Source organism: Acinetobacter sp. 243_ASPC (assembly GCF_001054715.1).
Taxonomy (GTDB): domain Bacteria; phylum Pseudomonadota; class Gammaproteobacteria; order Pseudomonadales; family Moraxellaceae; genus Acinetobacter; species Acinetobacter soli.
The window spans coordinates 1-89,999 of sequence record NZ_JVOR01000040.1 but is presented as its reverse complement, the minus strand read 5'-3'; the positions used below and the strand labels follow the sequence as shown (position 1 = coordinate 89,999).

The window sequence follows — 89,999 nt, the reverse complement described above, 5'->3', positions numbered from 1 at the left end:
GCGTAATGAACGTTTGATGGTGGCCGTACATGCCAGCCATCCGCTTAATCAAATGAAAGATAAAGGCGTGCATTTAAATGATTTAATTGATGAAAAAATTTTGCTTTATCCAAGCTCGCCTAAGCCTAATTTTTCTACCCATGTAATGAATATCTTTTCTGATCATGGCTTAGAACCCACCAAAATTAATGAAGTCCGTGAAGTTCAACTGGCGCTTGGATTAGTGGCAGCGGGTGAAGGAATTTCATTGGTACCGGCCAGTACGCAAAGTATCCAGCTTTTTAATCTGAGCTATGTGCCGCTTCTAGATCCCGATGCCATCACGCCCATCTATATTGCCGTGCGCAATATGGAGGAAAGTACTTATATTTATTCGTTGTACGAAACGATTCGCCAGATATATGCCTATGAAGGTTTTACTGAGCCGCCAAACTGGTAACAAAAAACCCATCAGACTGTGAGGTGCTGATGGGTTTTTATAATTTTTTAGATTAATGCGAGACTGCTTCGTTCACTTTCACCGTAGTGGTGTCGTTTTGATTGGCAATCGGGCTGATCGGTTCAGGTTGATACATACGTCGGTCATTGATTAAAAATACCGTGACAATACCAAGAACCGCAGGAATACTCAGTGCCAGAAAGTTATAGAAGTGCGGCAGTTGCAAAGACAATAACCATCCAGTCAAGATTGGCCCTAAAATTGCGCCGACACGCCCCATGCCAAGCCCCCAACCAATTCCAGTAGAGCGAACATTTGGGGCATAAAATTTTGCCATGTAGGCCAGCAGCATAATTTGAGCACCAATTGAGGCTGCGCCCGCACATGCAATTAAGATATACAAAATCACACTGCTAAACTGGAAAGACAACAGACTCAGTGAAATCGCACCCAGCAACAACAAGCCCATGGTCACAAACTTGACGTTATAGCGATCCGCCAGATATCCACCCAAAATAGAGCCGATCATTCCCCCCACGTTTAAAGAGAACAAGAAAATGAGACTCTTCGAGAGGTTATAACCTGCTTCAATCATCAGTTTTGGCAACCAGTTCCCCAGTGCATAAACCATAATCAGTGTCATAAAAATTGAGCACCAGAACATCATCGTACTAAACGCACGCTTTTCCTGAAAAATCATTTTGACTGGCGCTTGTGCCTGATTTTGATTCGATGAGTTCAGTACAAAAACATGATCGGGCTGATACTGATACGACGGCACCATTCTGGTCATAATAAAACGAACCGTTTCATCTTTCTTTTTACGAACCAAATAGTCAATCGATTCAGGCAAAACTTTCATAAGAGGCAATAACAACACCAATGGAATTCCGGCAATCATAAACATGATTTTCCAGCCATAAAGCGGCACTAAAATCGACCCCAGAAAAGCTGCCGTCATGCCGCCAATGGCATAACCACTAAACATTAAGGTCACAAAAAAACTTTTAAATTTTTTCGGTGCGTATTCACTGACCAGCGCAATTACGTTTGGCATTACACCACCAATGCCTACACCTGCCAAAAAGCGAAATATGGAAAATTGCGTGGTGGTTTCGGAAAAACCGCACAATACCGTGCACAAGCTAAATAAAATAATACAGACCGCAATGACTTTTTTACGGCTCACGCCCAAATGTTCAAGCTTGTCGGCGATGGTGCCAAAAATCAGGGCACCAAACATCATACCAAACAATGCAATACTGCCAATAAAGCCCGCGGTGACCGGATCAATGGCCCACTCTTTCATTAGAAGTGGTAATGCCACCCCGTAAATTACCAGATCGTAACCATCAAAAATAATAATGAGGGTACTGAGTATAATCACTCGCCAATGAAACGGCGTGAGCTTTGAGTCGTCAATCATCTGATTGACATTAATTTCTCTAGACATAACATTCCTCCATCCATAAGGATTTAGCACCAAGCACTCAGAATTTTTTGGTGTAAGTTAGAAATAAACGATTTTCGTTAAAATCCGTTCCGTAACGGACTTTATACGGGATATACAACCACTGGAATCCGACGCCTTTTAGCTTTGGATTTTGAAAGGCGTAATTCAAAATAAAGTTGCTTTCTTGCTCTTTGTTTTTCAGACCTGTTGCGGTCTTAAAGTCGTACCCATACACATGCTTAAAGGTAAAATTTAAACCCGGTACATAATCTTTAAAGTCGTAGCCATAGATAAAGTGAACTGATTTTTCATCAGCTTTAAAGAAGCCTGTGGTGTTCCAGTTGATGAAATAGGTTTCAGGTAAAAAGCCATCTGGCAGTGGGTAAGCATCTCCCACAATTTGCTGATAACCCAGTCCAACAGTATGATTTCGGTACTTTAAAGTTTCTAAAATTCCGAAGTTTTGGCTATCGATGTTGTAATTTTTATTGTCTTCACTGGCATTAAAATATTTAAGCTTGGTATGCAACGAGGCCTCAGGCGAAAGCTTGTAGCTATAATCTGCGCCAAGATAATGTTTGTTATAAAGATTTTCTAAATTACCAAAATAATATTCAAGCTTTAAATTCGGTAAAACCTGATATTTTAAATCGATGTAATTTAAACCGTCCGAAACGTATTTGATGCCATTTTTGGTGAAGGTCAGTTTACGAAAATCTTCTTCGTTACGTGGCGATACTTTAGAAATTATTCCAATTTCACCCGTAAGCTTACTGGTCAGTTTCGAATTGAGGCTAACCCCCTGATACGAAGTCAGTAACTGACGGCTACGGTCTACCGCAGTGACGGGTAAATCTGGCCAAAGCTCGCCCACACGAAGTTCGGTTTGATCATATTTAAGTTTAAGTGTTCCACCATATTTTAAATAATCACGCGCCTGCTCTTGGCTTACCGGATCAAAAGGTAAAATGGTATCTGCCACACCCTTGTCATGACTCAAACGAACCGCATATTGCACTGAACCATCCACACCAATTTCAAGTCCATCGATGGGTGTTTTGTAATAGTCAGATTTATAAAATAAAGAAGCGCCTTGCGACCAGCTACCGGTGTCCTTGACAGCATTGCCGTCATAATCACGATCGATATAAGCGTTTTTGAGGCTAAGTGTCCAGTTATCTTGAGCATTGACCACTGTCGGTATCACACCGATACAGCCTACCATGCCAAAAGTAACCCCCATTCGTAGCATAAACTGATAAAGACGCGTTGTTGAATATTGCATAGGTCCTTCCCAAAAGATCATCCTGATCATGTAATAAAAATAATTATTGATCGCTAATTTATTTTTTTTAATCACGTGTGTCGATATTCAAAAATACATATATTCATACCTTTAGGATATGTTAATACCTATAAAACGCCTGAAATCTATAAAATCAACTTTTATACACAACTCAAAAAGTATCTTTGCTATAGTCAAAAAAGATTCAATGGACGATGAAAAGATGATGTTGTTTCTGATGTAGTCGCGAGCAACGTTTCTTTGTTTTTGAAGGATTCAAAATATGCAAATTTCATCAAGTCGTGACTGGTGCCAAGTTAAAGATTATTTTTATAAAACGGGTCAAGTTCCAGAACAAACCGAGCTTGATCCAACCATTTTACAGATGTGGCATAAAGCCAAAGCAGCAGGCTTGAGCCCGTTCACGCCAGTTCCAGCCTCGACACAGCAGCCCCTAACCACTGAGGATATTCGTCTATCTGAAACGGTTTTTCCTATTTTGAAAGATATTTGGGCGCTGTTTAAACATCAGAATATTTGTACATTTTTCCTGAATACCCAATTTAAAATTATTGCCGAATATCAAAATCCTGACCCTCATTCGCCCTATCATTTTTTAAAGCAAGGTCAAGTTCTGGATATTGCACAGTTTGGCAGTATTGCGCCCTCGTGTAGTATTTTGAGTCAGATGCCGATCATTATGATGGGCCACCAGCATTATTTAAATGAATTCTCTGACTTTTACTGTGCATCTGTACCTGTGTTCAATGGTCAGGGCAAAATACTGGGCGCGCTGGACATCACCTCGTATCGTGAACAACTGGCCAGTAACTGGCTAAGACACCTGCTTTATCAGGGGTATGTGGTTGAAAATGAAATAATAAAAAAGAACATGCCAGCACAGCATCAACTACTTTATTTTCAGCATTCAGAAGATTTATTAAAAACAGCCTATACTGGCATGATTGAAATTGATGCCACGGGGCAGATTCAAAAAGCCAATCAAATGGCACTAACTTTACTCAATACGTCTATTGATCAATTATTGTATAAGCCCATCTCGAACTATTTCAGTTCGATCAGTACCCTCGCCTCACTTGAGCAGCAGACGCAATTTATACGTAGTCAAGACGAAGCGCTGTTTTATGCACGTTTATACACGCCTCAAAGGACTAAAAAAACAAGCCACCTATTCAGCACATCTACACCCGATTTTAAAGATATTGCCAAATTAAGCAAAATCTTGCATTCCGATGTACCCATTTTAATTACGGGTGCCACAGGTTCAGGTAAAGATCATTTGGCACGTCAAATTCACGAATTTGCGGCAAAAGATCAGGCATTTATTTCGATTAACTGTGCAGCTATTCCTGAACACTTACTTGAATCTGAACTTTTCGGCTATGAAGCAGGTGCTTTTACAGGAGCAAGTGCCAAAGGCAAACGTGGTTTGATCGAACTTGCTCATCAGGGCATTTTGTTTTTAGATGAAATTGGTGATTTACCCAAACATTTACAGGCAAAATTATTACGCGTTTTACAAGATCAGTTTTTTTATCGTGTAGGCGGTCATAAGCCGATTCAAAGTCAGTTCAAATTAATTTCTGCCACCCATCAAGATCTATTGGCAATGATTGACAACCATGACTTCAGAAGTGATTTGTATTACAGAATATGTGGCTATCAGATCGAGTTACCGCAACTCAAAGACCGTCCAGATAAAATTGATATTTTTAAGACACTGCTGGCCAAAGCCAAAATTTACAGTTGGTCGGTCAATGTTCAAGAACAGTTCGAGCGCTACGATTGGCCCGGAAACATTCGAGAATTGGCTCATGTGATTCAACTTTCTGCGGCGCTTATATCGCATGATTCTCTTGAACATGCGCATCTTGAACATTTACATCTACCACAGCAACGAAAAGTTATGCCCCAATCCTACCTAGCAAATAAGCCTCAAACTTCACTGAATCAGATGACCAAACAGCTCGTTTTAGACATTTTGCAACAAGAAAAAGGCAACATCTCTCAAGCCGCTAAGCGACTCAATATCTCAAGGACAACACTGTATAAGTATTTACAGTAATAAATCCTAAAAGTAGTACTGTACATTGTTCAGATTCTGGACAATGTACAATTCAATAGTGTTCAGCCCCTGAACAATTACCCGAAAATTTAAAAAATTAATTAAATAAAAACAATAATTTAAATATTGGCACATTCCCTGCAATAGGTGAGATATCGATACTACACATACGATTTTAGTCTGTGTGATTTTAAACAATCGTAAGAACGAAATTATCGAAAAAGCACGAACAGGACGTTACGAGGTCTATATGACATTACTTGATGCTTCAATTTGGAACAAAAAATTATTTAACGGTGGTTGGTTTGAAAGCGGACAACCCTATGGTGTGGTAGAAGTTGCCACAGGTGAGCAGCTCGGCCAGACAGGCTCTGCATCGCCTACAGATGTTGCTCAAGCAGCGAAAGAAGCGCAAACGGCGCAGCGGCAGTGGTGGGCGCTCGATTATTTAGAACGCCAAGCCGTATTTGAAAAAGCCGTACAGATTGCCACAGAGCACCAAGATGAACTGGTCAATTGGCTGATACGTGAAAGTGGCTCACTGGCACTTAAAGCTCAGTTTGAAGTGAAAGTAAGCATTCAAATGCTTAAAAACTGTATTGCATTTCCGCAGCTAGATCAGGGGAACATATTACCGAGTCGCAACGGTAAATTAAGCTTGGCCAAACGCTTACCGTTGGGTGTGGTCGGCGTGATTTCACCTTTTAATTTTCCGCTTTATTTGGCGCTTCGTGCGGTTGGGCCAGCTTTGGCATTTGGTAATGCGGTGGTACTTAAGCCAGATGAACGAACGGCGGTGTGTAGTGGTTACGCAATTGCCCGCATTTTTGAACTGGCTGGCTTACCAAAGGGATTACTGCATGTATTACCAGGTGGCGCCGATACAGGTGAGGCACTCACGCTCGACCCACATATTGCCAGCATTCAGTTTACGGGTTCAACACAGGTGGGCCGTATCATTGGTGCCAATGCAGGCAAAACTTTGAAAAAAGTCTCGTTAGAACTTGGCGGCAAAAACTCGCTGATTATTCTCGACGATGCCGATCTCGATTTAGCAGCCGAGAATATTGCATGGGGTGCATTTTTGCATTCTGGGCAGATTTGCATGACATCTGGCAAAATCTTGATACATGAAAAAATTTACGATGCCCTCAAAGCACGCGTAATCGAAAAGGTCAAACGCTTTGTGGTGGGTAATCCTTTAGAGCAAAACGTGACCATTGGCCCTTTGATCAATGAAAAGCAAAGCAAGCGCGTAGAAGCATTGGTTCAAGCCGCGGTTGAACACGGCGCGACCCTTGAAGTTGGAGGTAAAGCGAATGGCCCGTTCTTTGAGCCAAGCGTACTTTCACAGGTGCAAGCAGATAATCCAATTTTCATTGAAGAGATCTTTGGGCCAGTGGCCGTACTGATTCCTTTTGCAAGCGATGAACAAGCGATTGAACTGGCCAATATGGGAGATTATGGGCTTTCGGCTGGCATTATTTCATCCAATGTGGGGCGTGCCATGCAACTCGGTGCACAGCTAAATGTCGGTTTGTTACATATCAATGATCAGACCGTAAATGATGAAACGATTAATCCATTTGGCGGATTTGGCGCATCTGGCAATGCAACACGAATTGGTGGGCCAGCAAATCCAGATGAATTTACTCAGTGGCAATGGATGACCATTCAGGCTGAGGCGCCACACTATCCATTTTAATTTTTTTCTCATACAGGATGTACAGAAATGACAAAGTTTACCGAAATCACAGCAGCAGTGACCGAATGCAAAGGCGCAGACTTTGAGCTCAAACAGCTCAAGATTCGTGAACCTCAAAACGATGAAGTATTGGTTAAAATTGTAGCAACGGGAATGTGCCATACCGATCTGATTGTGCGCGATCAGTATTATCCTGTTCCATTACCAGCGGTACTTGGTCACGAGGGTTCAGGCATCATTGAAGCCATTGGCCCGAATGTCAAAGATTTGGCTGTAGGTGATCACGTGGTGCTCAGCTATGGCTTTTGTGGAAGCTGTGAGCAGTGTAGCAGCGGACAACCTGCCTACTGTCAGGATTTTTTTGGACGAAACTTCAGTGGTGGAGATCCAGATGGGCATTCTGCCGTATGCACGCACGATCATCATAAAATTCATGATCATTTCTTTGCCCAATCTTCATTTGCAACCTACGCCATCAGCCGTGAAAATAATGCCGTAAAAGTGAGTAAAGATGTACCGCTTGAACTTTTGGGGCCACTCGGCTGCGGCATACAAACTGGTGCAGGTGCTGCAATCAATGCGCTGAAAGTCGCGCCTGCCAGTAGCTTTGTCACTTGGGGTGCGGGCGCAGTCGGACTCAGTGCACTTCTTGCTGCAAAAGTATGTGGTGCGACCACTATTATTGCAGTGGATATTGTCGAGTCTCGTTTGGCGTTAGCCAAAGAACTTGGTGCGACCCATGTTATCAACAGTAAAACGCAAGATCCTGTCGAAGCCATCAAGGAAATCACAGGCGGTGGTGTAAAATTTGCTCTTGAATCGACTGGACGCCCAGAAATTTTGAAACAAGGGATCGATGCGCTCGGTATTCTTGGCAGCATTGCAGTGGTGGGTGCCCCTCCTTTAGGAACGACCGCAGCGTTTGACGTGAATGATTTATTGCTTGGCGGCAAATCGATTATCGGCGTTGTAGAAGGTAGCGGCGTACCGAAAAAGTTTATTCCGGCTTTGGTTTCGCTGTATCAGCAAGGTAAGTTTCCGTTCGACAAACTGGTTAAGTTCTATGATTTTAAAGATATTAATCAGGCAGCAATAGATAGCCATAAAGGCATCACACTCAAACCCATTTTAAAAATTGGTTAAGTATTGAGAAGTGATGTCTTGAACAAGACATCACTTCTCAAATCGTAAATAAATCAAAATGATTTAAAAAGGATTTTTAATACATGTTACAGAGTTTAGATCCACAACTGGCAAGTTTTTTTGCAATGCTTGAAGCTCAAGGTGCACCTGCATTTGATATTGGTACTCTAAATGATCCAAATATCAATGAAATGAGAAACTGGTATCTCAATTTCGGTCCTCACGTAGCGGGGCAATTCATTGAACTTCAAGACGTAGAAGATTTATGGATACAAGTAGACGATGGTAACTTACGCTTAAGATTGTATAAAACTCAACGCCAGCATAGTGAATCATGTGAAACACTGATTTACTTCCATGGCGGAGGTTGGTGTATAGGGAGTATCGAAACGCATGATTTACTTTGTCGACATTTGGTGAACGATCTAGATGTTAATGTCATTAGTGTCGATTATCGTCTTGCGCCTGAATACCCATACCCTCAAGCTGCTCATGATGCGATTCATGCCACACAGTGGATTTTTGAACATGCATCTGCTCTTGGCATTCATCCAGACCATTTATATGTTGCAGGAGACAGCGCAGGAGGCAATCTGGCAGCAATCACTGCTCTCACTTTTAAAGAACAAACGTATAGAACTTCTTTAGCAGGACAAATTTTAATCTACCCATGTATTGATCTGACCGTAATACATGACAACAAATATCCATCCTTTGAAGAACAGAAGCTCACTCCTCCTCTATCTGCCGAACAAATGTCAAAGATGATACAAATCTATTTGAAAAATGAAGATTTTGCTTATCAATGGCTTGCCTCACCACTACTCGCTCAAAGTCACCAACATCTTCCATCTACATTAATTATAACAGCCGAATTTGATCCTTTACGTGATCAGGGTCGTGTTTATTTTGAAAAATTAAAAAGCAGTTTAGTAAATACTGAATATCATGAAATAAAAGGTGTGGTACATGGTTTTTTTGAAATGTATGGCGTACTCAATAAAACGAAAGAGACAATCAATATAATAAGAGCATGGTTAAAAAACAATACACAAGCCAAATAATCATTTTTAATTAAAAAGGTTCTTATTAAGAACCTTTTTAATTTACCCATAAAATTATTATATCAATAATGTATAAATATATACTCTCATATGACTAAAAATATAAAACCAATCATTTAAAATTTAAAATACTCTAAATAATTTTAGATAAATAAAAGTCAAATGGTTTGACTTATCCAATACAAGGATTTTGAGTATGTTTCCTCATAAATTATCTCTGGTTCTGATCGGCTGTATGCCGTTATCAAGCTATGCATTTAATGGCGTTTATAATACTGGATCTGGACAGGTTTCAAGCGGTATGGGCGGTGTAAGTCTTGCTCAAGGTATGGATCGAACCTCGATTCATGATAATCCTGCCAATCTGTCTTTTCAAAACAGTGGTGCAGATGCCCAACTTTCGTTATTAAATATCCGTTCTAAAGCAACCTTACTGAATCAACCAGAAGGCTTTTATTCCACTAAAGTCATTCCGATTCCAAGTCTGGCTTTGGTGCAGCATTATAATGACCGCTTAAGTTGGGGTTTAAGTCTCACGGGTGCAGGTGCTTCAGTAGACTATGATGAGCCTGCAATCCATGGGTTTCCAGCCGATAAAGCCAAAGATAATCTGGCGATTATAAAGGCAAGCCCAACGGTATCGTACAAGGTTTTACCGAATCTCAGTTTGGGTGCGAGTTTAGATTTAGGCATTCAGCAATTTAGGGCAAAAGGTGTACTTGCAGGAGTCGATGGACAAGGCACGCCTATTTTTCTAGAAAGCCATGGTAATCAATGGGCCTATGGGATTGGTGCAAGTGTAGGTACGACTTGGGAATTTCAACCCAATTGGTGGCTTGGCGCGAGCTATAGCACTGAAATGAAATTTTCGAAGCTCGATGACTATAAAAATGATTTATTGGCACGCAGTGAAGGCAGAATTAATTTGCCAGAACGTTATGGAATCGGAATTAAACACAAACTAAATCAAAAGCTTACTCTAGCAGCCGATATCGTACGTTTTAATTGGCAAGATGCTGATGGATTAGGGAAAAAAGGTTCTTTTAACTGGCAAAATCAAACGATTTATCGAGCTGGCGTGGATTATCAACTCATACCTCATGATCATTTGCGTTTTGGCTATAGCCATGCAGACTCAGTCGTAGATACTCAAGACACATTAGTGAATTTTTATGCCAATGCCGTCGCCAATCAAGCATGGACTATTGGCTATGGCCGTGATCTTGGTTTTGCAACCCTCAATCTTAGCTATGAATATGCGGTGAACAAAACCTTAAACGGTACTGGAAACAGTACAGGCACCAATTTAAGTAATCAAAATCATGTGATTACCCTCGGAATTTCAAAAGACTTTTAAACGCGATCAACACATCAAAGGACGATCAAAATGACAACATATGTACTTGTTCATGGCTCATGGCACGATGGCTCTCTCTGGGAACCTGTAGCCACTCATTTACGTACTCAAGGCCATACCGTGCACTGTCCGACTGTGGCAGGCCATGGCCCAAATGCCGACCGGAATGTGACTCACGCGCAGTGCAGTCAATCGATTGCGGATTATATCGTAAAGCATGATCTTAGCAAAATTGTACTGCTTGGGCACAGCTATGGTGGCACCATTATCTCAAAAGTCGCCGAGGTCATTCCCGAGCGCATCCAAAGGCTGATTTACTGGAATGCTTTTGTTTTACAAGACGGCGAAAATATGTTTGATAACATGCCGGAAGCCTACTACGAGCTGTTTACGAGTTTGGCCGCAGCATCGGGTGATAATACCGTTTTACTGCCTTATGAAGTATGGCGTCATGCTTTCATCAATGATGCAGATGATCAAATGGCCGAGGAAACTTACAAGATGCTTACGCCTGAGCCTTGTCAGCCCTTTCATGATCGACTGGATCTAAAAAAATTCTATGCGCTGAATATCCCCAAAAGCTACCTGAACTGCACCGAAGATCAGGCTTTACCTGCTGGCTTTTGGCACCCTAAAATGTCGAGCCGACTCGGAGAATTCAAGTTAGTTGAAATGGGTGGAAGCCATGAAGCAATGTTTACCCGCCCTCAGGAATTGGCGACTAAAATTATTGAAGCCAGTCATGATTAATTGTTTAGACTGCCGGGCTTAGCCCGCGGTCTTACAAAACTGAAATAACCTTTTTACAGGTTTGAATCAACCATGTCCGAGCAAGGGGCTCATTGGTTTGGGCAAACCAATGTAAGCCCACATAAAATTCAGACATTTGAAACGGCAACTCCAAAACACGGACATGGGATTGATTTAAATATTGCTGTGCAGCACGACTGGGCAGCGTTACCATCAAATCTGTTTTATCCAGCACACCTTGTAAAACTCCAAAATGGGGTACTTTCAAAGCAATTTTACGCTGATGCCCCATTAATTTTAATACATGATCGACCTGAGTATGCCCGGTAGATGACTTTATCGCCACATGAGATTCATTTAAATACGCATCAAAACTGAGCGTACTTCCTATTCGCGGATGATTCATATTAACCAGTGCAACATATCGCTCTAAAAAAAGAGTCTCATATTCAAGATGCTTAAACTCCAAATGTGTACTATTAAAAATAGCCACATCAATAAATCCTTCGATTAACCATTTTTCGACTTGATCAATTTTAATCTCTTCTACTTCTATTTTTATTTTTGGGGCATGTGCTCTTAAGTATTCGATTAATGTCGGTAACAAGCAAATTTCACCAATATCTGATAAACCAATTCGAAAGATTTTATTTGAAGTGAGTGGATTAAAATTTAATGCCTCATCGACTGCTATTTCAATTTTTAAAATCGACTCTTTAAATACAGGATATAATTCATGCGATAATTTAGTTGCTTCCACACCATATTGCGTGCGTTCAAATAAAGGATTATTTAAATGCTTACGTAATCGATTTAAATTATAGGTAACAGAAGGTTGACTCAGATTTAAAATCTCAGCGGCTTTACTGATATTTTTATTTTCATAAACACAAATAAAAATACGGATCAGACTTAAGTCCACGTTTTAAGATCTTCCATGATTTTAATTTAATCCTATCATAAACACTTTTATTCAACTTTTTCAAAATAGAATTGTGCTAAAGGCACAAGTCGTTCAAAATACTCTTGTGCCAAATTGTTAGTGTTTAAATCGTTGCAACAGGCGACAGCGCTGCTCGGGCCGCTAACATGTCTTGTGTTAAATCATGCTGCCATAACCAGTCAAAACGTTTTTGCAAATGTGCACCCACTGCTTCAAAGCTTGGATACAGCGCTGAGTTAAGTTCATATATTTGCCCAGACTCACGCGAAGTACGCTGAACCTTACAGGCACGTTCTTTTCGGATCTGTTCATATATTGCAGAAAATCGCGGTAAATCTTCAACAGTCAGCTCAGTGTGCTCAAACAACACTTTTAGCGTGAGTGCATCTTCAAGCCCTTGTCCTGCTCCGGCACCCTGATGTGGAAGCATGGCGTGCGCAGCATCTCCCATTAATACGACACGGCCAGACTGACTTTGATAAGTCGGCAATTCGGCCAGTTCGTGCAGTGCCCACAAGGTCGGATGCTCAATCAAACCGAGTAAAATTCGGCAGCTTTCGCTCCAGTCCTGAAAATCGTCCAACATTTCCTGTTTGTCTACCGCACGTGTCCATGGGGTATGTTCTGCAAGCGTAAGCTGCTCAGCGTTTGTCTTAAACGCCACAATGTTAATGTCTTCACCTTGACGAATCGGAAAGGTCAAAATGTGCTTGTTTTTGCCTAAAAACATTTGTGGTACGTCGGCAATTTCTACATCTAGGCCGGCTGCCACAATGGCCTGTCTAAATTCTGTCGCTTTGATGATACCGCGGTAAGCCCACGTGCCAGTAAAATTAGGACGTACCGGAGCAAACTGATGGGTTTGCAGCACATAATCACGCGTGGCGGAGTGTATACCATCTGCACCGATGACATAATCGGCTTCGGCGCGTGTCCCATCTTCAAAACTCAATTCAATATGCGTATCGTACTCCTGAATCGATTTGAGTTTTTTATTAAACTTACATTGGTGCTGTGGAATATTTCCTAAAATAGCATCTAAGAAATCGGCACGATGCACCGAAGACTGACCAACCTGAGGAGAAATTGAACTCGACAAATAATCATCGTTATAGCCATTTCGCCATTGAAACCATACATCCTGAAATGGCGCAGATACTTGATCTGCAATCGCGGTATATTGCGAAGCCAAACCAAGTAGCTCAATGGCACGAACCGCATTCGCGCCAAATGAAATTCCGGCACCAATTTCAGAAAATTGAGGTGCTGCTTCATATAAGCAAACATCTAAATGCGGCTGTTTAAATAAGTTGGCTGCAAGCGCGACTCCCGCAATACCACCACCCACCAATGCAACACGAACTTTTTTCATCACACAATTCCTTTGAGTGTTGTTTTATCTAGTTTCATCTTGCGTTAGCGCACAAAACTTATCCAATTAAAAGATCTCAATGACAGACATCAATATTTTAAATAATCTTTAAAAAACAAAAATCTAAAAACAAATGATCATTAAAAAATTTTCAAATATCTTTTTTACAAGACAAAAGATCGATCAAAATGGCCATTTTCTTATATTAAGCACTTGAAAATATGTAACTTCTAACAATGAGAAGATCGTGAATTCATTCTAAATCTAATTTTTTCTTAATTTTTGAGTTTTCTAATATACCTAGAATCTCAATGAACATTTAAAGACCAAAATATGTTTGCCGCTTTAACACCAAACAAACAATGGCGTGTCTCGATACACACCTTTAATGCTATTCTGGCTTGCTGGTTGGCCAGTTTTACCAATGGCAGTTTTTATCATAAAGTTTTGCAGCTCAGTGCATTTGACGGTTTGATGCAAGTACTGTTTATGAGTGCCACATTTTTACTGATTGCTGGCGTAAATTTTATCTTTTTACAATTGATCAGTTGGCGAGCATCTGCCAAAACTGTCGCTGTGATCATGATTGTATTAACGGGGTTAACCTCTTACTTTGTCAATCAACTCGGTGTAAATGTCAATACCGCGCAGATTGAAAATGTCATGCAAACCGATACGCGTGAAGCTTTGGATTTGCTCTCTATACCCCTGTTGTTATGGGTACTTAAAATCATTGTGGTACCTTTAATTGGTCTTTTATTTATTCAAATCAAGCCAGCCAATAACCTTAAGCATTTGTTGATTGGAAAATTCGGCAGCTTGGCTGTAGCACTTTTTATCATAGGTGCTGGGCTTTTTTCTTTTTATAGCCAATATGCGCCGATCTTTCGCGAAAATAGAGAGCTTAAAGCACAGATTTCACCGCTAAATGTGATCTCGAGTAGCTGGAGTTATTCCCGCCGGCAATATAAAAAACGCGATCTGCCTTTGGTCAAATACGGTGAAGATGCACACATCGTAAATACTGTGGGTGCACATGCACCTAAAATTATGGTGCTGGTGGTGGGTGAAACAGCGCGTGCAGAAAACTTTAGCCTAAATGGTTATCACAAACCGACCAATCCAGAGCTAAGTAAACTTGATCTGGTAAATTTTACTCAAGCCTCCTCTTGTGGTACGCAAACCTCAGTTTCAGTGCCGTGTATGTTTTCAGGCATGAAGCGTAGCGCGTATGACGAAGCATTGGCAGGTCATCGTGAAGGCCTGTTAGATATTGTGCAGCGCGCAGGCTATGAAGTGACATGGATTGACAACAACTCGGGCTGCAAAGGCGCATGTGATCGTATACAACATTATATTTCGCCTAAAGATGATCCACGTTACAAAAATGAGTGTAAAGACGGCGAATGTTATGACGGAATTTTAATCGATGCCTTAAAGGATTATCTTAAAGCGCTTGACTTAAAACAGCTCAAAAAAGATCAATTGATTGTATTGCATCAACTAGGGAGCCATGGGCCAGCTTATTACAAACGCTACCCTGCTGCTTTTAAAAAATTTACGCCGACCTGTGACACCAACAATATTCAAAACTGCTCACGCGAAAGCTTGATCAATAGCTACGACAACACCATTTTGTATACCGATCACGTACTGAGTACATTGATTCATACCCTCGATGCTTTACCGGTCTCGACAGGTCTGATGTATTTATCGGATCACGGTGAATCGACTGGTGAAAATGGATTATATCTCCACGGTACGCCTTATTTTATGGCGCCGAAAGAACAAACGCACATTCCTATGTTATTCTGGTTTTCAACGACATGGCCACAGCAACAAACAATCAAGCAGTGCTTAAACGGACAAAAAAATAATCCGGTCAGTCAAGATAATTTGTTTCCAACCGTGTTGGGCTTGTTGCATATTCGAACACAGGTATTGGATTCAAGCTTGGATTTGACCGCTCAATGCAGAGGTAAACTGTAGCGTGATCAGAATTTTATATATTGAAGACGATGTCATGATCGGTAAAACGACCTTCAAGCTGCTTCAACATGAGAAGTTTGAAGTCGATTGGGCCAAAAATGGCATCGAGGCACTCGATTTTTTATTTCGCCAGACTTATCACTTGGTTTTACTCGATTTGGGCTTGCCGGAACTTGACGGCTTAGACGTACTCAAGCACATTCGTAAAAAAATGGAGCTAAACAAGCTGGCAGTGATTATTATCAGTGCCCGCGATCAGAGTAAAGAAAAGATTCAGGGTTTGAAGCTCGGCGCAGATGATTATATCGTCAAGCCTTACGATTTTGATGAGTTAGTGGCACGGATTGAATCCGTTTTGCGACGCGGTAATTATTCCTCTTTAAGTGAAATCAGTTTTAAAGTGGGTCAGATTCAGCTTTTTCCAAATACACATCGACTGCTCAAAGAAGGCCAGCCCATTAATGTTTCAAATAAAGAGTGGGCCATTTTAGAACCGATGATGATGTATCCCAATCAGATTTTTTCTAAAAATATGCTCGAAGAAAAACTCTACGATTGCGATGATGAAGTCAACAGCAATACCATTGAGGTCCATATTCATAATTTAAGACAAAAGCTAGGGAAAGATTTTATCCGAAATGTGCGAGGCTTAGGCTATTGTGTTGAAAGCACAGACAAATGACCACCGAGGCCTGAAATTCAGGTTCAGTCAGCTTCGATCCTTTTATCGCGAAAAACCACTCAGCCAACGTATGACGTGGAGCATTTCGCTTTTCAGTATTTTTTTGCTTTTTTTTATCGGAATTGCGGCGTATCGAATTGCATTAGAAGAATCTCAGGAGGTAATCGATCGCCAAATGCAGGAAATGGCGGAATTTCTCGATAAAAACGACTTGTCATTACGCTTATCTACTTATGATCCTAAAGCTGAGTATGATGAAACCGATGTCTTTATCGACATTATTAAAGATACCGAACTTGCAAAACTAAGCCAACAATACGACTATATTTTACCATACTCCTCTACCCCATATTTCACAAGAAAAAAAACCATCCGCGGCGAACTTAAAATTTATGTGTATCCTGCCAAAGACAAGCAAATTCAGATTAGTCAGTTAATCAAAGTTCGGCGACATCTGGCCAAAGAATTGGCATTTAACATGCTGATTCCGTATATCTTTTTTATGCCATTTGGTATTTATGGGGTATATCGTTTGATTCGTCATCACCTTAAAACGCTCACCAAACTTCGTAGTACCTTTTCAGAGCGCAATTACACCGATCTGTCAGAGGTCAAAATTGATCATTTGCCTATGGAAATCCGCCCAGCCATAGATGAACTCAACTATTTGTTTAAGCGCATTGATGAGGCAAAAAATCAGCAGCAAGTGTTTATTGCCAATGCTGCTCATGAACTTCGAACGCCACTGACTGCTTTAAAGCTACAAACCTCACTTTTACTTAAAACACCACAGGATCATCCGTTTTATCAAGAAAATCTGAATGATCTATCTCTGAGTCTGAAACGCATGTCACATCTGGTCGATCAGCTCATGAGTTTGGCACATCAGGAAATTCAGCAAGATGAGCCACTACAGTCACTCAATTTGGTCAATGCACTTCGCTTAAGTGTCGGTCAGTTATTGGCCAATGCGCGTAAAAAACAAATCGAAATTCAAGTCAGTATTGAGCCCGCTCTCGAGCAAGTGATGATTTTGGCGCGCCCCAATACCTTGCAAAGTATATTTATCAACCTCATCGATAATGCCATTAAATACAGCCCACCCAAAAATCAGGTCTGTATTTTAGTTTCATACGATCATGAAATGATCTGTGTCGATATCCACGACAATGGCCCAGGGATTTCAGAGCATCAATACAATCATGTGTTGCAACGTTTTGTTCGTTTAGAAAAAACTCAGCATAATGCAATAGGAAGTGGTTTAGGGCTTTCGATTGTCAATACCGCATTGCAGTCACTCGATGCATCTATGCAGTTTAAAACGTCTAATCTTTTAAATGGGTTATGCGTGCAATTACAATTCAAGCCCATTCCTGAATCAAAGGACGAATAAACAACATTTTAGGCCAAAATTTAAGGATTGAATGACTTGATTGAATTTATTGTTATGTTATAACATAACAATAATACAGATCACTGTAACTCCTATCCATTCACTGCTTAATAATATTGACTATGATTCGTAAAAACCCATCAGGCCATTTGCCGCAAATTCATCAATCTGCCTACATTGATCAGACTGCCATCATTTGTGGCAAAGTCATCATTCACGCCAATGTGTTTGTTGGGCCTTACGCTGTCATTCGTGCAGATGAAACCGATGAAAATGGTGATATGGAACCGATCGTGATTGGTGCAAATTCGAATATTCAAGATGGTGTGGTTATTCATTCAAAAGCCGGTGCAGCCGTTCAAATTGGTGAAAACTCATCAATTGCGCACCGATCGATTATTCATGGGCCATGCGTCATCGGTGCGCGTGTTTTTGTCGGCTTTAACAGTGTGCTATTTAATTGCAAAATCGGTAATAACAGTGCCATTCGTCACAATGCCGTTGTCGATGGACGTGATTTACCGTCTAACTTTTATGTTCCTGCCATGAGTTATATCAACGCCAAAACCGACTTGGCGGCGTATCCCCCAATTGATGTCTCGATTACCGAATTTTCAGAAAGCGTAGTGACCACCAACATTGAATTGGTTCAAGGATATAAGGCATTATCCAATGAGTTTTAATGCCTTACCCGACCTGATTATTCGTAACGCACATCTGGTCAATGAAGGTCATAGCCAATTTTGTGATGTTTTGATTCAGCAAGGCCGTATTTCCAAAATACAGTCCTCGATTACAGGCGTACATCGCGCAAAAGAGATCGAGGCCAATGGCGCTTGGCTACTGCCCGGCATGATTGACGATCAGGTTCACTTTCGTGATCCGGGTGCGCCACATAAAGGCACTATTGCCTCTGAGTCGGCAGCAGCAACTGTAGGTGGCATTACCAGCTTCATGGACATGCCCAATACCAAGCCCGCTACGCTAAACTTAGATGCCTTGAATGCCAAAAAAGCAATTGCAGCCCGCTCGAGTCATGGCAATTATGCATTTCATTTTGGTGTGAGTGCAGACAACCTGTCGATCATTGAGCAGCTCGATCCAAAGCTGGTCAGTGGCGTGAAAGTCTTTATGGGTTCTTCTACTGGCAATATGCTGGTAGATGATCCCAAAGCGCTTGAGTTTTTATTTGCTCATGTTCCCACTATTTTACTCACGCACTGTGAATCTAGCCCCATTGTTACTGCCAATGAGGCGCTGTATCGGGCGCAATATGGTGAGAATGTTCCTGCGCATCTCCACCCACTGATTCGCGATGAAGCTTGCTGCTATGCAAGCTCAAAAATGGCAGTCGAGCTGGCAAAAAAATATCAGACGCAATTGCATGTACTGCACCTGACCACAGCCAAAGAGTTATCACTTTTTGAAAATAAACCGCTTCATGAAAAGCACATAACAGCTGAAGTATGTATTCATCATTTACATTTTGATGCCCAAGATTACGACCAGCTCGGTCATCTGATCAAGTGTAACCCGTCAATCAAAACAAAAACTGATCGAGATGCCTTGATTAAAGCTGTTTCATCAAGTGATTTGTTAGATATTATTGGTACAGATCATGCTCCGCATACTTGGGATGAAAAACAAAACAGTTACTTTAATGCACCAGCAGGTTTACCCCTTGTTCAGCATGCTCTGCCTGCGTTGCTTGAGCTGGTTGCGGCAGACCAATTACGTATCGAAGATATGGTCAGCAAAACCTCACACCGCGTGGCCGATTTATTTAAAATTAAAGAGCGCGGCTATATTCGAGAAGGTTATTGGGCCGATCTGGTTTTAGTCGAAAAAAATCCATGGTCCGTTGCCGATCAGCCGATTTACATGCACTGTGGCTGGACCCCTTTTCAGCATAAAAGTTTTCAGTATCGCGTCGCCACCACCATCGTGTCGGGGCAAATCGCATGGCATAATCAGCAGTTGTATCTCAATTGCCGAGGTCATGCACTTGAAATTGATCGATAAATCTGGGGCATCTTTCATTAAGAGGATTGAACCAAATTAATCTTTCTTTATCTAAAATATTCATATAAATTGCTTATTTTTTTATAAGTACACCCCCAGTTGTCAATTTTTTACACAGGTGGCGGTGCTTATATCCTCTATAATCAACTTTTTTTGTATTCGAGATCTTATGAAAATTTTAGATGGCGGATTTGGGCGCGAGCTGGCTCGTCGTGGTGCACCTTTTAGACAACCTGAATGGTCAGCTTTGGCACTTACCGAAGCACCTGATATTGTGAAGCAGGTTCATCTAGATTTTATTCGTGCAGGCGCTGAAGTCATTACCACCAACAACTATGCAGTTGTACCTTTTCATATTGGTCAAGACCGTTTTGATCAAGAGGTCACTGATTTAGTCAAGGTTGCCACTACTCAGGCCAAACGTGCAGTTGAAGAAAGTGGCGCTGCGGTGCAGATTGCGGGCTGTCTTCCTCCACTTTTTGGTTCTTACCGCGCCGATTTATTTCAGGCAGATGAAGCAGCCACTTTGGCACGCCCTATTATTGAAGCATTGTCGCCTGACGTTGACTTATGGCTTGCAGAAACTCAGTCGTGTTTGGCAGAAGTTCGTACTGTTCGTGAGCTTTTACCCCAAGACGGTCGTGAATTCTGGGTTTCCTTTACCCTCCAAGATGATCAGGCGCTTCCTGCTGCACAGCTACGTTCTGGCGAAAGCATCGCAGAAACTGCCGAACTGATTAAATCACTAAATGTCAGTGCCGTACTGTTCAACTGCTGTCAGCCAGAAGTCATTCTTCAAGCGATTCAAGAAATTCGTGAACTCATTCCAAACACCATTAAAATTGGTGCCTATGCGAATGCATTTCCGCCACAAAACAGTGAAGCCACAGCCAATGATGGTCTAGATGAAATCAGAAAAGATTTAGATCCAGACGCGTATTTACAATTTGCCAAACAATGGCAAGATGCTGGCGCCAGTATGATTGGGGGATGCTGTGGTATTGGTCCTGAACATATTCAGAAACTCTCTCAATTTTTTCAAGACTAAGCCGCATGTCCACTTCTAAAATTGGTTTACTCTCCCTCACCGCCTTGGTGTTTAGTTCCATGGTCGGTTCAGGCGTATTTAGTCTGCCACAAAATATGGCTGCTGTTGCCAATGGTTCTGCTTTACTGTTTGCATGGCTGATCACTGGCGTCGGTATTATTTTTCTGGCGATATCCTTGCTACATTTAACCCGTCAACGTCCAGATCTGGACGGCGGGATTTACAACTATGCACGCGAAGGCTTTGGCGATTTGATCGGCTTTTGTTCTGCCTGGGGTTACTGGCTCTGTACCACTGTCGGGATTGTTGGCTATGTGGTCATTGCTTTTTCTGCGGTGGGTATGTTTACCGATACGCCTGAACATACCTACTTTGGTGAAGGCAATACCCTATATGCGCTTATTGGCTCATCCATTTTTGTCTGGCTTGTGCACTGGCTCGTGAGTCGAGGCATTAAAGAAGCGGCTTTGGTCAATTTGCTGGCAACAATTGCCAAGATTGTGCCACTTGTCGTATTCATTTTGTTTTCGTTTGTGGCGTTCAAGCTTGAACTATTCAAATTAAATTTTCTCGATACATCCTTACAAATGCCAGTATGGCAACAAGTGCGTGATGTCATGCTGATTACGCTCTGGGTATTTACAGGTATCGAGGGCGCCGTTGTCCTTTCGTCGCGCGCCAAACGTAGAAACGATATCGGTAAAGCAACTCTACTGGGTGTGTTATTGGCACTAGGCTTTTATGTCATGGTGACGGTATTGTCATATGGTATCAATACACGTGCAGAGATTGCAGGCATGCATAATCCCTCTATGGCCAGTATCCTTGCGCAATTGATTGGTTTGCCGGGTACCATTGTCATTACATTGGGACTGATTATTTCAGTTTCTTCGTCCTACTTAAGCTGGACCTTATTTGCAACCGAAATTCCATTTTTGGCTGCAAAAAATGGCGCCTTTCCAAAAAGTTTTTTAAAAACCAATACCAATAATGTACCGATTACATCATTGTGGCTGACCTCGATTGTGGTACAGCTTTCATTGATTGCAGTATGTTTTTTCAATAAAAACTACACCCAGCTTTTACTGATCTCATCGGTCATGATCCTGTTGCCTTACTTTTTGGTTTCTGCTTTTTATCTGAAAGAATCTGCACGCCACAAACGTGGCAAACATATTTTTATTGCCGGTATCGCAACCTTATATGCGGTGTGGCTGTTATATGCTGCAGGTCTGTCTTTGTTATTGTTGTCTGGTATTTTGTACCTGCTCGGGCTCGTGATTTATTTTTATAGCCGCTATTCGGTCAAACGCGGTAATACAGAAAAACTACTCAACGATTAAAATAATTCACGATTTCAGCCATACAGTGATGTAGCTTAAACCTGACCATGTTCATGGTTTAATCTTCATCACTGTATTTTTTTATAATTTACTCATTATAGTCTGTTCATTTACTTGTAGACTTCCATCAACAGCGGACCAACACGCTTCGCAAAGATTTCACATTGAGTTGATTAAACTCATCTGAGCGAATAATGTGATAAGTTTTGATTGATCCATCTAGAGGTACATCCGATATGAGTTATAAGCATAATAATCTTATGGCAATGCGTGAAAAGTACTGGAGTGACAACGCTTCACATCATGTGCAAAATGAAAAAACGTTCTTTTGTGAAACCTTGCAAGAACACAAAATTTTTGATCAGCCTTCACTCGACGATGCGCGATACTTCTTTTTTACACTCCCTAGTATTGTGATTGTAAAAGGATACGCCTTGGGTTTTACTCACGATTTGGTCAAGAGCATGATTGCCAAGCATATTGAAGCCAACAAGGTTCAACTCAAACAGCGTCACCAGATCAAGATTCAGTATGCGATGTAGTCAAGCTGGATACTGAATAACAATACTTGGTGAAAAAGTTGAATGAATTCAGATAAATCGACTGCTGTTCATCACAATTCAGTTTTATTCACTTACAAAATTGCCTTAAAATACGATACCCTCAATTTCAGCGTCTGATTGCAGTAATACTTTTCATCTTTTAAACAGCCTATGACTGTTTTAATACGATTAGAGCCTGTAGTATTCGTTACAATTGTCTTCATTACTTTTCTGCGTGTTTCAGCAAAGGATTTTATATGTCAAATCAGAACGATAAGCTTAAGAATTTAAAAACTTCTTCGATGGATCGACGCTTATCGATCGCAAAAGCCTCGTTCCTCGCAGGCACGCGCTGGGCCACTGCAAGTGCAAGCTCAATGTTTTCAAGTGAAGCAGAAAAGGAAAAGAAAAGAAAAAAAGCCATGACTGAACAAGCCAATTATTTGGTTTCTGAAATTGGCAAGCTGAAAGGCTCTATCGTCAAAATCGGCCAGATGATGGCACTGTACGGCGAGCATTTTCTACCTGAGGAAATTACTCAGGCACTCAATACCCTCAATAACCAGACCGTCGCATTGGCTTGGCCTGCAATCAAATCGCATTTACAAACACAACTGGGCAGTAAGCTAGATGATCTTATCATTGATCATGAACCTATCGGTACCGCTTCATTGGCACAGGTTCACCGCGCAACACGTAAATCTGACGGTCTAGAACTGGTATTAAAAATTCAGTATCCAGGTGTGGCCGAAGCCATTGATTCGGATATGAGCCTGTTTAAAAACATGCTGAAACTCACCCGCATGGTGCCGCAAACACGTGAGTTTGATCAGTGGTTTGAAGAAGTCAGAGAAATGATGCACCGTGAGGTGAGTTACGATATTGAAGCTGCAACTACGCGTCGCTTTGCAGAGCGCTTAAAAAGCGATCCCCGTTATGTTGTTCCTCAAATTGTCGATCGCTACTGTACCAGCAAAATCTTATGCATGACCTATGAACGTGGCGTCCCAATTAATAGCCCCGTGATGTTGTCTTTGCCACAAGAACGCCGTAATCAACTGGGTGAAGCTTCTCTTGAAATTGCTGTCCGCGAGATTTTTGAATGGGGAGAAATGCAGACCGATCCAAACTTCGGCAACTATTTGGTACGTTTGGGCAACGGCGATGACATCAACGATAAAATTGTTTTACTCGATTTTGGTGCGATCCGCCAATTCGATGATCATCTGCTCAACGTTGCACGTAATTTGATTCAGGCTGGCTATCATCACAGCAGTGAAGAAATGGTTGCAGCCATGACAGGTTACGGTTTCTTTGACTCAATCCCGCAAAGCATCAAGCCAGATATGGCCAAGGTTTTCTTGCTGGCAACTGAAGCTTTTAGTTCACCACAAAATAACCCAGACATGCCAGAAGGTCTGATGGATCAGGATAACCGCTATGACTGGAAAAAAAGCCAGCTACATAGCCGTGTGATGCAACAAGCCAGCAAATCGATGGCCTCGCGTTATTTTTCTGTACCGCCAAAAGAATTTATGTTTATCAGCCGCAAATTCATTGGTGCATATACCTTTATGACCGTGATTGAAGCCAAAACCAATGTTCGCCGTATGATTCAAAAATTTGTTCAATGATTCAATTGACTAGGATGACATTTGTCATCCTAGTCAATTCCGTTAAAAGCTCATTTTTAAAAATCGATTAAATTCCATAATATTCATATACTTATAAATATAAAAAATTGTCTTTTACCGTTAATCTAAATTCTTTCACCTGTCATCCATGACATAGTCTTTACCTGGGCAGCATGTCAGCATAGTTCGTATTCCCTTCAGGGCAACGGAGTTTGCAATGTCAAATATGGTGAGTAAGGCGCAAGGTTTAGGACTATCATTGATTACCAAACTTGCAGGAAGTGACGTACTTGATCAACTCAAACTTAGAAAGTTTGTAGAGCGATCACTTTATCAAGGTTCAAAAACAGGCTTTAAGGCGCTTTCAAAAGCGCAGAAAACGTTTAAATCCAACTCAATTGATCGACAGCGCCTGCCTCGGCAAAACAAAGATTTATTTGATTTGAGTTTGACCGAAGAACAAACCATGACGCGCGAAGCCATGCGCAAATTTGCACAGGAAGTGCTCTATATACATGCACATCAAGCTGATCATGACGGACAATTCCCCGAAACTATTTGGCAATATCTAGATGAACTTGGCCTGAATTATTACGCCCTTCCCGAAGCTGCAGGAGGTGTAGCCAGTGAGCAAAATATTGTGAGTAATATTTTAATTGCAGAAGATCTGGCGCAAGGTGATTTTAGTCTAGCCGCAGGGATTTTAAGCAGCTTTAGTGCCATCAATGCGATCACTCGCTGGGGATCACAAAGCATTCAATCACGTTATTTATCCGCTTTTGCTGAAGATAGTCAGTTAAAAGCCACTTTTGCAACTCAAGAGAATACTGCCGCATTTAATCCGTTCCAGCTTAAAACGACAGCCAAGCGTGAAGGTGACCATTTTTACTTGGATGGACAAAAAACACTGGTGCTTTTAGGTGAGCATGCCGATCTTTACCTCGTCAGTGCCATGCTTGAGGGCCAGCCCGATGTATTTGTAGTTGAGCGAAGTGACACCATTGCCATAAAGTCATCGCCGGCGATGGGTTTAAAAGCGACTGAAACGGTAACACTTGAGTTTCAGCAGACCCCTGCCCAGCGCTTAGGTGACGATGATTTTGACTACAGTGCATTTGTCGATTTGGGTAACTTGATGTGGTGTGCCATGGCAGTTGGCACTTGCGAGGCGGTCAAACGCTATTGTATTGACTATGCCAATGATCGGATCGCCTTTGGCGAACCTATCTCGCATCGTCAAAGTGTGGCATTTATGGTGGCCGATATGGCGATAGAGATTGATGCAATGCGGATGCTGGTTTGGAATGCGGCCAGTCTTGCAGAAGCTGGTCAATCCTTTCATCGTGAAGCGTACTTGGCTCGTTTATTGTGTGCCGAAAAATCCATGCGGATCGGCACAGATGGCGTGCAAATTCTGGGCGGTCATGGCTTTACCAAAGAACATCCTGTCGAACGCTGGTATCGAGATTTGCGCGCAACTGCGATTGTTCACTCGGGCTTACATGCATAAACACACGACAAGCAGAAGAAAGGATATGCCATGAACTTACAAACTCCCAAAAAATTTAAAATGATGGTCAGTCAGGCGCATGATGTCGCAGTCAATGTTTTACGCCCCATTTCACGTAAATATGACAAAGCTGAGCACGCCTATCCTAAAGAACTCGATATGATTGCCTCACTGATTGACGGCATGAATGAAGGTGGTGACGGAATCAATGCAGGCGCAGCGGGTGCGAGCAAACGCGGCGATGAAAATCGAGAAGGCATTCGAAACGGCACCAATATGTCAACCGCACTCGGTATTATAGAAATGTGCTATGGCGATACCGGATTACTGCTCAGTATGCCGCGTCAAGGACTTGGTAACTCTGCAATTGCAGCAGTAGCGAATGACGAACAACTGAAACGCTTTAAAGGCATCTGGGCTGCAATGGCCATTACCGAACCCAATTGTGGCTCTGACTCCGCTGCCATTCGAACCACCGCAGTAAAAGACGGTGATCACTACATTTTAAATGGTGAGAAAATATATGTAACATCGGGTGCTCGTGCTGATGCCGTGGTGGTTTGGGCAACACTGGATCGAAAGCTGGGTCGAGCTGCAATTAAGTCGTTTGTGGTGCCTAAAGGTACGCCGGGCATGACCATTGAACGTCTGGAGCATAAACTTGGAATTAAGGCCTCAGATACCGCTGCAATTAGTTTTGTCGATTGTCGAATTGGTGCCGAAAACTTGCTTGGCAATGCCGAGATCGATGTTGCCAAAGGCTTTGCAGGAGTTATGGAAACTTTTGATAACACCCGCCCACTGGTTGCTGCTATGGCCATAGGATGTGCCAAGGCATCACTTGAGCGCATTAAAATACTGTTAAAAGATCATCTCGATTCGCATTACAGCACCCCCTATTTACAGACTTCTCATTTGGCGGCGCAGGTCTATCGAATGGAAGCTGAATGGGAAGCGGCCCGTTTATTGACCCTTAAAGCGACATGGATGGCTGACAATAAACAACCCAACTCGAAAGAGGCCTCAATCGCAAAAGCCAAAGCTGCACGGATTTGTAATGAAATCACCCTAAAATGCGTCGAACTCGCGGCAGGTTTGGGTTATAACGAAGATGAACTACTCGAAAAATGGGCGCGTGACTCAAAAATTCTGGATATTTTTGAAGGAACTCAACAAATTCAGTTACTCATTATTGCACGGCGAGAACTCGGTAAATCGTCCAGCGAGCTCAAGTAATCCAATTTTTTTAAGTTTAAAAAAAGCCTCATAAGAGGCTTTTTTATTTATTTAGATGATTGCGTTGGATCGGTTAGACCAAATTTTGCAAACAATTTGGCACGGCGTTTAGGATATATATTGGCTTTAGATAAATCGCCTTTATAATGCGCCAGCACACGCTGATCCATCATCTTAAACCAAAGTGGTGGAATCATGGCTGGCAATAACATGCTGGCATATCCGCTTGGTAACTCAGGTGCTTCATCGAAATGGCGTAACGCCTGAAATGGTCGTGTTGGATAAGCATGATGATCAGAATGACGCTGTAACTGGTACAAAAATAAATTGGTCACAATATTATTATTGTTCCAGCTATGTTCAGGCATGGTTCGTTCGTATTGACCATTCTCTTTTTTCTGCCGTAATAGACCGTAATGCTCAATATAGTTAATAATTTCAAATAAACTAATGCCATAAAATGCCTGAGTCACCAAATAAGGCAGTGTCCCCTTACCAAATATACCCAGCATACTGCTGTGAAAAGCAGCACTCATACCCCAGCCTTGCAACAGTTCATTCTCCTTCGACCAGAACTTTTTGCCTTTACGTTTTAGACGCGTTGTTTCAATTTCGATCGCAGATTTAAGTGAACCAAATACGGTGCGTGGCCAAAATTCATAAAAGGTTTCTCCCATTTGCGATGACGCGGGATCTTCTGGGGTTGCCGCACGTTTATGGTGCCCGTAAGGATGTTCGATCCGAAAATGGTTATAGCCAGTCGGAACCAAAGCCAGATGTGATAAAAGATGATCAATGCGATCCTGTTTATGACTTAATTCGTGTGCTGTATTCACGGCAATGCCATTAATCGCCCCCATTGAAATGCCGAGTAAGATTTTATCTAAAAACGATGTTTGTTTACGGCTCGTTAGATAGCAAGCATATACGTTGGCGATATATTGCAAAGGAATGAATGTTTTGACTAACCGAGCATAATAGGGATCATTTTCGAGTTGTTTGATCTCTTCCACACTCGGATTACTGGCATCTTTGCCAATCAGCGTATCAATCGTCGGAATAATTACGTGCAGAAGTAATGGACCGCCCAATGCAAAGATCTTTTTGATCGGACGAGGAGAAAATTGATAGCCTGCCAAAATTCCGATACCCAAAACTGGAAGCGCAGGACTGATCATCCATAAATAGCGTTTGCGATCAATCTCACGCATCGACTTAGTTGCCTGAATGGCGTCTTCTAAAGACGGGTCCACTTTCACTGGTGCGTTCATTGTGCATCCTTTCTTTTTCTTGCCTTGTGTTAAAGCTATGATTATGTATTCTGCGCCGTTAAAACAGTCGTAGGCGTCCAAAAAACCTATTTAAACGTCTTTGGCATTTTCATCCATTTCAATGACCTAAAATCACATGTAGATGAGAAAATCACGTAATATAATCAAGACATAAAAAGAATCTGAAACGCGGTATGGATGCACTGAGTAAAATCTTTGATGATATTCATTTAAATAAGTCTGAATATTTATACCTTAAAACTCAAGGTGAATGGGCTTTTCATTGCGGTGCACAAGATGCATTGGTGACTCATATCATCTTGATGGGAAGTGCAATATTTTACATCACCGATGGCACGCAGGTCGAAGCACAGGCAGGCGATATTGTGCTGATTCCCTCTGGAAAAGCACATCACGTCTCGAATGACAGGCAGAGTAAGCTGATTGACAGCATGAGTATTGATCATCTATTCAATGGTCATCTCAATGACGCGATTGAATTCGGCTCTGGATCAAATGAACACGCCCTGATCTTTACTGTGCGTAGTCATATTGATATGCATATGGCTGGGCCACTACTCGATGCTTTACCTGCATTTCTTCATATTCATCATGCCATGAGTTCGACTGGGCCTGAATGGCTACGCGTCGGGTTGTATTTTGTGGCACTCGAGACGCAGCGGATTCAACCGGGTCGAGATAAAATTTTTGATCATTTGATGAGTATTCTTTTTATTGAATGTGTTCGCGATTATATTGCACAGCTTGACGATCAAGAAAGCTGGCTTACTGCACTGAAACATCCAGAATTGTCTAGCGCTCTAGCGGCAATTCATGCATATCCCGAACAGCCTTGGACGGTCGAAACACTAGCAGATCAATGCTGTATGTCGCGTTCAAAATTTGCCAGTTTGTTTCAGAGTGTGCTACGCGAAACGCCACTGGCTTATTTACAGCAACATCGTTTACGGCTCGCGGTCCAACTACTCAGAACCAGCAACTTCAATATTCAGCAAATTGCCCATAAGGTGGGTTATGCTTCTGAAACTGCATTTAGTCAAGCCTTTAAGCGACAGTTTGAACAAACACCCAAACAGTATCGACAAAGTATTAATGTAAATGTCGAATAAAAAAAGCGCCATTTCGGCGCTTTTTTTGATTGAAACTTATTTTATTTTTGCATGAGACTTCAGATATTGGGTGTAATCATCCAATTCCTGTTGTCCGCGGAAACGTTGATAAAGCTTATTCAACTCTTGAAGCTGCTCTGGATTCAATGCATCAACTGCTTTTGAATTGACATCAGATACGGCAACCACAACCATTTCGTCGGGTAGCTTAGTCGCAGCTACAGACCACATACCAGCTTTTGGTGCGCTTAGGCTAAATGCTGTACGTTCAATTTCGCGTTTTAGGCCTTGAGAGCGAGCAAATACTCCTGCATTTTCAAAACGTAAACCACTTTTTGCAACCACTTGTGCCGCAGGTTGTGTTTTAAAGTCATTCAGAATCGTTTGAATTTTTGCTTGAGCAGCTTTAAAGGCCTTATCTTCGATGAGTTTAGCACGCACTTGGGCAGTTGCAGCGGCTAAAGGTTTTACACCTGCTGCATGATAATTGCGGACTTTCACCCAAATCGTATCACCATTGGCCAACTGAATGTTGGTCGATGCATTACGATCACCGTTCTTTACATCATCACTAAAGAGTTTTGCCTTGACACCGGCTTGACTTAATAATGGGTGTTGCGTTCCAACTGTGACACCGTTGAGTGCTTCAACTTTGCTGCCTTTTACTTCTTGAGCAACTGAATCTAATGCATCGCTACTCACCACCATTTCATTTAAACGATTGATGGAGTCTGAGTATGCATTTGCCGCCTTAGACTTTTGTAACTCAGCAGTTAATCTGGCTTTTTCTGCCTCAAACGAAGGCACATTTTGCTGAGCAGTTTCAACCTGAATAATATGATAACCATATTGCGTTTTCACAGGTTTTGAAATCTGACCATTTTTCAATGACTGGACTGCCTGATCGAAATCTGCCGAGAAGACACCCGGTTGGTAAGCATCGACTAAACCACCATTAGCTTTTGAGCTGGTGTCATCTGAATACTGCTGCGCGGCCTGAGCAAATGAAGTTCCAGCCTGAATCTTGGCATAAACATCATTGGCCAGTTTCAATGCTTGTGCATCAGTTCGGTTATCCAAAGTAATCAAGATGTGCTTTACATTTCGTTTAGCATCTTTCTTTTGATTTTCTACAAAAGTGCTATAAGCCTGTTGCAATTCTGCTTCAGTAACCGCCGCCGGTGCAGTCGTTATCTGTGATGGTGAAACCACAATATAGTCGACATCTACACTTGCAATCTGTTTGAAGCTGTTTTTATGTGCATTGTAATAGTCAGCAATTTCTTGATTGGTTACACTGATATTCTTCTTATATTCATCAAGTTTAATGCTAGCCAAATGCAACGTACGCTGCTCTGTTTGTAAGACAGCAACTTGCTGGAGATCATGTTTACTCACCAGTGCTGTATCGACGACGCTTGACGTCAGCATTTTCAAAGCATGATCTTGACGAAGACTTGCGATCAATGCCTGACTGGTCATGCCAACCGAGCGCAAGTAATTGCTATATAAGGTTTCAGAAAATTTACCATTTTCTTGGAAACTTGGTTGCTGAGCCAGCATTTGTTCAATTTGTGCATCGCTCAAAGAAATGCCTAATTTTTCTGCTTGCTGTAACAATAGACTACGAGCAATAAGGGTATTGAGCGCATTTTCTTGAATATACGATTGATTTAATAAGGTTTCATCACCTTTCACTAGCGACAAATACTGTTCTTTATAGGTTTTGGTTAAATTTTCCAAATCCTTTTTGGAGATATCTTGACCATTTACCGTTTTAGCAACATCTGCTTTGTTTCCCCCGCCAAAATAGCCTTCAATTCCCACGAGCGCCAAAGGGGTCAAAAACAAAATCAGCAGGACTTTTCCAAGCCAACCCTTAATGACTTTACGAAACGATTCCATAAATATTCCAATATTTTATTTCGGAGGGATTTTAACTGAAAAACGCTATTGAATGAATGTATGAAACACTCAGAGGCGCATCTTTTTTTAATAAAAAACGCGCCTTAAGATGGCGCGTTTAATTTTATTAAAAGATTAAGCAACAGAATCTTTTAAACCTTTACCAGCTTTAAAGCTTGGTACTTTGGTCGCTTTAATTTGAAGCTCTTCACCAGTTTTTGGGTTACGGCCCGTACGCGCAGCACGATCTTTCACGCTAAATGTACCAAAACCTACTAAAGTGACAGAATCACCTTTTTTAAGCGCTTCTGTTACAGAAGCAATAGTCGCATCCAATGCCTTACCAGCATCAGTTTTAGACAATCCCCCTTTCTCCGCAATCGCATCAATTAATTCTGATTTATTCATGAAGGTAACGTCCTCTTAATTCGTTTATTTGAGATCCAAGGCTGAAGTTTAAAAAGGCCATGACGCCTTTATAGCAATGCTTTAGGGGGAAACGCAATACTACCTAAGCTGTTTTAGTTAAAATAACGACGAATTTATGAAGAAATTTGCCAAAATCAGTTTTTTCTCACTTTTCATTTAATTTCGCTTGCAACTTTTGATTTTCTTGTATCAACAAATCAACTTTTGCCGTAAGTTGTACTAACATTTGCTCCAGATGCTGAACGTCTTTTGTAGTCACAAGACCAATCCGATTCAGCGAATGATGGACACTATGGTCAATCATCTTTTCAACTTTGTCCTTTGTATCGACGACAGATTCTTTGGCTTTTTCAGTTACCCGATGTACAGTTTGATCGGCAACATCTTGGGTTTTTGACTCAAGCTCTTCTCCAACTTTGACCAATGAGTCAAAAAGCTTGTTCCCTTCTTCCTCTGCACGTGAGAAAGCCCCTAAACCAGCCAACCAGATCTGCTTGGTATATTTTCTAAAATCCAAAGCCGATTTTCGAGAAGCTTTTATTTTTTCACATTTTTTTTCTGATTCATTGTCTAGATCATCAGCATTGACTGATTTTTTTTCCATTCGTCGTTACTCCTGATTACTTTCGCATCACTTTGTCGGATTTGTATTAAAAATACTTCTATAATAACAAGCCAGCACTTGATCGTTTATTAAAAGTGTTCTACAAAGCAAACTAAATTGATTTTTATATCGAGCTGTATTACTCAACACATGCGTTATCTAAGGATTCACTTTTTATGAGCGAAGCGCAACAAAGAAAAGAACAAAGTTATTTGTTGCTCAATATTATTTTGATCATCCTTGAAACTGTCTTCACTTTTATCTTAAAGAACGACGGTGTCATTGCTTTGCAAGCAAAAAAGTTTGTTCAGAACAAAGTGACCATCCGCATCAACAGTTATCTTCCTTATTTCGACTGTTATGTACAGTTTTGTGAAAAAGGCATTTTGTTCGATTATAAAGCGCCAGAGCACCCGGTAGATCTTACCGTCAATACGACTTTAATGGATTTATTTAAAGTGTTGTCTGTGGGTAATCGCTATAGCATCAAAAAAATGCGTATTGAAGGCGACGAACAGCTTAAAGAACAATTTAAAGATATCATTCTTCACTTTAGTGTACCTAAGCTTTTTGCAGACTGGAAACAATGGTTAAACCAACCGGCTTCTCCAGATGATATTTTAGGTTCAAAAAAGCGAATCGCTCCCCTCTTGGACAAGATTGATCAGCAACGCACCCATATCAATACGCTAACTGTCGAAGTAAAACAATATAAAAACCGTTTACGTCGTTTGGAGCGTCGTCAGCGCATCATCAATGTCGGCTTTGGTATTACGACAATCGTTTTGGTTTTGTTATTGGTGTATACTACGTGGCTGAATTACAACTAATAGAAAAATCTGATTATCTAAAGCGATTTAAATGACAGTGAAAAAACTTGACTAATTTAGTCAGGATTCATAAAATTCCATTATCTAGTCTCAACATGTGTACCGAATCATGCGTCTTACAACTCGCGGTCGCTACGCAGTGACTGCTTTACTTGATTTAGCCTTGCAGCCAACTGAACAAACGATCACGCTAGCAGAAATTGCAGCTCGCCAATCCATTTCAGTGGCCTATCTCGAACAACTCTTTGCAAAACTTAAGCGTCATGGCTTGGTTTCGAGTGTTCGCGGAGCAAATGGTGGTTACCACTTGGCACGCAACTCTGCCGAAATCACGGTTTTAGAAATCATTGAAGCAGTTAATGAAACTGTCGATGCCACGCGTTGTGACCATAAAGGCAACTGCCAAAACGGTGCAATGTGCTTAACACATGACTTATGGCAAGAACTTTCTCACCACATTGCCGATTACTTAGCAAAAATCACACTGGCTGACTTGATCGCACGCGACAACGTTCAAACCGTTGCACTACGTCAAAATTCAGTTCATTTCGATTCACCGCTTCTTTCGGTTACAGGTATTTGACATGAAACGTCCGATTTATCTTGATTATGCAGCCACCACTCCCGTTCTTCCAGAAGTAGCGGAACGTATGATGGAATGTCTTACTTTTGAAGGCACATTCGGTAATGCTGCATCGCGTTCACATGCATATGGCTGGCAAGCTGAAGAAAAAGTTGAATATGCACGTGAACAAGTTGCCAATTTAATTAAAGCAGATCCACGCGAAATCGTTTGGACTTCTGGTGCAACAGAATCTGACAACCTTGCGCTTAAGGGTATCGCACAATTCTACGGTTCGAAAGGTAAGCACATTATTACCAGCAAAATCGAACACAAAGCTGTGCTTGATCCATGCCGCGAACTAGAAGAAGAAGGTTTTGAGATCACCTATCTAGAGCCAGAGCCACGTACAGGTTTGATTACACCTGAAATGGTGAAGGCTGCGCTTCGTCCAGACACCATTCTTGTTTCACTTATGTTGGTCAACAACGAATTGGGTACGGTAACTGACGTTGCTGCAATTGGCGAACTTACACGTGCTAATAAAACATTCCTTCATGTCGATGCTGCCCAAGCAGCAGGTAAAGTCGAAATCGATCTTACGACCATGAAAATTGACTTGATGAGCTTCTCTGCGCATAAGGCTTATGGCCCTAAAGGTATTGGTGCACTTTATGTTCGTCGTACCCCACGCGTTCGTTTAAAAGCACAAATGCACGGTGGTGGTCACGAGCGTGGTATGCGTTCGGGTACTTTGGCAACTCATCAAATTGTTGGCATGGGTGAAGCTTTTGAACTTGCAGGAAAAAGCATTCAAACAGAACAAGCGCGTTTACGTGTTTTACGTGACAAATTATGGAATGGCTTGCAAGGTCTAGAGCAAGTTTTCTTAAATGGTCATCCGACACAAAACGTTGCAAACTTCCTTAACGTAAGTTTTAACTTTGTGGAAGGTGAATCCTTGATGATGGCATTAAAAGATGCTGCTGTATCAAGTGGTTCAGCATGTACATCTGCTACCCTTGAGCCATCGTATGTATTACGTGCTCTTGGTTTGTCGGATGAACTTGCACACAGCTCAATTCGTTTTAGCTTCGGTAAATACACCACAGAAGCGGATATTGATCACGTGCTAGAAGTAACCAAAGCCGCTGTTGAGAAACTTCGTGAACTTTCTCCGCTTTGGGATATGTACAAGGAAGGTATCGACCTTTCTACGGTTGAATGGGCTGAACACTAATTTTAATTGAAATCGGTGTTTTAACCCTCATATTTAATATTAGGCTGACCCCGAGGTTTGGAGAAGCAACATGGCTTATAGCGAAAAAGTAATTGATCATTACGAAAACCCACGTAACGTTGGCGTTTTAGACAAAAATGCTGAAAATGTAGGCACTGGCATGGTGGGTGCCCCTGCATGTGGCGACGTAATGCGCTTACAGATCCAAGTAAATAATGAAGGCGTTATCGAAGAAGCACGCTTTAAAACTTATGGCTGTGGTTCTGCGATTGCCTCAAGCTCTTTGGTAACAGAGTGGCTAAAAGGTAAGACGCTTGATCAAGCACAAGCGATTAAAAATATCGATATTGCAACCGAGCTTGCATTACCTCCTGTAAAAGTACACTGTTCAGTACTTGCAGAAGATGCAATCAAAGCCGCAATTGTCGATTATCGCAACAAGCAATCAAAAGCTTAATTAGCACTACAACGGAGTTTTCATGATTCACTTAACTGAAAATGCAGCAACTCATGTGCGCAACTATTTGCTTAACCGTGGTAAAGGCGAAGGCATACGGGTGGGTGTGAAAACTTCTGGCTGTTCCGGTTTGGCTTACGTGCTTGAGTTTGTCGATGATGTTAATCAGCACGATGAAATCTTTGAACAGCATGGTGTAAAAGTGTTTGTAGATCCAAAAAGTCTAGTTTATCTCGAAGGTTTGGAGATGGACTACGTCAAAAATGGATTGAATGAAGGCTTTGAATTTAATAATCCAAATAAAAAAGGTGAATGTGGTTGCGGTGAATCCTTTACCGTTTAATCCTTAACCTTCCCTTCTTCTTAATTAAAAACAGTGATCTTCACTGTTTTTAATTTATGATTAACTTCGGAATTCATCTCCCATGAATCATTTTGAGTTGTTTGACTTACCGGTAGCACTCGACATTGATTTAGTCACTTTAAAAAATAATTTTCTGAAATTACAGCAGCAGTATCATCCAGATAAAGCTGTAGATAAAGAACAGGCGCTTATTCAATCTAGTGACATTAATCAGGCTTACAAAACCTTAAGTAATGTCGATAGTCGTGCTGCCTATATGTTGGCGTTGAAAAAACAAGATCATCACCTCGACCAATCTATTCATGATTTTGAATTTTTACAATCTGCACTCGAAATTAGAGAGCAGCTTGATGAAGCCTCGACTCCATCTGAGCTTGATTTACTCAAAAATGAAGTGAATCAATGGATCGATGGTCTTATTCGCGAATTTAAAATTGACTATAACGATGAAGACTGGTCGGAAGCACGTGACACCGTACGAAAATTACGTTTTTTTCAACGAGTCTTAAACGATATAGACAAAGCAGAAGATCAGCTACTTGATGAAGATAGCTTCGATCTTGATGATGACTTTTAATTTTACTGCATAGATTTACTCAAGGGATTTTACATGGCACTCTTGCAAATTGCTGAACCTGGTCAATCAAGTGCCCCACACGAGCATCGCATTGCGATTGGTATTGACCTTGGAACAACACATTCTTTGGTTGCAACAGTTCTTTCTGGGCAAGCCAAAGTATTACAGGACGAAAAAGGCCATGTCTTATTTCCTTCGATTGTGCATTACGCCGATCAGTCGATTGAATATGCCAACGATGCCAAACCATTTTTGACTACTGATCCGCAAAATACCATAGTTTCGGTCAAGCGCTTTATGGGACGCTCAAAAGCGGATATTAAGTTTCAGCACCCGTACAAACTGGTGGGCAATGACAATGAAATGCCTGCATTTGAAACGGCGCAAGGACGTAAAACGCCAGTCGAAATTTCTGCAGCCATTTTGACTCAGCTCAAACTTCGCGCAGAAGATAGCCTAAAAAATCCGATTAATGGTGCTGTAATTACGGTGCCTGCGTATTTTGATGAAGCACAGCGTCAGGCAACGCGCGATGCGGCCCAGCTTGCTGGATTAAACGTGTTGCGTTTATTGAACGAACCCACTGCGGCGGCTATTGCATACGGTTTAGATCAAGAAAACCAGTTAGCTCAAGACCACAATTATGTGATTTACGACTTGGGTGGCGGAACATTCGACGTTTCCATCTTAAGATTTTCACAAGGTGTTTTTGAAGTACTGGCCACTGGTGGACATACGGCTTTAGGCGGTGATGACTTAGATCGACTCATTGTTAAATGGGTGAAAAAACAGTTACAGATTGAGTCACTCGATGATCACGAATATGCAGCCTTTATTGTGGCTGCACGTAGTGCAAAAGAACAACTCTCTGAATCGCCTGAAGTGACCTTTAAAGCACTGGATCATCAGATCGTACTTACCCGTAGTGATTTTGAGTCGATTATTCAAGTTGCACTTGATAAAACCATTAGTGTTTGTAAACGTGTCTTACGTGATGCAAAACTCAGTTTAGATGAGATTGAGAAAGTGGTTTTAGTGGGTGGTTCTACACGTTCGTATGCCGTTCAAAATGTGGTGCGTGAAGTATTCAAACAAGAACCACTCTGTTCAATCAATCCTGATGAAGTCGTGGCAATTGGTGCATCGATCACTGCCAATCAATTGATTGGTAATACACAAGATGGATCACTTCTGTTGGATGTTACGCCATTGTCTTTAGGTTTAGAGACGATGGGTGGTTTGGTTGAGCGACTGATTTCTCGTAACACTGCAATTCCTGTGGCACGCCGCCAAGAATTTACCACGTATCAAGATGGCCAGACTGCAATGTTGATTCATGTGGTTCAAGGCGAGCGTGATCTGGTTGAACATTGTCGTTCTCTGGGTAAGTTTGTACTGCATGGTATTCCACCAATGACTGCGGGTCAGGCACGCATTGAAGTTACGTTTCAAGTGGATGCAGATGGCTTACTCAATGTTTCTGCGCAAGAAACCACATCCGGCGTCAAAGCACAGATCGATATTAAACCGTCTTATGGGCTTTCTTCTGCAGATACAGAACGCCTATTGTTAGAAGGTTTCGAGCATGCCGAAGAAGATAAAAATCTTCGTCACTTGCAAGAAACCAAAGTTGAAGCGCAACGCGAACTCGAAGCACTCGAACAAGCATTGAAAGCCGATGCTGAATTACTCGATTCATCGCAGGCAAAAGCACTTGTTCAAGCGAAAGAAGCGCTTCAGCAACAATTACAATCGAATGATATTGCTCAAATTGAAGCAGCTGTCGCCAAGCTTAAGGTGCATAGCGATGAATTTGCTGCTATGCGCATGAATCGTCATATCGATCATGCACTTAAAGGCACCAAACTTGAAGATTGGTCAAACTCACAGAAATAAAACAGGTGAATTACTATGCCACGTATTAAAGTTCTTCCGCATACACAAATTTGCCCAGATGGTGCTGAGTTTGAAGTAGAAGAAAATGCCAACCTTTGTCAAAGCTTGCTTGCAAACGGCATTAAGATTGAACATGCTTGCGATATGTCATGCGCATGTACTACATGCCACGTGGTTATTCGTAAAGGCTTTGATAGCCTTGATGAAATGAATGATGTTGAAGCAGATTTACTTGATCGTGCTTGGGGCTTAGAGCCAGATTCACGTTTGTCTTGCCAAGTAAAAGTGGTGACTGAAGATTTGGAAGTCGAAATTCCAAAATACACCATCAATCATGCCTCAGAAAATCATTAATCAAGAAAAAGCCATCGTTCAACGATGGCTTTTTTATATGCTTTAGCGGATTATTCGGATTTTACTTCATCTTCAAGTGACAACTTCACCACGCCTTCACTATTGGTGATTGCCTGCTGATCTTGAATACGCTGGATCATTTTTTCCATCACTACAATCAGCTGTGCGTATTCATAACGCTGTACTTCTTCTAAATTTAACAGTAGATGAAAGCCTTTATACTCATAATCAAACCAGCGCTGAAACTCCTCATGGCTTCCCGTATATTTTTCAAGAATTTGCCAAGTTTTAACCGCGTTTTGAATACCTTTTAAATAAATTGGCGCTTTCGGCGCACATAAAAAATCATCTTTAATGAGCTGGTAAGTTTCATCCGAAATTAAAATTTCATCAACTTCTGCTGCATATTGCAAACGTGCTGCCAAATTAACATCACGACCTACTATGGTATAGGCCATACGGTATGTCGCACCATAGTTTCCCACGTGGCAATAACCCGTACTAATTCCCATCCGAATATTTAAAGCGGGATATCCCATTTTTTTCCAGCGCTCTCGTAACAGTTTCATTTGCTGACGCATCGCAATGGCCATCTCAACACAGGATCTGGCATCTTGCTGAACACCCTGAGAATTTGGATCACCAAAGAAAATTAAAATGGCGTCGCCCATAAACTTGTCAATTGTTGCTTCGTACTGATTGGCAATTTCAGTCATATGACTCAAATAATCATTGAGCAAAAAAGCCAAATCGTCTGGAATCAATGTTTCTGAAAGCTCGGTAAATCCCTGAATATCAGAAAAAAATACGGTCAATTTTTTACGTTTGTATTCAATTTTAGCTTCTGACTCTCCGCGCATAATCGACTGCCATAACTGCAAAGGTGCATAACGGCTTAACTGATTAGCAAATGTCATATAGCGCGTCATTTGGTTGTAATAGTCTTGACGCTCTAAGTTGAGTTTTTCAATATATAAATTTTGATAGTAATTGCCCATACTGATAAAAATAATCAGGCAAATCAAACTGATCACGATTAATTCTTGGCTAGTCGCTCCGAGATAACCATGAAAACCGAAAACAAACAGTGTGTTGAAGTAAAAAAAGGCAATACCAGATAATACAGCCAGAGCCATCACAGCAAATGGAATTCGGCTGTTGATCGCACTGTATAAAAGTGCAAACAGGCTAACAAAAGTTAAAACAAGATTTAAATGAACACCCGCCAGAAACATTGATACCACAATGGTATCTATAATAAAAAAAACGCTGAGAACAACTTTTCTTTCAAACTTATCTTCTAAGTAGCGATTAAGTTTTGGAATAACAATTAAGATGGCTAGGAAAAGCGCAGGAACAAAGATTTGAACAGTTGAATAAGGTGAAGTGAAGGCATATATCACCAAATTGAGTGAGAGAATGAAGTATCCCATCATCCGATGAAAATACATAAATTGTTGAGGCTCTCTCTCAAGCAATCTCGTGAGCATCCTATCCTCCACTTCGCAGCTTAGGCTGCATCATTCCAGATGCAGCACATTGGACTTAGTCCATACGCCAGTCAAATGGCATATCACCTTGACCACGCAATGCCAGCATTAAGGTTTGACGCATATGCGCTAAAACATCATTAGAATACGGGACCGCAGGTGTTCCCCATACCGGTTTCGGCCAAACAGAATCGTTTTGGTAACGCACAACATGATGAAAGTGTAATTGAGGCACCATATTACCGAGTGCAGCCACATTCATTTTGTCTGCACGAAACACGCGCGCCAGTTGGCTCGACAACCAGCTTGATTCTCTCAAAAATTGTTCTTGATCAGCTTGGCTCAGTTCATAAAGCTCTGAAACCCCAGGAACACGTGGGATTAAAATAAGCCATGGAAATTGCATATCATTCATTAAACGACATGTTGAAAGCGGAAAGTCGCCAACAAAAAAAGTATCTTGAGCAAGTTGTGGATGCAAACTAAACATATCTTTATAAATGACACAATAACAGTGATGGCTAATACTATCACATCAGTTGTGATGTGAATATTATTAGCCAAGTGTTTACTTACAAATATCAATGATTTTGTTCAAAAAAATCGAGTTAAATACAGCACGCTAATTTGCTTTTATACATTCAACTCATTAATAAGTTTAGATAATAAATCCTGCGCAAATTGGATACGTTTTTCATATGCTTCAAGCTGAACCATGACTTTAAGGCGCTGCCCACCTTCCATACGGTAGTAGGTCGGTTGCTTTTGCATAAGCTGAATAATACTGATTGCCTGAACTGGTGTATCTTGAGCAAACTCGATGTAGCCACCTTGCGTGTTGAGATCAATTTTGGTGATTCCCAACTGCTCAGCTTGCAGTCGAATGTGATGAATACTAAACAATTGCTTCACAGCAGGTGGTAGTGTACCGAACCGGTCAATCAATTCCATTCGAATATTGTCTAGTTTCTCTTGAGTGTCGGTATTACTGATACGCTTATAAAACAGTAAGCGCTGATGTACATCGCCCAAATATTCATCCGGGATCAAAGCCGGCATATGTAAATTAATTTCGGCTGTGAGCGTGAGCGGCGCATCAAAGTTAGGCGTTTTACCCTTTTGAATCGCTTTGGTTGCTTTTTCAAGCATTTCCATATACAGGCTATAACCAATCGCCTGCATAGATCCACTTTGCTGCTCGCCCAATAGTTCGCCTGCACCACGAATTTCTAAATCCTCTGTAGCCAGCATAAAACCGGCCCCTAACGTTGATGCGCGTTGAATCGCATCCAGACGCTTTTCTGCATCCCCTTTAAGGTGTTTGATTGAAGGCACCAATAGATAGGCATAAGCTTGATGATGCGATCGTCCAACACGGCCACGAAGCTGATGGAGTTGCGCCAAACCTAGCTTATCGGCTCGCTCTATAATAATGGTGTTGGCATTGGGTACATCAATACCCGTTTCAATAATGGTTGAGCAAACCAAAACATTATATTCTTTGTGATAAAACTGCTGCATCACTTGCTCAAGCTCGCGCTCGCGCATTTGACCATGCGCCACAGCGACACGCGCTTCTGGCACCAAATTACGAATATTTTCTGCTGCACGCTCAATGGTATCCACTTCATTGTGCAGGAAATAAACCTGACCACCTCGAAGCAACTCGCGTAAAATGGCTTCCTTAATGGAGTCATCGGTGTGTTCTTGAACAAACGTTTTGACTGCTAGACGTCTGGCTGGTGGCGTTGCGATAATAGATAAATCGCGCATGCCCGAAAATGCCATATTTAAAGTTCGCGGAATTGGTGTTGCTGTAAGGGTCAACATATCGACATCTGCACGCATGGCTTTGATTCGCTCTTTATCACGAACACCAAAGCGATGCTCTTCATCGACAATCATCAGTCCAAGATCATGAAATTTGACGGTTTCCTGAAGTAACTTATGTGTACCAATCACAATATCGACTTTACCCACCTCTAAATCTTCAATATTTTTTTGATGGGTTTTATTCGAACCGAATCGCGATAATACTTCAATACGTACCGGCCAGTCGGCAAAGCGATCTTTGAAAGATTCATAATGCTGTTGGGCTAATAGTGTCGTGGGAACCAATACAGCCACTTGCTTATTGTTTTGCACCGCGACGAATGCCGCACGCATGGCCACTTCAGTTTTTCCAAACCCAACATCACCACATACTAAACGATCCATTGGCTTAGCCAGTTGCATGTCATGCAAGGTCGCCTCAATAGCATTAGCTTGATCGAGTGTTTCTTCATAAGCAAAGCCACTTGAGAATTGCATATACAGACTATGATCCAGCTCAAACGCAAATCCCGGCTTAGATTGACGCCGTGCTTGTATGTGAAGCAACTCCGCAGCCACATCATGAATTTGCTCCAGTGCTTTACGTTTGGCCTTGTTCCATGCATCAGTGCCAATTTTGTGTAATGGCGCTAAATCTGGATCCCCTCCACTGTAGCGGCTAATCAAATGTAAATTGGTGACAGGCACATATACTTTTGCAGCATCGGCATAATCGAGCTGCAAAAACTCATAGTCCTGTCCATCAATCTCCAGCGTGACCAAACCGGCATAACGCCCTACACCATGATCGATATGTACAACCGGGGCACCTATACTAAGTTCTGTTAAACTGCGGATCAGAAACTCTTCAGAGACATCTTGCTGGCGTTTTCGACGACGCTGAACGACTCGATGCTCATAAAGTTGATTTTCAGAAATAACCGACAGTTGATCAACGATCACCAAACCACGATCAAGAGGCGCACTGGTAATTGAAATAGGATGCTGCTGCTTTAGAAAATCTTGAAAGCTGTCGATTGTTGGGATATCACCCAAACTTGGACGTAGCGCATCCTTTAGGGTTTCACGGCGACCGGCACTTTCTGCAACAAGTAAAACTGGATGACCAGCCGAATCAATATAGTTTTTTACGACTTCAAAAGGTTGCTGTTTTTTTGGATCGACAGGTAATCGTACAGGTTCTGCTGTTGGTAAGTTAATTGCACCTGCACGAGATGGAGCTGGTGCAGTTGACACTTCGATACGAGGCAGTTGATTGAGTTGCTCTAACACTATATTAGGCGTTAAAAATAATTCTTCTGGCGCCAAAATTGGGTGATCGATATTGTGTCGGCGGCTTTCATAACGCTGTGACACATCTTTCCAAAATGAGATTAAAATCTCATCCAATGTATCATTTGTAATGACAATGCAATTTTTAGGTAAGTACGAAGTAAAGTAACTACCCTGTTGTACACTTTCTTTACTAAAAAATAGCGGCAGATAAAACTCAACACCAGGCGATGCAATACCGTCTAAAACATCTTGATAAATCGGATTTTTCTTTGGATTTGCAGTTGGAAATGCTTCTGCATAACGCTCACGAAAAACAGATCGACCTTCTTTTAATGGAAACTCTTTAGCAGGTAAAACACGAAATTGCTTTAAACTTTCTGTCGTACGCTGGGTTTCAGGATCGAAAAACTTTAATGTCTCAATTTCATTATCAAACAAATCGATACGAATGGGCTGTGATTGTCCAGAGGCGTAAATGTCCATAATACTACCCCGAACTGCAAATTCACCATGGTCATATACAGTATCGACTAAATGATATCCTGCCTGAATCAATCTTAATTTTTCTTTTTCTAAGTCAAATTTCTGCCCAACCTGAATGTCAAAATGCTCCCCCACAATCCAAGAAATTGGGGCAATTTTTTGTGCAAGCGTTGAAGCTGAAATCAATAATACGCCCTGCTGCGGCATATTGGCCAATATTGCTAGACGTTCAGACACAATATCTTGATGCGGTGAAAGACGATCGTATGGAAGAATTTCCCAATCTGGAAAAATAACCGGTTTTATGCCATAAAATTCCAATTCACTTTCAAGTTGTGCAAGATGCTGGCTATTCTTTGCAACCACCACAATCAGTGAGGAGATTTGGGCAGACATTTCTTTGAATAGAAGTGATCCAGATGAACCCAAGAGTGAACCGATCCAGCGTTTCTCGCCTGTTTTTAATTGCTGTAATTTGAGTTGTGAAATTTCGTGTTGGAACATTGAGGTCGCATATCTAGTAGACATGCGCTGTATCTTAGCATGTCCGAATTGATCTATGCCTTACTTATCTCGTTTAAACTCTCGATAATAATGATTCAATTTTTCAATAATTGCCTTGAATTCTCGTAAGTTATTCTCGTTATTTTGTAGCCGCTGCACATAGTTTCCAGTAGCAATTTCAAGATCGATTTTTTCATTAATCACAATACTTGCAAGGTAAAGCGCTGCCAAATCATCGAAACGATTCAGACGGCGATTCGAAAAATATTCGAGTCGTTCTGAAAGCGTGTTTACCACTATGCCGTTTACACAGTAGCCCTGTTCAGGATGATATGAGATGTCATGATCTTTCATATACTGGGCTTCTAGATTGTTTTTGGAGCCACCCATCCAGTCCGTGATTTTTTTAAACATGTCTTGTCTCAGCTTCAATCAGGATGTTCAATTTTACCCGATTTCGTCATGCCAGAACACGTAACACGCATTCTGGCAATCTCATGCATTATGTCCAAATTGATTAGATTGGGTGTTTAAGAATGTCCATACTGTTTTTTCAAGTATTGAACAATAAGCGCCGACTCAAATAATTTGGTTTGCGTATTTGGATCATACAAATACGGCACTTGCATTTTCCCCTGCATGAGTGGCAATTGCTTTTCACGCTTCCCACCTTTCAGTGGGCAATATTTACCAGGTTTCAATCGTAAAACAGCCGGCCCCATATCTTGCCAACGCTCTTTAGAGACATTATGCAAAAGATAAGGTAACTCCAATTCTGTTAGCGTCTCTCGAACCAAACGAGAGTAAGGACTCGCCTCAAAACTCCACAACTCAAGTAACTGCTCTGGCGCTGCCCGATCAATAATTTTCTTATTGACCCATACACCACGTGCTGTATTGACAAGCGTTGCCAGTATCCCTGCAACAGGCAATTTCGGATAATGAGCATATTTCTCAGGTGTTTTGCCAGTTTGTCCATAATGCTTAAATAGATGCTGAATAATCAGCTCTGACTCATACAACTGATCACCCGTATTTTCATCAATTAGGAAAGGAAATTGAGTCTTACCGCCTTTTTCTTTTACAAGTTTCCTATACTTTTGCCCACCTTTAGGACATGGATAGACTTCAACATCCAGATTTAATAAGGTAAGAACTTCTCGAACACGTCGAGAAAAGGGCGATCCTTCAAACTCATAGAGTTTAATCGGTTTTTCTGGCTGCTTTGGAAATGCAGTTCCAGTCACTCCGCGCCCGCCTTCAATAATACTGGCAGCAACGGATTGTAAAACTTTAACTTGATGAATCAGCATAAAACAACCTTTATTAAAATTGATGAAGTGGTTCTTCTGTCACAATTATTCCATTGTTGTCGGCATATAGATAATGGCCAGACTGAAATGTCACATTTCCAAAATAAACAGGAATATGTGTTTCGCCTATCCCTTTGCGATGACTTTTTTGAGGAATTGCAGCCAATGCATGCACACCCAGATCAAGTGTTCGTAGTACGTCAACATCACGGACACACCCGTAGATCACAACCCCATGCCAGCCATGTTCTACAGCAGATGCGGCAATCATATCACCCATTAATGCACAGCGCATCGATGCACCGCCATCTACCACTAGCACCTTTCCATGCCCAGGCGTTGCTAACAGCTCTTTTACCCGGGAGTTATCCTCGAAGCATTTCACTGTAACAATTTCTCCCCCAAAGGTTTGGCGTGCACCATAACTTTTAAAACTCTTACCGTCTAACGATGGCACCAGTACTTGAATATTTTTGTCTGGATGATCATCAAGTAAATCACAGGTCACAAACGGTACCACTGTTGTCATTTTATTCTCCATTTATGTCATTGTTTGAATCTGCAAATTATCATATATCTGTAAAGGTTGTATTTGCTGCTTTGACGCAGTTAGCATTGCTTTAGCCACTTGATCTGCATGAACCGGCTTATATAAAAATGGCTTCTTCACAAGATGCTCAAAAACAGTAAATGCGCGCTGTCCAACTCCTTCAAGTAAACGCTGCTCGTCTCTCATGCCTATTAAAAGTGACGGCTGGAAAATCGATACTCGATATAGCCCAAGCGATTTAATATATTCTTCGAGCTCCCCCTTCACGCGGTTATAAAAAAACATAGAAGATACGTTTGCACCTAATGCACTGATAAATAGAAAGTGTGTTTGCTGATTCTGTAGCAAATCTGCTACATGTGCATTGATCTCGTAATCCACCGCATAGAATTTTTGTTTAGACCCTGCTTTTTTTAAAGTTGTGCCTAAGCAGCTAAAAACATGGGTATATCCAGACAAATCTTCATCATTTAATAATAAAAAATCATCGAGCACATATTGTTCAACACGAGGAATATCATTCAATGCGTCATTTTTGTGCCGTACAATAACGGTGATCGCATCGAAGAATGCTGAAGTTTGTAGCTGTTCAAGTAATGCGCTTCCAACCAAACCCGTTGAACCCAAAACCAGTGCTTTATTTTTTAAATTAGACATGTTTTTTACTACCGAATTATTTTTATAGCTAATTTAACGTTTTCTTTGGCATTAATCAGCATCAAAAACGTAGCAAAAACGTCTCAAGGCTTGACTTACCGACAGGGATTCATCAAAATATGGCACTTGTTTACGGGCTGGTGATTGTTTTATTTTTTAAGTAAAGCTTCAGCCCGCCCAGACCAATCAAATTTCAAGGAGTGCAAGAGTGGCAAACTCTGCTCAGGCAAAAAAACGTGCGCGTCAAAACGTTAAAGCGCGCAAACACAACGCAAGCTTGCGTTCTATGGTTCGTACATACATCAAACGTACTGTAAATGCAATTGCAGCTGGTGATTATACTGTTGCTACAGAAGCTTATAAAAAAGCTGTTCCTGTAATCGACCGTATGGCTGACAAAGGCATCATCCACAAAAACAAAGCAGCTCGTCACAAGAGCCGCTTGAATGCTCAAGTTAAAGCACTTGCTTCTAACTAAGTAATTCATAAAAAAAGCCCGATGGGGCTTTTTTTATGTCTGCTATTTAGCTTATCTGATTTTGTCATTACTCATGTCGATTTAAGAAATCAGAAACCTTCAAATGATGTCGTTCACCACGCCACAACCAGTTTAGCTCGCTCCCAGCAAAATCATCTCCTTCAAACCATACAAATAAACCTTCCATCATGGCAGGCCAATCTTCTTGATCAATTTGTTGACGCCCAGCCATGACTGCGACAATCGCTGCAATAATTGTATCGTGACTGACCGCAAGACTTAAACCATAAGGTGCAGAAGGGTGCGTGTTATAAATCAACTCAAGCACATCGAATACACCCGTAATCGGATGTTTCATACCGGGTAGCGCGTTATTTACAAAACTATTTATAAAACCAAGCGCACCCTGCTGTCTGAAGAAAGGTGCAGCTTGTTTGATATCAAGCACAAAACTTCCTGGCTCCACCAGCAAACCTTGCTCGACAATTTCAATCGTATGGGTATTTGGGCAACGTGCCACCGCATCGGCACCCTCAATGATCAATGCATCAGTATCAACACAGCGCTGAATAGGACTTGAAATACAATGCTGAATGGTTCGACCAGTATTTTCAATCAAGTAAGCCCCCCATGCTTTGGCTAACTCACGTCCTTGATCAGTTAACTGTAGATCATAGCCAGCCAGCCCTTGCCCATTCACCAACTCTCTCAGTGAATGGCGGGTAAACAAAGTCACAGGTATGTTTGGATCTGGAAGTAGATCTAAAGCTCGGAACATGCTGGGAGGAAGCAATTTAAGTGTCATGATCAAAATCATTAATTCTTTATTACGTTATCACTATATCACGCAACAAAAAACACTCAATTATAATTGTCCATATGACTCAACAGGTCTTTGGCAAGCTTTTCATACTTAGGGCTGGCAAATGCTAAGAAGCCTTTATTCAATAAGGTATCGCGAACGTTATACTTAAAAGGCAATCCTTTCAAAGAGACCAACCCTCCGCCTATACTTTCTAAAAGCCCCTGACCTGCGCTGGTATCCCACTCAGAAGTGGGATGAAAACGTGGATAGAGATCAATCTCACCTTCAAGCATTAAGCAAAATTTGTAAGCACTGCCCGCTTCTAAACGCTCAACAGTATAGTGTTGCTCCAGATACGTCATGAGTTGCTGATACTGATCATTTTTATTGTTATGACTTAAGCCAACTCGAATTACATTTGAATGCTGATCGCTATCTGCTTGATAACGCCACCAGCGTTTGGACTGAAACTCGTATTTATAGGGATGTTGATCGAGATATCCTAAATAAACAACACATTTACAAGGCACAACCAAAGCTGAAAAGTTTGTTTTATCACCACACACCAAACTTAAATTGATCGTAAATTCTTGCCGTTTATGTAAAAACTCTTTTGTCCCATCGAGTGGATCAAGCATCCAGAAACTTTTCCATTCGGATCGCTGCACACTTTCACTTTCTTCAGAAAGTACAGGATAGAACGGCTCAAGTTTTGCCAACTCCTCAGTCATATACTGATTGACGCGAAGATCCGCTTGAGTGACTGGAGAAGTATCCTCTTTCCGATCAATCTTAAACACTTTTCCCGATGCATAAGTATCAAACTCTTGAACCAGTATTTCCGAGGCATGAGCTAAAATATCAAGAATTTTCAACAACAATGGATCATGAGACACCGGATCAGATATAACAAACATAGCTTCATTTATTCTCTTATCGACTTTATTGAGTATATTCGTTTAGCAGCAAGATTAAAATTAACCCCATGATACAAATAAACCTAAGATTTCATTAAGTTTTTTCTTATGTTTACATAAATAAACAACTTTTCACCTAAAATATGAGATAAAAATCACATTTTTAATTAAAATATGAATCGAAAATCACCTAATCTAATAATATATATGGGGTTATATCATTATGAACTTAATTAAATTTTTAAAAAGTTTCAATACGGCCAATACCTATCTATTCATGACCTCAATCGTTTTACTATTTCTAGTCCTCTATTTTTATGTGATTAGCCCCAAATAAGCCACTAATGTGGCTTTTTTAATCTTTCATTACAACTAAAAATATTTTATTTTACCCACTCTTTACAGCATTGTGTTTCGCTTGAACAATATAAAACTGAATGTGTAAAAAAATAATGGAACTATTGAAACTGTTCAGAAAGCCCTTATATTTAGAACCTGTAGCGTGCCTAAAAGTAAAAAGGCAAAATCAAACTGCTTTGTGGCTTTTGTAAGGATTTTGATGTCAAAACAGCAACATGAAGAAAAAAGTATCGATTCAATGCGAGTCGATAAATGGTTATGGGCAGCTCGTTTCTTTAAAACACGTTCAATAGCAAAAGCTGCAATTGAAGGTGGCAAGGTTCACCACAACAATGAACGCGTAAAAGTTTCCAAAGATGTGCGTATTGGAATGGAGCTTACCATTCAGCAGGGAATCGAGCGTAAAACTGTTGTGGTTAAAGCACTATCGAGCATGCGTGGCCCTGCTCCAGTTGCACAACAGTTGTACGAAGAAACGCCTGTCAGTATTGCACGAAGAGAGTTGATTGCTTCGCAAAGAAAATTGCATAATTTAGCTCGACCAGATCATCGTCCATCCAAAAAAGATAGAAGACAAATCAATCGGTTCAAGCAAGATAATGATCAGCAGTTCGATCAATCGTGGTCATACAATGATGAGTAAACTCATTTGCGTTTTGAGCGTCATAATGTGTCGTACTAGCACATTATCGACATAGAAGAGAAAGAGCAAATCTGTCACTATACATCAGTGGAACGAGGTTGAAATTCAATACATCCACTTTGAATGAAAGTGATATTACACAGTTTTGAGGTTGTGAGATGGATGATAATAAAAGTAAGGCATTACAAGCTGCCTTAAGCCAGATTGAAAAACAGTTTGGTAAAAACACAGTTATGCGCTTAGGCGACAATACCGTGCAAGCCGTTGAAGCTGTTTCTACAGGTTCGCTCACGCTTGATATTGCGCTTGGCATTGGAGGTTTACCGAAGGGTCGTATTGTTGAAATTTACGGTCCTGAATCCTCAGGTAAAACCACCATGACATTACAGGCAATCGCTCAATGTCAAAAATCTGGCGGTACATGTGCATTTATCGATGCAGAACATGCACTGGATCCTCAATACGCACGCAAGCTCGGTGTTGATATTGAAAATCTTTTGGTTTCTCAGCCAGACAATGGTGAACAAGCCCTAGAAATCGCGGATATGCTGGTTCGCTCGGGTGCGATTGATCTAATCGTGGTCGATTCGGTTGCCGCATTGACCCCAAAAGCTGAAATTGAAGGTGAAATGGGCGACTCACATATGGGCTTGCAAGCCCGCTTGATGAGTCAAGCGCTACGTAAAATTACGGGTAATGCCAAACGCTCTAATTGCATGGTGATCTTCATTAACCAAATTCGTATGAAGATTGGTGTAATGTTTGGAAGCCCTGAAACCACAACGGGCGGTAATGCACTTAAATTTTATGCATCTGTTCGATTGGATATCCGTCGTATTGGCCAAGTAAAAGAAGGTGACGAAATCGTCGGTTCTGAAACCAAAGTAAAAGTGGTTAAGAACAAAATGGCCCCTCCTTTTCGCGAAGCTATTTTCCAGATCCTGTACGGTAAAGGTGTTAACCAGTTAGGTGAACTTGTCGATCTCGCAGTTCAACAAAATATTGTTCAAAAAGCAGGTGCTTGGTATTCATATCAAGGCAACAAAATTGGACAAGGTAAAAATAACGTGATTCGTTATTTTGAGGAAAATCCAAGTATTTCGGCAGAAATTGAACGCGCTATTCGCGAACAATTGCTCACCAAAAATACAGATCCAGCCGCTGCGCATGATGATGAGCCAGAAGAACAGCCCGACTTTATTGAAAGTTAAGCCACCACACTATCAAACGCCCTCTGGGGCGTTTTTTCATGAGTTTGAATATGTATTTCCAAAAAAAGAAACCCGATAATCCCACCCTAACAGGCACTCGCCTTCGCTCTTTAGCATTTGCACTTCTAACGCGAAAAGAATACAGCAAAGCTGAATTAATTGAGAAACTCAATCTGTACGCGCTTGATCAAGCCGAAGTCATACAATTGGTAGAGGAGTTATCAGATCAGAACTATCAAAGTGATCAGCGTGTTGCAGAAATGGTTCTGGCCAGTCAAATGCGCAAAGGTAAAGGTCCTAATCAAATTAAACACGCTTTAAAGAAGAAAGCGCTTGATCGTGAATTAATTGATGACGAATTCAATGATATCGACTGGTTTGAACAGGCATATCAATTAAAAAGAAAGAAGTTTGGTGATACTGTGGAGAAAGATCCTAAACAAAAAGCAAAGCAAATTCGGTTCTTACAATATAGAGGTTTTGATATGGATATTATTTTGAAAGCGATAAATTACACAGCAGAAGATTAGAATGGTGGTAACCCTACTAGCAAAACCTCGGCACATTATAGATCTGCTACCGTTGCTACCTTCCGGTCCTGGCGGGGTTCACAGAGTACAATTGCGAAGCCACCAGCAGGGCTACCATTGCAAGAACAGAGTATAGAGATTTTTATAAGCCTTGCAAGTACTAATTAAGGTTTTAAGTCAAAATCAGTTTCAAGTGGTGAATTCATCATCAGCTCATTCATTTTAAAGGCAAAATTTAAACCAATTGAATCGTTTCATGCTTTCACTTATTAAAATGCTACAAGTTTGTAAGTACATCTTGCATTTCTATATACCAATGCTTTAATGACTACATGAAATGACAACAGTATTTAAGATGACTCTGCTCGTCTTATGCATAGCGCATTTTTCTAAGTTTTTAAATGGAATTCTCTTATGCTCAACAAGCATTTGCTTTTTACAGCCGTTCTTCTTTCTATTGGCGCACAAACATATGCAAATATTCCCATTGAATCGCGTGGTCTGAGTCAAAACACTGGTAGTTCTTTATCTGGTACATCTCCTGCTGCACCCATTAATATTAACTGGGAGCTCATGCAAAAAAACCAGCAGCTTGAAAACGAGATTCGTAGCTTACGCGGTAAATTAGAAGAACAAGACAACGAAATTGAAAAACTGAAGAATGACTTACAAAATCGCTATACCGATCTTGATCAACGACTGGAGTTATTGAATCAGAAACTTGATCCTGATAGTACTTCTGCTGATCCGGATGCGCAGTCGAATACAGCATCCCCTACAAATACCACCATTGCGCCTTCAGATGCCTCAAATTCAGCTCCAGCTGGCAATAACGCTACCCCTACTGCTAATCAACAAGATCCAGTAGAACTTGAAAAGGCCGCTTACACAGTTGCTTTAGATGCCTATAAACAAGGCGGTGCAAAAAAAGCGATTGCTCCCATGCAAAATTTTATCAAGAATCACCCCAATAGCATCTATACAGGGAACGCTTACTTCTGGTTAGCAGAATTTAACTTGGCTACAGATCCGGTGAACTATTCAGAAGCTAAAAAGAATTATGATATTGTCGTAAAACGCTATCCAACATCAAGCAAGGCGCCACGTTCACTTTATCAGCTCTATAGTATCGCCAAAGATGTTGAACACAACACGACAGCAGCCAACCAACTCAAGGCCAAGCTATTAAAAACCTATCCTCAAGCCGAAGAAGTAAAATACTTCAAATAGGCCAAAAAAAAGACACTTGATAGTGTCTTTTTTTATTAACGACTTAACGCACAATACCACGCTTTGAAGAAGTTACTGAGTCGATTAAAAGTTCAACTTCAGGCGTTTCGGGTAAGATATCGGTACGAATTTTTTCAATGGCCTGCTCAGTGGTCAATCCTGACTTATAAATCAGCTTGTAAGCTTCACGTAAAGATTGAATCACATGCTTTGACCAGCCTTTACGACGCATACCTTCAACATTCATACCGAATGCATGTGCTGGATTTCCAGAGACCATAACATAAGCTGGAACATCCTTTAAAATTAAAGATGCACCACCGACCATGCTATACGAGTCAATCTTACAGAACTGATGAATACCTGAGTTTCCACCCACAACCACATGGCTGCCAATTTGCACATGACCTGCAACGCCCACGTTATTTGCGAAGATATTATGGTCACCAATTTGGCAATCATGGGCAATATGCGTATTCACCATCAACAGGTTGTGGCTACCAATTTTGGTTAAGCTATTATCCTGTACTGTACCGCGATGTAGACTAGAATGCTCACGAATCAGGTTATGATCGCCGATTTCCAACCAAGTCTCTTCACCTTGATATTTAAGGTCTTGACACACTTCACCGACGCTTGCAAACTGAAAAATTTCATTATGCTCACCAATTCGGGTGAAACCACCAACAACGACATGCGAATGAAGTTTTGTTCCAGCCCCAATCGTGACGTTGGGACCAATTACACAATACGGCCCAATTTGAGCATCTGCTGCAATTACAGCAGATGGATCAATAATAGCGGTAGAATGAATTAGGTCGTTATTGCTCATGCCTGCTCTGTTCTTAAATGTGAAACTATAATTTCAGCGGTTGTTGCGACTTTACCATCAACTGTCGCAATACAATTGTACTTGTAAATACCACGCTTTTGCATCACAAGCTCAGCTTTTAACACCAGCTGGTCACCTGCAACCACTTGCTTTTTAAAACGTACTTTCTCTGCGCCTGCAAACAGAAACAAAGAACCCGGCTTTGGTGTTTCATTATTCATAATGAAACCCAAAATACCTGCTACCTGTGCCAGTGCTTCGACAATCAAAACACCAGGCATAATTGGATAGTTTGGAAAATGGCCTTGAAAAAACTCTTCGTTAATCGAAACGTTTTTATAACCTACAATATTATTTTCACCGACTTCAGTTACACGGTCGACCAAAAGAAATGGATAGCGGTGCGGTAAGTATTCACGAATTTTTTGAATGTCCATTGGCAATTCAGGGATCGTAAACGCAGGAGTGTTTGACTCAGTCATCATATTCTATTTACGCAATTTAAAAGTTGATTCAAGAGACTCAATTTGAGCTTGTATATGATCGAGTCGTTTCATGACTTGGGTCAATGGCACATCTGCTAATTGTCTAAAGCGAACAATTGTACGTTTCCAATGATGATTGTCCAAAAGACCTGTACCTGAAGAATAAGTTCCGGCTTCAGAAATACTTTTTGTGACCATTGACATTCCCGTTAACGTCACATTATCTGCAATGTTGATGTGACCTACCACACCACAGGCACCCGCAAGGATACAGTTTTTGCCAATTGTGGTACTGCCTGCAATCCCGCAATTGGCTGCAATTGCAGTATTCGCACCGATATGCACGTTATGAGCGATTTGCACAAGATTATCAATAATCACGCCATCTTCAATAATAGTGTCATCAAGTGCCCCACGATCGATACAGCAATTTGAACCAATACGCACATCATTACCGATTCGAACTTTGCCTAATTGCACAATACGGTGCCATCGACCCTGATATGGTGCAAAACCAAATCCTTCCCCGCCAATCACGGTATTGGCATGGATACGTACACGATCCAAAATTGTGGTGCCTTCAAGCAAAGAAACATGTGAATCGATCATACAATTATGACCAACAGATACATTATCTGCCAACACAGTATGAGAAAGAATAACGGTATTTTCACCAATCTTGCAGTCTTCACCAATGACTACATAATGGCCGATATAGACATTTTCAGGAACAACGACTGATGGATGTATTTGAGCCGTCGCTTCAATTCCAGTTTGCGTATGCTTTTTTTCAAAAACATGCGTCAATTTAGCAAATGCCAGATAGGGATTATCCACAACAATAAAATTCTGATGCTGTGTCAGCTTTTCTTTCAACTCTTGCTGAACAATGAGTGCACCGGCCTGTGTGGAAATTGCAGCATCAAGATACTTTTCTCCATTCACAAAGGCAATGTGTTGGTTATCTGCATGCTCAAGGCTTGCCAAACCCGACAATTTCAGTGCTGCATCACCAAAAAGCTCACCTTGTACAAGATGAGCCAATGTTTCTAAAGAATATTGATGAACTTTCATGGATTATTTAATTGCATTCACTTTTTGAATCATTTTGTCAGTTAAATCATCTTTTGTATCCGATGCGATCACTGCATTTTTATTCAATACATAATCCAGATTATTCTCTTTTCTGAGTTGCTCAGCCGCTTGTTTGACACGTGCTTCAAAGGTGTTGTTCATATTCTGCAACCCACCCTGAACTTTGGTCTGCAAGCTTTGCTGAGTTGAATTGAACTCACTTAATTTGGCCTGATACTGTTGATTCAGCTTTTGAATATCAGCTTCTTTCATACTCCGCCCTTCAGTTTCAGCTTTTTGGCGAAGCGCATCAAGCTCTTTACCCAACTGTTCTAAACGCGTTGTACTTGGCTTTACCGACTGGTTCAAATTTGCATTTTGCTGTTTTAGATAGGTGCTGTTATCGACTACGCGAGCCAGATCAACCACTCCAATACCAGCAGCATGTGTAAGACCCGATGATGCAGTACCGAGAACCAGTAAAATTTTGTTCATTTTATTCATAACTGTTCCTTAATCAGGAAAACATACAGATCAAAAGTGAACCGTACTTTAGAAAGTACGGCCAATTTCAAATTGGATCGATTGTGTATCGTCACCATCTTTTTTGTTAAGTGGGTATGCATAACTCAAAGATAATGGACCAATCATCGTAATCCACGTAAAGCCTACACCCACACTATATCTGAGGTTACCCAGATCGAAGCCGTAGTTATCTTCACAATACTTCTTGGCATCTACACCATTAATCGAATATTTCCCAGATGGAAGATCACATTTGGTGTCAAAAACTTGACCGCCTTCAGCAAAGATCACTGGTCTGAACTGACGCGCCCAGTCACCTTTAAACGGTACAGGGAGTGCAAGCTCTGTACCAAACTGCACCAGTGCATTACCACCGACTGCTTCCCAATCAGGATCAGTCTTACCAGATTCTTGATAAACAACACCCGGATAACGCGGACCTAATGTGCTACTTTCGAAACCACGTACCGAACCGTAACCACCAGCAAAGAAGTTCTTATAGAATGGTAAATCATTGCCATAACCAAGTTTACCGTAGCCTCTGAGTACGAAGTCTTTTCCTAATGGGAAATAGGCTTGCGTATCGTATGATAACTTCTGGTAATCGACGTCACTACCCGGCAAACCTACTTCAAGGTTAACACGATGTGACGTACCTGAGGTTGGTAAAATCGGACGATTAAGGGTGTTGTATGACCATCCTAAGTTGAGGATATAAGTGAGATAGTCACCCTCAAATTGAGAGTCATAAGTAACCGTCGATCCTGCAGGACACGTAAAGTTATTCGCTTCGGTCAGATCAACAGTACAATATGTCGATGTACCTGTCGTTTTTCCGCCATTCGCCAATAAGTAATCACGTACATAAGTAGAGACATACGGACCAGTTTTTACTTTAGTCGAATCGATACCCAAAGATGCACTTAAGCTTTGATTTTCATCAATTGGATAACCAAATGACAAACTGCCACCAAAACTATCCGTGACATAGTTATTAACAGTGTATTCGTCGTTGAGTTTGGTTTTACGGTAGTAAAGGTTGTAACCACGACTTACACCATCAATGGTAAAGTAAGGGTCTGTAACACTTAAGTTGTAATAGTCTTGTGTTTGCGAACGAGTCAAGTCAAGTGCAAAACGATTCCCCGTACCGAGCAAGTTGGTTTGACTTAAACCTGCTTGGAAGGTAATACCTGCACTTTGAGAATAACCTACAGCCAAGGTTGTAGAACCTGAATGCTGCTCTTCTACATTGACATTAAGATCAACTTCATCTGGTGAGTTTGGTACACGAACTGGCTTGATATCAACTGTTTTGAAGAAGCCTGTACGCTCCAGACGCACTTTTGAAAGATCAATTTTTTCGTTACTTGCAAGTGCGCCTTCCATCTGACGCATTTCGCGGCGCAATACATCATCAGCGGTTTTGGTATTCCCCGTAATATTGATACGACGAACTTTAACCTGCTGACCCGGGTTGATATAGTAATTAAGATCAACCACACCGGTTTCATTATTGATTTGCGGAACAACATTCACTTCTGCAAAGTAATAACCAGCATTACCGTATTTACGCAAAAGCAATTGCTTAACAGCATTTACTTTCTCTTGCGAGTAAGTATCACCGTCTTTATAGATTTTGAGAGCTTCTAACTCTTGTGGCTGATAAAGCGCATCGCCAAGAAACTTGGTTTGACCAAATTTAAACTGACTGCCTTCAGTAACAGATACTTCAACAAAGATTTTTTTCTTGTCTTCGCTGATATTTAACTGAGAGTTATTAATATTGAAATTAATATACCCTTTGTTTAAATAAAGCGCGCGCAGTGATTCAAGACTTGCCGCCATTTTCTCACGTGCATAACGATCATTACGCGTAACAATTGAAGACCAGCCGCTCTCTTTAATGGCAAAGGCTTGCTTGATATCACTGTCACTAAATACAGTATTACCAATCAGATTGATTTCGACAACTTTAGCAGGCTTTCCTTCATAGAAATCCAGCTTTAAAGCAACACGGTTATTTGGCTGCGCGATGGTCTCAACTTTGATGTCTGCATCATAGCGACCTTGCTGCGCATATTGCTGCTCAAGTTCCGTTTCAATGGTCTGTAGTGCTGAGCTTTTAAGCACATCACCTTCAACCACACCCATTTTTTTCAGACCTTCAGTCAAGGCCTCTTTAGGAATAAGCTTATTGCCTTTAAATTCAATTTTAGAGATGACTGGCCGTTCAACCACTCTAAAGGTGAGGACATCGTTTTGCTTATAGGTTTTGATGTCATCGAAAAGACCCGTTGCATACAATGTACGAATGGCATCGGCAATCGTAGGATCATCAACACGATCCCCACTGTTAATCGGTAACATATTGTAAACATTTGAAGGTGTAAGACGGACTAAGCCTTCTATTTTTACTTCGCGTGCAATGAAACCATTTGCTGCATATGCTTGTTGTACCGCTGCCATAGCACTAACAAGTGCCAAAGGCATTAATAAATGTGTGTGCCGCATGCCAGTTTTTTCCAGTAAGTTAATTTTTCCATATCAGCGTTTATAGACGCATAAAATCATTAAAAAGCGCTAAAAGCATCATGCTACCGAGCAGTACCATACCAATTTTTAGACCGAACATTTGTATTTGTTCGGAAACAGGTTTACCGCGTATGGCTTCAATAAAGTAATAAACCAAATGTCCTCCATCCAGCATAGGAATCGGCAGCAAGTTTAAAATCCCCAAACTCACACTCATGAGAGCCATAAAAGAGATAAATGTTTGCCAGCCCATTTCTGCGCTTTGACCTGCAACTTTAGCAATTGTAATCGGACCTGATAAATTCTCAAGACCAATCAAACCACGAACCATTTTCACAATGGAATTCAATATCATGCCAGAGATTTGCACGGTCTTATCAACAGCCATACCCATTGCCTGGATAGGAGTATATTGAATTAACTGCTTATATTCAGCAGGAATCGTTACCTTACCAGGATTACTCTGAACACCCAGCATTCCTGTAACATTACCCATACTGTCACGTTTACCTTGTGGCATCACTTGTAAGTGAACAAGCTGCCCCTCGCGTAAGACATCTATATTAAGCAATTTCTCAGGTGATTTTTGAACAATATCGACCACATCGAACCAATCGTTCATCTTTAAGCCGTTTATACTTAAAATGCGATCTCCAACCTTCATCCCCTGACGTATTGCAGCACCATCCTCACTCAACTGATGAATGACTGCTGGCATGGCTGGACGATACGGCAGAAAACCAAGTACATCAAGCGCTGATTGGCTCTGATTTTTCAAAAAATCTTGTATCGGCAAATTTACCGTTTTATCTGTACCCTGATCATTGACCATGACACGGATTTGACCCGTTTCACCTGCACGATCAACCAGTGCAAAATTTAGACGCTCCCAAGTAGGTGTTTCTTTACCATCGACAGATACAACTTGATCACCTGCTTTTAATCCCATTTCGGCTGCAGGTGTATTGGGAATAACTTTCCCAATTCGGGTATTGAGCTGTTCTTGTGAAGGTAAAAAGAGAATCCAAAACAAAACCACAGCAAACAGTAGATTAATCAAAGGGCCTGCCGCGACAATTGCAATCCGTTTCCATGGCGATTGACGATTAAACGCATACGGCAAGTCAGCCTCGGCCACATTACCTTCACGCTCATCAAGCATCTTGACATATCCACCGAGCGGCAACGCCGAAAGCTGATACTGTATGCCCGATTTTTTAGACGTCCATTTAAGTAATGTTGGCCCAAAACCAATTGAATAGACCAAAACTTTCACGCCCAGTTTTCGAGCCACCCAGTAATGACCAAACTCATGTATCGCAATAAGAGGACCTAGCAGCAATATTGCAGCGATGACAATATACAATACACTCATCTTTCTAGCCTCTGATCTGTTGGATGTAACGACCTGCAACCTGTCGTGCTACAGCATCGATCTCTAAAACATGCTCAATACTGGTTGCCTTATCATTTTGCACGTGATTCAGCACATGCTCAACCACTTCCGGTATCGAAGTGAATTTTATTTTATGATTTAAAAATGCCTCAACTGCAATTTCATTGGCTGCATTAAGTATACATGGCGCCAAACCACCAGATCGCATCGCTTCTCTGGCAAGCGTTAAGGAAGGAAACTTTTGTGTATCAGGCTGTCTAAAATTCAACTGCGCGTGAGCAAAGACATCCAGAGCTGGGACATCTGTTGCTATACGCTCAGGCCACGCCAGTGCATGCGCAATTGGTGTACACATATCTGGATTCCCCATTTGCGCTAACGTAGAACCATCTACATATTGAACCATGGAGTGAATAATACTTTGTGGATGAACGACAACTGTAACAAAATGTTCAGAAATTGAAAACAAATGACAGGCTTCGATTAACTCAAGCCCTTTATTCATGAGTGTAGCGGAATCAACAGAAATTTTTTGTCCCATTGACCAGTTTGGATGTTTACATGCTTGTTGCGGAGTTACTTGTGACAACAAATCATCTGGATAATCCAGAAATGGCCCACCCGATGCAGTCAATAAAATTTGAGATACACCAAGCTGAGGAGATCCTGTTGGGGACAGACTCAAGTAATTATGTGGTAAAGACTGAAAAATCGCATTGTGTTCTGAATCGACAGGCAACAACAAGGCACGATGTTCGCGAGCAGCCTGCATCATGATATCACCAGACATCACCAGCGATTCTTTGTTTGCAAGCAATACACGCTTACCTGCCTTAACTGCTGCGAGTGTTGGCAGCAAACCCGCCGCACCTACAATCGCCGCCATCACAATGTCTACGTCCGGAGCAGAAGCCACACTGATCAAACCTTCAGATCCGACCCGAATCTCAATGTGTTCAAGTTGAGCATCGATAAAAAGCTGTTTAAGCTGAACAAATTTTTCAGCAGGAATCACCACAACTTGAGGATTTACCCGTTTGCATATCGCCAGTAGTTCATCAATTCGACTATATGCGGTAACGGCATATACTGAATATTGATCTGGATGCTGCTCTAAAACTCTTAAAGTGCTTTGCCCAATCGAACCGGTCACACCCAATATACAAACAGATTGTGTCATTTATAAATCTACACCAATGAGCTTCAATAGATAAATTCCTGCAGCAAAAACAGGAGCAGCAGCCAACAATGAATCAATTCGGTCGAGTACACCACCATGACCTGGCAAAATACGTCCTGAATCCTTGATTCCCGCTCGACGCTTAATCATGGATTCAAACAAATCACCTAAAACAGAGGCAAATACAGTCAATAAAGATAAAATCAGAAAAAGAATATGTTGTGCAAGGGATAGATCTAGATAAAAGAACTCAACCACAATAATCACGACAACCGTGATCACTACACCACCAATCAATCCCTCAATTGATTTATTTGGACTGACCGTTGGTGCAAGTTTTCGCTTACCAAATTTACGCCCAACAAAGTAAGCACCAGTATCTGCGCCCCAAACCAGAAGAAATAGATACATCAGCCACCACGGAGATGCTTTCCATACCTCAAAGATCGCAGTGACAGCAGCACTCACCAGAATTAGACCAAGTATATACAATGTCGCGTTGTACCAGCCATCGTACTCCGGATAAGATTTCACCCAGAAGCTACTCACCAACCATGTCAAAATGGATGCCGACCATAGTAAGAGTGCCACGTCATTATAAAATAACGCCAGCCCTGCAATCAGTGCAACTACAGCACCATAGCACCATGCTTTAGGCTTGACCACATGTGGTGTGGTTCTTGGCATAAGCTTGAACCACTCATAGCCTGCAACACCTGCCGCTAAGATCATCAATCCAAACATAGGATAATGCGATTGGGTAGCAAACATGCAGATCAGCACCACTGCCACTAACACCAACGCGGTTAGGATCCGCTCTAACATTATTAATTCTCAATTTTATCTTGTTGGATTTGCTCTGATGTTTTACCAAAACGGCGTTCACGGCCAGCAAAAACATCTAATGCGTGGTCGAACTCTTGAGTTGAAAACTCTGGCCACAATGTTTCTGTAAAGTAAAGCTCTGCATAGGCAGCCTGCCAAAGCAAAAAGTTAGACAAACGATAATCGCCTCCAGTTCGAATCAATAAATCGACTGGTGGAAGCTCGTTCAGACTAACATACTGACCAAATAAGGAAGCGTCAATTTGTCCAATATCCAGATGACCCGTGTGTACATCACTGGCAATTTGTTTTGCCGCCTCTGCAATGTCCCACATCCCACCATAGCTCACAGCAATGGTTAGCGTCATGGAGCTAAAACTTGCTGTTTCTTGCTCTGCACTTCGCATAAGATCACGTAAATGAGGAGATAACCGCGAACGATCACCAATAAACTGCAACTGAATATTGAATTTACGCATGCGAGGCAATTGCTCATGAATCGCCTCCTCAAGAAGCTTCATCAGCAAATCGACTTCAATTTGCGGACGATTCCAATTTTCACTCGAAAAAGCAAAGACCGTTAAGGCCTGAATTCCTCTTGAACGGCAATGCTCAACAATCGGGTCTAAACTATTTTTACCCTCTCGATGACCATCTCCTTTTTGCATTTGATTTTTTTTGGCAAAACGGTTGTTGCCATCCATAATGATGGCAACATGTTTTGGAAGATGGTGCTCTTCTAATAAGGTCATAAAAACTTAGACCTTCATCAATTCTGCTTCTTTTGCTGCCAAACGCTTATCAACTTCAGCAACATATTTATCGGTAATTTTTTGAATATCATCACCTGCACGGCGCTCATCATCTTCAGAAATTTCTTTTTCTTTCAACAATGCTTTGATATCACCAAGTACATCACGACGAATATTACGGATCGCGACTTTGGCATTTTCAGCTTCTGTACGTGCAACTTTTTGCATGTCACGACGTGTTTCTTCAGTCAAAGCGGGTAACGGCACACGAATCGCGTCTGCAGTGATTGGGTTTAAACCCAAGTCGCTTTCACGAATCGCTTTGTCAATTGCAGATACCATCGTACGTTCAAATGGCTGAACAATAAGCGTACGTGAATCTTCAACACCCACGTTTGCAACCTGATTAAGCGGCACATCTGAACCATAGTAAGGAACCATGACACCATTTAAAATTGATGGATGTGCACGACCTGTACGAACTTTTGCAAAACCTTGCTCTAGCGATTCTAGAGTTTTTTGCATACGCTGTTCGCTGTCTTGTTTGAGATCGTTAATCATATGATCTTCCTTACTTATTCATTCAAAAAGTGTAAAACTAAATTAGTGGGCTAGTATAAAGAGCTTTAAAGGCGCCGTCATCTGTTGGTGACGTGGGTTCCTTCTTTTTCACCCATGATAACCGACAATAGTGCACCTGGCTTATTCATATCGAATACTTGTAACGGCACATTATGATCACGGCATAAGCAAATCGCAGTCAAATCCATTACACCGAGTTTTTCGTCAAGCACTTGATCAAAGCTCAATTGATCGTACTTAACAGCATCATCGTATTTACTTGGATCTTTATTATAAACACCATCAACTTTTGTGGCTTTTAAAATAAGATTAGCTTCAATCTCAATACCGCGCAAACATGCAGCTGTATCCGTTGTAAAAAATGGATTTCCGGTACCTGCTACAAATACACAGACTTCACCCTGACCCAAATAACGAATTGCATCACGACTTGAGTATGGTTCTACCACAGTACCAATCGACAAAGCAGACATCAAACGAGTTTTAATGTTACGGCGTACTAGTGCATCGCGCATCGCTAGACCATTCATGACCGTCGCCAGCATGCCCATTTGATCGCCAGTTACACGGCCTACCAAACCATCTTTTTGCAATTGACTGCCACGGTATAGGTTACCACCACCAACTACGATACCAACCTGCACACCCAAGCCGACCAAGTGTGCAATCGATAAAGACATTTGGTCGAGCACTTGAGCATCGATTCCCATATCTTTATTGCCTGACAATGCTTCGCCCGACAGCTTTAACAAAATTCGTGAATAGCGAGGACTGTTCGTATCAGCCATAATTATGCTCCAAAATGCGATGTTTAAATTGAATTCTGTTTGTTAACGCGCAACTAAGCTGCTTTGATCTTGATCAGCTTGGCATATAAGTCATATTCGTCAGCATCGGTAATTTCCACTTCCAGCAACTGGCCAGGCTGAATCATGGATTTATCAATATCTTCGACAAATACGTTCCCATCGATTTCAGGTGCATCAGCATAAGAGCGAGCCACTGCTACTGGAAATTCATCTTCAAGATCATCCACCAAAACAGTCATGGTTTGACCGATACGCTTTTGCAATTTGGCAGCCGAAATTTCTTGCTGAACTTGCATAAAACGCTCGTAACGATCTTGTTTAATCTCTTCTGGAACATGATCTGGCAAATCGTTTGCTGTCGCACCTTCAACAGGTGAATAGGTAAAGCAACCTACGCGATCGAGCTGGGCCTCTTTAAGCCATTCCAATAAAATTTGGAAATCTTCTTCAGTTTCACCCGGGAAACCGACCACAAAGGTTGATCGAATGACGAGATCCGGGCATTTTTCACGCCATACTTTTAAACGCTCTAAAGTATTTTCACTATGGGCTGGTCGCTTCATCAATTTTAAGATGCGCGGACTGGCGTGCTGAAAAGGAATATCTAAATACGGCAAAATTTTGCTTTGAGCCATCAAATCAATTACGGCATCGACATGCGGATAGGGATAAACATAATGTAAGCGTACCCAGATACCCATCTGACCCAAGGCTTCACACATGTCGTAAAATTTGGTTTTTACAGGTTGACCGTTCCAGAAATCAAGCTTGTATTTGGTATCGACACCATAAGCAGACGTATCTTGTGAGATCACCAAAACTTCTTTAACACCAGAACGCTTAAGCGCTGCGGCCTCTTCAAGTACCGATCCAACTGGACGCGATACTAGATCACCACGCATACTTGGAATGATACAAAAGGTACAACGATGATTACAGCCTTCTGAAATCTTCAAGTACGCATAATGCTTTGGTGTAAGACGAATACCTTGCTCTGGAACTAAATCGATAAACGGGTTATGTTTAGGCGGCGCAGGCACATACTCGTGTACCGCTTCCATCACATCTTGATACGCTGCTGCACCAGTGACTTTAAGCACATTTGGATGCATTTGACGGATTTTGTCTTCGTCTTTACCCAAGCATCCTGTCACAATTACACGGCCATTTTCATTCATGGCTTCGCCAATCGCATCTAATGACTCTTGTACTGCAGATTCAATGAAACCACAGGTATTCACAACAACTAAATCTGCACCATCGTAATTTGATGCTACTTCATAACCTTCAGTACGCAACTGAGTTAAAATTCGTTCAGAATCTACCAATGCCTTAGGACAACCTAAAGATACAAAACCGACTTTGGGGGATTTCATGAATCTGCACTCCACTAGAATCCGCGTATTGTATGATGTTTCTGAAAAGAAAAACAGGTCGATTCATTAACGATTCATTAGCGCACCAAAATAATTCATAAAAATTTATATTTTCATCAAAATGCACCAATTAAATGCATAATTACAGATCATGACGCTAAGAATGTGTTAAAAAAATTCACTGATAGACCACATAGCACATTTTTAACTCAAAAATATTGCTATTGCACTTTAATTGGCAAAGTTGGCGTGCATTTTGCTTCGGATATATCTCATAACAAGGACAGATATTTTTTAACAAGATGCCATTGCGCCATTTTAAAACAGGATACTTCCGCTAATGGATCACCAACCGACTATCGACTACCGACTTTTAGTGGACAATATGACCACTGCTATTTTATTGGTCGATAGCAATCTGAATGTGTTTTATTTGAACTCATCCTGTGAAGCACTATTCGACATCAGCCTATTAAGGGCTGCCGGTCAACCTGCCATTAACTTAATGCATGCACCTGATGATACCTTTAATACCTACGAGGCGCTTTTAAATACCCTGAATTCTGGGCAGCATTATACGCGGCGTGAAGCGGTAATTAATGTCAATTTCAAAGACATTCATGTCGACTACACCGTTTCACAGCTCAATACCGGCAAACCGTATCATCCATTGCTATTGATCGAGTTAAATCCGATTGATCGGATGCTGAAAATTTCTAAAGAAGAAAACTTTATTCAGCAACATCAAGTTGCACGGCAACTGATTCGCGGCGTTGCTCACGAAATCAAAAATCCGCTTGGTGGTATTCGCGGCGCAACTCAACTTCTGGCACGTAGTCTTAACGATCCGAAATACGAAGAGTTTACCGATATTATTATCAGCGAAGTGGATCGTCTTCGTAATCTGGCCGATACCATGCTGGGTTCGAGACAGCTACCAAGTTATGAAGACGTCAATGTGCACGAGCCTTTAGAGCGCGTGCGCTCACTAATAGTCAATCAAACCAAAAAGAAAATTAAGATTACGCGCGACTACGATCTCTCACTACCAGATGTCAAAGCAGATCGCGATCAACTCATTCAAGTCATGCTGAATATTAGTGTAAATGCCATTCAAGCCATGACAGAAAATAAGGAATTTTTCGTTGAAGAAGCGCCACATTTATCTTTACGTACGCGTATTCAACGACTAGTGACCATTAATGGGGTATTAAATCGCTCAGCCATTCGAATTGATATAGAAGACAATGGCCCGGGTATTCCGCAAGATATTATTGAATCTGTATTTTACCCACTGGTTACTGGGCGCGCCAAAGGCACAGGACTGGGCTTGAGTATTGCTCAAAATATTATGCATCAACACAACGGGATGATTGAATGCCAATCTGTACCCGGAAAAACTGTATTTAGCTTATATCTACCTTGGGAGACAGACCATGTCGCGAAATAAAATATGGGTAATTGACGACGATCGCGCCATGCGCTGGGTCTTAGAGAAAACCTTTAAAGAAGAAGGTTTTGATGTCACCAGTTTTGAAGAAGCTCAGACTGCGCTTGACCAATTACTCGACGATGCACCGGATGTGATCTTAACCGATATCCGTATGCCAGGTATCGATGGCCTTACTTTTCTAGGTAAAGTCAAAAACAGTAATCCAGATTTACCTGTGATTATTATGACAGCGCATTCAGATCTTGAATCGGCTGTGTCTAGTTATCAAACGGGTGCTTTTGAATACTTACCTAAGCCATTTGATATCGATGAAGCTCTTGCACTGGTCAATCGTGCCATCTTGCATATCAATAAATTACAGCAACAAGAAGCCAGCAAGTCAGCATCGGTTGCTCAATCAACTGAAATCATTGGCGAATCGCCTGCCATGCAGGAAGTATTCAGAGCAATTGGGCGCCTTTCTCAGTCGCATATCACTGTGTTGATCAATGGCGAATCGGGAACCGGAAAAGAACTGGTTGCACATGCACTGCATAAGCATTCGCCACGTAGCAGCAAACCCTTTATTGCGCTCAACATGGCCGCCATTCCAAAGGACTTAATTGAAACCGAGTTGTTCGGTCATGAAAAAGGTGCTTTCACTGGTGCCAATACACAGCGTCAAGGCCGCTTTGAACAGGCCAATGGTGGTACGTTATTTTTAGATGAAATTGGCGATATGCCATTTGAAACGCAAACACGACTACTTCGCGTACTTGCAGATGGCGAGTTTTATCGTGTAGGTGGCCATATTCCAGTTAAGGTCGATGTACGTATTGTTGCAGCAACGCATCAAGATCTAGAAAAACTGGTGAATGAAGGACGCTTCCGTGAAGACTTGTATCATCGTTTAAACGTGATTCGTATTCATATTCCTAAGCTGGCCCACCGCAGCGAAGACATTCCAATGCTGGCGCAGCACTTTCTTGCCCGAGCTGGAAAAGAGCTTGGGGTGAGTCCCAAGATTTTGCGTACCGAAACAACTGACTATATGCAGCAACTGCCATGGCCAGGTAATGTTCGTCAGCTCGAAAACACGTGCCGCTGGTTGACGGTTATGATTACTGGTCGAGAAGTTTATCCGGAAGATTTACCTTCTGAACTCAAACAAATCCCGATCCAGAAATCAGCAGATACAAATATTGCGACACCAAACTTTGATCGCATTTCTCTACATCACTGGGATGAGCTACTAGGCCAATGGGCGATTCAAAAGCTCAAAAATGGTGAGATGAAAATTTTGGATATTGCCACGCCAATGTTCGAAAGAACACTCATTAACGCGGCATTGCAACAAACTCGTGGTCGAAAACGCCATGCTGCTGAGTTACTTGGCTGGGGTCGAAACACCCTTACCCGAAAGCTCAAAGAGCTCGGTATTGCGGCTGAAGACGACGTAGAAGAAGAATCTGAAATCTAAATACTTTAAAGTGAGAGTCACATGTGGGCTCTCACTTTAAAAACCTCTCAGCCCCTGCACCAGCCCCAAAAGCACAACATCAAACAATTTGTTATACTTAAATACATGATTAGTATTACCCTCCTTTTTTATGTCTAAACAGATGACACGACAACCCTGCCCGACAAAGTGCGATCTCCCCTTAACACGTCGGGGGCATGAGCGCTGGCTGGCTTTATTACTTAGTGCGACAGAACTGTTTCTTGAAAAAGGGTATGATGCGGTGTCTTTAGATGATGTCGTAAATCATGCAGGTGGATCGAAAGCCTCGATTTATAAATACTTTGGTAGTAAAGAAGGTTTGTTTACTGCGATTTGTGATTATCGTCGCGAACTTTTTTTCAAAAATATCTATGCCTCTTACGACGCTCAACAGGATGATCTTCGTTCCTTTTTAACCAGCACCTTATATAACTTCTTTGCCAAAATTACCTGCACAGAAAATTCTGCTTTTATGCGTTTATTAATCGAGCAGTCACAGCGCAATCCAGATCTAGCCCTGTACTTGCACCAAAAAGGTCCAGAATATATTCAAAAATGCATTGCTGATGCACTGCAATATGCCGCAGAAAAAGGACAGATTGAGTGCAAAAAACCCTTAAATTCAGCCATGATGTACTTTGGTATCCTTCGAAATATTGAATGGAAGATTATTATGGGGGTTCCTTTAACGACCGATTGTGAGGATATTCACGAACACATCGATTATTGCGTTGATCTTTTTTTAAACGCACACAAACTAAACTAATTTTTTTGCATTTTTTGTATCATATAGTATATTAATCGATTGTTTTTTTCGTTCACCAACCAGCAACTAATTGTTATAAAACAATTATTGTGGAGTAACCATGGCTCTACGGCACTTTCTTACTTTACGCGATCTTTCTTCTACTGAATTAAAGAATCTCCTTGATCGAGCAAGCGAACTAAAACGCCAGCAACACAATAATGAACTGTTTCAGCCATTTAAAGGTAAAGTGTTGGGAATGATTTTTGAGAAATCAAGCACACGAACTCGCATTTCATTTGAAGCAGGAATAGCTCAATTTGGTGGAAGTGCAATTTTTCTTTCACCACGTGATACACAACTAGGCCGTGGTGAACCGATCGAAGATTCTGCACGCGTTATTTCAAGCATGCTTGATATTGTCATGATTCGCACCTTTGGTCACGATGTTGTGCAGCGCTTTGCATCTTACTCTTCTGTCCCTGTGATCAATGGTCTGACAGATGATCATCATCCATGTCAGTTACTTGCAGATCTTCAAACCTATCAAGAACATCGTGGAAATATTCAAGGCAAAACCGTTGCATGGATTGGCGACGGCAATAACATGTGTAATTCATATATTGAAGCTGCGCACATGATGGGCTTTAAATTAAAGGTTGGTGCACCTAAAGGTTATGAACCAAAACCTGAATTTATGGCTGAATTTGCGCACTGTGTTGAAGTATTTAATAATGCTGAAGATGCGGCTGTAAATGCAGATTTGATCGTGACCGACGTGTGGGCTAGCATGGGACAAGAAGAAGAACAAAAGTTACGTGAAGCAGCTTTTGCCGCATTTCAAGTCAATGAAAAACTGATGGAACTTGCTCATCCAGATTGTCTATTTATGCATTGCCTACCGGCACATCGTGGTGAAGAAATTTCTGAACACATGCTCGATCATAAAAGCTCTGTGGTATGGGACGAAGCTGAAAACCGATTGCATGCACAAAAAGCATTGATGGAATTTTTATTGAATGAAAATTTAAAGCGATCTTAAGCATAAATTTTAAAAAAGCCTGATCTCCAATATCAGGCTTTTTTTTGCATAAAATTTAATTGAGCGCTATTTGGGTTGCAAAATAATCAGACTTGCACCAAGTAAAACCACTGCTCCACCCAATAGATCCCAACGCGTTAGAGTAACTTGATCTACAAACCTCAGCCACATGAGTGCTGTAAAAATATAGATTCCACCATAAGCCGCATAAATACGCCCTGACGCTGCGGGATGCAACGTCAGCAACCAAACGAAAAGAGCCAAACTCAAGGCCGTTGGAATCCAGAGCCAAGCCGACTTACCCTCTTTTAAAATCAGATAAGGGAAATAACAACCAAGAATTTCTGCAACCGCAGTCACAAAAAACAACCCGAATACACTGAGTATTCGGGTTGCAGAGAAGTCTTCTAATAACATTTATGCAGGCTCTGCCGTTTGGTCCTCAAATACGGAAAGCTGTAATCCAACCTCTTTACCGTCTTCTTTTTTAACAGATACCGCAACATTACCGCCATGATCGGCCAGTTCACCAAATAGAATCATTTCAGCCAGTGGCTTTTTCAAATGCTCTTGGATTAAACGCTGCATAGGACGCGCACCCATTAAGCGATCATACCCGTTGGCCGCGAGCCAGTCACGTGCAGACTGATCCACCTCAAGTACCACTCTCTTATCATCGAGTTGTGCTTGAAGCTCAGTAAGAAACTTATCAACTACTGACTCAATCACAGTGGTTGGTAATGCTTTAAACTGAATCACACCATCAAGACGGTTACGGAACTCTGGAGAGAATGCGCGCTTCATGGCCTCTTGGTTATCGTTGCTGTTGTCTTGCTCGGTAAAACCAATACTGTTGCGTGAAATACTTTCAGCACCAATATTCGTTGTGAGCACGATGATCACGTTTCTAAAATCAGATTTGCGTCCGTTATTGTCGGTTAAAGAACCATGATCCATCACTTGAAGCAACAGATTAAAAACATCCGGATGCGCTTTTTCAATTTCATCAAGTAGCAATACACAGTGCGGATTTTTATGAATTGCATCTGTCAGTAAACCACCTTGATCATAACCGACATATCCAGGAGGCGCACCGATTAAACGAGATACTGCGTGACGCTCCATATACTCCGACATATCAAAGCGAACCAGTTCGACACCTAAAAGTTTTGCAAGCTGTTTGGTGACTTCTGTTTTACCCACCCCGGTTGGGCCAGCAAATACAAAATTACCGACAGGCTTATCTGGTGCTTTCAGACCTGCACGCGATAGTTTAATAGCAGAAGCAAGTGCAGTAATGGCTTCGTCTTGACCAAATACCACGCGTTTTAAATCGCGCTCCAGATATTCAAGCACTGCTTTGTCATCTTTCGATACCGTTTTAGGCGGAATTCGCGCAATTTTAGAAACAATATCTTCGATGTTCTCGACCGTAATCAAGCTGTCATCAAGTTCTGCTTTCAGACGGCGCTGCGCTCCGGCTTCATCAATCACATCGATTGCTTTGTCTGGCAAGAAACGATCATTGATAAATTTCGAAGAAAGCTCTACGGCAGCAACTAAGGCCTTATCGTCATACTCCACATGATGAAAGTCTTCAAACTTCGTTTTTAGACCACGTAAAATATCAATCGTTTCTTGGATACTTGGCTCGTTTACATCGATTTTTTGGAAACGACGCGATAAAGCATGATCTTTTTCAAATACCTGACGATATTCTTGGAAAGTGGTCGAACCAATGCAACGCAAAGTTCCATTTGCTAACGCTGGTTTGATGAGATTCGAAGCATCCATGGTACTGCCCATGCTTGAGCCAGCCCCGATAATCATGTGAATTTCATCGATAAACAAAATTGCATTTGGATTTTTCTTGAGTGCATTGAGTAGCTGTTTAAGGCGTTTTTCAAAATCACCACGGTACTTAGTACCCGCGACTAACGCACCGATATCAAGACTGTACACTTCAGCATGAGCTAGTGGCTTAGGTGCTTTACCATTTACAATTAGCCATGCCAATCCTTCTGCAATTGAGGTTTTACCCACACCCGGATCACCCACTAGAAGTGGATTATTTTTGCGACGACGACATAAGATTTGAGCCGTGCGTTCAATTTCTTTTTCGCGACCAATCAGCGGATCGGTTTTGCCTTTGAGCGCTTCATTGTTCAGATTAAGCGTAAATTGCTCTAGAGGGCCTGCATTAGACGAAGCTGAACTTTCACCTTCGATGTCTTCTACTTCTTCTTCAGACTGCGATTCATCTTTACGTGTACCGTGAGATAAATACTGAGTCAGGGTCAAACGATTAATTTGATGACGTTTGAGCAAATAAACCGCAAAGGAATCGCGCTCGGAATACATCGCAACCAGCACGTCGGCACCTTCGACTGTACGATCTCCACCGCTTGATTGCACATGGAAAATCGCGCGCTGCAAAATACGATCAAAACTTTCAGTCGGGTGCGGTGCTTGCTCGCTATTTTCCCCAAGTTTTGGTGTATGTTGCTCCACATATTCTTCTAGTTCTTTACGTAATGACACGATGTCTGCGCCACATGCTTTAAGTGCATTGACTGCTGAATCATTATCGAGCAAAGCCAGCAATAAGTGTTCTACAGTGAGAAACTCATGCCTTTTTTGACGAGCCATGCTTACAGCCAAACGTAAGGACACCTCTAATTGACGACTGAGCATACGACCCCCTTAATCTTTGGGCTCAATCTGACAAAGTAATGGATGACCTTGAGACCGAGCATAGTTATTAACTTGGTTTGCTTTCGTTTCCGCGATGTCTCTTGGATATACGCCAGCAACACCTTTTCCCTCATAATGTACTGTTAGCATTACTTGAGTGGCTTGGTCAAGATTCAATGCAAAGTATTGTTGTAAAATTTCAATTACAAAGTCCATTGGGGTGTAGTCATCGTTCATTAAAACGACAGCATAAAGGGGTGGACGCTTTAATTCTGGGGGAGCAGTCTTGACAGCAAGATCACCATCGGGTGCATCGGTTTGCGAATCACCCAAGCGTGGATTGATGTGCCAGTCAACATATCCTGTCTGATAAAAGGAGGCTTTGACTTCATTTAAACTAATTTGGCGCTTGTATGTTCGCATAGACTCTTGTATTCACAATTAATTTGCATTTGCTTCAGCTTGTGGGATCTCGCCCACAAAGGCCGAAGATGACTCGACAGGTTTCCCTCGCTGCCAGCTAAACCGTTTAACTACTGGCGCGCCATTATCTGTAATTCGCACCTCAATAAATTGCGGTGTAAATCCATTAGGCATTGTCCAGCGCCCTGTTAAACGCTCATAATCATAAAAATTGAAGTTTTTGTCGTTCATTGGAACGACCAACACTTCAGTACCTTGAATCAAGCGCAATTCGATACTGCCGATCGCACGTTGTTTACCCGGACTCACCTGAACCAAATCTACCTGATATTCATAGGCATTTTCAGGCAAAGGTTTCACCGCAATATTTTGAATCGTCAGAGGCAATCCACCTCTCAAACGCAACACTTCACGATAAAATGCACTCATATTCATCATTTGTGCATTGTCATTTTTCGCTTGTGTCAATGCTTGATACAAGTTATTGGCATTGTCTACTGCAACATCGCGCTCTTGCACCGCCGCATTCAGGCTCTTATTGACTGAATCAAGTGATGTTTTTTGCTTTTGAACCACATCCACCAGTTGAGCTGCATCGGCGTCGTATCCAACAACAGTCAAGCCCTGGCGGTTACCTACTGTATACCCCAAGGTAAAGCTTCCTGCAATCAAAACAACTGCCGCAATCGCCAGAGGTAAGTTTGTTTTCAAAAATGGCTTTTTGGGTGATCGTTGATCAGACAAAGTCGCCACGTGTTCGGTGTCTTGCATCGCAATCTCGATTTAAAGATAGTGCCTGACACACATTTAAATCGAAATTTAAATGTGTGTGAAGTCTTAAGCTGTTTTTATGGCAGCAAACCAATCCCGTCCAGACCGGTTGCTTCATCGAAGTTGAACATTAAATTCATATTTTGTACTGCTTGGCCAGCAGCCCCTTTGACTAAATTGTCTTGTACCGACAATATGATCAGTTTATTTGGCTGAGGCTTGTACAGCGCAATTCTAAGCTCATTCGAACCACGAACACTTCGGGTTTCTGGCGAGCTATTGGCTGGCATCACATCGACAAATCGTTCGTGTGCATAATACACTTCGTATAAAGATTGCAAATCACTGTTTGCACCTTCATCGGTCAGGTCGACGTAAATGGTGCTAAGCATGCCACGGATCATTGGCACCAAATGCGGTACAAACAAAAGCTGATCGAATACGCCAGTTTGCCCTGAGATATTTTCAAGCGCTTCCACAATTTCTGGATGATGACGATGCCCTGCAACTCCATACGCTTTGAAGTTATCTGCATTTTCAGTGTAAATCATGCCTAGGCTGGCTTTACGCCCTGCTCCAGAAACACCCGATTTGGCATCCACAATAATACTTGATGGCTTAATCAGGGCTACATCGGCTTGTAAAAGTGGCGCCAAACCTAACTGTACCGTAGTCGGATAACATCCAGGATTACCCACCACCTGCGCCGTCTTAACTTTTTCACGGTTTAATTCAGGTAAACCATAGACCGATGATTTTAAAACATCTGGACATTCGTGCTGTAGGCCATACCACTTTTCGAATTGCTCAAGATTTTGCAAACGAAAGTCAGCGGCAAGATCAATCACTTTTACGCCCGACTCAACCAATACTTTGGCATGCTTCATGGCTACACCATGCGGTGTCGCAAAAAAGACCACATCGCATTGTTTTAAAAGATCTTCATTAAGGTCGGAAAATTCAAGGTCAGTATGTCCTCGTAAACTTGGAAACATCTCTGAAACGCGCTTTCCTGCCTCTGTACGTGACGTTAACACACGAACAGTTACCTGTGGATGACGAAGCAATAAGCGCAGCAATTCAACGCCCGTATAACCAGTTCCACCTACAATTCCGACAGAAATCACGTGTCTTACCTCAAAGTTCAACAGAATGTTGCCTAGTATGACAGGATGTACTGATTTTCAAAACTATTTATCGAACGCACTGTGATTTTTTATTGGAATGATTGAAGTGAATCCGTATTTATTACTGGCAATCCACCAAGCAAATTACGTTATGCGCTGTACCACCAGTGTGGCAACTGCGTCTGTTTCAGGCGTTGTCGATGTTTTTGAAAGGCTTGGTCATGACGCTGTACTTCTGTCCAAAACTCGGGACCATGATTAAAATGACGCGTGTGTGCTAATTCGTGAATACACACATACCGCACAACAGCAATATCCATGAGCACCAAGCCAGCATGCAGCATGATGTCTTTTTGAGCGGTGCAACTGCCCCATCGTGTTTTAGGTCGACGGATCGTACATCCATTGAAAGAAAGTGTAGTCTCGCGGCTGATCTGCATTAAGTAGTCAGGCAAAACTTGTTTGGCGTAATTAAAGGTGGCCTCTTTTAAGGCGTATGCCCGATGGGCCGCGTTAATGAGTAATTGCTGGTTGTCGTGATTGAAACGATAGAGTTTGATCGCCTCATGCTCAACGATTCGATAGGTCGAATCATTAAAAAAAGTTAGGGCTTCAGATGAACTGGAAATAGCAGCATTTCGTTGCTGCATTTGCTGCTGCCACGTTTTTTCAAGCCATGTTTGTGATTGCGCTAAAAACGCTTGAATCTGTTTTTGAGTACAAAAAACGGGAACAGTGAGGCGCACCGCGTCTGGTTCAACACGTAAGCGCAAGCGTTTTGCCCTTACGTGTTTGACAATTTTGATCTCAGGAAGATCAGTCATTATTAAGACGCTGTGCGCTCTTCAATGCCATTATTTGTTGCAACAATTGCAATGGTTGCAGCATTTAGGGCAAAAATACCATTGGTCACCACACCTGGAATATCATTAATGGTTTTCTCAAGCTCAATCGCATTGAGGATATTCAGGTTGTATACATCCAAAATCACATTACCATTATCTGTGACTACACCTTCACGGTAAACAGGATCGCCGCCAAGACTCACCAGTTTACGCGCAACAGCAGAGCGCGCCATAGGGATCACTTCAACAGGCAACGGGAACTCACGACCCAACTGTTCAACCCATTTTGAATCATCTACGATACATACAAATTTCTTTGCAATTGATGCCACAATTTTTTCACGTGTGAGCGCGGCACCGCCACCTTTAATCATGTGCATGTGACGATCAATTTCATCGGCACCATCGACATATGCGTCTAAACCGCCCACATGGTTCATGTCGAGCACTTCTATGCCCAATTCTTTTAGGCGTTTAGCTGTGGCTTCCGAGCTGGCAACCGCTGCTTCAAGCTGTAGTTCAGGTAAAAGTTCAATCAGAAAATTGACTGTACTTCCGGTTCCCACTCCTAAAATGCCCCCTTTAGGTAAGTGTTTTAAAGCAGCTTTCGCTGCTGCTTGTTTTTTCTCATCTTGGGTAGCATATAGACTCATGACATCACTCAACTTTTTTTCACCTTTTGCGCAATTTTAAAACGCAAATGTGCAGGGGTTTGTTACAATAAGCGGCTATTTTAAACTGTTACATGGAAAATTAACATGCTGTCTCGTTTGGTTCGACAAATTTTACAAGCAACGGTCTATGACGTTGCAATCGAAACTCCACTCGAAGCAGCGCCACGAATTAGTGAAAAACTAAACAACAATATTCGCTTTAAACGTGAAGACTTACAGCCCGTTTTTTCGTTTAAGTTACGAGGTGCCTATAACCGTATCAGCCAGTTACCCAAATCACAGCTTGAACGCGGTGTGATTACGGCTTCGGCAGGCAATCATGCACAAGGCGTGGCGCTATCTGGTCAAAAACTGGGAATTCGCGCCATTATCGTGATGCCAAAAACAACGCCAGACATTAAAGTTCAAGCAGTTAAACGTTTGGGTGGCGATGTGGTGTTGCATGGTGATTCGTTCGATGTTGCTAATAAATACGCCATTCAGCGTGCTCAAGATGAAGGCATGACGTTTATTCCTCCTTATGACGACGAGCTGGTCATGGCAGGTCAAGGAACGATTGGCAATGAAATTTTGCGCCAGTGGCGAGATGTCGAATATGTGTTTGTGGCGGTGGGCGGTGGCGGCCTGATTGCAGGTGTTGCGGCGTATTTAGGTGATGTAGCCCCCCATGTTAAAGTCATTCCAGTTGAATATGATGAATCTGCATGTTTAAAAGCGGCATTTGAACACAATGCGCGTGTGGTGCTTCCACAGGTGGGGCTGTTTGCAGATGGAACCGCAGTTGCACAAATTGGTGAAAAACCCTTTGAAGTGATTCAACTGCAAAAATCTGACAACTCTGGCCCAATCGTTGAGCGTGATGTGGTCTTGGTCAATACTGATGAAATATGTGCAGCCATCAAAGATACTTATGACGAGTGCCGCAGTATCGTTGAGCCATCAGGTGCAATGGCGCTGGCAGGCATCAAAAAATATATCGAGCAACATAATTTAAGTCATAAAAATATAGTCTCGATTGTTTGCGGCGCTAATATGAATTTTGACCGTCTGCGCTATATCGCAGAGCGTACCGAACTTGGTGAACGTAAAGAAGCAATTTTTGCGGTGAGCATTCCAGAGCAAAAAGGTGCATTTTTAAATTTCTGCCGCGCACTCCATGGTCGTAATATTACTGAGTTTAACTACCGTGCCAGTGACAGTGATGCCGCTCAGGTTTTTGTCGGCATTAGCTTAAAATCGGGTGAAAAAGAGCGTCATGACATTCATGAATTACTCAAAAGCCAATATGATGTGGATGATTTGTCTGACGATGAGGTGGCTAAACTCCATATTCGCTATTTAATTGGCGGTCATGCCAACATTGCCAATGAACGTTTATTTCGTGTTGAATTCCCTGAGCGCCCGGGTGCACTATTGACCTTCTTGGAACGTTTAGGTCCATCACATAATATCAGTCTGTTTCATTATAGAAACCACGGCGCAGCGGAAGGTCGCGTACTGGTTGGATTACAGGCAACTGATGTGCAGGAAAATCCTGACGTATTGATTCAGACGCTCGAACAAATCAATTATCCATACGAAGAAATTACTCACAATGCCGGCTATAAACGCTTTCTTAAATAAAGCGATCTAGCTATAAAAAAACCAGCCGTATGTGCTGGTTTTTTTATGACCGACTTCTATACTCTGTTTCGTAACATTTATGTGCTTTAAACCCAAACAAAAACTACTACACTGATTTTTATGAAACTATAGCCGAAAAATAGCAATAAGGTTTTTTATATGGCGCAATTTGCAGTAATTGGACTGGGAAGTTTCGGTGCAACTGTTGCAACCGAACTGGTGAAGTTAAATCATGATGTGATTGGCATCGACTCCATCAAGCGAAATGTTGAAGATTTAAGTGATCAACTTACCCATGCAGTGATCGCCGATGCCAGTGACGAACATGTACTTGAAGAGTTGAACATTCAAAGTTGTGAAACAGTCGTTGTTGCAATTGGCGAAGACATCGAAGCCAGTATTTTATGTGTGCTGCATTTAAAAAATATGGGCGTGCCCAAAATTTGGGTAAAAGCCAAAACCAAAGCACACAGCATGATTTTGTCGCATTTACATGTCGATAAAATCATTCATCCCGAAGAGGATATGGGCGTCCGAATTGCTCAAGCATTGAACTACCCGATGGTCAGCCGCTATATGGCACTCGATGATGATCACTATATTGTAAAAGTTGAAATTCCTAAGCACTTAAATGGCATTCATCTTTTGGGGCTAATCAATGATATGAGTCATGTTAAAACGATTTTGCTCAAACGCGGCAAAGATATTATTTACGAACCTGACCCGACTTGCCCAGTGCAATCTAAGGATATCTTGATTGTTGAAGGACACATCGATCAACTTAAAAAACTTTCAGTACGGTTTTTGCCTCATGAAAAAACAAAAACTTAAGCAAAAATCATTTAATTTAAGTCCGCCCTCTCTACTGGCTTTAGGGTTCTTAAGTTTTATTATTATCGGTACTTTTTTACTTAAGCTGCCTGTAGCCAACAACGGCCACCTGAGCTGGATGGATGCCCTGTTTACCTCAACCTCGGCAGTGACCATTACCGGTCTGTCAGTCATTAACATCGGGCACGCATTAACCACTACGGGACAAATTATTTTACTGTTTTTGATCCAGATTGGGGGTTTAGGCTTCATGACCTTTGCCATCTTGGCCGCACTTAGTTTGGCGCCTCAATTGGGTCTTAAACAGCAAATCATGGCGCAAGATTCAATCGGCCATACCAGCTTGTCTAAAGTAACGTTTGTGGCACAAGCCGTGTTTATTTATACCCTTATTTTTGAGTTGATTGGCACCGTGATCTTGACTGTGGTCTGGACATCGCAATTTGGTTTTTTACACGCGCTGTACTACGCCATGTTTTATAGTGTTTCAGCTTTTAACAATGCGGGTTTTTCTTTATTTCCTAACAATCTAATCAACTTTTATGATCATTATATCGTCTGCCTCACCATCAGTTTTTTATATATTTTAGGCGGAATGGGTTTTTTGGTTTTAATGGATATCAAGCAGCACAAACGCTGGCGAAAACTCAGCCCTAATAGCAAAATTATTATTGTGAGTATTGGAGTGCTTAATCTTGTTGGCTTTCTGATGATTTGGCTTTTGGAAGCCAATAATCCCCTCACCTTGTACAACATGAGTTTCGGCGAACAGGCAATCAATGCATGGTTTCAGGCAACCGTACCACGTTCTTCTGGCTTTAATACCATTGATATTGGCTCAATGACCAACAGCTCTACCTTACTGACCATGTTTATGATGTTTATTGGTGGCGGCTCACTCAGTACAGCAGGTGGTATTAAAGTCGGTACGGCAGTTATTTTACTTTTTAGCGTGATTGCCTTTTTAAAACGCCACGATGAAGTACGCATTTTTAATCATTCGATTTCTTACGAAAGTACATTTAAGGCTTTGGCTGTTGCCATTATTACTTTAATTCTGATTTTTGTCGGCTTTTTTACAATCTTAATTTTAGAGCCACATAAGAACTTTCTGGATCTATTTTTCGAAATTGTCTCTGCGGCATGTACGGTTGGTCTTTCGAGAGGCATTACCGGCGAACTCAACAACAGCAGTTTATTTGTATTGACTTTATTAATGTTTGCAGGACGTTTAGGCCCACTCACGCTGGCCTACCTGATTGCCACACCACGTAAAAGTCGCCTGAAACATCCAAATGCCGATATTCAAATTGGATAAAAAAGAGGAAGCATCATGCTTCCTCTTTTTATTCAAAATCAAATTAAAACCAATCTAGCAATGAAACGCCAAGACCGACATAAGTCGCACGGTGGTTATAATCAATCAGACTTTCACCATAACCGTTAAATAGTTGGAAATTGCCACGCAATTTACCGGTAATTGGGAAAGCCCAGTCAAACTGCACGGCTCCATGCGATTTATCACCATCTTTTAAAGAATGACGCAACATTAACGAAAAGTCATTTTGTTTCCAGCGATAAAATGCCGTTAGATCACCACGGCCCACGTAATCTTCGATATCGGGGTTATTGTCATCTTTAGCAGCTTCTTCAATGCGAATCCATGGACGCAACATTAAAGCAAAATTGTCACGCTCAAAACCCACATTAAATATCACACGATTCCAGCTACGAGATAATGGATCAGAACGACCATTCGACTGATGATTCAGTGTGACACCAAGCAATCGTCCATCTAGACCAAATACCCGATAATTGGTACGAAACATCAAGCTCGCTTCAGGTTCGTAATTGGTTTCACGAAAAGGACGCGATTCTTCACCGTTAAAGACTTGCCAACGTGATGACTGAGTGTAGCCAAGCCATAAATCACCATTATTGCCAAAGATGTTTTCCCACGCTTTGGTTTTAAGCGATAACTGAAACTTCGACTCTAGCGACTTTAAGTTTTGATCTTGAGTAACGGTGTTATTTGGGTTAGGGCTTGATGGAAACTCATTTTTTTTGCTGGTCCAAAATACTGGAAGCAAATACACCGGTTTGTAGCCACGAATATTCCACGTTCCAAGCTTGGCTTTTTCAGACAACTCCCAGCGTTTATCCAACAAAGAAACCGTTGGATCGATCGGACCGGCATCTAAAGAAAATACATTCCCAACCTTTTCCTGAATTTTTTCAGGAAGAGTTTCTGGAGTTGACTTTTTTTCTGGAGCCAGAGGTGCGGCTGCCTGAGCCGCCAGCATGTTATTGGTATCGATAGGCGTTTTAAACAGCGCATCATAACAGGCTAAGCGGTCTGCATTTGAATCTAATCCAACACACGCCTTGGCACTTGCTGGACTAGGCGATGCTTCAACTGTCGTAGAAGCAACCGCTTTGGGTGGAAATGTACTCTTTACATCTGCTGCATAGGCTGCCGACACCCCCAGACAACCCAATATGCTCAGCATACTGAGTTGTAACGGTGTTCGTTCAACAAAATTGAACGACATATACGCTCTCCGTTTTTCTTTTAGTTCACTTGTTTAACTGTAAAACCAAGCTGCTCAAGTTCCTGTCGTTTCGCTACCGGAGCCACCACTGCTTTGGTTGGTTTTTGCTGAATCAGATATTCGCGTGCCACGCGTTGCAAATCTTCTAATGTGACATGCAGTAAACGTGTGCGCAGGGTTTTTCTAAAAGCAGGTGTACGGCCATGAAGCAAGGCATAGCAAGCCGTAATTGCTTCACCAGCAGGTGAGCCTGGTTTATCCATACTCGAGACCAGCCCCAATATCGCTTCTTCCAACTGATGTGCTTGCTGAGGTGTATTCAGCAACCACTCAATACTCGCCTCGAAGTCTTTAAAGGTCTCGGTTAGGCGTGGGTCCCGGTAGCTATAAAAACGAAATGCGCATGCATTACCGTCATAGCTTGCACCGCCACCATATGCACCACCTTTCTCTCGAATCGCACTGTGCAAGAAACCATTACGTAAGTAACCTGCAAGTACCATTAAAGGTGCTGCATCTGGGTGAGTAACCTCAACCGCTGGGTATGACGTTGCACAGAACTGTACGTTGGTTTGAATCAGCCAAGCTTCGTCCTGATCATCATTCAAGTGCGTAAACTGTTCAACTTGCGCCACTTGCGTGTCTACATCAAGATGATCCCATACCGCCTGAATTTTCTCGACCAGCGTTTCAGAAAACTGCTCTTCACAGACCAGTAAAAACTGTTTTGGGGCTTGCAAAAGTGCAAGGTGAATCTGCTTTAATGCATCGATCAAGGCGGTATAGGCCTGCTCATCCTGTTCTATTTGGTCGACCAGATCGCTTAACCAGTTGAGTGCACCCAAGCCCGTATTATGATAATCACGTTGCGCTAATGCACTGGCATTACGTGATGCCACTTGCATTGCATAGCTATGGCCAGAGCCCGACAGACGTGATTTCCAGCGCGTTGCACGCTGTTGTAACAGCTCAACAATGCGATCTTTTTCATCAAAGCGCAGTTTTTCAAACGCAAGCTTAAGCAACTCAATGGCATCATATTTTTCATTCAATGATTTAGTGGTTAAAGTCAACCATGCACTGATTTTGCCTTTATCATCGACTTTACTACGTAATGAAGCGCCCATGCCTAGGCCACCGCTGACAGCGGTTTGCAATTGTTGCAACTCAAGATAATCGTAATCGCCAGCGCCTACCTCACCCATCAAAATAGACAGTAAATTAAAGTACGGCGATTGCACCACAGCGTCTGGAATTTGAATCAATACTTGTTGATAGTACAGACCGTTGGTTCCCGCATGATACAAATTGAGCGGATAATCATGTCGGTTGGAAATAATTTCTCTTAACTGGCCCTGCACTATATGCAAATCGGCAGGTACATCTTCTAATCCTACTTTTGGCAGTAAATCGAGATTATCAGGAGTATCTTGACGCTGTTTTAATGCTTCGGTTTCAGCTTGAATTCGAGCACGATCTGCATCAGTCAAAGTTTCACCCAAAGCCGCCAAACGTGCTTTTTCTTCTGCCTGTTCTTTGGCCGATTTTTCTGCATCGGGTATCAACGTCATTTGAACTCGATGCGGATTATCTAAAAGATGTGTCTGAATCAGATTTGACAGCCACATCGGATCTTTAAGCTCTTCTTTCACTTGCTCAATGGCACTGTCGACATCCCAAACGTGGATCGGGTCATTATGATGAATGGCACTGCTTAATCCATTTAAGATTAAGCTCAAACCATACGGCATGCCGTCACCATTGATTTCACGCTGATGTAATTCGATCTGATGTAAAATCGCATCGACCCAAGCCGGATCGATTGGTGCAGCAGCCACATCGCTTAAAATCTTGAGCACACCTGTTTTAAACTCTTCTGCGTGTTCCGGATTTGAACCCTGAACACCACAGTAAAAGGTCATTTCAAAGTTTGAATCATCGACACCCATCAGTGGGCCTGTCGATTGCGCATAGCCACAGGTCTCAAGATAATGACGCAGTGGTGAAGCCGAGTTTTCAAGTAAAATGCCTTCGACCAAACGCAAACCTAAGCGTAGTTTGATATCGCTTGCTTCAGGAAGTAACCACGCCAGTACATGATAGGTTTTATCTGATAAATCATCGCTATCGACCGCATAATGCTCGCTGACCTGAATAGGCGCTGCAAGACGCTTTTCAGGTTTTGAGTACAATGTCGTACCCTTTTGAAACTTCGCCAGTGCCAATTTTTCAAATTGCTCTTGTAACTCATAAGCACTTTGATTGCCAAAGGTCATAAATACGGCGTTACTCGGGTGATAATGCGATTTGTAAAATGACACCAGCTGGTCATAGGTCAAATCTGGAATGTCTTTAGGATCACCACCAGAGTTGTAATGATAGGTTGTTTCAGGGAATAAATGATGCGCAAGCTGATGATATAACTGATCCGAAGGTGCACTCATCGCACCTTTCATCTCATTGAATACCACACCTTTGTAGACAGGTTCGTCATTTTCAAGCTCAACGCGAATTCCTTCTTGTGCGAAATCAAGCGGATTCAAATTCGCTGCAAACGCTGCATCGAGATAGACAGAAAGTAAGTTTTGAAAATCTTTTTTATTTTGAGTTGCAAATGGATAAGCAGTCCAGTCTGCTGACGTGAACGCATTCATAAAGGTATTAAGTGAACGGCGAATCATCAAAAAGAATGGATCACGCACCGGAAATTTTTCCGATCCACACAGTGCCGTATGCTCTAAGATATGCGCTGTACCTTTGGAATCCATAGGTTGCGTACGAAATGCAACCAGAAATACATTTTCATCGTGAGAGGTGGCCAAATGATAATGAACTGCTCCCGTCACCTTATGAGCATATTCAGAGACCAAAATATCTAAGGCCTCAACATGGTGTTGACGTACCAACTGAAACGCAGGATGGACAGTTTGATTAATGGTTCCAGTGACATCTACAGTCATGTGATCTCCTACTATTTTCAATTTCTAACGTGTTCCCATTATAGCCTTAGTTTTTACTGAAATTGATAGCTTTAATCCGACTCAAATACTAAGTTTTTCCAAAAAATGAATCTTTTTTATTAAATTCTCGATCTGATCAAGTCTTATTGCGTTTATATCGATGCAAGAATGCATGGATATCTAATATTCCCCTCATCTAAGCTGATCTTGTGTTGTTCATAGACGATGAATAGGTATTTCACGCCATAAACTACAGCTTGCGATCATGATCGTGTAAAATTTGGATTTTTAAATCGAGATGTGAACATACGCCATGGCAACAGTTGATCTTTTTGCAATTGGAAACGCGCTTATTGACCAAGAATTTAAAGTGTCGGATGAGTTTTTAGCTGATGTTGGTTTGCAAAAAGGCACCATGCAATTGACCGAGGGTGATACTCAGGCTGCACTTTACGAAAAACTTTTGGCATCACAAGAATATAAAGGTCAAGCCAGTGGCGGTTCGGCTGCCAATACCGCAGTGGCATTTAGTGCCTTAGGTGGACGGGCTTTTTATGGTTGTCGCGTTGGTCATGATGAGTTGGGCTCGATTTACCTCCAAGGATTAAACGATGCGGATATCGTCACCTCGGAAAAATCTCTCACGGAAGGTGTAACTGGAACGTGCATGGTACTCATTAGCCCAGATACTGAGCGCACTATGCATACCTATCTCGGTATTACCACCGCACTTTCAGTCGATCAAATTGACTTTGAGCCTTTAAAAAGCGCGAAGTGGTTATATATCGAAGGCTATTTATCGACTAGCCCAAGCGCGCGTCAAGCTGTCATGCACGCCCGTGAGACTGCCAAAGCACATGGCGTTAAAGTTGCGCTGTCGTTATCTGATCCAGCAATGGTGCAATATGCACGTGAAGGGCTTGATGAAATGATTGCAGATGGTGTGGATTTATTATTCTGTAATGAACAAGAAGCACTGATGTATACCGCTACAGAAACGCTTGAAGCTGCATTTCAGGTTTTAAAGGCCAAAAATCATACCGTTGTCATTACACAAAGTGCAAAAGGTGCAACTGTATCGACACCATCTCAACATTTTCATCTCGATGGCCGTCGTGTTACTGCAATCGATGCCAATGGTGCTGGTGATGCATTTGCAGGTGCCTTCTTATTTGCATTAAATCATGGCATGTCTTTTGAAGATGCGGCGCAGTTGTCTATTCTGATTTCAAGTGAAGTGGTTTCACAATATGGCCCACGTTTGGACGTCACAACTTATGCTACACTTTTGACAAACTTTCAAACTGAATGTGCTTGATATATGGAAAAGATCTGCATGACGGAAGACATTCCTGAACGTGAAGCTCGCGCCTTTGATCAGGTCGAGGGTGAAACGATTTTTATCACACAACGTGATGGTATGTTTTACGCCTATAAAAATATATGCCCGCATTTACAGGTCGAACTTGAGTTTCTGGAAAACCAGTTCCTCGATTACGATCATGAATATATTCAATGTTCGACACACGGCGCCTTGTTTAATGTCGAAACAGGTGAATGTATTTCGGGTCCGTGCCTTGGAGAGGCTTTAACCAAAGTCGAAATTAAGGTGCATTCCGATGGCGGCATTTATTTAGCAGAATAAGAAGGAGCTTCGGTCATGGTGGAGTTTTTACTCAACTATTACTTTTTGCCATTTAACTTAAGTGTCATGGCATTGGTAATCCTCAGCATGGCCGAAACCATCGGAATATATATTGGCATTCGACCAAGTATTTTTCTTAAACGCTTTTTACCGCGTTGGTTAAGCCACTCCCCCCTATTTAATGTTAAATTTTCTAAAGTGCTGATTTTGGTTTTCTTTCTCATCAACTTCAGTTTTGCAGGCTACTTTTTACAGTTATCTGTGTTTGCTAAACAACACTTTTTTATCTCTCCGTTTTACCTGATTTTGCCTGCATTGATCATTGCCATTTTCTTTACCGTCTTTATGATTCATTGCCTAGATCAGGTGATCAAACCGCAAGTGGATCATCAGTTTGGTACTTTGCTCGGGCGCTTGGCTACGCTCTCCAGTGGTAATGCCCGACCTGGTTTTTCTGCGCAAGCCCGTGTTCGAGATGAGTTTGGGCAAGTCCATTATGTACAGGTGGAACCTGAATTTGGTGAACTTGAAGTGCAGTCTCAAGTTATTTTAATTCGTTTTCGTCAAACACATTACATTGCTAAGCGAATTGCCAGTTCAAATCAACTGTTTAATTCAGATTAAAAGCCTACTCAATAACTTCGGTTTTACAGGCAAAAAAAAGGAATACATATGTATTCCTTTTTTTACTTCTAATTAGCGCTGAGGTAATGGAATGTACTGCGAGTTCTGGTTTTGAACCTTACGCTCACCTACTTTCACTTGTAGATTTTGACGTTGACCATTGCGTTCAACCTCGAGCGTGATGCTACTGCCGGGTTGTTGCAGTGCAACATAGTTAATCAGATGCGATACCGAATTAATCTGTTCGTCATTCGCCTTAATGATCTTATCATTGACCTTCACACCCGCTTGTGCCGCCGGGCCGTTTTGAAGAACATCGGCCACAACCACACCCGGTTGTTTTGGCGCGAGTACATCATCTTGTGTAGGCGCAACCAAGCTAATGCCGAGCCAGCCGCGTACAACACGTCCATCTTTTAAAATTGAATTCAATACCTGTTGACACACACGTGCAGGAATAGCGAAACCAATACCGAGTGAGCCACCTGTTTGCGAGAAAATAGCGGTATTAATTCCCACCAGATTTCCTGCTACATCAATCAAGGCACCACCTGAGTTACCCGGATTGATTGCTGCATCGGTTTGAATAAAATCTTCATAGGTATTGATGCCTAAATCTGAACGACCGGTTGCAGAGATAATCCCCTGAGTAACGGTTTGCCCTACACCAAATGGATTTCCGATTGCGAGTACTACGTCACCCACTTCATTTCCGCTGAGTTTAAAGGGTAAAACCGGTAGTTTATCCAGATCAATTTTGATGACTGCCAAATCGGTATCTGGATCTGTACCCACAACTTTTGCTTCGGCACGTCGTCCGTCATAGAGTGCGACCACAATCTGGTCAGCTTGAGCAATCACGTGATTATTGGTCAGAATATACCCATCTGCACGAACAATCACACCTGAGCCCAGACTGTTTTCATTTTTCTGTTCTGTTTGATTCGGTAATTGATTACCAAAAAACTCCCGAAAAACAGGATCGTTAAGTAAAGGATGGTTAAGCTGTTTGACTTTTTGCGTGGTAAAGATATTAACCACCGCAGGAGCTGCCACTTTAACGGCAGCATTATATGACACCACCCCACCCGATCTTGATGTATCGACTAAAGACTCAACTTTTTCTGCTGGCATTTGAACGCCGTCTGCCGCAATTGGCGGCTTCGGTTGCTGGAATTTTTGCCAAGCGAGAAAGCTTAAAGTGACAATGACGAGTAATACCCAGGGCAACCATTTGAACGTCTGACGCACGAATATATCCTCAAAAAGTTTTTAATGTATTGAAGCAACTATATTTTTGGCTATTTTAAAGCATAACTTACTCACGAGCTCAGAACACATCAAAAGATTTGTCTAGCTTTAGTTACATTCAAATGCATGCTGTAATAAGATCTTTAATCATATAGATGTAAAAAAGGTTGATTCATGACCCAGTTAAATGAAATCGTCAGCTGGTGCGATCAAACATTAAGTTCCGCTCAATTCAAAGACTACGCACCGAATGGTTTGCAAATTGAAGGTACATCCGAAGTAAAGCATGTGCTGTGCGCAGTTACTGCCTCAGAAGCGGCAATTGACGCTGCAATTGCCATGCAGGCCGATGTATTGCTGGTTCATCATGGTTATTTCTGGAAAGGCGAACCCTACCCGATTACTGGTATGCGCGGTCATCGAATTAAAAAACTCATTCAAAACAATATTTCCCTACTTGCTTATCACTTGCCACTCGATGCACACCCAACACTGGGCAATAACGCTGCAATTGCAGACCTACTCGAACTTGAACGCATTGAAGCGCTCGATCCAAACGAAAAATTTCCAATAGGCAATATCGGTTATTTAACGCAGGCTGTCTCACCTGAAACATTTAAAGCCAAACTGCAAGATACGTTTGATTTTAATATTATTCACTTACCAGCACAGGTTAAATCGATACAAAAAATTGGATTTTGTACCGGAGGTGCGCAGGACTTTATTGCCAAAGCAGCAGCACAAGGCTGTGATGCTTATATTTCAGGCGAAGTGAGCGAACGAACATTTTATGAAGCACAAGAATTAAACGTACATTATTTTGCCTGCGGGCACCACGCAACAGAACGCTACGGTGTTCAGCGTCTAGGCAAAGCACTAAGCGAGCATTTTTCGCTCAAATACACCTATTTTGAGTTGAATAATCCGATTTAGGACGTATAAACGAGATGTAGGCCTTATACGTATTAATTCGAGCTTTATTGTGTATTGTTATTTTAATTGATGACCTTTTGCACATAGAATGATTTACACTAGAGCCACCTAAATGAAGGGGCTGTAAGCTTTTTTTAGCATTTGTGTGCTATAAAATCGAGATACGATAACAGTCTCAAATACCCAGCGAACGCAAGGAAATTAGACATGACAACCATTACTTTACCTGCTTTACCTTATGCTTATGATGCACTTGAACCACATATTTCTAAAGAAACTTTAGAATACCATCACGATAAGCACCACCAGACTTATGTGACTAACCTGAACAACCTGATCAAAGGCACAGATCTTGAAGGTCAGGAACTTGAAGACATTATTAAAGCAAGTGCAGGCGATTCATCTAAAGCAGGTATTTTCAACAATGCTGCACAAGTATGGAACCACACTTTTTACTGGAACTCGATTGCTCCAAATGGCGGTGGTAAACCAACAGGCGCACTTGCTGCAAAAATTGATGAAGCATTTGGTTCATACGAAAAATTTGCGGAAGAATTCACCACTGCTGCAACCACTCAATTTGGTTCAGGTTGGGCGTGGTTAGTGGCTGACGAAATCAATGGTAAACTTTCAATTACTAAAACTTCAAATGCAGACACTCCGCTTGCACACGGTCAAATTGCTGTATTGACCATTGACGTATGGGAACATGCTTACTACATCGACTACCGTAACGCGCGTCCTAAGTACATCTCGACTTTCCTTGAAAGCCTTGTGAACTGGGATTATGCAAACGCGAAACTTGCTGGCCAACCTGCTGGCGTTGAAAAATAAGTTCTCTATTTTTCAAAAAAAGCTGCTCTCATTAGAGCAGCTTTTTTATTTTTTAAGCAAAAATGTGTAATTATCCAACACAAGTTCATGTTTTGATTATAATTAAATCAAATAGATAGATATTTTTAAACATTTGCTTGACCAAGTAAAAGCTTCTGCATAAAATGCGCATCAGATTCTCCAATAGCTCAGTCGGTAGAGCGACGGACTGTTAATCCGCAGGTCCC

General features: G+C 41.7%; 83 protein-coding genes and 1 other RNA gene. 44 read left to right on the top strand and 40 right to left on the bottom strand.

The genetic code is table 11. The annotated features are described in order from the left end of the window. Positions 1–439 (top strand): LysR substrate-binding domain-containing protein (locus ADA42_RS04345; RefSeq protein ID WP_048763777.1); only part of this gene is annotated, 439 nt, incomplete at its 5' end. A gap of 52 nt (positions 440–491) precedes the next feature. Here ADA42_RS04345 and benK read toward each other — a convergent pair. Beyond that, positions 492–1,892, bottom strand: a complete 1,401-nt coding sequence (gene benK, locus ADA42_RS04340) for an MFS family benzoate transporter BenK (protein ID WP_048763776.1) — start codon at positions 1,890–1,892, stop codon at positions 492–494. A gap of 37 nt (positions 1,893–1,929) precedes the next feature. Beyond that, positions 1,930–3,177, bottom strand: coding sequence for a benzoate transport porin BenP (gene benP, locus ADA42_RS04335; protein WP_048763774.1), 1,248 nt, complete (start codon positions 3,175–3,177; stop codon positions 1,930–1,932). A gap of 283 nt (positions 3,178–3,460) precedes the next feature. Between benP and areR the strand changes: the two genes are divergently transcribed. The 6 genes from areR (at position 3,461) to ADA42_RS04305 (ending at position 11,282) form a co-directional block, all read left to right on the top strand. Beyond that, positions 3,461–5,263 carry a sigma 54-interacting transcriptional regulator AreR gene (gene areR / locus ADA42_RS04330; RefSeq protein WP_048763772.1) on the top strand — a complete coding sequence of 601 codons (1,803 nt, stop codon included), beginning with the start codon at positions 3,461–3,463 and terminating at the stop codon, positions 5,261–5,263. A 250-nt stretch (positions 5,264–5,513) separates the two neighbouring features. Beyond that, a complete protein-coding gene (gene areC / locus ADA42_RS04325; protein WP_048763780.1) occupies positions 5,514–6,968 on the top strand; it encodes a benzaldehyde dehydrogenase AreC in 1,455 nt (484 codons plus the stop codon). A gap of 27 nt (positions 6,969–6,995) precedes the next feature. Next, positions 6,996–8,111, top strand: coding sequence for a benzyl alcohol dehydrogenase AreB (areB, locus tag ADA42_RS04320; protein ID WP_004936920.1), 1,116 nt, complete (start codon positions 6,996–6,998; stop codon positions 8,109–8,111). Positions 8,112–8,194: 83 nt separating this feature from the next. Beyond that, positions 8,195–9,175, top strand: coding sequence for a benzyl esterase AreA (gene areA, locus ADA42_RS04315; RefSeq protein ID WP_048763771.1), 981 nt, complete (start codon positions 8,195–8,197; stop codon positions 9,173–9,175). A gap of 196 nt (positions 9,176–9,371) precedes the next feature. Beyond that, positions 9,372–10,532: an OmpP1/FadL family transporter gene (locus ADA42_RS04310; RefSeq protein ID WP_048763768.1), complete on the top strand. Its 1,161-nt coding sequence runs from the start codon at positions 9,372–9,374 to the stop codon at positions 10,530–10,532. A 30-nt stretch (positions 10,533–10,562) separates the two neighbouring features. Then, positions 10,563–11,282, top strand: coding sequence for an alpha/beta fold hydrolase (locus ADA42_RS04305; RefSeq protein WP_048763767.1), 720 nt, complete (start codon positions 10,563–10,565; stop codon positions 11,280–11,282). A gap of 31 nt (positions 11,283–11,313) precedes the next feature. Here the strand turns inward: ADA42_RS04305 and ADA42_RS04300 are convergent, their stop codons facing one another. Next, on the bottom strand, positions 11,314–12,204 hold the full coding sequence (locus tag ADA42_RS04300) for a LysR family transcriptional regulator (RefSeq protein WP_048763765.1): 891 nt from the start codon (positions 12,202–12,204) through the stop codon (positions 11,314–11,316). A 124-nt stretch (positions 12,205–12,328) separates the two neighbouring features. Further along, on the bottom strand, positions 12,329–13,600 hold the full coding sequence (gene salA, locus ADA42_RS04295) for a salicylate 1-monooxygenase (RefSeq protein WP_171249913.1): 1,272 nt from the start codon (positions 13,598–13,600) through the stop codon (positions 12,329–12,331). A gap of 330 nt (positions 13,601–13,930) precedes the next feature. Here salA and ADA42_RS04290 point away from each other — a divergent pair, with 330 nt between their 5' ends. The 11 genes from ADA42_RS04290 (at position 13,931) to ADA42_RS04240 (ending at position 26,996) form a co-directional block, all read left to right on the top strand. Continuing rightward, on the top strand, positions 13,931–15,586 hold the full coding sequence (locus tag ADA42_RS04290) for a phosphoethanolamine transferase (protein WP_048763760.1): 1,656 nt from the start codon (positions 13,931–13,933) through the stop codon (positions 15,584–15,586). A gap of 1 nt (position 15,587) precedes the next feature. Then, entirely contained in the window at positions 15,588–16,268 is a 681-nt protein-coding gene (locus ADA42_RS04285; RefSeq protein WP_025094897.1) for a response regulator transcription factor, read from the top strand. A 70-nt stretch (positions 16,269–16,338) separates the two neighbouring features. Beyond that, positions 16,339–17,661, top strand: a complete 1,323-nt coding sequence (locus ADA42_RS04280; RefSeq protein ID WP_048763779.1) for a sensor histidine kinase — start codon at positions 16,339–16,341, stop codon at positions 17,659–17,661. A gap of 122 nt (positions 17,662–17,783) precedes the next feature. Beyond that, positions 17,784–18,344, top strand: coding sequence for a hypothetical protein (locus tag ADA42_RS04275; protein ID WP_004936896.1), 561 nt, complete (start codon positions 17,784–17,786; stop codon positions 18,342–18,344). After that, positions 18,334–19,683 carry a dihydroorotase gene (locus ADA42_RS04270; protein WP_048763758.1) on the top strand — a complete coding sequence of 450 codons (1,350 nt, stop codon included), beginning with the start codon at positions 18,334–18,336 and terminating at the stop codon, positions 19,681–19,683. The genes ADA42_RS04275 and ADA42_RS04270 overlap by 11 nt, the downstream gene beginning before the upstream one ends. 169 nt (positions 19,684–19,852) lie before the next feature. Further along, complete coding sequence (locus ADA42_RS04265) at positions 19,853–20,731, top strand: homocysteine S-methyltransferase family protein (RefSeq protein WP_025094894.1); 879 nt, start codon at positions 19,853–19,855, stop codon at positions 20,729–20,731. A 5-nt stretch (positions 20,732–20,736) separates the two neighbouring features. After that, positions 20,737–22,074, top strand: a complete 1,338-nt coding sequence (locus tag ADA42_RS04260; protein WP_004936887.1) for a basic amino acid/polyamine antiporter — start codon at positions 20,737–20,739, stop codon at positions 22,072–22,074. 236 nt (positions 22,075–22,310) lie between these two features. Beyond that, a complete protein-coding gene (locus ADA42_RS04255) occupies positions 22,311–22,616 on the top strand; it encodes a hypothetical protein (protein WP_048763756.1) in 306 nt (101 codons plus the stop codon). Between the two features lie 257 nt (positions 22,617–22,873). After that, complete coding sequence (locus tag ADA42_RS04250; protein ID WP_025094891.1) at positions 22,874–24,250, top strand: ABC1 kinase family protein; 1,377 nt, start codon at positions 22,874–22,876, stop codon at positions 24,248–24,250. A gap of 226 nt (positions 24,251–24,476) precedes the next feature. Next, positions 24,477–25,760: an acyl-CoA dehydrogenase family protein gene (locus ADA42_RS04245; RefSeq protein ID WP_171076836.1), complete on the top strand. Its 1,284-nt coding sequence runs from the start codon at positions 24,477–24,479 to the stop codon at positions 25,758–25,760. Positions 25,761–25,790: 30 nt separating this feature from the next. Further along, complete coding sequence (locus ADA42_RS04240) at positions 25,791–26,996, top strand: acyl-CoA dehydrogenase family protein (protein ID WP_025094889.1); 1,206 nt, start codon at positions 25,791–25,793, stop codon at positions 26,994–26,996. Positions 26,997–27,043: 47 nt separating this feature from the next. Here the strand turns inward: ADA42_RS04240 and ADA42_RS04235 are convergent, their stop codons facing one another. Continuing rightward, positions 27,044–28,267 carry an alkane 1-monooxygenase gene (locus ADA42_RS04235; RefSeq protein ID WP_048763754.1) on the bottom strand — a complete coding sequence of 408 codons (1,224 nt, stop codon included), beginning with the start codon at positions 28,265–28,267 and terminating at the stop codon, positions 27,044–27,046. Between the two features lie 194 nt (positions 28,268–28,461). Here ADA42_RS04235 and ADA42_RS04230 point away from each other — a divergent pair, with 194 nt between their 5' ends. Beyond that, positions 28,462–29,397, top strand: coding sequence for an AraC family transcriptional regulator (locus ADA42_RS04230; protein ID WP_048763752.1), 936 nt, complete (start codon positions 28,462–28,464; stop codon positions 29,395–29,397). Positions 29,398–29,433: 36 nt separating this feature from the next. On the opposite strand, the gene ADA42_RS04225 is transcribed toward ADA42_RS04230, so the two are convergent. The 3 genes from ADA42_RS04225 to ADA42_RS04215 all read right to left on the bottom strand — a co-directional run bounded on the left by ADA42_RS04225 (position 29,434) and on the right by ADA42_RS04215 (position 32,335). Further along, positions 29,434–31,302 (bottom strand): SurA N-terminal domain-containing protein, encoded by a 1,869-nt coding sequence (locus ADA42_RS04225; RefSeq protein ID WP_048763751.1) that lies wholly within the window; start codon positions 31,300–31,302, stop codon positions 29,434–29,436. Between the two features lie 135 nt (positions 31,303–31,437). Continuing rightward, positions 31,438–31,710, bottom strand: coding sequence for an HU family DNA-binding protein (locus ADA42_RS04220; RefSeq protein ID WP_004936869.1), 273 nt, complete (start codon positions 31,708–31,710; stop codon positions 31,438–31,440). Positions 31,711–31,876: 166 nt separating this feature from the next. Then, positions 31,877–32,335 (bottom strand): phasin family protein, encoded by a 459-nt coding sequence (locus ADA42_RS04215; RefSeq protein ID WP_048763749.1) that lies wholly within the window; start codon positions 32,333–32,335, stop codon positions 31,877–31,879. A 176-nt stretch (positions 32,336–32,511) separates the two neighbouring features. Between ADA42_RS04215 and ADA42_RS04210 the strand changes: the two genes are divergently transcribed. The 8 genes from ADA42_RS04210 (at position 32,512) to fdx (ending at position 38,615) form a co-directional block, all read left to right on the top strand. Beyond that, positions 32,512–33,165 carry a hypothetical protein gene (locus ADA42_RS04210; RefSeq protein WP_025094884.1) on the top strand — a complete coding sequence of 218 codons (654 nt, stop codon included), beginning with the start codon at positions 32,512–32,514 and terminating at the stop codon, positions 33,163–33,165. A gap of 109 nt (positions 33,166–33,274) precedes the next feature. Continuing rightward, positions 33,275–33,748 carry an Rrf2 family transcriptional regulator gene (locus ADA42_RS04205; RefSeq protein ID WP_004946658.1) on the top strand — a complete coding sequence of 158 codons (474 nt, stop codon included), beginning with the start codon at positions 33,275–33,277 and terminating at the stop codon, positions 33,746–33,748. A 1-nt stretch (position 33,749) separates the two neighbouring features. Beyond that, positions 33,750–34,967, top strand: a complete 1,218-nt coding sequence (locus ADA42_RS04200; RefSeq protein ID WP_048763747.1) for an IscS subfamily cysteine desulfurase — start codon at positions 33,750–33,752, stop codon at positions 34,965–34,967. 70 nt (positions 34,968–35,037) lie between these two features. Then, positions 35,038–35,424: a Fe-S cluster assembly scaffold IscU gene (gene iscU, locus ADA42_RS04195; protein ID WP_004936858.1), complete on the top strand. Its 387-nt coding sequence runs from the start codon at positions 35,038–35,040 to the stop codon at positions 35,422–35,424. A 22-nt stretch (positions 35,425–35,446) separates the two neighbouring features. Beyond that, positions 35,447–35,767 carry an iron-sulfur cluster assembly protein IscA gene (gene iscA / locus ADA42_RS04190; protein WP_004936854.1) on the top strand — a complete coding sequence of 107 codons (321 nt, stop codon included), beginning with the start codon at positions 35,447–35,449 and terminating at the stop codon, positions 35,765–35,767. A gap of 82 nt (positions 35,768–35,849) precedes the next feature. After that, positions 35,850–36,365, top strand: a complete 516-nt coding sequence (gene hscB, locus ADA42_RS04185; RefSeq protein ID WP_048763746.1) for a Fe-S protein assembly co-chaperone HscB — start codon at positions 35,850–35,852, stop codon at positions 36,363–36,365. Positions 36,366–36,398: 33 nt separating this feature from the next. After that, on the top strand, positions 36,399–38,261 hold the full coding sequence (gene hscA, locus ADA42_RS04180; protein ID WP_048763744.1) for a Fe-S protein assembly chaperone HscA: 1,863 nt from the start codon (positions 36,399–36,401) through the stop codon (positions 38,259–38,261). A gap of 15 nt (positions 38,262–38,276) precedes the next feature. After that, positions 38,277–38,615 (top strand): ISC system 2Fe-2S type ferredoxin, encoded by a 339-nt coding sequence (gene fdx / locus ADA42_RS04175; protein WP_004936847.1) that lies wholly within the window; start codon positions 38,277–38,279, stop codon positions 38,613–38,615. A 50-nt stretch (positions 38,616–38,665) separates the two neighbouring features. Here fdx and ADA42_RS04170 read toward each other — a convergent pair whose 3' ends face one another. The 7 genes from ADA42_RS04170 to ADA42_RS04140 form a co-directional block, all read right to left on the bottom strand. Continuing rightward, on the bottom strand, positions 38,666–40,105 hold the full coding sequence (locus ADA42_RS04170) for an adenylate/guanylate cyclase domain-containing protein (protein WP_048763742.1): 1,440 nt from the start codon (positions 40,103–40,105) through the stop codon (positions 38,666–38,668). A gap of 55 nt (positions 40,106–40,160) precedes the next feature. After that, complete coding sequence (locus ADA42_RS04165; RefSeq protein ID WP_004936845.1) at positions 40,161–40,595, bottom strand: HIT domain-containing protein; 435 nt, start codon at positions 40,593–40,595, stop codon at positions 40,161–40,163. A gap of 143 nt (positions 40,596–40,738) precedes the next feature. Continuing rightward, the gene (mfd, locus tag ADA42_RS04160) at positions 40,739–44,200 is read right to left on the bottom strand and encodes a transcription-repair coupling factor (protein ID WP_048763741.1); all 3,462 of its coding nucleotides are present in this window, start codon (positions 44,198–44,200) and stop codon (positions 40,739–40,741) included. Positions 44,201–44,260: 60 nt separating this feature from the next. Further along, the gene (locus ADA42_RS04155; RefSeq protein WP_025094880.1) at positions 44,261–44,614 is read right to left on the bottom strand and encodes a hypothetical protein; all 354 of its coding nucleotides are present in this window, start codon (positions 44,612–44,614) and stop codon (positions 44,261–44,263) included. A gap of 116 nt (positions 44,615–44,730) precedes the next feature. After that, positions 44,731–45,513 (bottom strand): glutathione S-transferase N-terminal domain-containing protein, encoded by a 783-nt coding sequence (locus ADA42_RS04150; RefSeq protein ID WP_004936836.1) that lies wholly within the window; start codon positions 45,511–45,513, stop codon positions 44,731–44,733. Between the two features lie 13 nt (positions 45,514–45,526). Further along, positions 45,527–46,042 (bottom strand): ribonuclease E activity regulator RraA, encoded by a 516-nt coding sequence (gene rraA / locus ADA42_RS04145; protein ID WP_004936834.1) that lies wholly within the window; start codon positions 46,040–46,042, stop codon positions 45,527–45,529. 12 nt (positions 46,043–46,054) lie between these two features. Continuing rightward, complete coding sequence (locus tag ADA42_RS04140) at positions 46,055–46,720, bottom strand: NAD-dependent epimerase/dehydratase family protein (RefSeq protein ID WP_048763739.1); 666 nt, start codon at positions 46,718–46,720, stop codon at positions 46,055–46,057. A 208-nt stretch (positions 46,721–46,928) separates the two neighbouring features. Between ADA42_RS04140 and rpsT the strand changes: the two genes are divergently transcribed. After that, a complete protein-coding gene (gene rpsT, locus ADA42_RS04135) occupies positions 46,929–47,198 on the top strand; it encodes a 30S ribosomal protein S20 (protein WP_004925626.1) in 270 nt (89 codons plus the stop codon). A 67-nt stretch (positions 47,199–47,265) separates the two neighbouring features. On the opposite strand, the gene ADA42_RS04130 is transcribed toward rpsT, so the two are convergent. Next, positions 47,266–48,003 carry a histidine phosphatase family protein gene (locus tag ADA42_RS04130; RefSeq protein ID WP_048763736.1) on the bottom strand — a complete coding sequence of 246 codons (738 nt, stop codon included), beginning with the start codon at positions 48,001–48,003 and terminating at the stop codon, positions 47,266–47,268. A gap of 56 nt (positions 48,004–48,059) precedes the next feature. Continuing rightward, positions 48,060–48,920, bottom strand: coding sequence for a 3'(2'),5'-bisphosphate nucleotidase CysQ family protein (locus ADA42_RS04125; protein ID WP_048763735.1), 861 nt, complete (start codon positions 48,918–48,920; stop codon positions 48,060–48,062). Between the two features lie 559 nt (positions 48,921–49,479). Between ADA42_RS04125 and ADA42_RS04120 the strand changes: the two genes are divergently transcribed. The 3 genes from ADA42_RS04120 (at position 49,480) to ADA42_RS04110 (ending at position 51,664) form a co-directional block, all read left to right on the top strand. Continuing rightward, a complete protein-coding gene (locus ADA42_RS04120) occupies positions 49,480–49,923 on the top strand; it encodes an RNA-binding S4 domain-containing protein (protein ID WP_004936824.1) in 444 nt (147 codons plus the stop codon). Positions 49,924–50,081: 158 nt separating this feature from the next. After that, a complete protein-coding gene (gene recA / locus ADA42_RS04115; RefSeq protein ID WP_025094874.1) occupies positions 50,082–51,134 on the top strand; it encodes a recombinase RecA in 1,053 nt (350 codons plus the stop codon). Positions 51,135–51,184: 50 nt separating this feature from the next. Beyond that, positions 51,185–51,664: a regulatory protein RecX gene (locus ADA42_RS04110; protein ID WP_048763734.1), complete on the top strand. Its 480-nt coding sequence runs from the start codon at positions 51,185–51,187 to the stop codon at positions 51,662–51,664. Positions 51,665–51,675: 11 nt separating this feature from the next. Here the strand turns inward: ADA42_RS04110 and ffs are convergent. Then, positions 51,676–51,772: signal recognition particle sRNA small type (ffs, locus tag ADA42_RS17850), an RNA gene on the bottom strand. A gap of 306 nt (positions 51,773–52,078) precedes the next feature. On the opposite strand from ffs, the gene ADA42_RS04105 reads away from it, so the two are divergent. After that, a complete protein-coding gene (locus tag ADA42_RS04105; RefSeq protein ID WP_048763732.1) occupies positions 52,079–52,894 on the top strand; it encodes a YbgF trimerization domain-containing protein in 816 nt (271 codons plus the stop codon). A gap of 43 nt (positions 52,895–52,937) precedes the next feature. Here the strand turns inward: ADA42_RS04105 and lpxA are convergent, their stop codons facing one another. The 12 genes from lpxA to rimO all read right to left on the bottom strand — a co-directional run bounded on the left by lpxA (position 52,938) and on the right by rimO (position 65,265). Further along, entirely contained in the window at positions 52,938–53,726 is a 789-nt protein-coding gene (gene lpxA / locus ADA42_RS04100; protein WP_004936813.1) for an acyl-ACP--UDP-N-acetylglucosamine O-acyltransferase, read from the bottom strand. Next, positions 53,723–54,208, bottom strand: a complete 486-nt coding sequence (fabZ, locus tag ADA42_RS04095; protein WP_025094871.1) for a 3-hydroxyacyl-ACP dehydratase FabZ — start codon at positions 54,206–54,208, stop codon at positions 53,723–53,725. Before fabZ ends, lpxA begins: the two co-directional genes overlap by 4 nt. A gap of 6 nt (positions 54,209–54,214) precedes the next feature. After that, a complete protein-coding gene (gene lpxD, locus ADA42_RS04090) occupies positions 54,215–55,285 on the bottom strand; it encodes a UDP-3-O-(3-hydroxymyristoyl)glucosamine N-acyltransferase (protein ID WP_004936807.1) in 1,071 nt (356 codons plus the stop codon). Between the two features lie 3 nt (positions 55,286–55,288). After that, positions 55,289–55,789: an OmpH family outer membrane protein gene (locus tag ADA42_RS04085; RefSeq protein ID WP_048763730.1), complete on the bottom strand. Its 501-nt coding sequence runs from the start codon at positions 55,787–55,789 to the stop codon at positions 55,289–55,291. Positions 55,790–55,837: 48 nt separating this feature from the next. After that, positions 55,838–58,324 (bottom strand): outer membrane protein assembly factor BamA, encoded by a 2,487-nt coding sequence (bamA, locus tag ADA42_RS04080; RefSeq protein WP_004936801.1) that lies wholly within the window; start codon positions 58,322–58,324, stop codon positions 55,838–55,840. A gap of 40 nt (positions 58,325–58,364) precedes the next feature. Then, entirely contained in the window at positions 58,365–59,720 is a 1,356-nt protein-coding gene (gene rseP / locus ADA42_RS04075; protein WP_004936798.1) for an RIP metalloprotease RseP, read from the bottom strand. Between the two features lie 4 nt (positions 59,721–59,724). Continuing rightward, positions 59,725–60,921, bottom strand: coding sequence for a 1-deoxy-D-xylulose-5-phosphate reductoisomerase (gene ispC, locus ADA42_RS04070; RefSeq protein ID WP_048763728.1), 1,197 nt, complete (start codon positions 60,919–60,921; stop codon positions 59,725–59,727). Beyond that, the gene (locus ADA42_RS04065; protein WP_004936791.1) at positions 60,922–61,746 is read right to left on the bottom strand and encodes a phosphatidate cytidylyltransferase; all 825 of its coding nucleotides are present in this window, start codon (positions 61,744–61,746) and stop codon (positions 60,922–60,924) included. 2 nt (positions 61,747–61,748) lie between these two features. Then, positions 61,749–62,498, bottom strand: coding sequence for a polyprenyl diphosphate synthase (gene uppS / locus ADA42_RS04060; RefSeq protein ID WP_025094866.1), 750 nt, complete (start codon positions 62,496–62,498; stop codon positions 61,749–61,751). A 6-nt stretch (positions 62,499–62,504) separates the two neighbouring features. Beyond that, positions 62,505–63,059 carry a ribosome recycling factor gene (gene frr / locus ADA42_RS04055; RefSeq protein WP_004936784.1) on the bottom strand — a complete coding sequence of 185 codons (555 nt, stop codon included), beginning with the start codon at positions 63,057–63,059 and terminating at the stop codon, positions 62,505–62,507. Positions 63,060–63,136: 77 nt separating this feature from the next. After that, on the bottom strand, positions 63,137–63,868 hold the full coding sequence (gene pyrH / locus ADA42_RS04050; RefSeq protein WP_004936781.1) for a UMP kinase: 732 nt from the start codon (positions 63,866–63,868) through the stop codon (positions 63,137–63,139). A 53-nt stretch (positions 63,869–63,921) separates the two neighbouring features. After that, the gene (gene rimO, locus ADA42_RS04045) at positions 63,922–65,265 is read right to left on the bottom strand and encodes a 30S ribosomal protein S12 methylthiotransferase RimO (RefSeq protein WP_004936780.1); all 1,344 of its coding nucleotides are present in this window, start codon (positions 65,263–65,265) and stop codon (positions 63,922–63,924) included. A gap of 340 nt (positions 65,266–65,605) precedes the next feature. Between rimO and glnL the strand changes: the two genes are divergently transcribed. The 4 genes from glnL to argF all read left to right on the top strand — a co-directional run bounded on the left by glnL (position 65,606) and on the right by argF (position 69,985). Beyond that, complete coding sequence (gene glnL / locus ADA42_RS04040) at positions 65,606–66,715, top strand: nitrogen regulation protein NR(II) (protein ID WP_004936777.1); 1,110 nt, start codon at positions 65,606–65,608, stop codon at positions 66,713–66,715. Next, on the top strand, positions 66,702–68,177 hold the full coding sequence (gene glnG / locus ADA42_RS04035; protein WP_004936774.1) for a nitrogen regulation protein NR(I): 1,476 nt from the start codon (positions 66,702–66,704) through the stop codon (positions 68,175–68,177). The genes glnL and glnG overlap by 14 nt, the downstream gene beginning before the upstream one ends. 130 nt (positions 68,178–68,307) lie before the next feature. Further along, positions 68,308–68,964: a TetR/AcrR family transcriptional regulator gene (locus ADA42_RS04030; RefSeq protein ID WP_048763710.1), complete on the top strand. Its 657-nt coding sequence runs from the start codon at positions 68,308–68,310 to the stop codon at positions 68,962–68,964. A 100-nt stretch (positions 68,965–69,064) separates the two neighbouring features. Further along, positions 69,065–69,985, top strand: a complete 921-nt coding sequence (gene argF / locus ADA42_RS04025) for an ornithine carbamoyltransferase (RefSeq protein WP_048763709.1) — start codon at positions 69,065–69,067, stop codon at positions 69,983–69,985. Positions 69,986–70,051: 66 nt separating this feature from the next. On the opposite strand, the gene ADA42_RS04020 is transcribed toward argF, so the two are convergent. The 7 genes from ADA42_RS04020 to rpiA all read right to left on the bottom strand — a co-directional run bounded on the left by ADA42_RS04020 (position 70,052) and on the right by rpiA (position 76,498). Then, positions 70,052–70,402 (bottom strand): YnfA family protein, encoded by a 351-nt coding sequence (locus ADA42_RS04020; RefSeq protein WP_048763707.1) that lies wholly within the window; start codon positions 70,400–70,402, stop codon positions 70,052–70,054. Next, complete coding sequence (gene clpA, locus ADA42_RS04015; protein ID WP_048763706.1) at positions 70,403–72,679, bottom strand: ATP-dependent Clp protease ATP-binding subunit ClpA; 2,277 nt, start codon at positions 72,677–72,679, stop codon at positions 70,403–70,405. A gap of 9 nt (positions 72,680–72,688) precedes the next feature. Beyond that, positions 72,689–73,102, bottom strand: coding sequence for an ATP-dependent Clp protease adapter ClpS (gene clpS / locus ADA42_RS04010; RefSeq protein WP_004936756.1), 414 nt, complete (start codon positions 73,100–73,102; stop codon positions 72,689–72,691). Positions 73,103–73,120: 18 nt separating this feature from the next. Then, positions 73,121–73,873, bottom strand: a complete 753-nt coding sequence (locus tag ADA42_RS04005; protein WP_004936753.1) for a DUF6776 family protein — start codon at positions 73,871–73,873, stop codon at positions 73,121–73,123. A 77-nt stretch (positions 73,874–73,950) separates the two neighbouring features. Beyond that, complete coding sequence (gene argC / locus ADA42_RS04000) at positions 73,951–75,000, bottom strand: N-acetyl-gamma-glutamyl-phosphate reductase (RefSeq protein WP_048763704.1); 1,050 nt, start codon at positions 74,998–75,000, stop codon at positions 73,951–73,953. 149 nt (positions 75,001–75,149) lie between these two features. After that, the gene (locus ADA42_RS03995; RefSeq protein ID WP_048763702.1) at positions 75,150–75,824 is read right to left on the bottom strand and encodes a SprT family zinc-dependent metalloprotease; all 675 of its coding nucleotides are present in this window, start codon (positions 75,822–75,824) and stop codon (positions 75,150–75,152) included. A 2-nt stretch (positions 75,825–75,826) separates the two neighbouring features. Then, positions 75,827–76,498 carry a ribose-5-phosphate isomerase RpiA gene (rpiA, locus tag ADA42_RS03990; protein WP_004936744.1) on the bottom strand — a complete coding sequence of 224 codons (672 nt, stop codon included), beginning with the start codon at positions 76,496–76,498 and terminating at the stop codon, positions 75,827–75,829. A gap of 105 nt (positions 76,499–76,603) precedes the next feature. Here rpiA and ilvA point away from each other — a divergent pair, with 105 nt between their 5' ends. The 3 genes from ilvA (at position 76,604) to ADA42_RS03975 (ending at position 80,291) form a co-directional block, all read left to right on the top strand. Next, a complete protein-coding gene (ilvA, locus tag ADA42_RS03985; RefSeq protein ID WP_004936741.1) occupies positions 76,604–78,142 on the top strand; it encodes a threonine ammonia-lyase, biosynthetic in 1,539 nt (512 codons plus the stop codon). A gap of 159 nt (positions 78,143–78,301) precedes the next feature. Next, on the top strand, positions 78,302–78,973 hold the full coding sequence (locus tag ADA42_RS03980; protein ID WP_004936738.1) for a potassium channel family protein: 672 nt from the start codon (positions 78,302–78,304) through the stop codon (positions 78,971–78,973). Then, on the top strand, positions 78,954–80,291 hold the full coding sequence (locus ADA42_RS03975) for a TrkH family potassium uptake protein (protein ID WP_004936733.1): 1,338 nt from the start codon (positions 78,954–78,956) through the stop codon (positions 80,289–80,291). The genes ADA42_RS03980 and ADA42_RS03975 overlap by 20 nt, the downstream gene beginning before the upstream one ends. A 43-nt stretch (positions 80,292–80,334) precedes the next feature. On the opposite strand, the gene ADA42_RS03970 is transcribed toward ADA42_RS03975, so the two are convergent. Further along, the gene (locus tag ADA42_RS03970) at positions 80,335–81,525 is read right to left on the bottom strand and encodes a phospholipase A (RefSeq protein WP_004946588.1); all 1,191 of its coding nucleotides are present in this window, start codon (positions 81,523–81,525) and stop codon (positions 80,335–80,337) included. 20 nt (positions 81,526–81,545) lie between these two features. Beyond that, positions 81,546–84,485, bottom strand: coding sequence for an insulinase family protein (locus ADA42_RS03965; RefSeq protein WP_048763699.1), 2,940 nt, complete (start codon positions 84,483–84,485; stop codon positions 81,546–81,548). Between the two features lie 313 nt (positions 84,486–84,798). Between ADA42_RS03965 and ADA42_RS03960 the strand changes: the two genes are divergently transcribed. From ADA42_RS03960 to ADA42_RS03950, 3 genes are read left to right on the top strand one after another with little or no spacing between them, the layout of a single operon-like run. Further along, positions 84,799–85,803, top strand: a complete 1,005-nt coding sequence (locus tag ADA42_RS03960) for an adenosine kinase (protein ID WP_048763697.1) — start codon at positions 84,799–84,801, stop codon at positions 85,801–85,803. 18 nt (positions 85,804–85,821) lie between these two features. After that, entirely contained in the window at positions 85,822–86,130 is a 309-nt protein-coding gene (locus tag ADA42_RS03955) for a Rieske (2Fe-2S) protein (protein WP_004936723.1), read from the top strand. Positions 86,131–86,145: 15 nt separating this feature from the next. Further along, positions 86,146–86,754, top strand: coding sequence for an OB-fold-containig protein (locus ADA42_RS03950; RefSeq protein ID WP_004936720.1), 609 nt, complete (start codon positions 86,146–86,148; stop codon positions 86,752–86,754). A gap of 72 nt (positions 86,755–86,826) precedes the next feature. Here ADA42_RS03950 and ADA42_RS03945 read toward each other — a convergent pair whose 3' ends face one another. Further along, the gene (locus ADA42_RS03945; protein WP_004936717.1) at positions 86,827–88,005 is read right to left on the bottom strand and encodes a trypsin-like peptidase domain-containing protein; all 1,179 of its coding nucleotides are present in this window, start codon (positions 88,003–88,005) and stop codon (positions 86,827–86,829) included. 174 nt (positions 88,006–88,179) lie between these two features. On the opposite strand from ADA42_RS03945, the gene ADA42_RS03940 reads away from it, so the two are divergent. Both ADA42_RS03940 and ADA42_RS03935 read left to right on the top strand, forming a co-directional pair. Further along, positions 88,180–88,938 carry a Nif3-like dinuclear metal center hexameric protein gene (locus ADA42_RS03940; protein ID WP_004946580.1) on the top strand — a complete coding sequence of 253 codons (759 nt, stop codon included), beginning with the start codon at positions 88,180–88,182 and terminating at the stop codon, positions 88,936–88,938. 207 nt (positions 88,939–89,145) lie between these two features. Continuing rightward, a complete protein-coding gene (locus ADA42_RS03935; protein WP_004936712.1) occupies positions 89,146–89,772 on the top strand; it encodes a superoxide dismutase in 627 nt (208 codons plus the stop codon). Positions 89,773–89,999: the final 227 nt, after the last annotated feature.

Bases quoted from the DNA above. Each gene is read 5' to 3' on its own strand.
- ADA42_RS04030 (WP_048763710.1), top strand. From the start codon at position 68,308: ATGTCTAAACAGATGACACGACAACCCTGCCCGACAAAGTGCGATCTC.
- ADA42_RS04065 (WP_004936791.1), bottom strand. From the start codon at position 61,746: ATGTTAGAGCGGATCCTAACCGCGTTGGTGTTAGTGGCAGTGGTGCTG.
- ADA42_RS04120 (WP_004936824.1), top strand. From the start codon at position 49,480: ATGTCAAAACAGCAACATGAAGAAAAAAGTATCGATTCAATGCGAGTC.
- ADA42_RS03940 (WP_004946580.1), top strand. From the start codon at position 88,180: ATGACCCAGTTAAATGAAATCGTCAGCTGGTGCGATCAAACATTAAGT.
- ADA42_RS04310 (WP_048763768.1), top strand. From the start codon at position 9,372: ATGTTTCCTCATAAATTATCTCTGGTTCTGATCGGCTGTATGCCGTTA.
- ADA42_RS04200 (WP_048763747.1), top strand. From the start codon at position 33,750: ATGAAACGTCCGATTTATCTTGATTATGCAGCCACCACTCCCGTTCTT.
- ADA42_RS04240 (WP_025094889.1), top strand. From the start codon at position 25,791: ATGAACTTACAAACTCCCAAAAAATTTAAAATGATGGTCAGTCAGGCG.
- mfd (WP_048763741.1), bottom strand. From the start codon at position 44,200: ATGTTCCAACACGAAATTTCACAACTCAAATTACAGCAATTAAAAACA.
- lpxD (WP_004936807.1), bottom strand. From the start codon at position 55,285: ATGAAAGTTCATCAATATTCTTTAGAAACATTGGCTCATCTTGTACAA.
- fdx (WP_004936847.1), top strand. From the start codon at position 38,277: ATGCCACGTATTAAAGTTCTTCCGCATACACAAATTTGCCCAGATGGT.
- ADA42_RS04165 (WP_004936845.1), bottom strand. From the start codon at position 40,595: ATGTTTAGTTTGCATCCACAACTTGCTCAAGATACTTTTTTTGTTGGC.
- ADA42_RS04155 (WP_025094880.1), bottom strand. From the start codon at position 44,614: ATGTTTAAAAAAATCACGGACTGGATGGGTGGCTCCAAAAACAATCTA.
- ADA42_RS04235 (WP_048763754.1), bottom strand. From the start codon at position 28,267: ATGAACGCACCAGTGAAAGTGGACCCGTCTTTAGAAGACGCCATTCAG.
- ADA42_RS03975 (WP_004936733.1), top strand. From the start codon at position 78,954: ATGAAAAAACAAAAACTTAAGCAAAAATCATTTAATTTAAGTCCGCCC.
- ADA42_RS04170 (WP_048763742.1), bottom strand. From the start codon at position 40,105: ATGCTCACGAGATTGCTTGAGAGAGAGCCTCAACAATTTATGTATTTT.
- ADA42_RS04260 (WP_004936887.1), top strand. From the start codon at position 20,737: ATGTCCACTTCTAAAATTGGTTTACTCTCCCTCACCGCCTTGGTGTTT.
- areB (WP_004936920.1), top strand. From the start codon at position 6,996: ATGACAAAGTTTACCGAAATCACAGCAGCAGTGACCGAATGCAAAGGC.
- ADA42_RS04125 (WP_048763735.1), bottom strand. From the start codon at position 48,920: ATGTTTGTTATATCTGATCCGGTGTCTCATGATCCATTGTTGTTGAAA.
- ADA42_RS03980 (WP_004936738.1), top strand. From the start codon at position 78,302: ATGGCGCAATTTGCAGTAATTGGACTGGGAAGTTTCGGTGCAACTGTT.
- ADA42_RS03970 (WP_004946588.1), bottom strand. From the start codon at position 81,525: ATGTCGTTCAATTTTGTTGAACGAACACCGTTACAACTCAGTATGCTG.
- areR (WP_048763772.1), top strand. From the start codon at position 3,461: ATGCAAATTTCATCAAGTCGTGACTGGTGCCAAGTTAAAGATTATTTT.
- rseP (WP_004936798.1), bottom strand. From the start codon at position 59,720: ATGAGTGTATTGTATATTGTCATCGCTGCAATATTGCTGCTAGGTCCT.
- ADA42_RS04250 (WP_025094891.1), top strand. From the start codon at position 22,874: ATGTCAAATCAGAACGATAAGCTTAAGAATTTAAAAACTTCTTCGATG.
- ADA42_RS04245 (WP_171076836.1), top strand. From the start codon at position 24,477: ATGGTGAGTAAGGCGCAAGGTTTAGGACTATCATTGATTACCAAACTT.
- ADA42_RS04280 (WP_048763779.1), top strand. From the start codon at position 16,339: ATGACGTGGAGCATTTCGCTTTTCAGTATTTTTTTGCTTTTTTTTATC.
- ADA42_RS04150 (WP_004936836.1), bottom strand. From the start codon at position 45,513: ATGCTGATTCATCAAGTTAAAGTTTTACAATCCGTTGCTGCCAGTATT.
- ADA42_RS04085 (WP_048763730.1), bottom strand. From the start codon at position 55,789: ATGAATAAAATGAACAAAATTTTACTGGTTCTCGGTACTGCATCATCG.
- ADA42_RS04130 (WP_048763736.1), bottom strand. From the start codon at position 48,003: ATGACACTTAAATTGCTTCCTCCCAGCATGTTCCGAGCTTTAGATCTA.
- uppS (WP_025094866.1), bottom strand. From the start codon at position 62,498: ATGACCTTATTAGAAGAGCACCATCTTCCAAAACATGTTGCCATCATT.
- ADA42_RS04105 (WP_048763732.1), top strand. From the start codon at position 52,079: ATGCTCAACAAGCATTTGCTTTTTACAGCCGTTCTTCTTTCTATTGGC.
- frr (WP_004936784.1), bottom strand. From the start codon at position 63,059: ATGATTAACGATCTCAAACAAGACAGCGAACAGCGTATGCAAAAAACT.
- rraA (WP_004936834.1), bottom strand. From the start codon at position 46,042: ATGACAACAGTGGTACCGTTTGTGACCTGTGATTTACTTGATGATCAT.
- ADA42_RS03955 (WP_004936723.1), top strand. From the start codon at position 85,822: ATGACGGAAGACATTCCTGAACGTGAAGCTCGCGCCTTTGATCAGGTC.
- ADA42_RS04020 (WP_048763707.1), bottom strand. From the start codon at position 70,402: ATGTTATTAGAAGACTTCTCTGCAACCCGAATACTCAGTGTATTCGGG.
- ADA42_RS04210 (WP_025094884.1), top strand. From the start codon at position 32,512: ATGAGCGAAGCGCAACAAAGAAAAGAACAAAGTTATTTGTTGCTCAAT.
- ispC (WP_048763728.1), bottom strand. From the start codon at position 60,921: ATGACACAATCTGTTTGTATATTGGGTGTGACCGGTTCGATTGGGCAA.
- ADA42_RS03950 (WP_004936720.1), top strand. From the start codon at position 86,146: ATGGTGGAGTTTTTACTCAACTATTACTTTTTGCCATTTAACTTAAGT.
- ADA42_RS03965 (WP_048763699.1), bottom strand. From the start codon at position 84,485: ATGACTGTAGATGTCACTGGAACCATTAATCAAACTGTCCATCCTGCG.
- ADA42_RS04265 (WP_025094894.1), top strand. From the start codon at position 19,853: ATGAAAATTTTAGATGGCGGATTTGGGCGCGAGCTGGCTCGTCGTGGT.
- ADA42_RS04290 (WP_048763760.1), top strand. From the start codon at position 13,931: ATGTTTGCCGCTTTAACACCAAACAAACAATGGCGTGTCTCGATACAC.
- lpxA (WP_004936813.1), bottom strand. From the start codon at position 53,726: ATGAGCAATAACGACCTAATTCATTCTACCGCTATTATTGATCCATCT.
- glnL (WP_004936777.1), top strand. From the start codon at position 65,606: ATGGATCACCAACCGACTATCGACTACCGACTTTTAGTGGACAATATG.
- iscA (WP_004936854.1), top strand. From the start codon at position 35,447: ATGATTCACTTAACTGAAAATGCAGCAACTCATGTGCGCAACTATTTG.
- ADA42_RS03935 (WP_004936712.1), top strand. From the start codon at position 89,146: ATGACAACCATTACTTTACCTGCTTTACCTTATGCTTATGATGCACTT.
- fabZ (WP_025094871.1), bottom strand. From the start codon at position 54,208: ATGACTGAGTCAAACACTCCTGCGTTTACGATCCCTGAATTGCCAATG.
- rpiA (WP_004936744.1), bottom strand. From the start codon at position 76,498: ATGAGTCTATATGCTACCCAAGATGAGAAAAAACAAGCAGCAGCGAAA.
- ADA42_RS04225 (WP_048763751.1), bottom strand. From the start codon at position 31,302: ATGGAATCGTTTCGTAAAGTCATTAAGGGTTGGCTTGGAAAAGTCCTG.
- ADA42_RS04220 (WP_004936869.1), bottom strand. From the start codon at position 31,710: ATGAATAAATCAGAATTAATTGATGCGATTGCGGAGAAAGGGGGATTG.
- ADA42_RS04230 (WP_048763752.1), top strand. From the start codon at position 28,462: ATGGATGCACTGAGTAAAATCTTTGATGATATTCATTTAAATAAGTCT.
- ADA42_RS04305 (WP_048763767.1), top strand. From the start codon at position 10,563: ATGACAACATATGTACTTGTTCATGGCTCATGGCACGATGGCTCTCTC.
- recA (WP_025094874.1), top strand. From the start codon at position 50,082: ATGGATGATAATAAAAGTAAGGCATTACAAGCTGCCTTAAGCCAGATT.
- ADA42_RS03960 (WP_048763697.1), top strand. From the start codon at position 84,799: ATGGCAACAGTTGATCTTTTTGCAATTGGAAACGCGCTTATTGACCAA.
- iscU (WP_004936858.1), top strand. From the start codon at position 35,038: ATGGCTTATAGCGAAAAAGTAATTGATCATTACGAAAACCCACGTAAC.
- hscA (WP_048763744.1), top strand. From the start codon at position 36,399: ATGGCACTCTTGCAAATTGCTGAACCTGGTCAATCAAGTGCCCCACAC.
- ADA42_RS04270 (WP_048763758.1), top strand. From the start codon at position 18,334: ATGAGTTTTAATGCCTTACCCGACCTGATTATTCGTAACGCACATCTG.
- glnG (WP_004936774.1), top strand. From the start codon at position 66,702: ATGTCGCGAAATAAAATATGGGTAATTGACGACGATCGCGCCATGCGC.
- benP (WP_048763774.1), bottom strand. From the start codon at position 3,177: ATGCAATATTCAACAACGCGTCTTTATCAGTTTATGCTACGAATGGGG.
- argF (WP_048763709.1), top strand. From the start codon at position 69,065: ATGGCTCTACGGCACTTTCTTACTTTACGCGATCTTTCTTCTACTGAA.
- ADA42_RS04140 (WP_048763739.1), bottom strand. From the start codon at position 46,720: ATGTCTAATTTAAAAAATAAAGCACTGGTTTTGGGTTCAACGGGTTTG.
- ADA42_RS04275 (WP_004936896.1), top strand. From the start codon at position 17,784: ATGATTCGTAAAAACCCATCAGGCCATTTGCCGCAAATTCATCAATCT.
- ADA42_RS04255 (WP_048763756.1), top strand. From the start codon at position 22,311: ATGAGTTATAAGCATAATAATCTTATGGCAATGCGTGAAAAGTACTGG.
- ADA42_RS04205 (WP_004946658.1), top strand. From the start codon at position 33,275: ATGCGTCTTACAACTCGCGGTCGCTACGCAGTGACTGCTTTACTTGAT.
- rimO (WP_004936780.1), bottom strand. From the start codon at position 65,265: ATGAAATCCCCCAAAGTCGGTTTTGTATCTTTAGGTTGTCCTAAGGCA.
- hscB (WP_048763746.1), top strand. From the start codon at position 35,850: ATGAATCATTTTGAGTTGTTTGACTTACCGGTAGCACTCGACATTGAT.
- ADA42_RS04110 (WP_048763734.1), top strand. From the start codon at position 51,185: ATGTATTTCCAAAAAAAGAAACCCGATAATCCCACCCTAACAGGCACT.
- pyrH (WP_004936781.1), bottom strand. From the start codon at position 63,868: ATGGCTGATACGAACAGTCCTCGCTATTCACGAATTTTGTTAAAGCTG.
- clpS (WP_004936756.1), bottom strand. From the start codon at position 73,102: ATGCGAACATACAAGCGCCAAATTAGTTTAAATGAAGTCAAAGCCTCC.
- clpA (WP_048763706.1), bottom strand. From the start codon at position 72,679: ATGCTCAGTCGTCAATTAGAGGTGTCCTTACGTTTGGCTGTAAGCATG.
- areA (WP_048763771.1), top strand. From the start codon at position 8,195: ATGTTACAGAGTTTAGATCCACAACTGGCAAGTTTTTTTGCAATGCTT.
- bamA (WP_004936801.1), bottom strand. From the start codon at position 58,324: ATGCGGCACACACATTTATTAATGCCTTTGGCACTTGTTAGTGCTATG.
- areC (WP_048763780.1), top strand. From the start codon at position 5,514: ATGACATTACTTGATGCTTCAATTTGGAACAAAAAATTATTTAACGGT.
- ilvA (WP_004936741.1), top strand. From the start codon at position 76,604: ATGCTGTCTCGTTTGGTTCGACAAATTTTACAAGCAACGGTCTATGAC.
- ADA42_RS03995 (WP_048763702.1), bottom strand. From the start codon at position 75,824: ATGACTGATCTTCCTGAGATCAAAATTGTCAAACACGTAAGGGCAAAA.
- benK (WP_048763776.1), bottom strand. From the start codon at position 1,892: ATGTCTAGAGAAATTAATGTCAATCAGATGATTGACGACTCAAAGCTC.
- ADA42_RS04215 (WP_048763749.1), bottom strand. From the start codon at position 32,335: ATGGAAAAAAAATCAGTCAATGCTGATGATCTAGACAATGAATCAGAA.
- ADA42_RS04005 (WP_004936753.1), bottom strand. From the start codon at position 73,873: ATGCAAGACACCGAACACGTGGCGACTTTGTCTGATCAACGATCACCC.